This window comes from Pseudophaeobacter sp. C1-32P7, from assembly GCF_041008775.1.
Classification (GTDB): Bacteria; Pseudomonadota; Alphaproteobacteria; order Rhodobacterales; family Rhodobacteraceae; genus Phycobacter; species Phycobacter gallaeciensis_A.
Window position 1 is genome coordinate 57,672 of record NZ_JAXGFR010000006.1, and the last position, 112,501, is coordinate 170,172.

A 112,501-nucleotide genomic window follows, 5' to 3' on the forward strand; every position below is an offset into this window, starting at 1 on the left:
AGTCACTGTGCGGGTCGCGCCTTGGAAGGTCACTGCAACCGAGGTGCCTGCCTCGGCGGTGCCGGTCAGGGTGACACCGGCTGCTGCTTCGGGTGCGTTGATGACGTCATCACCACCGACCTGATTTGAATCGATGGTCACAGAGGTGGCGGTGTCAACGCGCAGACTGCCGGTTGTCGTGGTGCTGTTTCCAGCTGTATCTGTCGCCGTCACGGAAATCGCAGCGTCGTATTCACCGGTCGACAGCTCATTGCCCGCGAAATCCGCCTGCCAGTTGCCGTTTGCATCGGCAGTAACCGTGCGGGTCACGCCTTCTAGCGTTACTTCGATAGTGGCGTCGGCATCGGCAGTACCTGTGAGGGCAAAGCCATTGGCGACTTCTGCCGCGCTCAGCACGTTGTCGCCGGTTTGCTGTGCATCTAGCGTGGCGGATATTTCTGTATCGACGCCGATGGTTTCGGTAACCGTCGAGACGTTGCCCGTGGTGTCCGTTGCAACGGCCGAGACGGTAGCATCATAGGTGCCGGTTCCGATCTCTGCGGTGGAGAAAGCCGATGACCAACTGCCGTCAGCACCGGCAGTGACTGTGTGGCTGATACCTTCGAAGGTAACAACAACGGTGGCGCCCGGATCGGCCATGCCGGTCAGAGTTACGCCTGCGGCTTGTTCGGCAGCGTTGATGGTGTGATCATCACCCACCTGAGTGTTGATTGTGACGCGGTTTTCCGTATCGATATGCACCGTGTGGGTTTCGGTGGCGCTGTTGCCTGCGGCATCACTCGATGTCACCGAGATGGTGCTGTCATAGATGCCGTCAGCGATTTGCCCTGACCCGTATTGTACCGACCAGGTGCCGTTGTTCGAAACCGTTGTGGTCCGCGTAACGCCCTGGAACTCAACCGAAATCGAGGCGCCAGCCTCTCCCGTTCCAGTTAGGCGCACGCCGTCGGAGGCTTCGATAAAGTTGATGTTGTCGTCGCCTTCGACGGTGTCGATGCCGATGGGCGGCGCAATGGTGTCGACCACCAGCACATCGTGATAGGTATTGCGGTTGCCGAACTCATCCGTGGTTCGGATCCGCACGGCGGTCTCGTATTCGCCAGTGGGAATATCGGCAGGATCAAAGGTGACAGACCAGGTGCCATCTTCGTTGACCGTGGTGCGTTGGGTGACGTTGTTGATCCGCACGTTCAGACGGGCGCCGGGCTCGCCGTTGCCGGTGATGACCGGGCCATCGGCTTGCTCGATCGCATTGACGATATCACCGGTGGACTGGGTGCCGCTGGTGACCTCGGCCTCGGGCGGGGTGGTGTCGATGATCACCGTCGGCCCGTCTAGGTTGAAATCATTCCCGTCCGGGTCGGTGACCTCGACCGTGGTATCATAATTGCCATCCGGCGGCAGTTCGTTGATCGCGATTGTCGCCGTCCAGGTGCCGTCATCGCGGATGGTCACTGTTTCCGTATGGCCGCCGATCAGAACCCGCACCTCAGAGCCTGGGGTGCCGGTGCCGGTGATCACGACCGGATCGTTGGTCGAGCCGGCGATAGGGTAGACCGCATCGGGGTCGTCCACCGTGGGCACCCGGCCGCGGCCCGGAGGCGTTCCAGTCTCGCTGTCGTCTGTGACCAGTACGGCGGTGCCGACTACCCCAGCCGCTGCGACACCGGCGGCGCCAAAACCACCCAGCAGTGGCGCTGCCAGCGGGGCGATCACCGGTTCGATGCGGTCGACATCCAGGAACACCAGCTCGTCATAGGCGCTCCATTTCCCGGAGAGGTCCAGTGTTTCGTAGCTGGCAAACAGCATGCCATCGGCCTTGTCCTCCAGCACAACCTCGATGAACTGGCCATCGGCGCTGAGGAACAGGTTCTTGCCACCGGTCGCGCCGTAACTGAAGAAGTTGTCCAGCACGAGGGTCTGGCCATCGGCCAGCACGATATGCAGATCGGCGCCATGCCGTGCGTAACTTTCGACCGCGGATCGGCCAAGGTTCAGGGAAATGTCTTTTGTTTGAGAGACGTTCAGGTGGGCCGGCGTACCTTCAGCAAACACACCCTGTACGGTCGTTCCCGTCATATCGCGGGAAATATATCCAACACTACTCATTTTTTTTGCTCGCTTATAGACCGGACAACGCCGCCAAAGCGGGTCACCTGGTTCATTGCCTGTATCGTCTTGCCCAACGGCCGTCTTTGCGGCCTTATTGTGGGCATAATGCGTCAATTTTGGGTCTTATGTCTACATTTTAAGTAACATGAAACTCTTTCAAGCGGTGGGATTAGTGGCTTTGCCGCCGCATTTGGCTCAATTCTATTAAACTTTGTAGCGTTTTTGCGCCAGTTCTTACCAAATGGTTAACGGCTTTGTGAGGCGTTTGCAGGATGTTGGCAGTCCCAAGGCGGTCTCATGTCTCTGGGCGCGAGGATGCAGGGGCGGGGACGGGGGCGCAGTTTGATCCCGAAAACGGGCGCGCGGGGAACGCCCTGTTTCCAATGTCAAATTTTCGATGTTATCACGGAGGCATTGCTGCAACGATCAGACCCCACTGGTCTGACATCATCAACGCGCGAGGTCCGAAATCGATGACGCAACTCTTGGCTGACTACCGTCAACTTGCCGCTGCCTTAAAGGTGGAGGTCATCGCACTGGTGCCCGGGCCGAATTTTACGCGGGCTCTCGGTCACAGTTTCATGAGCCATGAACGACCTTTCGTTCTGGTGATACCCGCCGAAGGCAAACCGACCGCGATCGTTCCTAACCTTGAACTTGGCTCCTGGGAGCAGGTCGGCTTTGATGGGGCGGTTTTTGATTGGCGCGATCAGGATGGCTATGCCGGGGCCTTTGCGGCGCTGGCGGCGCATCTACCGATGACCCAGCTGGCCGTCGAAGGACAGGTGATGCGGGTCTTTGTGCATCACGCGTTGAAACAGGCGATGCCCGATGTCGAAATCATCGATGCCGAACGTCAGATCTCGGGACTACGGATGATCAAGACGGCGGCTGATATCGCTGCGCTTGAGGCGGCTATCAGCCTGTCAGAGCGTGCGCTGCATCGGGTTCTCGAAGGCGTGCGTGTCGGCCAGACCGAGAAAGAGATCGAAAGTGCGCTGATCCAGGCTCTGTTTGCCGAAGGCGCCGACGACCTGGCCTTTACCCCTATCGTTGCGGCCGGGGACAATTCCGCGCGCCCCCACGCGCACGCGCGCGCCGATTACAAGGTACAGTCCGGTGATGCACTGCTGTTCGATTTCGGCGGCCGCAAGGACGGCTTCTGCGCCGATATTACCCGCACCGTTTTTGTTGGCGAGGTCAGTGACGAAGGTCGCGCGGTGTATGACACGGTGCTGCGCGCCAATCTGGCTGGGCTGGAGGTGACGCGGGCCGGGGTCACGGCGCATGAGATTGATGATGTGGTGACCGGCGTTCTGGAAGCCTCGCCCTATGCCGACCGGATCCGCACCAAGACCGGGCATGGGCTTGGCCGCGATGTCCACGAAGCACCCTATATCATGCGTGGCAATCATCAGGAGCTGCCCGCAGGCACGGTCTACACCAATGAGCCGGGTCTTTACGGGCCGGGCCTGTTTGGCGTGCGGATCGAGGATGACGTGCTGATAACCGAGGACGGCTGCCGTACGCTGACCACGTTCCCGAAGGAGCTGATGATCGTCGGCTGATCTGACGCCACGCGGAAATGGGGGGCGAACCCGTGCTTCAGCTGGCGGATTGCAACTGCGCCTGAAGCGAGGCCTTGGCATCCTGAATATGAGCAAAAGTTAGCCGCGCGGCGGTCTCCGCCTCTCCTGTCGCGCAGGCCTGCAGGATGGCCCGGTGTTCTTCGGTACTGCGGTCGACGCCGCCGCTCATCACCAGTTGCGCGCGCAGGTAGCGGTCCACCCGGTCCATGGCGTTTTCGATGACCTGAACATGGTAGGGCATGCCGCTGACGCTATAAAGCGCGCCGTGGAATTTGCGGTTCAGTTGCCCCCAGATCATAGGATCGTCCGAGGCGGCAAATTTCTCCAGACAGGCCTCGGCGTTATTCAGGGTCACCGGTGTCATGTTTGGAACCGCCTGACGGATCACATCGGCTTCCAACTTGGCTCGCAGATCGAAAACCTCGCCTGCCTCCTGCATCGACAGGGTCGCGACCACCGCGCCCTTGTAGCGTTGGGTTTTGACCAGCCCCTGCTGTTCCAGCCGGGTCAGGGCTTCGCGCACCGGAAAGCGGGAGGTGTGGAACGCCTTGGCGATCTCTTCCTGGCGTAGCGGTTCACCATCACTGAGGTCGCCTTCGATGATGGCTTTGCGCAGCGCATCAAAGATGACCGTCGCGGCGCTGGCTGTCTGTGAAATATCCGTGGCCTGAAACTTCACGCCTCTGCCTCATCTGTCTTGCGGTGAACTGGCCCCTCTATACAGGGCTTCTGCTCAGCTGTGAAAGCCGCAAAGCAAACGCCGCGAGCCCAAGGGACCCGCGGCGCTGATTGGTAACCGGGTTGGGCTGGCCCGTCTCAGAATTCCACGACAGCGCGGATGGATTTGCCTTCGTGCATCAGGTCGAAGCCGTGGTTGATTTCGTCCAGCGACAGCTTGTGGGTGATCATCGGGTCGATCTCGATCTTGCCGTCCATATACCAGTCGACGATTTTCGGCACATCGGTACGGCCCGAGGCGCCACCGAATGCGGTACCGCGCCAGCTGCGGCCGGTGACCAGCTGGAAGGGACGGGTGGAAATCTCGGCCCCTGCGGGTGCCACGCCGATGATGATGCTTTCGCCCCAGCCCTTGTGCGCGGCTTCCAGCGCGGTGCGCATGACCTGCACGTTGCCGGTGGCGTCAAAGGTGTAATCGGCGCCGCCACCGGTCAGTTCAACCAGATGCGCCACCAGATCGCCCTCAACTTCGGCGGGGTTGACGAAATCGGTCATGCCGAAATGCGTGGCCATCTCCACCTTGCCGGGGTTCAGGTCCACGCCGACAATCTGGTCGGCGCCCGCGAGCCGCAGGCCCTGGATCACGTTGAGACCGATGCCGCCCAGACCGAACACGATGGCGGTGGAGCCGATTTCGACCTTGGCGGTGTTGATCACCGCGCCGATGCCGGTAGTGACGCCGCAGCCGATGTAGCAAATCTTGTCAAAGGGCGCGTCCTTGCGCACCTTGGCCAGCGCGATTTCGGGAACAACGGTGTGGTTGGCGAAGGTCGAACAGCCCATGTAGTGATGGATCGGGGTGCCATCCAGCATCGAGAAGCGGGTGGTGCCATCGGGCAGCAGGCCGGCGCCCTGGGTCGTGCGGATCGACTGGCAGAGGTTGGTTTTCGGGTTGAGGCAGTATTCGCACTCGCGGCACTCAGGTGTGTAAAGCGGGATCACGTGATCGCCCACTTCCAGGCTGGTGACGCCTTCGCCGACTTCGATCACCACGCCTGCGCCTTCGTGGCCCAGGATGGCGGGGAAGATGCCTTCGGGGTCATCGCCCGAGCGGGTGAATTCGTCGGTGTGGCACAGACCGGTGGCCTTGATCTCTACCAGAACCTCACCCGCTTTGGGGCCTTCGAGGTTCACGTCCATGATTTCAAGCGGTTTGCCGGGAGCAACGGCAACGGCGGCACGGGTGCGGATCATGTTTGGGTTCCTTCGCTTCTGTCTGGCGGCCGACGGGCCGGATGTTCTGTGGCATGAGGCATCATGCGCTGGCGGACCTTTTGGCCCTGCTTTTGCCAGCGTTACATTCGCCACCCTATGGGCGCAAGCACCCCTGTTGCACGGATTTTCACCTGCAAGAGGGCGTATTGTAGAAAACCGGCGCTTGCGTGCAGCTCTGCGTCATCCGGGCTTGTGCGGCCGTTTCGGAGGGGAAGATCTGCAATGCCTTTTACGCCTGCCTGTCTGGTGGTGCTTGTACGGGCGATGACCGACTATAGATGAAAGGGGTGACTGCGATAGCGCCCTATGCGACACCGGGATGAAGGAGGCACCAGCATGAATATCGGAGATGTTGCAGCCCGCTCAGGGCTGCCTGCCAAAACCATTCGGTATTACGAGGATATCGGCCTCATCAAACCCATGCGCAGCGCCAACGGCTATCGCAGTTTTGCCGAAACCGACCTGCATAAGCTGGCCTTTCTGGGGCGGGCGCGGGCTCTGGGCTTTACCATCGAAGACTGCCGAATGCTGATGGCGCTCTATGAGGATGAAAGCCGCGCCAGCGCCGATGTGAAACATCTGGCGCAGGAGCATCTCGGCAAGATCGAAGCCAAGATCGCCGATTTGCAGGCGATGCGCGATACACTGACTGAACTGGTGCATTGCTGCGCCGGGGACAACCGGCCAGATTGTCCAATTCTGAAAGATCTGTCCGGCGAATTCTGTGCAAAGGAAACCGGCGCGGAGTAGCGCCGGTTCCTGTGGGTTGTCGGTGCGATCCGCGTCAGCGCCAGATCGGATTGGACCAGGCCCGGTTGCCAGCGCGGTCAATCACGGTAACCCGTAGCCAAGGGCTGTCTTTCAGACGGTCGAGCGGAATACGCGCCTGTGTCAGCGCGGTGCCATGCTGCAGAGTTGCGGCAGAGCCATGCCCCTGCACGATGACCGAAGAGACCGGGCTGCAGGCCACATCGATATGCCCGCCGTTCAGCGCCACAGCCTTCAGCTCGGGCCCTTGTGAAGAATAGAAATTTCCGTCCTTCAGGGCCTCCAGCAGCAAATCAGGCTCGTTGGCTTCTGCCTTGACCATGACCCAGCCGCCGAAATGATCGGGGCCAGCGAAATGGGCGTCATCGGTGGCGATGAGGTTCAGGTCGCGCCAATCAGAGAGCAGAAGGTCGGCGACATGGCTGCCTTCGCCGCGATCAGTGCCGACGGCACAGGTATGATTGTAAATTTCCACCGCATGGGCCGCTTCGATGCTGCGCGCATCTGTCAATGTCATGCCCGACCAATGGGGATGGGCAATGGTCACGAAAGCCCCGGCCTCACGCGCACGCCGGGCGATCTGCGGCCCGGTTTCCTGGCCTTCGACGGGGTGAAAGTCAGGCGAGTGGGACGGCGCAAAATCCGCAGGCAGGCCGACGGCGAGAATGTGCCACAGCTCACCGTTTTCCATGGCGCCGGAATGCAGTTCGGCGCCGGGCAGGGTGGTGAAGACCTCGTCCCTGAAGTCGCGCGTGTCGGTGATCGGATAGTCAAACCGCCCGACGAAATGATCGGTCAGCGCAATGAAATCATAGCCTTCCGCCTTGTAGCGGCGGCAGACCTCCGCCGGGTCAAGAACCCCGTCCGACCTGTTGGAATGGCAATGCAGGTTGCCGCGGAAAAACTCTCCGGGGGCGGCAAAAGCGGGGTGCAGCATGGGGTGTCTCCTGTCCGTGTTCCCCGGCTGGTAGCGGCCTTTGGCAATGGTTTTGTGACACGAGAAGGAGAAGGAACGCGCGCGGCAACCCCCTGCCTAAGAAAAGGCTGCGCCGAGGGAGGAGCGGCTCGAGAGAAACGGGGTGCCGCGCGCAGGGGGGGATGTAGGCCGAGGACGCCGGGCCCGCAAGGGGGGCGGCAGAGGTGACGCAACGGTCCGGCCTGATCAGACCGGACCGTTGCCTATTGTATATGCGGTATGAAGCGGGCCTGCGAGAAACAGACCTCAAGAACAACTCCGCGTGAACAGGCTGCGCTAGGCTCAGGCCGGGCGGAGTTCCAGAATTTCCCGCGCCTGCTGCCAGGTGGCAACGGGGCGTTCGTATTTCTCACACAGGTCAGCCGCGCGTTTGACCAGGGCCGCGTTCGACGGCGCCATGGTGTTGCGATCAATGCGTAGGTTGTCTTCGAGACCCGTGCGGGTGTGACCGCCTGCGGCGATGGCCCATTCGTTCAGCATGATCTGACCCGGACCAATGCCCGCACCGCACCATTCGGCATCGGGGGCAAGGCGCTTTACCGTCTGGACGTAGAAATCAAAGGTTTCCTTGTCCACCGGCATCGCGTTCTTCACGCCCATGACGAATTGCACATAGAGCTTGCCCGGAATGGCGCCTTCACGGCTCATCTTCACCGCCTGATGGATATGGCTGAGGTCGAAGGCTTCGATCTCGGGCTTTACCTCATAGGTGCGCATTTCGGAGGCCAGCCAGTCGACCAGATCCGGCGGGTTCTCGTAGACGCGGGTGGGGAAGTTGTTGGACCCCACCGACAGCGACGCCATGTCGGGGCGCAGCGACAGCATGCCGCCGCGCTCCTTGCCTGCGCCGGAGCGGCCACCAGTGGACAGCTGCACGATCATGCCGGGGCAGTGTTTGTTCAGCCCTTCCAGCAGACGGCCGAATTTTTCTGGGTCCGAGGTCGGCGTCTGATCGTCGTTGCGCACGTGGCAATGGGCGATCGAGGCGCCTGCCTCAAAAGCTTCCTGAGTGCTTTCGATCTGCTCGGCGATGGTAATCGGCACCGCCGGGTTATGTTCCTTGCGCGGCACCGAGCCGGTGATGGCCACGCAGATAATGCAGGGTTTGCTCAACTCTGTCCCTCCTCAGATGTCGAAGAATACGGTTTCATCGTCACCTTGCAGGCAAATGTCAAAACGATAAACCGTTTGCCCATCACGTTCGCTGCGCTTGGCGATCAAGGTTTCGCGACGTTTCTCCCACTCGATCAGGTTGATCACCGGGTCCGTCGCGTTGGCTGCGGCCTCGTCGTCAAAGTAAAGGCGAGTGTTGAGGCCGATATTGATGCCGCGCGCCACGATCCAGAGGTTGATATGCGGCGCCATCATCTGACCGTTGCGGCCCATAACCGGGCCGGGCTTGACGGTCTCAAACGCCCATTCCCCGGTTTCAAAGTTGGTGATCACGCGGCCCCAGCCGCGAAAACCCTCTTCGACTTCGCCGGGATGTTCTGGATGGGCATAGACACCGGCGGCATTGGCCTGCCAAGCCTCCAGCAGCACGTCCTTCACCGGCGATCCGATGCCGTCGATGACAAGACCTTCGATCCGGATCCGCTCGCCTGCGGCATTGGGGCCTGCGATGTCCTGACCCAGTTCCTGTTCGTAGATCTGGAAACCGGCAGCGCCCGGCGCAAGGCCGATATGGACGTAGGGGCCTGCGGTTTGCGACGGGGTTTCTTTCAGATAATCAAGCTTCTGTTGCATCAGTTCCCCTCCAGACGGTTTTCGAACAGGGTCGAACGACGACCGCGCAGCACGATGTCGAATTTGTATGCGATGGTGTCGAGCGGAATGGTCGCGTTGCGGTCCAGTCGCGCGATCAGCTGGTCGATGGCGTCCGGATCCGGGATCGTCGCCACGATGGGACAGGTTTTGATCAGTGGATCACCCTCGAAATAGAGCTGGGTGATCAGGCGCTGGGCAAAACCGCTGCCAAAGACCGAAACGTGAATATGCGCCGGGCGCCAGTCGTTGACCCAGTTGCGCCACGGGTAGGCACCGGGCTTCACGGTGCGGAAATAGTAATAGCCATCCTCATCCGTCATGGTGCGCCCGCAGCCGCCAAAGTTGGGATCAATCGGCGCCAGGTAGGTGTCTTTCTTGTGACGATAACGTCCACCGGCATTGGCCTGCCAGATTTCCACCAGAGTATTCGGAACCGGTCGGGCGTTTTCATCCAGTACCCGGCCATGCACGATGATCCGTTCGCCAATGGGGCTTTCGCCGGGCTTGGCGTAGTTCGAGATCAGATCGTTGTCGGTGGCGGCGAGATCGCTATGACCAAAGCGCGGACCGGTGATTTCGCTCGGCGTGTTTTCAAGGCTGATCAGCGAAAATTTGGGCGAGCGCGCCACCGAGGTTTTGTAGTCCTTGTCATAGGCTGGCGGGTGCCAGCGGCGGTCGCGCTGGTAGAATTCAGCCATGTTCTGTGTCGGTTTCGTCATTGTCCTATCCTCCTCAGGTCTTGGATGCCGGGGACGCGGCGGCTTCGGCATCCATTTCCGCATAGGTTTGTTTGGCCAGTTTCAGCGCATGGTTGGCGCGCGGCACCCCGGCGTAGATCGCCACGTGCTGAAACGTTTCGATCACATCGGTGCGGCTGGCGCCCGTGCGCGCGGTGGCGCGGATATGCATCGGGATTTCCTCGAAATTTCCCATCGCCGCCAGCAGAGCTAGGGTCAGCATCGACCGTTCGCGCTGGCCGATCCCGTCCGAGGCCCAGACGGTGCCCCAGGCGCCTTCGGTGATCAGCGTCTGAAAGGCCACGTCCATATCGGTCTTGGCAGCTTCGGCGCGATCCACATGCGCATCTCCCAGCACGCTGCGGCGCACGGTCATGCCCTGATCGTAACGGCTGTCGGTCATCCGGTCCTCCCTCTTTCATATGGTGTGTACTATCGCATATCTAAATTGGACTGTATAATGCTGTGAATTGCATGATTTCATATTGGAAATGGTATGCGTCTGTCTGCACAGCTGAAGTTGCGCCATCTTGAGGTCTTCGTCGAGGTCGCCCGGCAGGACAGCGTCACCCAGGCGGCCGAGGCATTGGGCATGACCCAGCCTGCAGTGACACGCACACTGCGGGAGCTAGAGGCTGTTGTCGGCAAGCCCTTGGTCGAGCGGCACGGGCGCGGTATCCGCCTGTCCGCCTATGGTGAGATGTTCCGCGACCACGCCGGGCGCAGTCTGGCGCTGGCACGGGACGGGGTGGCAATGCTGCAGGGGCTGGACGAGGCAGAAGGGCCACGGGTGGCTATTGGCGCTTTGCCGACAGTGTCGGCGACAGTGGTGCCGGATGCCCTGGCGGCGCTGCGTACCGAGGGTAGCCACAGCCGGTTTTCGGTCCGCACCGGGGACAATCAATACCTGCTGGACCAACTGCGGCGGGGCAATCTGGATGTGGTGGTGGGACGTCTGCCCGCGCCCGATCACATGGTGGGGCTGGATTTTGATCCGCTGTTCCACGAACGGGTGGTCGCGGTCGTCGCCCATGATCATCCGCTGGCGGCGTTGCCGCATGTCCCGGCTGATGCCTTTGAGGGGGTCCCGGTACTGATGCCCTCGGAAGGGTCGATCATCCGGCCGCTGGTGGACCGCATGTTTCTGGAGCAGGGGATGACGGTGCCCCGTTTCCCGATCGAAACCGTCTCTGCCACGTTTGGGCGCCGGTTCACGCTGAAGCATCGGGCGATCTGGATCATCAGCCATGGTGTGGTGCGGGCCGACCTGGAGGAGGGCGTTCTGGCATTGCTGCCACTGAACACGGACAGCACGCTGGGTCCGGTGGGTCTGTGTATCCGCAGTGAACACCAGCTCTCTGCCGCCGCGGCGCGGTTCTGCGCAGCCCTGCGGGAGATTTGCGAGGCTTAGGCGCGCAGGCTGGCCAGCGCCATTTCTGCCAGATCGTCTGCGATGGTGTTGCGGAACTCCTGCCCGGCGCCGCGATCCGGCTGATACCAGAAGACCGGGGAATTGAGCATCAGCATCAGCCCGGCAACCGTGACCGTCAGGTTGCGCTCGGGGAATATATCTGCCTCGATACCCCGGGCGATCTGGTCGCGGAAGAGTTCGGCATACTGCCGGTGCTCTGCTCGCACCTGCGCCTGCATGCCCAGCTCAAACGCGTTGGAGGTTTTGGCGCGCGCGCCGGTATAGGTTTGGAGAATCACCTTGTGGTAGGGCAGGGAGCGCAGCACCTCCATCACATGGGCGCGGGCCATCCGTTCCAGACAAAGCTGCGGAGGCAGGGCATCATCGGCCACTGCGCTGACCGCCTGATAGGTGAACCGCGCGGCGCGCAGTTGTACCGCAGCCAGAAGCGCACCTTTGGAGGGAAAGTGATGATAAATCCGTCCCTTGGTCGATCCAAGGCTGGCCGCGATATCGTCGATGGATGCGGAATCGGCGCCCATCGTCATGAAACAATGGGCCGCTGCATCAAGAATTTCGCTTTTGGATGCGCTGATCTGTTCTAACATGATGCATCGCCTGACGTCGTCTGCTTGCGGGGCGGCGCGGCTGGAGGGGCCATTTTGCCATCCTTGATCGCTGCCGCACACCATCGGGCGCGGAGCGAACAATAGGGGGGCATATGCTCAAAATATAGCCGCATTTTGCCATTTTGACGCTGGGTCTTAGCAATTGACAGGGGAAAAACATACTCAGTAGTCTGTTTTTAGACGCCAAGGGTTTCCGCCGCTTGAGGAGGCGCAGCGAAAACCCAGTAAAATAAGGCGCATATGCCCGGCAATGACCGGGTCAGGAACCGCTCATGACGGGCGGGGGGAGGAAAATTTGGAAGTATTGCAGCTCCTGGTCAGCGGGCTCGCGAATGGCTGTGTCTACGGCCTGATCGCGCTCGGATTTGTGCTGATCTACAAAGCGACTGAAGCGGTCAATTTCGCTCAGGGCGATTTCATGATGCTGGGGGCATTTGTGACCCTTGGCCTTACCAACGCAGAATATATGGACCTGCCATTCTGGGTCGCAGCACCGCTGGCGATTTCGATCATGGCGGTTCTTGGCTATCTGCTCGACTTTTTCATTCTGCGGCACCTGTTCGGGCAGAGCCAGACTGCGGTTGTCATCCTGACCATCGCGCTGGGCTTTGTGCTGCGCTTCGTGGCTGGTTTGATCTGGGGGCACGAGCCGCAGACATTGGAAAGCCCGCTCGCGCTGGGCGATCTACAACTGGGCGGCGTCGTGCTGGGCATGGCGGATGTCGCGGTGATCGTGGTGACCTTCCTGCTCACATGGTCGCTTTACCAGTTCTTCCAGCGCACCAAGCTGGGGCTTGCCATGCAGGCGGCCAGTCAAAACCAGATGGCGGCCTATTTCATGGGCATTCCGGTGCGCCGGGTGCAGGGGCTGATCTGGGGTCTGGCGGGTGCAACCGCTGCCGTGGCCGGGATCCTTTTTGCCTCAAAGGGCGCCATTGATCCCAACGCCGGCCTCTTGGGCATCAAGGCCTTTGCGGCGGCTGTCATCGGCGGCTTCGGCTCGCTCCCCGGTGCACTGGCTGGTGGTCTGATCGTGGGTGTGATCGAGCCCTTCGCGGCACGGTATCTTGCGGCGGGCTATTCGCAGATCGCGCCTTATGCGCTGCTTCTGGCGGTGCTGGTGTTCCGTCCGCACGGCCTGTTCAGCCAGGTCCGAGTGAAGAAGGTCTGATCCCATGCGCATTCATTTCAAAACCACCTATGAGCAGGATATCCGCCTGTTCCCCGACATGTGGACGGCCTGCGTTTATGGCCTTCTGATCCTGATTGCCTTTGGCCTGCCGTTCCTGATCAACGAGTTCTATATTGGCGAAGTCACCAACGTGCTGATCTGGGCGATTGCCGGTCTGGGTCTGATGCTGCTGACCGGTCAGACCGGTCAGGCCAGCCTTGGCCATGCGGCGTTTCTGGCCATCGGCTGCTACACCAACACGATCCTGATCGAACAGGGGCTGCCGTTCATTCTGGCTTTCCCGCTGGCCGGGGTCATCACCGGGATCGTCGGCGCCGTGATCGCCATTCCGGCCCTGCGGCTGCACGGGATCTATCTGGCGATTGCTACCATTGCCCTGTCGATCCTTGCCGATGACATTATCGTCCTTCTGGAGCCCTGGACTGGCGGCGTGTCGGGCAAGTTCCCGGATATGATCACCATTTTCGGGTTCGAGATTGAACGCTGGTCGATGCCGACCCGGTTCTACTATCTGGTGCTTGTCGTCACCATCATCTGCACACTGTTCTACCGCAACCTGCTGCGCTCGCCTTTGGGCCGTGCCTTTGCTGCGGTGCGTGACAGTGAGGTCTCGGCGACTGCTATGGGCGTTCACATTGCACGCACCAAGGCGACCGCCTTTGGCCTGTCGTGCATGATCACCGGCTGGGCTGGTGCGCTGATGGGATACTATGCGGGCACATTCAACAACGAGACCTTTTCGATCGTGATTTCGATCACCCTGCTGATGATGATCGTGATTGGCGGCCTCGGCTCCATTCACGGGGCCTTCTTCGGCGCAGTTGTGGTGGCCTTCCTGCCCCAGGGTCTGTCGATCCTCAAAGACAGCGTGATCGGTGGCGGCGTCGCCATCCCGGGGCTGGAAACCGGCGTCTTCGGCATGATCCTGATCCTGTTCATCCTGTTCGAACCCATGGGCATCTACGGTCGCTGGCTGAAGATACGGACCTGGTTCGAATTGTTCCCCTTTGCGCGCAAGGACATGTTCCGTCGCCAGAAAACCTACCTGAAGACGGAGCGTTTGAGATGAGCCTTTTGGAGATCAAGAATGCAACGCTGAAATTCGGTGGCGTTGTGGCTGTGAACGATCTTTCCTTTTCGGTCGAGGAAGGCGAAGTCTACGCCATCGTCGGCCCGAACGGGGCAGGGAAGTCGACCGTGTTCAACCTGATTTCGCGGTTCTACGAACCTTATGCGGGCTCTTTCACCTTCGACGGGCAGAACCTGCTGGATCGCAAACCGGACGAGGTGGCGGATCTTGGCATTGCGCGGACCTTTCAGAACATTGAACTCTTTGATCACGCGACGGTATTGCAGAACCTTCTTGTGGGGCGGCACCGCCACCGTAAGTCCACGCTGATCGAAGAGCTGTTCTTTGCCCCGCGTGTGCGCCGCGAAGAGCACCGCCACCGCGAGGCCGTGGAGGAGGTGATCGATTTCCTCGACCTGCAGCCCTACCGGAACAAGATGATCGCTGGCCTGCCATATGGCGTGCGCAAGGTGGTCGAACTGGGCCGGGCGCTGGCCTCGGGGCCGCGGCTCTTGTTGCTGGATGAACCTGCCTCGGGACTTTCGGTTGAGGAAACGCAGGACATGCGTTGGTGGATTGATGATATCCGCAAACAGATGGGGATCACCGTATTGATGGTGGAACATGACATGGGGCTGGTCTCTGGCGTGTCCGACCGCGTTCTGGCGCTGGCGGATGGGGCCAAGCTGGCCGAAGGCACCCCGGCTGAGGTGCAGTCAAACCCGGCCGTGATCGAGGCCTATCTTGGCGCGGGGGCTGTCTGATGGGAGAGCCTTTGCTGGAAATCAAGAACCTCGAGAGCTTTTATGGGCCAATCATGGCGATCCGGGGCGTGTCGCTGAAGGTGGACAAGGGGCAGATCGTCACCGTTCTGGGCGCCAATGGCGCCGGGAAATCCACCCTTCTGAAAACGATCTCGGGCATCATGGATCCTGAAAAGGGCGAAGTGCTGTTCGATGGCAAGCCGATTCAGGGGCAGGAGCCGCACAAGATCGTCAGCCAGGGCATCGTACACGTGCCGGAAGGCCGCGAGGTCTTCCCGCTGCTGACGGTGAATGAAAATCTGAGCCTTGGCGCTTACACCCGTTCGGACAGGGCCGAGATCGAAAAGGACCGGGAGATGGTGTTCGACTATTTCCCGATCCTCGCCGAACGGCGCGACCAGGAGGCCGGGACGCTGTCCGGCGGCCAGCAGCAGATGCTGGCGATCGGGCGTGGGCTGATGCTGCGGCCCAAGATCATGCTGCTGGATGAACCCAGCCTCGGCCTGTCGCCGCTTCTGGTGCAGGAGATATTTGCCATTCTGCGGCGGCTCAACGCCGAGGAACACGTGACCATGATGCTGGTGGAACAGAACGCCCGCATCGCGCTGGAACTGGCGGACGTGGGCTATGTGATGGAGATCGGCCGCATTGTGATGGACGGCACCGCCGACCGCCTGATGCAGTCCGAGGACATCCAGGCCTTTTATTTGGGCCACCAGGAAGAAGGCCAGCGCGGAGAGAAACGCTGGAAACGCAAGAAGACGTGGCGATGAGGGGGGAAGGGATGAACATGCAAAACCTTGGACAGACCGCACACCCGCAGGTGGTTCTCAACGGCGTTTCGTTCAACGCAGAGCCGGGCCAGCGCCCGGTGTTGGTGGACGGCTGTGACACCATCGTGAAACTGTTTCAGCTGCGTTGTCAGGCACTGGGCGACCGAACTGCTCACCGCGAAAAGGATATGGGCATCTGGAAAGCCTATTCCTGGAACGATTACTGGGATCACGCGAAATGGATTGGCCTTGGCCTGATGTCGCTGGGTCTGAAACGCGGCGAGGTGGTGTCGATCCTAAGTGAGGACCGGCGCGAGTGGCTTTACTCCGATCTGGGTATTCAGGGTGTCGGCGGGATTGCCTCTGGCGTCTACACCACGGACTCCGCCTCGCAGCTGGCCTATCTGGTCAATGACAGCGACAGCCGGTTCCTGTTTGTCGAAAACGACGAACAGCTCGACAAATACCTTGAGATCGCCGATCAGGTTCCGGGGCTGGCCAAGGTCATCATCTATGAACGCGAAGGGCTGCATGATCTGGATCATGAAAAATGCCTTTTCATCGAGGATCTGTACGAGCTGGGTAAAGCCTATGAAGCGCGCCATCCCGGCACCTTCGAGGCTGAAATTTCCAAATCCCAGCCCGAGGACACGGCGCTTCTGATCTATACATCGGGCACCACGGGCATGCCCAAAGGCGCTATGCTCAGCAATGAGAATATCCTTGCCTCGACCGAGGCAGGGGCGCGGGCGTTGGAAGTCTACAAGACGGATGATCAACTGTGTTTTCTGCCGCTGTGCCACATCCTTGAACGCAACGTGTCGGTCTATTTCCCGCTCGCGGCTTCCAGCACGGTGAACTTCGCCGAAAGCCCGGAAACCGTGTTCGACAATATGCAGGAGGTCTCTCCGGCGACCTTTTTCGCGGTGCCGCGGGTCTGGGAAAAGATCTACTCCCGGGTCCTGGTTCTGGCGCAGGAAGCTACGCCGATTGGCCGTATGGCCTTCCATCAGGCGGTCAAGGCCGGGCGCAAGAGGGCGCAATACGTGATGTACGGAAAACCCGTCCCTTCGGGCGTGGCGGCGTCTTATGCCTTCTGGGATTTTGCGGTTCTGCGCAATCTGCGCCGGATGCTGGGCATGGACAAGATGCGCCGGGGCGGAACCGGCGCCGCGCCGATCTCACCCGAGCTATTGGAATGGTACTGGTCCATCGGTGTGCCGCTGATCGAAGGCTACGGCATGACCGAGAACGCCGGCCTGTCCACCATCAACACTTTCGACACCAACGCGCCGGGAACGGTGGGGCATGCGGTGCCGGGGGTCGAGGTGCGTATCGCGGAAGACGGGGAGATCCAGACCAAGGGGCTCAACAACTTCCAGGGTTACTGGCGCAACAATGAAAAGACCGCCGAGACCTTTACCACCGATGGCTGGCTGCGCACGGGTGATGTCGGCAGGCTGGATGACAAGGGCAATCTGACGATCACCGGCCGGATCAAGGACATCATCATCACCGCAGGCGGCAAGAACATCACCCCGGCCGAAATCGAAAGCCGGTTGAAGTTCAGCCACTATATCTCGGATGCGGTGGTGATCGGGGACGGGCGCAAATATCTCACCTGTCTGATCATGATCGATCAGGAAAATGTTGAGAAATTCGCGCAGGACCGCAAGATACCCTTTAGCGACTTTGCATCGCTCTGTGCCGCGGAGGAGGTGGTACAGCTGATCGGAGCAGAGGTCGAAGCTGTGAACCGGGACTTTGCACGGGTCGAACAGATCAAGGATTTCCGCCTGATCAACGTTCTTCTGACGGCCGAGGACGACGAGTTGACCGCAACGATGAAACTGAAACGCAGTTTTGTGGAGAAGAAGCACAAGGCACTAATCGACGATATGTACTAGCGGCGGCGACAAGGAACGCCGGACAGTTATTTAGGGAGGAAGCGAAAATGAAAAAACTGACATCTGCGCTGACGATGGCGGCTGTAGCCCTTGCCGGGGCCACGGCTGTTCAGGCCGACACTCAGGGGGTTACGGACAGCGAAGTCGTAATCGGCTCGGTGAATGACCTCAGCGGTATCTTTGCTGCGGTGGGCGTGCCGGCGGTCAATGGCGCCAACCTGCGCTTTGATGAAATTAACGCCGCAGGCGGTGTGCATGGTCGCCAGATCAAGTTCGTCGTCGAGGACAACGGCTATCAGATCCCGCGCGCGATGCAGGGCTACAACAAGCTGCTGAACCGCGACAAGGCTTTTGCCATGCTTCTGTCGCTGGGCACACCGATGAACGTGGCTGGCTTCAAGCTGCTGGACCCCAAGGGCATTCCGAACATCAGCCCGCTGTCCGCCGCGCGTCAGATGCTTCAGGAACCGATGCACAACAAATTTATCGGCTTTTCCAGCTACTACGATCAGGTGCAGGTCGGCGTGAAATATCTGGCCGGTGAATTCGATGCCAAGGAAGTCTGCTCGATGTATATCCCGTCGGATTTCGGCAAGGAAATTCAGGAAAGCACCGAGGATGTAAGCAAAGAGCGGGGCCTGACCTATGCGGCGGAAACCTCGCACAAGCCGGATGAGCTGGATTTTGTCGGCTCGCTCACAAAGCTGAAGTCCGCTGGCTGTGACGTGGTTACACTGGCGCTGGGCGTGCGGCAGGGCATCACCGTTGTCGGCACCGCCAAGAAACTGGGCTGGACCGATGTGAAATTCCTCAACACGTCGGCCGGGTTCCTTGATGTGGTTGCTGCCGTTCCTGGTGGTGTGACCGATGGTCTTTACGCGGCGGCTGGCTGGGTCAGCCTGATCGCACGCGCCGAAGATCCGGTGCCGGCCGAATTCATGAAGGCCTATGAGGAAAAGTTCGGTCAGCCGGCCGGTGGCTTTGCCATGCTGGGTTATTCCGCAGCGGATACGGTCATTCGCGCGCTTGAGGCCGCGGGTCAGGATCTGACGCAGGAAAGCTTTATCAAGGGGATGGAGAGCCTCAATTTCTATGATAAGCTGACCGACAGCAAGATCACCTATGCGGCTGATGATCACCGTGGTGCGGACGATATCGTGATCTCGGTTGTCGAAGATGGCAAATGGAAAGAACTGAGCCGCCAGTAACGCGCGCTCTTTAGTTATTCTGATATGAACCGGTGCGGGGTGACCCGCGCCGGTTTTCTGTTTGTCAGCCGCGTCTGTTTTTGCCCGGTGTTCTGCGCCCGGCTTTACATTGCCAAACCCCAAATTATATAAATTCGCGTACGTGAATATAACTGCGCCATGGCGGCCGGATATTTGCGCAGATGCATTATTGGGAGGCAGGTGCAATGGGTGTGAACAGAAGAGAATTTCTGCAAGGGGCAGGGGCCAGTATGGCGTTGGCAGGATCTGCTGCTGGTATGGCATCGGCGGCTGCAGCCTCGGGCGGCGATCAGCTGATGATTGGCGATATGTCCCTTCAGACCCTGTCTGATGGCAATCTGGTACTGCCTCAGGGGTTCCTGTTCCCCGAGCAGTCGCCAGAGCAGCTGATGCCGATCCTGACGCGGCACGGCGTTGCCCAGGATCCGATGGAGCCTCCGCTGAATGTCACGCTGATGCGTCAGGGCGACCGTGTCGTGCTGTTCGATGCCGGTTCCGGCCCGGCCTTCCAGGCCAGCGCGGGGCAACTGCCCGCCGCGCTGGAGGCGGCGGGCGTATCCCCCGAGGACGTCACCCATGTGGTGTTCACCCATTGCCACCCGGATCACCTGTGGGGCGTTCTGGACGATTTCGATGATCCTCTGTTTGCCAATGCCGAACATTTCATCGGACAGCAGGAATGGGATTTCTGGTTCGACCCCAGCACCATTGACACGATCGGCGAGGCCCGCGCTACCATGGCCGCCGGGGCGCTTCGGCGGATGGAGATCCTGGAGGACCAGATCACCCGGTTCCGCGATGGCGAAGAAATCCTGCCCGGTGTCGCGGCGCGGGCGACCTATGGTCATACGCCGGGCCATATGTCCTTTGAACTCAGGTCCGGCAGCGAGAGCGTGATGGTGCTTGGCGATGCCATCGGCAATTCCCACGTGAGCTTTGAAAGGCCCGATTGGCACGTGGGATCCGACCAGGATGCAGCCATGGCCGCTGTCGCCCGCATGAGCTTGCTGGATCAACTGGCTCACGAGCAGACGCGGGTGATTGGCTACCATCTACCAGAGCGTGGTTTGGGTCAGGTCGCGCGCAAGGGGGGCGGTTACCGGTTTATCCCGTTGTAACTTGCCTCCTTGTAAATTTGGCCTAAGTTAAACTATGTTTTTAAGAGAAGCCGCGCCCCGCGTCGTCTGGGGCGCGGTTAAAGGCGGAAAATCCGAATTTTTTCGGAAAATCCAGCTTATTGGCTTGGCGGCAATTCATCCCGTTACTATTCCTATGCGTGTTTAAAGAAACTTGATACATGTAAATTTCAATTCAATTATCTTTATTTATTTGAAAAGGTGATTTTTCACTACATCTTTGCGTCGCATTGTTGTAATTTGATCCTGCGATCACGGTCGATTAGGTGGATTAATGTGTAATTTGATCAAGCTGAATCAGTTCGGCGCGTTCGGTGTATTTCTGTCGGATGGCAGCAGCGTACCCCTAGGGGCCAAGCATCAGGCCTTGATGGCCCTTTTGGCGACCTCAGCATCGGGTATCCGAACAAGAGCATTTTTAGAACACACTTTGTGGAGCCTTGCTCAACCTGAACAAGCAAAGGCCAGCCTGAGGACGGCATTATCGACGTTAAAACGCCATCTGGGACCGGAAGCGGCCCAGGCGATCACTGCTAATCGGGAACGCGTTACTCTGGACCTGTCACGGGTGGAGTTCATTGAGCCCGAGGATCAGGCCGAGTTCATGGAGGGTTTCGAACTGCCGCATGAGACCCGGTTCGAAAGCTGGCTGGCCCAGATGCGCGCGGACTTCGAGGCAAAGCAGACAGGGCAGCCCACCGGCGGCGCTGGGCAAATCGGGCAAACCGGTCGGGTGCAGTATAATGATCTTCTGCCTCCGATCGCGGTCTTGCCCTTCGTGCAACACACCCCGGGCGAGGACACCTCGCCTCTGGGCTCATTGCTGTCCGAAGAACTGTCTCGCTGCCTTGCACGCAGTCAGGCTTTCACCGTGACATCTTATCTGGCCTCGCGGCAATTCGACCCGAACCGTATCCGCCCGATCGAGGTCTCGCAGGTGGCAGGGGTGAACTATTTGGTGTCTGGTGTGGTGCATGTGCGCGGGCAGGTGATGAATGCGGATATCGAGTTGCACGATGCGGTGCGCGAAAAGGTGATCTGGTCGCGCAGCTTCCAGGGACCGTTGTCGGACCTGATGGAGGGACAAAGCGCGGCCCTGAGAGATGCCACGCGCCAAATCGGTCAAACGGTTGTGGGCGAATCGATCCGCCTTATCGGCTTCAAGCCGCTGGCAGGGCTGGAGGGGCACACGCTGTTAATGGGCGCGATTTCCCTGATGCAGGACATGAACCCCGCTTCCTTTGAAAAGGCACGTGAAATTTTGAACGTGCTGCTGAGCCGGGCCCCGCAGCATCCGCTTGCTCTGACATGGATGGGGTTCTGGCACGTACTGCGGATCCAGAAGGGTTTTTCCAACGATCGACAGCTTGATATCCATCTTGCAGAACAGCTTGCGACCTCGGCGCTCAGCGCGGATCCGTCTTTCTCGTTGGCGCATACGCTGAAGGGCGTGATTTCCAGCCATCTGCTGTTCCATTTCGATCTGGCGCAGACTTCCTATGATCTGGCTTTGAAGGACAATCCAAACGAAGCCTTGGCCCTGTTGCTCAAAGGTACCACCCGGGCCTATCAGGACCGCCCGGACGAGGCGGTACAACTGACAGATGCTGCGCGGCGGCTGTCCCCACTGGGGCCGCAACGCTATTATTTCGACGCGGAATCCGCAGTCGCGAACCTGACCGCGCGAAATTATGGGCGGGCGATCGAGCTTGCGGACCGGTCGCTTGAGGCAAATGCCTCCTATCCGACCAGTCTGGGGACCAAGGCCATTGCTTTGCAGATGTCGGGGCGCACCTCTGAAGCCCGCGATACGGTTCAGGATCTTCTGAAGGCCGCGCCAATGTTCAATATGAGCCGGTACCACAACTACACGCCGCTTGCGGCAGGGCCTGCCGGAGAGGAATGGGGGCATGCGCTAAAAATGGCGGGTGTCCCGGACTGATACCTCTCTGATCCAGAGCACCACGCTGAAGCGAGGGGAGGCGCTTGCTGCCTGACACCCGGCAAATCTGTGGGTCTCTGTTCATCGGGGCGGCGCTTTTGTGGGAACCGCCTTGTGTCTGTGGCCGTCTTGAGGCTCCTTGTCTGTCAAAGGTCCGGGCCGACGTCGTTCCGGGCTGACACAGAAAATGGAGCCCCATCATGAAAGCCGTCGTTTACCGCGCCTTCGGACCTGCCCAAAAGGTCCTGTCCCTTGAAACCCTGCCAGCACCCGAACTTGCCTCTGGCGAGGTACGCGTCGCGCTGGCCTATTCCGGCGTCAATCCTTCCGATGTCAAAGCGCGGGCCGGAGCACGGGCGGGTGTCACCGAACTGCCCTTTCCCGCAATCATTCCTCATAGCGATGGCGCGGGCGTCATCACCGAAGTCGGCGAAGGCGTGGAACCGGCGCGAGTCGGGCAGCGAGTCTGGATCTGGAACGGTCAGTGGCAGCGCGCCTATGGCACCGCCGCAAGCGAGATCTGCCTGCCGCAGGAGCAGGCGGTACCCATGTCTGACACGGTCGATTTTGAAACCGGTGCCGCGCTTGGCATTCCGGGGCTGACCGCCTGTCATACTGTGTTCTCCGGTGGCGAGGTTTCCGGCAAAACCGTTCTGGTGCAGGGCGGGGCAGGGACCGTAGGTCTTTTGGCTGTACAATTGGCCAAATGGGGCGGTGCGCGGGTGATCGCGACCTGTTCCGCAGCTGCGCGAGACCGTGTTCTGGCGGCCGGGGCCGACGCGGTGCTGGATTACAGCGCTACGGACCTCAGCGACCAGATCATCGCTGCAAATCACGGCCAGCTCGTCAATCTGATCGTCGAGGTGGAGTTTGGCGCCAACGCCGAGGTGGACGCGGCAGTGATCGCCCCGAACGGCCGGATCACGGCCTATGGCTCGGCAAAGGCGATGCAACCCGTCTTGCCCTTCTATCCGCTGATGTTCAAGGCGGTCACGTTGGAGATGGCTCTGGTCTACCTGCTGACGCCGACCCAACGCGAGGCGGCGATCGCCCGTTTGAATCGCGCCCTGGAGGCTGAGGCCCTGTCGGTTCCCGTGGCGAAAATCTTTCCTCTGGCCGAGGCCGCCACAGCGCATGAAGCCGTTGAGGGTGGTGATCGCAAAGGCGTGATTTTGCTGCAAACTTCTGAAAATCCAATGAAATAAGGGGCGGGAAGGGGGGGCGCCTGTGGTGTTGGAAAAAGGATGTCAGATTTTTTCAAAAACCCTCTTGCACCCCCCCGCAACTAACTTTAGACAGCGCCTCATCGATGGGGTGTAGCCAAGTGGTAAGGCAGCGGTTTTTGGTACCGTGTATCGTAGGTTCGAATCCTACCACCCCAGCCATCGGCCTTCTCCTTAAGAAATAAAGCGTCCGGCGGGCCTCATAGGCCCCAGATCGCCCCAGTTACCGCCCCAGTTGGTTTGCACGTTGGCTGGTCGCTGACGAGGGCGCGGCTACCATGGTCTGAGTGGGGCTAACCTTTCCTCTTCCCTTAGGCTGGGGTAAGGGGAGGGAATAGGTATAAGTAATGAATAGAAAGCGGAGGAGGAGACCCCAGGTTCTTCCTTCCTTACCTGAAGAAAGGGAGACCTATGGGAGACATAGAGAACCCCTGGCACTCCCGCCCGATCGACGTCCACCGCTGGTCAGACCATCCCGAGGTTGCGGGGCTCTGTGACCGGATCTGGGACGAGTACCTGCCGAGCGACCAGACGTCGGGGCCGAAGCCTAAGACTGCCTTCACTGTCGCACTTGGTTGATGTCGAACGGTTCAACGGGCCGACCCGTCCGCTGTTCATGCTCAGCCATCCGTTGAAGATAGCCCTCTGACCGGGGAGTTTGCCGCCAGATCACGTAGTCTCGGACATGCTCAGCCGTCGGGTCCTGCTCATCCAGACCAAAGAACTGGTTCGCTGTGGGCAGGGCCGCTCCCGCAACCGCCTCGGAGGCCTCCGCCATCACCCGCTTCAGCTCCCCGACACGGGTGAAGTCGATCAGATAGCTGTCATGCACCGATAGGACCGGGACGCCCTGATCGCAGAAGTGCCGATGAACCCACTCAGTGATCTGACCGTCCAGATTCATCAGTCTGATCCCGTGGTCCTTGAACAGCAGCTCCGTCAGATGCGGGGACTTCTCAAGGAAAGCCGCGAGAAGAACCTCAAGCTGATCATTGGTCAGCGTCTTGCCAACATGCCCGGTGGGAAAGCCGTCCCTCACCCCTCTGAAGGCAGCGTCCTTGGCCCCTGCATTGATAGCCGTCAGAACCAGTCGCTTGATCAGTTTGCGCTGAAGCACTGCGGGAACACCGGGGAGGAGACCCTCGGGAATATCATAAGGATCGTAGGTCAGCTCAACACCGGCCTCCAGGCTCAGCAAGGAGACATGCAGACTGCGAAAGTCCACCTCGACCACCGGCGTGTCGTTGATGAAGATCCGGGAACGCCAGTCGCTGTTGATCTGCTGCCACCAGCCCCCATGAAAGCGCCCGTTCAGGTTCCAGTCTGATCTGCTGAAGATCCGTCGGGTTCGCTTGTGATGATGATCGGTGGCAACGTCATCAACCTGGGGCTCATCAAGAACAGGAATGTCAATGAAAGCGTCCCCGATGACCTCATTATAGCGGCGCACCTCCTCCCGCATCCTGATCGTTTCGTCAGTGTCCTCGTATTCGACCAACCCATCATCTTCGCCCCGAAGAATGATCAGTTCCTCGCCAGCGACCCGGACGACGTCGTCTCTCTGGAAGGCCGCCTCAGCAAACCATCCCTGCAAGACCTCAGAGGCCCGGATCCTCGTTGTTCTGTTTCCCCGAGCATAAGGACCTGAGTAGCTACCCTTTGCCAGGTCGATCAGGCCAGCTTCAGCTAGAGCATTGATGATCGGGATGATCTTCTTCGAGATATGTATAGCGTTGTAGCGGGAGCTCGTGTCCCAGTAGTTCGAGGACATCGACACGCCGATGCAAAGCTCCGGGTCTTCCAGCCAAGCCACATAGAGGTCGAGGATCAGAACCCGCAGCTGATGGCGGAAGGCAGTCTTAGGCTTCGGCCCCGACGTCTGATCACTCGGCAGGTACTCGTCCCAGATCCGGTCACAGAGCCCCGCAACCTCGGGATGGTCTGACCAGCGGTGGACGTCGATCGGGCGGGAGTGCCAGGGGTTCTCTATGTCTCCCATAGGTCTCCCTTTCTTCAGGTAGGGAAGGAAGAACCTGGGGTCTCCTCCTCCGCTTTCTATTCATTACTTATACCTATTCCCTCCCCTTACCCCAGCCTAAGGGAAGAGGAAAGGTTAGCCCCACTCAGACCATGGTAGCCGCGCCCTCGTCAGCGACCAGCCAACGTGCAAACCAACTGGGGCGGTAACTGGGGCGATCTGGGGCCTATGAGGCCCGCCGGACGCTTTATTTCTTAAGGAGAAGGCCGATGGCTGGGGTGGTAGGAAGCCTAGCCTTCCGAGTCTCTTCATGGACTTAGCCGACCCGTCGACAAACCTGGGGCGGTTGCTGGGGCGGTGGTTCATCATTCCGGCACCTGATCCGTGGTGGCTACTCGTCTGGTGAGATATGGTGAAGCTCAAGGGGTCGCCTACTTAGTCGCTAGTGAGCCACGATAGGGCCGCTGGGAAGCTGGAAGTGGTTGCCAGCAAACTATTTCTTGGAGGAACCTAGACGTCTAAGGAAAACGCCAATTATATGGAGCTCTACTTTGAAACATTTCGCAGGACAGTGGCTCGGAGATTTTACAGGTGCCTCGAGCGGAATGGCGCTGCTGGACCTGGATCAAGGCGAGCAATGGCTAGAGGGTAGCGTCTACGCCTTCAGCAACGACAGAGAGCAAGCGAGCTACTTTGCGCCGGTCACAATCATCCCGCAGCAAGACACAATCAGGTTTGCCGCTTCGGCTCTGGCCATTCACCCGCTCTATCCACGCTTCCTCCAAGACGGAGAGTTTCCCGAGGCAGAACAAAATATTGAGATTGAGGTCAAAGCTTCACTGGACAGCACGTTCCTTAAAGGGACCTGGGCAAGTAGTAACGGTGCTTCTGGTGAAGTCACGCTGTACCCCAGTCAGGCGGCCAGTCCCTCAGAGTACAAACCACAGGGCGAAGCAACTAGCTGGGAGTCGTTCCAAGCCAAAGTGGCAGAGTTATGTACGCAACCCTACCGATACATTTTTCGAGGCCAAGCGGAGCCGTGGAGGTTGCGGACCTCTTTTCATCGAACACACCGGAAAGATCTTTGGCGCTATTGGGAGAAAGACATTAAGAGAATACGCCATGCAAGCGTTGGTGTTACCTCTCATATTTTCGACTCGGCAAACCCTGATCAGAATGGTGCCTTCCTGCATTTACTCCAGCACCATGGTTATCCAACGCCCTTATTGGACTGGACCTACTCTCCGTATATCGCTGCATACTTCGCCTTCGCTTCTGCGCCGGTGGATCGAGACTACGACGCCCCAGTACGTATCTTCATGTTTGATGCAGAAAAATGGCAGGACGACTGGCCGCCGGTACTGAACATGACGCTGTGTCAGCCGCACTTTTCTCTACTGGAGCCACTGGCGATCGACAACGATAGGGCTCTCCCACAGCAGTCTATGGCAGCAGTTACGAACATAGACGACATCGAAGCCTACATCAGGTTTAGGGAAAGGCAAAAAGGAACCACGTACCTGCGAGTCTTCGATTTGCCCCATAGCTTACGAACTGACGTGCTGAGACAGCTAGGTCTTATGGGGATCTCTCCTGGGTCATTGTTTCCCGGTGTCGAAGGGCTTTGCCGCGAATACCGCGACCGGCACTTCGGTTACCTTCTGTAACTCTGCCCACGAAACCTGACTTCAAGATCAAAGCTCAAAACCGAGCCCTTTGATGCATCTAAAATAGAAGCAATCACAGGAGCTTGACCAATGAAACACCTTCGCACCCTCGGCACAGCTGCCGGGGGTTTTCTGATGAACCCGCCCCCTAAGGCTGTCCTGACCACGGTCTTCTGGATCGCCTCCCGCTCTCACCCTGCTGTCGCCGCGCTGACCCTGATCGTGGTCGTCTATGTCTGGAGCCGTAGCGATGACTGAGCTGCAGCCCGACGACATCGTGGTCATCCGCGCAGACGAGGACTGGCCCGAGCATCTGTTCCGGGTCGACTATGTCTTCGACGACTGCGTGGGCGGTTACAGCCTGACGGGACCGCTGGCCGGTGAGTACGGCGAACCCGAGTTTGACCTGATCCTTCGGGTCCACACCCAATCAAACTAGAGGAGGAGACACATGTCTGCTCAGATACGTTACGCGTACCTGAAGGGCCATACTTGGCTGTTCAGACGCCACTACCCCAAGGACGTTGCGCTGGTTCTCGGTCAGCCCGTCCTGAAACAGTCGCTGAAGACCCGTGACACTTCCGTAGCCCGCGTCCGGGCCGCTGAGTTGAACGCCCGCTTTGAGACCCAGGTTTCAGAGGTTCGCTCAGGGGCAGAAACAGCCCTCTCAGGCAACCTGAGGCGTCCTGGATGGGCCGAGGATCCGACAACCGCTCTTGATCACCTGCGGGCCACTCTGGAGCACTCAGGAGTCACCGAAGCGCCGGAGTTCCACCGTGTCTTAACCCCGACCAAGGTTTCAGTCGATGACCAGAGCAGAGCCTACCTTCACGCCCGCAGCAAGGAGCTTCGGCCCGGTGGGTTCAAGTCGGTGCGCTACTCGGTCGAACTGTTCGCTAGCCGATACGGCGAACGGTCGGTCTGTAGCCTGACACGCGATGACGGGCGGGAGTTCCTCGGAGGTATCTCCAAGCTGTCCCCGCTGATTGGGCGATCGGAGAAGACACAGGGGTTGAGCCTCGACCGGGCGATCGCGTTCTCTCAGAGCGGGACGGTCAAGATCACCGTGCGGACCCAGAAGCGGATCTGGTCACAGGTGAACCACTGGCTCGACTGGTGCGTCTACGAGGGGCACCTGGAGACCAACCCCTTCAGATCCGTCAGGTTCGATCGGAAGGTGCGTCCTCGCCCCTACGCCGTCCCGACCGATGAGGAAGTTTCTCAGCTGTTGGCGGCGCGGGACCCGTTAAACCCGGTGCTGTTGACTTGCCTGCTCTCAGGGATGCGGGCCGGGGAAGCGGTCGGGCTGCTGCGGGAAGATCTAGTCGCCAAGGGAAACCTCGGGTGCTTCGTCCATGTTCGCCCTAATGAACTGCGACTGTTGAAGACCGATGCGGCGGAGCGGCTGGTTCCTGTTCACCCTGTCCTTGACGAGGTGTTTCGAGAGTTACCGTCAGCGGGGCCACTGTTCCCTGATCTGACGGTTGCCCATGTCACCAAGGGTTTTGCGGCCCTTCGACGGCGGTTGAACCTTGAGCGTCCCGGACTGGTGTTCCACTCCACCCGCAAGTGGTTCGTGACCCAGTGTGAGCGCACCGGTGTTCCTGAGCACTGGACGGCTAGCCTTGTAGGTCATCAGTCGGCTCGGTCTGAGAACGGGCTGACCTATGGAATCTATTCCGCTGGCATAAGTGACGAGCAGAAACGGTCCATCGTTGACCAGATCAGGCTGCCGGGATGATAATACCTGACATTGACGACTTCGAGGAGAGGGCCGCTATCGCTGAATACGATGGCGGCCTTTCTCGTAGGGCGGCTGAGGACGTCGCGGCCCGGTCTCAAGGCTTCGCCGACGCTGCGGCTTACTGGGCTTGGCTGGCGGAGTACGTGCTGACCCGCAAAATACCTTGAACCTAACCCCCGGCTGGCTTCGTGCTGGCCGGGGATCCACTTTGCTTTTTTCTTCAGAGCCGAAGATTAACCATAAACCTCTTGCAAACAGATAGCGCTAACATTAAGTAAGCCTCCCTCCCCACCAGGAGGACCAACGATAACAATAACAAGGAGCCCGTACCGATCCGTCTGTTTTCGCTACGGGAACCAAAGAGAGGAAATTTCATGACCACTCAACTTGATGCCGCATTCGAAATCATCGCCGTCGACGGTAGCCAGGCCTACTTTCTGGACAATACCGACGATGGAGGTGATCCGTTCGAGAACTTCGAGACCCACTCAGGCCTGAGCCTGGATGACCTCGACCATGCCGATCGAACCGAGACCACGGTGTTCATCCCCGCCGATGGTCGCCACTACACCGTCGGTCGAATGCCAACTGTGACTGCGCTGATAGCTGAAGGGAAACTGAAGCCCTTTGCTTGCTAACTAAACCTTGGCTCACCTCTGTCCTCAGGATGGCGGTGGGCCTTTCTCGTCTGGGGCTTGGGCCTACACTTTGCCGTGCCTGCCGGACCGGTCAGTCAGACCGCAGGAGCTGCCAGCTTTCCACGCCAAGACCCTCAGCCACGCGGTATAGGTTATCAATTGAGATGTTTTGCTCTGATCGTTCGACTGCATTGAGGTCGGTTCCGTCAATAGGCTCGGCTGGCGGAATACGTGTTGACCCAGAAGATACCATGCCTCTAACCTCGGCGGGCCTTAGCAGGTTAGCCGGGGTACTCAGTTTTTTTTAATATCAGAGGATTTACTTAGTTTGGCCGATCATCGGGGGGGGGGCACCAACAGCCTCCATGCCGGAATGCCAAGCGGTTCAGCTAGCTTCTCCAGCACTTCAACAGTCGGGTTCCTTACGCCGCGCTCAACTCCGCTAACGTATGTACGGTGCAGGCCGCACTCAAAAGCCAGAGCCTCCTGCGAGAGCCCCGCTGCTTCCCTGAAACGCTTCAGGTTTCGACCTACTAGCTTGCGTATTGCCATGGCCGGAGAGAGCAGTCTTGTAGACTTATAATCTACAGACTATGAGTCTCATTTGCTGGGCGCTTCAAAACTACGCGGCGCTAAAGGGAGGCAAACTGGGTACGATCAAGAAACTGACTTGAACAACGGAATGACTGGATTATGGATCGTTTTCTTTTACTACTTTTGCTGCTCGCTGCTGCCGCCGCCGGTGTAACTATTTGGTACGTTGCCAACCCGCCGTATCCTATTTGGCTGGCTGTCGTCTCCTTCGCCATCGGTGGGCTGTTTTTGATCCGCTTGACTGAGTTGGGTTTGAAAAGGGCTCACAAGGCAATCACGGACCCAGCCTTAAATGCGAAAGTCAGGAAGGCCGCTGAGCAGGCCGCGACGCAAGCCTCGGAAGCGTCTGAAGAACTTTTACGGACCGGCAAACACTCCGCTACTGAACTGAATATCGCTGCAGCACCATTACTAGCCTACCTGTTCGGCTTTTCGGGTCGGGTATCTCGCCTAGAATACCTGATCGTGCAAGTGGTGACTGGGCTGCTAACGCTGGTATTTTTCGCACTGTTTCTGGTGGAGCCTGATAGCTGGCTGGGCATTCTGTCGCTTCTGGCCATTGGCGCGATCACAGCAATCCTTCTCGCCTTCGGCGTTCGCCGCACCCGAGACATTGGAGTAAATCAGTGGTGGTTCCTGCTGGTTCTCGTCCCACCAGCCAACCTCGCAATGTTCGTGGCGCTGCTCCTCGTTCCGACTGACGAGTTCAAGGGCAAAGGTCTCTAACCCCCGCCACCACCGGGCAGGGGAACTCTGAGGGTTCGAAACTGCCAGCTCCGCCCCAGACTTCACTCCGCCAGTGCTGCGTTCCGCCCCAGCAACCGCCCCAGGTTCGGCGACGGGTCGGCTAAGTCCATGAAAAGACTCGGCCGACTAGGTTTCCTACCACCCCAGCCATCGGCCCTTTCCCGACAGATTGAGTACTCGGATCACCCGTTAAGCCCCAGATCGCCACGGTTACGGTCCCGGTTTTTTGGGGAGTGTCGAGCAGGGGCGCGCTGTTGCAACGGTTTGGCGCGCTGCGAACCGACCCTGGCCCTGTCATGGGCTAGCACTCTTGCCCGTTGATCCGACCGCATCGCGTTTAAGCTGATCTCGCTCCCGTAATGCGTTCGTAAAATAATAGAAAATTGCATATTTTTAATGGATTTCATTTAGTGAGAGATTGGTGGCCTCGCTTGGGGCCGAATCTTTTAATGTTTTCAGTGGTTGCGAGGCTGTTATGATAAAGGAGCACGAAGAGGCGCTGTCGAAGTTTGGCTTTGATGAAGTCGTGAAAAAATATCTGATTGAGGGCGGAGAATTGGTTGTTCCGCTGTTGCCTCAGGTTTTGGATCGTTTTTATGGTGTCGTAATGGATGATCCTGAAATGGCTCGTTTTTTTCCAAATCAGGAATTGATGGATCAGGCGAAGCTTGGGCAGCAAAAACACTGGGAGATGTTGTTGTCGGGTGCGTTTAGCGAAGAGTATTTTGCAAGTGCCTATCGGATCGGCCGAATCCACCCCCGCATCGGCTTGCCATTTTTGTTCTATCTTTCCGGCTATGCGCAGGCGGTTTCGCACATTCAGGAGCTTCTTCTGGAGCGGAACCAGGGTATTTTAGGTCTGTTTAGAAGGCACAATGTTCCAAAGATCATAAGCGCCCTGACTCGTGCCTTTTCGCTGGACACCCATCTGGTTCTGGATGCGCATTTTTCTGCCGAAAAGGAAGAGCAGGAAACGGCTTTTGCGCATCTGACGGCGGGTATCGACCGGATGGCGGCGCGGGATCTGACACAGCTTATCCCCGGGCCGGAGACAAGCGACTACCCTGAGCGCTACGATCCGGTGCGCAAGGCCTTCAATGGGTTGATCTGTACTCAGCGTGATGTGCTGCATACCATCCAGGATGCGGCCTCCCGGTTGAACATTCGCGCCAGTGAGGTGGTCCAGTCGGCAGAGGATCTGTCACAGCGTACGGAAGCCCAGGCAGCGACCTTGGAAGAAACAGCGGCTGCGGTCGAGCAGATTACCGTGAGCATGCATGCGTCGGCCGATGCGACATCGGAAACCACCAAGATCGTCCATAGCACCAGAGACGGGGCCGCGCGCGGGGGCGAGGTGGTTCAGAGCGCCATTCAAAAGATGCAGGATATCGAGGATTCATCGCATCAGATCTCTCAGATCATCAATGTGATCGATGATATCGCCTTTCAGACCAACCTGCTGGCACTGAATGCCGGGGTGGAGGCCGCAAGGGCGGGGGAAACCGGCAAAGGCTTTGCCGTGGTTGCCTCTGAAGTGCGAGCGCTGGCGCAAAGGTCAGCGGATTCTGCAAATGAAATCAAATCACTGATCAATGTCAGTGCGGGCCACGTGGAGGGGGGAGTGACGCTGGTTAATGATACCGGCGAGGCTTTGACCATGATCCGCGGTGATATTGGCCGGACGGTCGAGTTGACGTCGGAAGTCGCCAACTCAGCGCAGCAGCAATCCACTGGTCTTGGTGAAATCAACGTCGGTGTGTCGCAACTGGATCAGGTGACGCAGCAGAATGCGGCGATGGCGGAACAGGTGACGGCGGCGGCGCTCTCCATGACCGAGGACGTCGGCAGGCTGAACACGCTGATTGGATCCTTTGATATCGGAAGGCCGACAATCGGTTGCGCTGAGGCAGAAGCCATGCCAGAGAGCACCTCTGCTGCCAATTTGCGGGCTGGTTGAAGTTTGCTCTGAGCTGCGAACCGGTAACGACAGCCTGAACGGTGGGGCGGGACAGACCCGCCCGCGAACCCTGCTGAGCCTCCCGCTATAGGGCGACGTTCCTAGTTGTCTTCTTCCTCGGGGCGCTGTTTGATTGTGAAATGTATCGTGGTGCCGACGTCGGTATCGGCGGCGCACCAGATTTCCCCATCATGGCGTTCGGCGATCTTGCGACAGGTGGCAAGGCCAAGCCCGGTGCCAGGCAATTCTTCGGTTTGCTGCAGACGGCGGAAGGGTTCGAAGATTTTGTCGCGGAAATCTTCAGGCACCCCGACGCCATTGTCCGCTACCGTGAACTGGATCCCGTTTGGAATTTCGGCGGCAGAGACTGAAATGACCGGGCTGGAAGGGCCAGCGTATTTGATCGAGTTCCCGATCAGGTTCTGCAGCAGCTGCGCGACCTGCGGCGCGATGCAGTCCACCGACAGCCCGTTGGACTTCCAACGCACCTCGGCACCGCTTTCGGAAATATCCTTGGCCAGAGCCATCTGGGCGCGTTCAAAAAGGTTTTCCACGGACACCTTCTCCTGGTTGGAGGGGCCATTCAGGTTGATGTGGCTGGCAAGACTTTCGATCAGCTCGGACATGCGCCTCACCGAAAGTTTCATCATTTCGAATTCCCGGGCAACCTCATCCATATTGCCGCTCTCGAAATCCTCGATGATCTGTTCGCTCAGAAACTCGATGGCGCGGACGGGAGCCCGCAGGTCATGCACCAGAACATCCGAAAACAGGCTCAGCTCCTGCCGGTGTTCTTCCAGTTTCCAGCGCATCTTGGAGAGCTTTATGCCGTTTTCGATCATCCGGTTCAGCGCCGTTTCGGTCATGATCGATTTTGGAATGTAATCCGAGGCGCCTTGCAGAATGGCGCTCTTGGCGATTTCCTCGTCTCCTTGGCCGGTCATCAGGAAAATCGTCGCCTTTGGCCATGTCTTTGAAAAATGTTCCAGAAGCTCCAGGCCGGACATGCCGGGCAGCAGGTAGTCCAGGAAAATGACATCGATGTTGTCATCCGTGTAATCCAGCGCCGCCTGTCCGTTGCTTGCTTCCCGGAATGACCGCTTTCCCGCCGGAGCCCGCAGCAGCCTTCGGACCAGCTTGCGATCACCTTCATCATCGTCCACGATCATAATGTCGAGCATTTGAAAATTTTCCTTTTGTGCCTGCTCTAAATTTCCGGAATTTCTACGACGCGCCAATAGTTGTCCAAGGTTGTCATCAGATCCAAGAACATATGTCCGGCGCGGGCTTTGACAATATAACCTGCAACATTGTTCAGATAGGCCATTTCAATATCACGTTCATCATCCGATGTGGTCAACATAAAAATAAGCGTTTTACGAAGCTGAGGGTCCTCTCTAATTTTGCCCAGTAATTCTAAACCATTCATGCGCGGCATATTAATGTCGCATAAAACGACAAAGGTTTTGGGGGGGGTGGTTTCCAGATTTCCACGCAAAAACGCCAGCGCCTCTACCCCATCTTTGAAACGGGTAATCGGATTTGCAATCTTCGCTTTCTTAAAGGCGCGTCGCAAGGCTTTGGCGTCGCCATCATCGTCTTCGACTAGCACGATATTAAGCGCTTTTTCGGATTGGAGGGCGACGGTGTTCATATCAATTCTCCAACGATGTGCTGTCCGGCCCGGTGGGCCAGTGCAGGATAAAGGTTGTGCCGGATTTGCCGTCCGAGTCGATCTTGATCGTGGCGCCGACCAGCCCGGCATGTTTCTTGACGAAGGCGAGCCCCATGCCGCTGGTTTCGACCTCGTCACGGGGTTTCAGGGTCTGGAATATTTCGAATACCTTCTCCTGGTATTCCTGCGGAATGCCGGGGCCATCGTCGGCGACCCGGAACTCAATCTCTTCGGGGCGGTGCGTTAGGTCTATCCAGACGTGCCCATCGGATTTGTCATGATGCCGTATGGCATTGCTGATCAGGTTGAGGAGAACAATCTGCAAGGGAAGGCGCTGAACCTTGATCTGGTCGAACGCGTCGCAGAACTGCACTGTGAGGCCCTCGGGTATGTCCAGAAGGTCGGTCAGCTCCTCGCGCAACTCGGCTCCGGTCACGGAGGTGCTGCTCGCCTTTTCCCGGCCAATCCTGGAATGTTGCAACAGATCGTCCAGCAACCGCTCCATTCTGGTGGCGCGGTTTTGCAGCAGGTCCAGGCTTTCCTGGGTGTCTTCGGTCAGATGCGGGGCAAGATCTTCGGCCAGCCAGGAAGCGGCATTGTTGATCACCCGCAGTGGCGCCTTGAGATCGTGCGACGCGACGTAGGCGAATTGGTCCAGTTCCGCATTGGAACGTTTCAGGGCGCTGATCAGGCTGTTCACCTTTTCATCGGCGGCCTTTTGCGGGGAGATGTCGCGGATCATCCCGATGTATCTTGATCCGCCGGAATAGACTGCGTGGCTGACCGCAATGCCAAGCGGGATCTGGCTGCCATCTTTGCGGACGCCGAAGATTTCGCGGTTCTTGGCCATCTGTTTAGGGTGCCCGGTGAGCAGGGAGCGCGCCACGTGAAGATGGTGTATGTTCGCGTCTGCTGTGGGCATCAGCATGGTCACGTTCTGGCCCACGACCTCTTGCGCGGTATAGCCGAACAACTCTTCCGCAGCAGGGTTCATATCCTCGACTGTGCCATCGGCATCGATGGTGATGATCCCGTCCGCCGCGCCGTTGAGGATGGCATCCAGGCGGTTTGCCTCCTCAATTCTGGTATTGATCATTTCCGAAAAGCTGAGCGCGAGATCGGAAACCTCATCATTGCGGCTGGTTTCGAAATCCACCGGTTCCGCGCTTTGAATCTTGCTGCGGATTTCGTGGTTGAGCCGGGTCAGGGGGGAGAGCAGGCGCGATGCGGGAAAGGAGGCCGCTAGCGCTGCCATCGCGGCCAGTAGCATCGACAGGCCGGCGGTCGTGCGCAGCTCCTGAAATGCGGGAGCAATCAGGATCTCATGCGGGGCGATGGTCAGAATGTTCAGCCGGAACGGCGTCGCGTTCTGTTGGCCCAGCACGGCCGAGAGATATCCCATGTCATTTGAGCCGGTTTCAAAAAACGCTCCTTCATCGTTGGACGTAAGCCGGTCGGAATAGGGCGGTGGCTGCCAGTCCGGATCCTGATGAAAGGCGAGTGGAGAGCTTTGGGCCTCGCCGTGATAGGAGATGTAATCGAAGTTGTTGCTGACCGCGTAGACCTGAAACCCGGGGGCAACAGAGAGTTCGGCGCTCTGCAGCAGGGGTTCAGCGTCGGCGTTGATGACGATCGCACCAAAGATGTCCCCGTCGCTGTCCTGCAGCGGTCGAACCACCCGGATGGTGGGAGGCCCAACGACGCGGCCGTTTTCCCGGTTATAGGTTACTTCTGAAAAATACACCTCGCTGACGCCACGCTCTTTGATGGGCTGCAGATAGAGCTCATTTCCCTTGATCTGGAGTTCGCCAGCGGGGACGACGATCAGCTCCTCGTCAATGCGGTTGACCCGCACCAGTTCCTTCCAGTTGCCTTCTTTCACCAAGAGCCGGACTTGCGAATATTTCGGCCTTGTCCCGAGGAATTTCAGGAAAATGTCCGATACGCTCTCGGTCCAACCCTCGGTGGATCGGGCAGCGCTGGCCCCCGGAACGTTTGGCTGTTCGTCGCTGAACCGCACCGCGCTGGGTTGTGTGGCCGTGGGTGGTGTCACTGTGGTCTCGGTCTGGTCGGGCGCAGGGGCAGTGGCTGTCCGCGTCAGCCCTGCGAGGCCGACCGCCTGCGGGACAGAGGCGAGAATTCCGGTATCCAGCTCCATCATGTAGAGCACGCTGTCGATCCGCTGTGCGTAGATGTCGCCGGCCCGCTTCATGCGTTCGCGGGTGGCTGATTTTACCGTTTCCAAGGAGTGGAAATAGCCATAGGCGGAAAAGATCGTCAGTGCCAGCCCAGTGGACAACAGGACAACCAGGGCTATCCGCGTTCGCAGTGTGACGCGCCTACGGTGTGGCATCAGGGCTCTCGTTCGTTAGCTTATGTCTCGCGTTGGTCGCTCCGGGAATTGTATCCGGGCCAACGGGTGTTTATCGGCCAGGTACCGCCTTGGCACTGCACTGCGGGCGCGCAAGAATCCAAATTAGCGGAACAGGGCTTGATGCATATTATTTGCTGATCAAGGGCCGCTTGCGCACGGGTACGCCGCGGGCTGCAGCCACCACGCTCACCAGATCATCGACGAGTACCGTCAGATCCTTGCAGCCACGTTCCAGCAGCGTGAAATTCGACAGGATGACCGGATCCAGGGTCTGGTCTGCTTTCTCGATCGCCTTCAGGCCGCGCAGGGTGGCCAGGGTCTTGCTCAGGATCTCACGCATTTCCGGGCCGCAGGTCAGCATGAACCGCTCGATCACTTCACCAACCGAGCGCTGGAAGGCCTGTGCTCCTGACAGGGCGGAAAACAAAATGCGCCGCTCGATTGCGGATGTCACTGATTTGATCAGCGCTGACACTGTCAGCTCTTCCTTGACGATGTAATCCGCGCAGCCGTTTCGCATCGCCTCGACCGCGGTATGGTGGGAGGTGACGCTGGTCAGCATGATTGGGATTGCGTCGGCCTGGTCTTCATGGGCAATCAGCGCTTTCAGCGCATCCAGCCCGGTTTCCATGCCCAGATTATGATCAAGGAACACAATATCGAACGTGTTCTGGTCCAGTTCCCGGCGCATGTCGGCGACGGTGGCGACCTCTGTGAACTCGATCTGCAGTCCTGCCTTCTTGCAGGTTTTGATCAAGCGCAATCGGTCGATCGGATCGTCATCCAAAGTCAGCGCAGTCAAAGGTTGCTGTGCTTCCTGAGGGACTTCCTCAGGAACTGTGGAACTGATGGTTTCTTCGTCAATGTCATTCGTCATACCGGATCACCTTCTAACTAACATCGGGGATCTATGGCACTTCAGATCGCCCGGGAGTGGGCTTGGCCGACGTTCAACCCCTGACACACATTGGGGTACCCTGTCACTATTCGCCACAGTGGCTAACAATCTGTAAAACGCGCTGCGGCGGCGGATGGCCGTAAGCAGGGTATTCTGGAGGGGTTTTCGCTGCAGGGCAGTAGATTTTCCTATCCATTTTTTTGACAATTGGCAGGGCATTGAAATCGCTCAAATTATTCACGTTAAAGGGGAGGGCGCGGGCTTTGTGTCGCGTCCGAAGCCGCGCATCCCGAAGGTTCTAGGCGCCATCTGATGATAGAGCATCAGCAAAGTTTAGGTGGCGCAAAAACTGCAATAAAAATGGTAGTTTGCGGGGGTTTTATCTTGGATCGGCGAAGGAAAATCAGACAGGAGTTTTGACCTTTTGGTATCTCTTACTGGGTTGGCGCATGGCACGCCGCCCCGGCCAGGATATCTAGCCGGGCAGGGGGAGAGAATGACCGGTGTGAACCGGCGGCTTCTGCGGTAGGTTGTGCGTTGCCATCGTGGCACTCACGATGAATTTGTGGCTTTGCTGCCGCTGTGTAGGCAAGGATAGTCGGCGGCCGGACTTTGACCTTTCACTGGACAACGGCCATTGGTACGTTCTGCACAATAACAAAAACCGAGGCAGGCAAGAGCAATGAAAACGGGCTTTACTGGCACGTTTGTCATTTCTTGGTCGCAAACAGAATTGGACGGTCTGGCGTCCGCGCCGACCGATGCCCTGAGGATCGGGGCGGCCTGGTCGTGGCATGGGGACAGCCTGCGCCTGGACGGGCCGACAGAACTGTTGCGTCTGGAAGTGGCAGAGGGTGAGGCGGATATGCGACGCCGGGCGGCGCGGTCAGTGCGCAGGCTGGTGGGCGCTGCCCTGGACACCGGCGCAGTCCCCGAAGCAGAGGATCAGGCGGATGCGGTTCCGGACAGGGGCTTTGTCGTCACCGATGGGATCCGTCAATACACCGCGACGCTGATCGATGTCGGGGCTAGCAGGCTGCCGCTGCTGATGTTTGTGGATGAGCTGCCGCCGCGGGATGCGGAGCTGTGGGTTGTGCACCTTTCACTGAATGTGGGGCAGAGGGCGCAGCCACAGAATGGCGCCGACACAGGACTGATCTGTTTTACACCCGGGACCCTGATCGACACGCCGGGCGGGACATGTCCGGTTGAACGGCTTAGCCCGGGTGATCTGGTACAGACCCGTGACAACGGTCCCCAGGCAATCCGCTGGATCGGTGCACGCCGGATGAGCGGTGCCCGCCTGTTCGTCTACCCCGCGCTGCGTCCGGTGCGTGTGCGCGCCGGGGCGCTGGCGTTGGACCGCCCCGAAGAAGACCTTCTGGTCTCCCCGGAACACCGCCTGTTGCTGCGGGGCGCGCGCGTGCAGGCGCTGTTCAACACGCCCGAAGTGCTGGTAGCGGCGCGGGACCTGATCAACGGGACCAGCGTTGCCCCGGATACCCAGTTGCGCGAAGTGACCTATATTCACCTGTTGTTCGAAGAGCATCAGGTGCTCTGGGCAAATGGCGTGGAAAGCGAAAGCTTTCATCCGGCCAATGCCTCTCTTAGTGCCTTGTCGGAAGGGGATCGGCAGCGGCTGCTGAACCTGTTGCCGGGGATTGATGAAAATCCGCTCGACTATGGCGCCTTTGCCCGCCGCAACCTGACCGCATCTGAGGCCGCAATCCTGCGGCACGAGGCGGCCTAGGCCGTTTCGCTCCTTGAATGGCAGATACCGTTGTTCGCAGGTGTTGACACGGGCGGGGCTGCCTGTATAAGCGCGGCTTCATTGGTGTTGGTGGCCCCCGCAAGGGGATCCCTGTCATGCCGCAAGGCAAGAGGACAACGCCCTTTATAGCCGCCGTTTGCCCGGCTGCGTTCTGGCTGATCTGGTTTGCTGTCCCTGCGTCCGCAATCCGAAAAGTGGGAACCGGTTTTAGGATCAAATTGCGGAGCCATAAATAAAGGAGATCAGCCGTGACCAAACGCACGTCTGCCAAGTACAAAATCGACCGCCGCATGGGCGAAAACATCTGGGGCCGTCCGAAGTCCCCGGTCAACCGTCGTGAATATGGCCCCGGCCAGCACGGTCAGCGCCGCAAGGGCAAGCTGTCCGATTTCGGCATCCAGCTGCGCGCCAAGCAGAAGCTGAAAGGCTACTACGGCGACCTGACCGAAAAGCAATTCCGCCGCATCTACGGTGAAGCCGAGCGTGTCAAAGGCGACACCGGTGAAAACCTGATCGGTCTGCTGGAGCGCCGCCTGGACGCCGTCGTATACCGCGCCAAGTTCGTGCCGACCGTCTTTGCTGCCCGTCAGTTCGTCAACCACGGCCACGTTCTGGTCAACGGCCAGCGCGTCAACATCCCCTCCTACCGTGTGAAAGAGGGTGATGTGATCGAGGTCCGCGACAAGTCCAAGCAACTGGCTGTCCTGCTGGAAGCCACTCAGCTGGCCGAGCGCGACGTTCCGGATTACATCGAAGCCGACCACTCCAAAATGAAAGCCACCTTCGTGCGCACCCCCTCCTTGGGTGATGTGCCTTACCCGGTGATGATGGAGCCGAACCTGGTCGTCGAATTCTACGCCAAAAACTAAGTCGGATCCCTTTCGGGATTTGCGCAGGGGCTGCCTTCGGGCAGCCCCTTTTCCATTTTGGCAGTCGTTACGACCCGCCGCTACCAACTTCACGCGGCGAAATGGTGCTGAGCGGCCGATTCTCATTTGTCTATTTGGCGTATCCAGTTGTAGGCTTGGGGCCGAGCATTGGGAATGCGCAGCCCATCAGACTGAGGTGACCAAGATGAGAACAGTATTCGGCACGTTTCTGGCCGCAGCTTCAATGACACTGGCAACGGCCTTGGCAGCTGCGCCTGTCAAGCTGCAACCAGCAGATCCGCAGCCGGGTAGCGTCCGCTCCGGTCTTGCTGTGCGTTATGCCTATCCGCAGGACGTACGCACCCTGTCCGAGGCTTCGGCGGCGTTGAAACAGGGATCCGAAGCCGGGCGCCCGCTGAAAGGCCTTGATCATCGGGATACTAACGAAGGCGACATCACCCTAACGTCGAAACAGGCCCAGCACGTGGTAGCCCGGATCACCGGCTATGTCCGCTTTGACAAACCCGGCGTCTACAATATCGATTTCCTGACCAATGACGGGCTGCGGGCGAAAATCGGCGGGCAGATCGTTGGTCAGTTCGATGGGCGGCAGACCTGTGACAGCACCGTCATGACCGAAGTCGAAGTGCCGGTAGCCGGATGGTATCCGCTGGATGCCTTGTATTTTCAGCGCCTTGGCACGGCTTGCCTTCACATGCGCATGGGCGCGGAAGGCGCACGGATGAAGTGGATGCCTGACGCCGCCTTCGGCCACTGATCACACCGGGCCCTTCCTGCCTTCCTGCGCCCTGATCGATCACCCGGTGAGTCACAGGGGCAGGGGGCGTCCTTCGGCGATGGCTTCCATCGCGAAGTAGGAGGTGACGCTGTCCAGCTCTACCCCCGCGATCAGGCGCTGGTAGACCTTGTCGTAGCTGGTCATGTCTTCGGTGACCACTTTCAGTTGATAGTCGTAATCACCGCCGATGCGATGAAAATCCACCACTTCGGGGATGGTCAGAACGTGCCTGCGGAAGGTTTCCAGCCAGTCCGCAGAATGGTGGCGGGTGCGCAGCATGACAAAGACCACCAGATCCAGTCCCAGTTTCGCGCGGTCAATCCGCGCGGTTGCCCCCTGTAGCACGCCGTTGTCATTCAGCGCTTTCAGCCGCCGCCAGCAGGCATTCTGCGATAGGCCAACCTTTTCGGCGAGTTCCCGTTGTGACAGGCTGGCATTCCCCTGAAGGCAGCGCAGGATGACGCGATCAATATGATCTAGATTGTTAGTCATTTAGCGATCATATGACACAAATTTGTGTGCCATCAACCAAAATTAGGAGGAGTATTTCCAGTTCCAGAGGGTCAAGTTTCTGTGGTGAAGAGCGGAGAAACAGATGATCCTTGCCACCATAAAACAAACCCTGAAGGATGCGGCCCGCGAAGGGCGTCTGGCAGATGAGCTGATCGGTGAGGGCGTGCAGATCCCTGGCGCCGATGGAGTGGTGCCGCTGGTCTACGCCGATTATGTCGCCTCTGGCCGGGCGTTGCGGTCGGTCGAGGATTTCATCGTCTCCGACGTTCTGCCCTTTTACGCCAATTCCCATACCGAGGCCTCTTATTGCGGTGCCCATATGACCCGCCTGCGCAGGGCGGCGCGCGCGGAAATCGCGCGGATCACCGGGGCAAAACAGGAGGACGCGGTGATCTTTGCCGGGTCAGGGGCCACTGCCGGTCTCAACCGGCTGGTCAGCCTGCTGGGCGTGAATGAGGCTCGCGCGCCAGTGGTCTTTATCGGCCCTTATGAACACCACTCCAATATTCTGCCCTGGCGGGAGAGTCGCGCAACAGTCGTGGAGATCCCCGAAGCGGCGGAGGGCGGGCCTGATCTGGAGGTTCTCCAGGTGGCGTTGAGCGAATATGCCGCCTGCGATCTGAAAATCGGCAGTTTTTCGGCGGCCTCGAATGTGACCGGCATCCTGACCGATGCGGATGCGGTCAGTGATCTGCTGCATGCCCATGGCGCGCTTGCGGTTTGGGACTACGCCGGGGGCGGGCCCTATCTGCCGATCGACATGGGCGGCAAGGGGGGCGCGCGCAAGGATGCCGTGGTCGTCTCGCCGCACAAGTTTCCCGGTGGGCCCGGTGCATCGGGCGTGCTGATCGTGAATGGCAATGCGGTGCGCCGCAAATGCCCTTCTTGGCCCGGGGGCGGCACGGTCAGCTTTGTCTCGCCTTGGGATCATGCCTACAGCGCGGATCTGGCTGCGCGTGAAGAGGCGGGAACACCGAACGTGATCGGTGATATTCGCGCCGCGCTGGCGTTTCTGGTCAAGGAAGCCGTGGGTGAAGCTGAAATCGCCCGCCGGGAGGCCCGCTTCGGCGCCATGGCGCGGGAGGACTGGCAGGGCAATCCGCAGTTGACCCTTTTGGGCCACCCGACTGCGCCGCGCCTGCCGGTGTTTTCCTTCACCGTTCGAGGGGCTTCGGGGCGACCCGTGCATCAGCAGCTGTTCACCCGGATGCTGAGCGACTTTTATGGCATTCAAGCGCGGGGCGGCTGCGCCTGCGCAGGTCCCTATGCGCATCGGCTTCTGGATATCGATGCGCAGGATTCAAATGCGCTGTTCGCGGATCTTCAGGCCGGAAAGGAGCTGCGCAAACCCGGCTGGGTGCGGCTGAATTTTTCCTACCTGATGCGGGATAAAACCGCGCGATATATCATCGACAGCGTCAATGATCTGGCTCTTCGGGCCGAGGATCTGGCTGCGCGATACGAGGCGGACCCGGCGACCGCGCGGTTCCAGCCAAGGGCAGCCTGATCAGGCCAGGGTCGGCGACCACAGGACGACAGGCGGCGCAAAAAGCGCACTGCGTCTGTTGAGGGCATCTTGCGGCTTTTCGATTGCGTTGTGCGCGGGTATGAACGGGGCGGAACCAAGGAGTCCCTCTTATGACCCAGATCACACCGCAGCCCGGAATTATGGACATCGCCCTTTATCAGGGTGGGGCTGCCCATGTGGATGGGGTGAGCAACACGGTAAAGCTCTCCTCGAATGAGAACCCTCTCGGCCCCAGCCCGCGCGCCATCGAAGCGATGCGCGAGGCTGCGGCGACGATGCATCGCTATCCGAGCTCGGATCATGCTGAGCTGCGCGCCGCCATTGGTGAGGTGCATGGGCTGGACCCGGCGCAGATCATCTGCGGTGCTGGCAGCGACGAGATCATCGCCTTTCTGTGTCAGGCCTATGTGGGGCCGGGGGATGAGGTGCTTTATACCGAGCACGGTTTTGCCATGTATCGCATCAGCGCGCAGGCGGCAGGGGCGACCCCGGTCGAGGTGCGTGAGAATGAGCGGGTGACCGATGTGGACGCGCTGCTTGCAGGCTGCACCGAGCGGACCAAGTTGGTGTTTATCGCCAACCCAAATAACCCCACCGGCACCATGATCGGCGCCGCCGATGTGGCGCGTCTGGCCGATGGCTTGCCCAAGGGGGCGCTGCTGGTGCTGGATGGCGCCTATGCCGAATATGTCGAGGGCTTCGATGCAGGCGCTTCGCTGGTGGCCGAGCGTGACAATGTCTTCATGACCCGCACCTTTTCCAAGATCTACGGGTTGGGTGGTGCGCGCATCGGCTGGGGCTATGGCCCGAAGGAGATCATCGACGTTCTGAACCGCCTGCGTGGACCGTTCAATGTCTCGACCACCGCGCTGGCTGCGGCCGAGGCTTCGGTGCGGGATACCGATTATGTCGACCGCTGCCGCGCGGAAAACGCCAAATGGCGCGGTTGGCTGGCCGAGGCACTGGCTGAACTCGGGGTGCCCTCGGATACCTCCTGCACAAATTTTATCCTCGCGCGCTTTGCCAGCCAGGCCGAGGCTGAGGCCTGTGATGACTACCTCAAGGGGCAGGGGCTGATCGTGCGGCGGGTGGCGGGCTACAACCTACCCAATGCGCTGCGCATCACCATCGGCGACGAAGCCGCTTGCCGCGCCGTTGCTGCTGCCGTCAAGGCCTTCAAGGCCGGGCAGGGCGCAGCATGAGCGCGCCAGTCTACAACCGTGTCGCGTTGATCGGGCTGGGGCTGATCGCCTCCTCGATGTTCTGGGCGATGAAGCGGGCCGGGCTGGCGGGTGAGGTCACTGGCTATGCCCGCAGCGCCGAAACCCGGGACACCGCCCGGCGCATCGGGCTGTGTGATCGCGTCTGCGACAGCGCCGCCGAGGCTGCGGAGGGCGCCGATCTGGTGGTGCTTTGTGTGCCGGTCGGCGCCATGGGCGCGGTGATGCAGGATATCGCGAGCGTGCTGAAACCTGGCGCCACGGTGTCTGATGTCGGATCCGTGAAGGCCCATGTGATCGAGGCCGTCGCGCCGCATATTCCCGAAGGTGTGCATTTCGTCCCGGCGCACCCTTTGGCAGGCACCGAGCATTCCGGGCCCGAGGCGGGATTTGCCGAACTGTTCGACAATCGCTGGAGCCTTCTGGTGCCGGTGGAAGGCACTGACCCCGATGCCGTGCAGCGTCTGCGCGAGCTGTGGGAGGGGATGGGCGCCAATGTCGATGAAATGGATGCCGATCACCACGATCTGGTGCTGGCTGTCACCAGCCACGCGCCGCACCTTATTGCCTATACCATGGTGGGGGTTGCCGACGATCTGCGCCGGGTGACCGATAGTGAGGTGATCAAATACTCGGCTGCTGGTTTCCGGGACTTTACCCGGATTGCGGCTTCGGACCCGACCATGTGGCGCGACGTGTTCCTGACCAACAAGGACGCAACGCTGGAAATCCTAGGCCGCTTCACCGAAGAGCTTTTTGCCCTGCAGCGGGCGATCCGCACCGGCGACGGGGAGCATCTGCACCAGTATTTCACCCGCACCCGTGCCATCCGCCGCGGGATCATCGAGGCCGGGCAGGATACGGATGCACCGGATTTCGGACGGGCAAAGAAGACATGATCGCCCGGGCTGCTTTTGCGCTGGGCCTTTTGTTGGCCGATGCCGCCGCTGCAACGGCGCTAGAGGACTCCTTGCGCTCGGCCGGGCGCCCGGCAGGCATTGCAGCCGCACCGGGCCCCGAACTTGAGGTCTCTACCTTGGCGGGGCCCGAGCTGATGCGACCACAAGGGCGGCCGATGTCAGAACAAACCTTAGCCGTGGCGGCGCTGGGTGCGGTCACGTTGCCCGATGTCGGGCCGGGCAGTTCGTTGCGCCCCAGCTTGCGCCCCGATGCCATTGTTCAGCAGGTGCTGTTCAAGCGGCGCAAGCTGCGTAAAACCTCGGTCTGCGGCGATATTGATATTCAGGGAGAGCCGGTTGGCTCTGTCGTCGGCTCTCTGCCGGGCTGCGGTGCGAAATCGGCGGTGCGGGTGTCCTCGGTCGCAGGTGTGCGGCTCAGCAAGAAATCGGTGATGACCTGCGATATGGCGAAATCGCTGAACCGCTGGGTCGAACGGGACGTGGAAAAGGCATTTGGCCGCCGCAATCGCGTAGTGTCGCTGCGGGTCGCTGCGCATTATTCTTGCCGCACCCGCAACAACCGCCCAGGCGCGCGTATTTCCGAACATGGCAAGGGCAAGGCGATCGATATTTCCGGCTTTACCCTGGAGGACGGTGAGACGATCACCGTTCTGGAAGGCTGGCAGAAGCGCCGTACCCGGAGGAAACTGCGCAAGATCTGGAAGGCGGCTTGTGGGCCCTTTGGCACGGTACTAGGGCCTGACGCGGATCGTTATCACAAGGATCACTTCCATCTGGATGTGGCGCGCCACCGGGGTGGATCCTACTGCCGCTGACCAGGTCAGACCCGTGAGGGATGCCGACAGGCTCCTTCAGTAGAGCGTGATACGCGGAGCGGCGCCCAGTGGCAGAGGGCCAAGGTACATCTGCCCGTCGGTGATCGACAGCGCAATGTCGAGATCCTGTTCGCGGCCATGCATCTGAGCCAGCAGCCCCAGGATCCGTTCGGTGCCACTTCGCAGGCGGGCGGGGAGCAGGCCGGAGCGTTCTGCAAGCCGTAGCAGGCCACGCCAATTCTCTGCCCTGATATCCACCTTTCCGCTCATCCGGCCAGCCTCGTCCACATCCACGCTGCCATTGGCCCGCAGTGCAAGGGCGCCCCAATGCGCCTCTGCCTGCGTCAGGGTGATCCTGCGCGGTTGTGGGCGGCGCAGTTCCAGCACGCGTCGGTCCCATGCGGTGTCAAAAAGGACATCCGCCGCGAGTGTGACATCGGTCAGGCTGGGTGGCAGCTCTTCGGCTGAGATCAGCATCCGTTGCAATCTGCCGCGGGGGGGCAGCGTCTCTGCCCGGGCCGAAATGCGATAGCTCTCCGTGTCCCCCGTTCGGGTCATGTCCAGGGCAAAGGCAGGGGCGGATAGCAGGACCTTACCCGCCCGCGATATCTTCCACTCTGCCGCCTGCAGTGCCATCCGTTCCAGTGACATGGCTGATCCGGGCGCGAGCTGCAGGTCCGCCTGCATGTCCGCAGCCTGCAGGACTGCTGTCTTATCATAGTGTGACAGGCGCTGCGGGGCGGGGGGAAACTGCAGCGTCACCTCCTGCGGCTTCAGGGGCAGGCTGTAGAGGCTGATCCAATCCGCGCTCCAGGCGGCGCCAGTGCCGGGGTCGGCTAGTGTTGGATGCAGGATGCGCGTCCGGTGGGCTGTCGGGAAACCGGAACTTTCCAGCGCAGCGTATTCCGCCAGCCAACCCTGCCGCTCCTGCTCATCGAACCATTGGGCAATACCGCTGCGCAGGCCCCAGGCGCTGGCGGCCCAATACAGGCTCCATACCAGCCCGGCAGCCACCAGAAGTTTCACAACGCGCATGCCAAAGACCCTCTTTTGCCCGGAGCAGATTTGCTGTTTACAGACAGGGATCAGAAAGGACCAGTTGTCATGACCATGTGGGTGTTCGGATACGGATCACTATTGTGGAACCCGGGATTTCCCGTCGCGCGCCGCGAGATCGCGACGCTGCAGGGCTATGCGCGCTCCTTCTGCATGAGTTCGGTTCACCATCGCGGCACTGAAGAGAAACCGGGTCTGGTTCTGGCACTGGATGAGGTCGCCGGGGCTCATTGCACGGGCCTTGCTCTGGCGGTGGAAAACGGCGCTGAAACCGAGACGCTGGTTTATCTGCGCGAGCGTGAGCTGATCTCCTCGGCCTATGTAGAGCGGGATCTGGAGGTGGAGCTGCACACCGGGGATCTCGTCACTGCGGTGACCTATGTGATCGACCCCCATCATGTGCAGTATTGCGGCGGGATGAGCCTCGAGGAACAAGCCCGGATCATTGCCCATGCGGTGGGCGGACGGGGGCCCAACACCGAATACCTCTATAATACCGCAAGCCATCTGGCAGAGATCGGGCTGAATGATGAAGATCTGGACTGGCTGGCGGGGCGCGTCCGGCAGATCACAGCATAAAGCCTTGGCCTTGCACTCTCTTTCCCTGTAGGCTTCAGGCGCGACACGAGCACTGAAAGAGGCAGGAGCCCCTTAATATGGCGCAGCCAGACGGTAAGATCAGGCCCCAGTTTTCCCAACCGGTCCGACAGGTCATTCTGATGCTGATTGCATTGGGGCTTGCCGGGTTTGGCGCCTTCGTTGCGTTGCCACGTGTACTGCCGGTGTTTCAGGCCAACCCCTGGCTCAACGGGTTTATCCTTTTCGTCTTCGTGATCGGGGTGCTGGCCTGTTTCTGGCAGGTCGTGCAGCTGATTGGCTCGGTGCGCTGGATCGAAAGCTTTGCCGGCGGCGGCAGCCGCGGCGAAGACCGGCCACCGTCGATGCTGGCGCCGCTGGCCTCGCTCCTGCGGTCGCGGGGTGCGCGGATGCAGCTTGGCTCTTCCTCGACCCGCTCGATCCTGGATTCCGTGGCAACGCGGATCGATGAAGACCGGGAAATCACCCGTTATATCGTCAACCTTCTGATTTTCCTGGGCCTTTTGGGCACGTTCTATGGTCTGGCGACCACGGTTCCGGCGGTTGTAGATACCATTCGCAGCCTTGCCCCGCAGGAGGGCGAAGAAAGCCTGACCATCTTTAACCGCCTGATGACCGGGCTTGAGGCGCAGCTGGGCGGCATGGGTGTTGCTTTTGCCTCTTCCCTTCTGGGGCTTGCCGGGTCGCTCATCGTCGGCCTTTTGGAGCTTTTTGCCGGGCACGGCCAGAACCGGTTCTATCGCGAGCTGGAAGAGTGGCTGTCCTCCTTTACCCGAGTCAGCTTTTCTTCGGGCGAGGATGGGGCCGGGGACAGCGGGATCGTCTCCGAGGTGCTGGATACAATGGCCGAGCAGATGGATGCCCTGCAGGGCATGTTCGCCGAAACCGCACAGGGCCGCGTCGCGGTCGAGGAAAAACTCTCGCAGCTGGTCGATAGTATCAACGACATGAACCAGCGTCAGGAACAGAATGAAACGCTGAGCGCGGCCTTGGAGCGGGTGGCTGTCGGGCAGGAAACCCTGACCGAGATCATGCGCGCCCATGGCGATGTGGGCCTTGATGCCGAAAGCCGCATGCGGCTGCGCTCGATCGACGTGCAGATGCTGCGCATCCTTGAGGAAATTTCGGCCGGTCGACAGGAAAGCCTGGCCGAATTGCGCAAGGATATCGACCTGATGGTCAAGGCCTTTGCACCGCCACGGGGCGGCCAGCGCGCAGCCAAGGCCGCCTCCCAGGACGAGGGTTGACCCATGGCCCTGTCCCGGCGCACTGGGCAACGGTTCCAGGCCTCGATCTGGCCGGGCTTCGTCGACGCGATGACCGGGCTTTTGCTGGTGCTGATGTTCGTGCTGACCATTTTCATGGTGGTGCAATCGGTTCTGCGTGAAACCATCACCGGACAGGAAAGCGAGCTGGACGAACTCTCGTCCGAGGTACAGGCGCTGGCCAATGCGCTGGGGCTTGAGGAACGTTCGAACAACCTTCTGACCGCCCGGCTTGGCGCGCTCACCGCAACGCTGAGCACGACGCAGGACGAACTTCAGCAGGCCGAGGGACAGATTGCCGAGCAGAAATCGCTGATTGCGTCGCTCACCTCTGAGCGGGACGCGAGGGTTGCCGATCTGGAGGCCGCGCGTAGCCGCATCACTGCCTTTGAGGCGCAGGTAGCTGCCCTGATCGCCGATCAGGAGGCCGCAACGGCGGAAATCGCGGATCTGAGCGCGGAGCGGGAACAGCTGGAGGCGGACAGGGCTGAGCTGTTGAGCGAACAGGAAGCCTTGAACCTGGCGCTGGCGCAGGCTCGTGATGAAATCGATGCCGGTGTCGAAGCGGCGAGGCTGGCTGCGGCCCGGCGCGAGGCGCTGGAGGCGATGATCGCTGATTTGCAGGCGGAAGGCACGGCGCAAGAGGCTCAGCTGGCCGATCTGAAAGACCAGCTGAGCGAAGAAGAAACTGCCCGTCTGGCCGAAGCTGCGGCGGCTGAGGCCCTGCGCAAGAAACTGGAAGACGCTGACGCCGAACTGACCGCCATGACCCTGTCGCTGGAGGCGCAACGCCAGCGGGCCGAGGATACGCTAACCCTTCTGGCCGCCGCCGAGGCTGCCAAGGCGCAGCTGGACAGCCAGCTGGAAGAGGCGCTTGCCACGCTGGAAGCCGCCCGCGCGCAATCGCGGGAACGGGACGAATTGGCCGAGCGGCTGACCCGGGTTCTGGCGCAGATGGAGGTTAGCCAGTCCGAGGCCGAGGCGCGGGTCAGTGCTCTCGAGGCGGAACTCGACCGGGTGCGGACCGATGCAGACGCAACCCGCGCCAGTCTGACTGCAGATCTGCAGGCCGCCCGGCAAGAGGCCGCCCGCACCCGTGACGAGTTGGAAGCGGAACTGGCGCGGCAGCAGGCGGCCTCGGTCGAAACGCAATCCCAGTATGAAGACCAGCTTGCCCAGCTTCAGGCAAACCACGCCAAGGCCCGGGCGGATCTGGAAGCGGCGCTGAGCGCGGTCGAAGACAAGGCCGACGCAGAGCGGCGTGCCTTGGAACAACAGCTGGCCGAGGTCCGGGCGGATGCTGCCAGACTGCAGGCCGGGCTTGAGGCGCAACTGCAGCAGGCCCGCGCTGATCTTGCCGCTGCCCGCAGCGCTGCCAGTTCCACTGCAGAGGACCGGGCTGCGGTGGAGCAACGTCTGCTGACTGCGCTGGAAGCACTGGAAAACGCCCGCGCGGCGGCCAGCGATACGGATGTGCTGCAACAGCGCTTGCTTGCTGCGCTCAATGCCCAGAAGGAGGCAGAGACCAGCGCCGAGGGGCAGCGCAACCTTGCAGAGGAACGCGCCGCGCTGCTGGCGCAGGCCCGCGCAGCACTTGCCGATCAGAAACAGCTATCGACCAAGGCGCAGCGCGAGGCGGCACTGCTGAACCAGCAAATCGCGGCCCTGCGTGAACAGCTGGGTAGCCTGCAGGCCATTCTGGACGATTATCAGGCGCGCGATGCAGCGCAGCAGGTGCAATTACAGAACCTTGGTCAGGATCTGAACGCCGCGCTGGCCCGCGCCGCCTCGGAAGAGCGCAAGCGCCGGATTCTGGAAGAACAGGAGCGCAAGCGGCTGGAGGCTGAGGCGGCAGCTCTGGCCGACAAGGCGCAGGATCTGGAGCGCTACCGGTCGGAGTTCTTCGGGCGCCTGCGGGATGTTCTGGGCAGCCAGGATGGCGTGCGGATTGAAGGTGACCGGTTCGTCTTTGCCTCCGAAGTGCTGTTTGCCCCTGCAAGCGCCGAGCTGTCGGAGGCGGGTAAGGCGGAGATCGCCAAGGTCGCCCGCATCCTGCAAAGCGTGGCCGCTGCGATCCCGCCTGAGATCAACTGGATCATCCGGGTCGATGGCCATACCGACAACACGACCCTTCTGGGGCATCCGAAGTTCAAGGATAACTGGGAGCTTAGCCAGGGGCGGGCGCTGTCGGTGGTGCGCTACATGATTGATGCGCTTGGCATTCCGCCGGGGCGGCTGGCGGCGAATGGGTTTGGCGAATATCAGCCCGTCAACACTGCCGACACGCCAGAGGCCCGCGCCCAGAACCGGCGGATCGAGTTGAAATTCACCGAACGCTAGGGCGGGGCGAAAGGACGTGGATCAGTCGATCCGGATTGGCTGGATGATCCGGTCCACTTCTGCCCCGTCGCGCATCAACCGGGCAATCCCGGTATAAAGCCCGGCAGGCCAGGCTGCCCGGCGCAGACGTTTGCCCGCAGCGCGGAAGAATTGCGCCTGATCCTTTTTCAGAGTGGCCTTCTGATCGATCATTTTGCCGCCCGGCCCGTCAATGGTGAGGGTAAGGGTGTCGCCCTCCCGTCCACCAAAGGCATAGGCCCAGAACACCATCGCAGGCGCATCATTTGCCAGCATCTCTCCCTTCGCCGCAGTGGTACCGGATTTGATCGCGTCATAGGCTGGAACACCGGTGCTGAACCCGGCACCGAGGAAGCCACCAGCCTCATAAGCAACCGGCTGTGCCCACAGGGAGGCCCCGGATGCGGTGCCGCAGGCGGCGCTGCTATCTGGCTGGAAGGGGTCGACAACGGCGCCATCCTTGCGCAGCGACAGATGCAGGTGCGGGAATTGCGTCTTGCCGGAGAGGCCAACCTCGCCCAGGGCCGTTCCGGCGGACACCCGGTCGCCCTTGGCAACGCGGAGCGAGCCACTCTTCATGTGGCAGTACTGGGTTTCCCAGCCGCCCGCGTGGCGCAGCACCAGACCATTGCCGCATTCCCGGCCTTTGATCTCGGCGGCGTTTTCCTTGGTGGCGTATTGATCCGGCATGCCATTGCGTAGCCCCGCAACGATCCCGTCTGCGGCCGCGCGCACGGTGACGCCGGTCTGCATGTCCGAAAGGTAGGGCAGGGCGATATCCGTGCCCTTGTGCCCGTCATAAGTCAGGCCGTTGCAGGTGAAATCCTGCGCCCCGGGGCCGGGATCCCGGTCGACGTATTGCTGAATGTGGCAGCTGTCGCCCAGCACGCAGTCGATGGGCCAGTCCAATGCGAAATCGCCCGCCGCAACGGGTGCGGCGAGCGATGAAAACAGCGCGAAAAGCGTGCGATACATTATTCTGCGGTCAGTAGCGGCGGCTTGTTACCTGAAATCCGGGGCTTGCCGGGGCCTTCAAGGCGCAGGTCGATCTTGCCGTCCTTGATGCCAACCTTGACGAGACCGCCCTTGGTCAGCTTGCCGAACAGCAGTTCCTCGGCCAGCGGTTTCTTGATGTACTCCTGAATGACCCGGCCCAGAGGACGCGCACCCATCTTGTCGTCATAGCCCTTCTCGGCCAGCCATTCGGCAGCCTTGCGGGTCAGTTCGATCGACACGTTGCGGTCCATCAGCTGCGCCTCAAGCTGCAGTACGAATTTCTCGACAACCTGCAGAATGACCTCTTTGGGCAGCGGCGCGAAGGAGATCACCGCATCCAGCCGGTTGCGGAACTCCGGGGTGAAGGTCCGCTCGATGGCGGCGGTGTCTTCGCCCTCGCGGCGGTCACGACCAAAGCCGATGGCGGCCTTCGCCATATCCGAGGCACCGGCGTTGGAGGTCATGATCAGAACCACGTTGCGGAAGTTCACGGTGCGGCCGTTGTGATCGGTGAGCTGCCCGTTATCCATCACCTGCAACAGGATGTTGAAGACATCGGGGTGCGCCTTTTCGATCTCGTCCAGCAGTAGCACGCAATGCGGATGCTGATCGACGCCATCGGTCAGAAGACCGCCCTGATCAAAGCCGACATAGCCCGGAGGCGCGCCGATCAGGCGGGAGACCGCGTGTTTCTCCATGTATTCCGACATGTCGAACCGCAGCAGCTCGACACCCAGCGTATCGGCCAACTGTTTGGCGACCTCGGTCTTGCCGACACCGGTGGGGCCCGCAAAGAGGTAGTTGCCGATGGGCTTTTCCGGCTCCCGCAGGCCTGCGCGCGCCAGTTTGATGGCGCTGGACAGCGCGTCGATGGCATCGTCCTGACCGAAAACAACGCGTTTGAGCGATTTCTCCAGATCCTTGAGCACCTCTGCATCGTCCTTGGACACGCTCTTGGGCGGAATGCGGGCGATCTTGGCAACGACGGCTTCAACCTCTTTGACGCCGATGGTCTTGCGACGCTTGTCTTCGGGCACCAGATGCTGCGCGGCGCCGGCCTCATCGATCACGTCGATGGCCTTGTCCGGCAGTTTGCGGTCGTTGATGTAACGCGCCGACAGCTCCACCGCCGATTTGATCGCATCGGTGGTGAATTTGACGCTGTGGTGTTCCTCGAAATAGGGTTTCAGGCCCTTCAGGATTTCGATGGCGTCTTCGACCGTGGGTTCGTTCACGTCGATCTTCTGGAACCGGCGCGACAGGGCGCGGTCTTTTTCAAAGTGCTGACGGAACTCCTTGTAGGTGGTGGAGCCCATGGTGCGCAGCTTGCCGCCCTGAAGCGCGGGCTTCAGCAGGTTCGACGCATCCATTGCGCCACCGGATGTGGCACCGGCGCCGATCACCGTGTGGATCTCGTCGATGAAGAGAACAGCGTCGGGGTGCGCTTCGAGTTCTGTCACAACCGCTTTCAGGCGTTCCTCGAAATCACCGCGATAACGGGTGCCGGCCAGCAGGGCACCCATGTCGAGCGAATAGATGGTGGTCTCGGAGAGAACCTCCGGCACCTCACCCTGCACGATCTTGCGCGCCAGACCTTCGGCGATGGCGGTCTTGCCAACGCCGGGATCACCAACCAGCAGCGGGTTGTTCTTTCGGCGGCGGCACAGAACCTGAATGCAGCGCTCCACTTCGTGGCTGCGGCCGATCAGCGGATCGATGTCGCCTTCGCGAGATTTCGCGTTGAGATCGACGCAATACTTGGCCAGCGCACTTTCCTTATTTTCGCCCTCGGCGGCCTGCGGCTGTGGTTCTTCTTCAGCCTCGTGAGCGCCGGAAACCGGGCGCGGTTCGCCAAATGCGGGATCCTTGGCAACACCATGGGCGATGAAGTTCACCGCGTCATAGCGGGTCATGTCCTGATCCTGAAGGAAATAGGCCGCGTCGCTTTCGCGCTCGGCAAAGATCGCAACCAGCACATTGGCGCCGGTGACTTCGGTGCGGCCCGAGCTTTGGACATGGATCGCAGCTCGCTGGATCACCCGCTGGAATGCCGCGGTGGGCACCGCTTCGGAGCCGTCAATATCGGTAACCAGGTTCGACAGATCCTCATCCACGAATTCCACCAGGGCCGTTCGCAATTCGCCGAGATCGACGCTGCAGGCGCGCATTACGCGGGCTGCGTCGGGTTCGTCCAGCAGCGCCAGCAGCAGGTGCTCCAGCGTTGCGAATTCGTGTCGCCGCTCATTCGCCAGCGCCAGCGCTGCGTGAATGGCTTGTTCCAATGTGCTCGAGAATGAAGGCACGGGCGTGCTCCTCTGTCTTGGGTTGAGGGGGGGCGGGGCGGCGTATTTACCATCCTTCCCCACTCTCAACCATGGCCTCATAGTATTAGAGTTTGGTTGATAGACCGCCGGCTTCAAGCGCTTTCTTTTATTTTTCGGTCACATTTCTTGTTGCTAAGCCGGAAATGATACACGCCAGAGGTCAGAAATTGTCCTTTCTGCGCCGGATTTCTGTAAAGACATCAACGTCTTCAGCGTTCTGCATGGCCATCGATTCCTTAACGCTGGAAAGATGGGCACGCAGGAAGGGATTTGTGTCCAATTCCAGTTGCAGCGTGGAGGGCACGGTTGGCTCGCCCGCCGCGCGGGCGGTGTCGATCTGCGCGATGCGGGTCTTGAGGGCGTCGTTGTCCGGGTCGATCGTAATGGCAAAGGCGGCATTGGCCTGAGTGTATTCATGGCCGGAATAAACCACGGTTTCGGGAGGCAGGGCGGCAAGGCGCGACAGGCTGTTCCACATCTGCTCGGGCGTGCCTTCGAAGAGGCGGCCACAGCCAAGCGCCATCAGGCTGTCAGCGGTAAAGACGGCGTTGCTGCCGGGAATGTAAAACGCGATGTGGCCAACGGTGTGACCGGAAACATCCAGCACCTGAACCTCGTGACCGAACAAATCGAAGCTTTCACCATCCTGTACAGCGCGATCCAGATCTGGCAGCCGGTGCGCATCTGCGGCCGCGCCAGTCACCGAGGCGCCATAGGTGCTGCACAGATCCTTGGTGCCGTCGATATGGTCCCAGTGGTGATGGGTCAGCAGGATCTCGTCCAGCCCCCATCCGCGCTTTTTAAGAGCCGCGGTGATGGCGGCAGGATCCGGAGCGTCAACCAGCGCGGTGCGCCCCGATGCGGCGTCATGCAGCAGGAAGGCGTAGTTGTCAGAGAGGCAGGGAACGGTGACGATCTCAAGGGGCATGGTCATTCGCTTTTTCATTGTTAGACTGCCCTCAGAGTGACCCAAGCAGCAGGCGCCCGCAATGCATCTTGATGTTCAGGATCTGAGGAACTTCTACTACCGCAGTACCCTTGGCCGGGCCGCGCAGGCGGCAATCCGGGCGCGCCTGTTGCAGATGTGGCCCGATGCGACGGGGCAGACTGTTGTGGGCTTTGGCTTTGCCGCGCCGCTGCTGCGTCCCTATCTGGCGGATGCGCGGCGGGTGATGGCGATGATGCCGGGGCCGCAGGGGGTGATGCAATGGCCGGCGGGCATGCCGAATGTGTCGGTCCTGTGCGAAGAGGTCAGCTGGCCTATCGAAACCGGGCGCGTCGACCGGTTGGTTATGCTGCACGGGCTGGAGACCTCGGAGCGGCCGTCCGATCTGCTGGAGGAAGCCTGGCGCGCGCTTGGCCCCGGCGGGCGGGCGATTTTCATCGTCCCGAACAGGGCCGGGTTCTGGGCGCGGTCGGATAAAACGCCCTTTGGCTATGGCCGCCCCTACACGCTGACCCAGCTCGAAAACCAGCTGCGGCTGCATCAGTTCACCATCGAGCAGCATACCGCGGCCCTCTACCGGCTGCCGAGTTCCCGGCGGTTTTGGCTGAAATCCGGCGCGCTGCTGGAGAAAATGGGGCGGCGCCTGCCTGCGGTGCTGGCCGGGGGCGTCATCCTGGTCGAGGTCAGCAAGCAGACCCATCAGCAAAAGGGGCTGATGACCCGCGTCAAACGCAGCAACCCGATCCGGGTGCTTGAGGGGCTGTCGAACCCTGTGGCAGAACCTGCCTGACCCGCGCCATGTCCCCGTGCCGATGGCCGCAGCCATGCACAGGGCGCAATGCTAACGGTGATTCCCGCAGGTGCCCTGCCGGGCGCGTGGCTTGCTCATTCTGCGGCAAGACTGCACGAAGGGGGAACAAATGCCGTTTTTTGACCCTCAGGAATCGCAATTCGATGAAGAACTTGTTCATTTTTTGTAGCCTGTTGCGGGGGCAAAGGGCCGCAGTTCCGCTAAGGCATTGAAAACACTTAACTCGGTCATTTTGCCGTTACCGTTATAGGCAGTTGATAGGTTGGGAACGCTCTGCTACATCCACGCTGATTTCGATGGCCTGCCACGCTGGTGGGCTGACTCACACCCCCGGGTGCTGCCTGACGCAGGTATGCAGACCGGGGCCAAAATAATATCGGAAGGGTGGACGTGTCCGAACCAGCTTCGATTTCTGCAGGCATCGCCGCGCGCTATGCCACAGCGGTCTTTGAGATCGCTGACGAGAACAAGGCGCTCGACAGCCTTGAGACCAGCATCAATGACCTGGCAGCTGCCCTGGCTGACAGCGAAGACCTTCAAAACCTGATCAGCTCGCCTCTGGTGACGCGCGAAGAGCAGGCCGCCGCAATCGATGCGGTCAGCACCAAGATGGGGCTGGACCCCACCTTGCGCAACACCCTGTCGCTGATGGCTGCGAAACGCCGCCTGTTCGTGGTGCCGGCTCTGATCGACTCCCTGCGCGCCAGCCTGGCTGAAGCACGTGGCGAAGTGACCGCAGAGGTCACCTCGGCCAAGGCGCTGACCAAGACCCAAAGCGAAAAGCTGGCCAAGACGCTGGCCGAGCGCGTGGGCAAGAAGGTTACCATCAATGCAACCGTCGATGAGAGCATCATTGGCGGTCTTGTCGTTAAAGTGGGTTCGAAGATGATCGATAGCTCGATCCGCTCCAAGCTCAACTCCCTACAGAATGCAATGAAAGAGGTCGGATAAATGGGTATCCAAGCAGCAGAGATTTCTGCGATCCTGAAAGACCAAATCAAGAATTTTGGTCAAGAAGCAGAGGTGGCCGAAATCGGCCGCGTGCTGAGCGTCGGTGACGGTATCGCCCGTGTGTACGGCCTCGACAATGTCCAGGCCGGCGAAATGGTCGAGTTCCCGGGCGGCATCATGGGCATGGCGCTGAACCTCGAAGCCGACAACGTCGGTATCGTGATCTTCGGTTCGGACCGCGACATTAAAGAAGGTGACACCGTCAAGCGCACCAACTCGATCGTGGACGTTCCCGTTGGTCCCGAACTGCTGGGCCGTGTTGTTGATGGTCTGGGCAACCCGCTGGACGGCAAGGGCCCCATCAACGCCAAAGAGCGGGGCATTGCCGACTCCAAGGCACCGGGCATCATCCCGCGTAAATCGGTTCACGAGCCGATGGCAACCGGCCTGAAATCGGTTGACGCGATGATCCCGATCGGCCGTGGCCAGCGTGAGCTGATCATTGGTGACCGTCAGACAGGCAAGACCGCCGTTGCTCTCGACGCGGTTCTGAACCAGAAAGTCTACAACGACGCCGCAGGCGACGACGAGTCCAAGAAACTGTACTGCGTCTACGTTGCTGTTGGTCAGAAGCGTTCCACCGTTGCCCAGCTGGTGAAGAAGCTGGAAGAAAGCGGCGCGATGGAATACTCGATCGTGGTTGCCGCAACCGCATCCGACCCGGCGCCGCTGCAGTTCCTGGCACCCTATGCCGCAACCGCGATGGCAGAATACTTCCGCGACAACGGCAAGCACGGCCTGATCATCTATGATGACCTGTCCAAGCAAGCGGTTGCTTATCGTCAGATGTCCCTGCTGCTGCGTCGTCCGCCGGGACGTGAAGCTTACCCGGGTGACGTTTTCTACCTGCACTCCCGTCTGCTGGAACGTTCCGCGAAGCTGAACGAAGACTTCGGCTCCGGTTCGCTGACCGCTCTGCCCGTCATCGAAACCCAGGGCGGCGACGTGTCCGCGTTTATTCCGACCAACGTGATCTCGATCACCGACGGTCAGATCTTCCTGGAAACCGAACTGTTCTACCAGGGCATCCGTCCTGCTGTGAACACCGGTCTGTCGGTTTCGCGTGTGGGCTCCTCGGCTCAGACCGACGCGATGTCCTCGGTTGCCGGTCCGGTTAAACTGTCGCTGGCTCAGTACCGCGAAATGGCGGCCTTTGCGCAGTTCGGTTCCGACCTCGACGCTGCAACCCAGCAGCTGCTGGCCCGTGGTGCGCGCCTGACCGAGCTGATGAAGCAGCCGCAGTACTCGCCGCTGACCAACTCGGAAATCGTCTGCATCATCTTTGCTGGCACCAACGGTTACCTCGACAACGTCGACGTCAAGGACGTTGGCCGGTACGAAGCCGAACTGCTGAGCTTCCTGCGCGGCAAGAAGGCTGACTTCCTGCAGTGGATCACCGACGAAGACCCCAAATTCAAAAAGGGTGAGCCGGTCGAAAAAATGAAGGCGGTACTCGACGAATTCGCTGCCGACTTCGCGTAAGGAGATAAGGCAGTGCCAAATCTCAAGGACCTGAAAAACAGGATCGCGAGTGTCAAAAGCACTCGTAAGATCACAAAAGCCATGCAAATGGTGGCCGCGGCGAAACTTCGCCGCGCCCAGGAAGCTGCCGAAGACAGCCGTCCCTATGCCAAGCGGTTCAACGCCGTTATGGCATCTCTGGCAGCCTCGGTCGGCGACAGCGAAGCAGCGCCCAAGCTGCTTCGTGGCACCGGAAGCGATCAGGTGCAGCTGCTTGTCGTGTTGACAGCCGAGCGTGGTCTGTGTGGTGGCTTTAACGCCAACATCGCCAAGCTGGCCCGTCAGAAGGCAGCTGAGCTGAAAGCGGCAGGCAAGACGGTCAAGATCCTGACCGTTGGCAAAAAAGGCCGCGACGCGCTGCGTCGTGATTTTGAAGCCGATTTTGTCGGTCACGTTGACCTGAGCGAAGTCAAGCGTCTTGGCTATGCCGATGCGCAGGGCATCGCAAAGGACATCCTGACCCGCTTTGACGCTGGTGAGTTCGACGTCGCGACGATCTTCTACTCGGAGTTCGTCAACGTCGTGACACAGGTGCCGACGGCACAGCAGATCATTCCGGCCTCTTACGAGGGCGGCGAAGCCGAAGAAGCCTCGGCGGTATATGACTACGAACCCAGCGAAGAGGCGATTCTCGCCGACTTGCTGCCCCGTGGCGTATCCACCCAGATCTTTTCGGCGCTGCTGGAAAATGGCGCATCCGAACAGGGTGCCCGGATGAGCGCGATGGACAATGCGACACGCAACGCGGGCGATATGATCGACCAGCTGACCATCGAGTTTAACCGTTCCCGCCAGGCCGTGATCACCAACGAGCTGATTGAAATTATTTCGGGCGCCGAGGCGCTCTAAGAGACAACCGGAGACCAACAAATGGCAAATGCAAAAGGCAAGGTGGTTCAGATCATCGGCGCCGTTGTCGACGTCCAGTTCGACGATGACCTGCCCGCGATCCTGAACGCCCTCAACACCGACAACAACGGTAAGAATCTGGTTCTGGAAGTTGCGCAGCACCTGGGCGAAAACACCGTCCGTACCATCGCAATGGACGCAACCGAAGGTCTGGTTCGCGGTCAGGAAGTCACCGACACCGGCGCGCCGATCTCGATCCCCGTTGGTAACGCGACCCTGGGCCGTATTCTGAACGTCGTCGGCGAGCCCGTTGACGAAAAGGGCCCGGTGAAAGCCGAAGAAACCCGTCCGATCCACGCGGCGGCGCCTGAGTTCAACGAACAGTCGACCGAGTCGGAAATCCTGGTGACAGGCATCAAGGTCATCGACCTTCTGGCGCCTTACTCCAAGGGTGGTAAGATCGGCCTCTTCGGCGGTGCCGGCGTGGGCAAGACCGTTCTCATCATGGAACTGATCAACAACATCGCAAAAGTGCACTCGGGCTTCTCCGTGTTCGCCGGTGTTGGTGAGCGGACCCGTGAAGGTAACGACCTTTACCACGAGATGATCGAATCCAACGTGATTAAGCCCGACAACCTGTCGGAATCGCAGGTTGCGCTGGTTTACGGTCAGATGAACGAACCTCCGGGAGCCCGTGCGCGTGTTGCGCTGACCGGTCTGACCCTGGCGGAACAGTTCCGTGACCAGTCCGGTACCGACGTTCTGTTCTTCGTGGACAACATCTTCCGCTTTACCCAAGCCGGTTCCGAGGTTTCGGCTCTGCTTGGCCGTATCCCCTCCGCTGTGGGCTACCAGCCGACGCTGGCGACCGACATGGGTGCGATGCAGGAGCGTATTACCTCCACCAAGAACGGCTCGATCACCTCGATCCAGGCTGTTTACGTTCCCGCGGATGACCTTACCGACCCCGCACCGGCAACCACCTTTGCTCACCTCGATGCGACCACGGTTCTTAACCGTGCCATCTCTGAGCTGGGCATCTACCCGGCTGTGGACCCGCTCGACTCCTCGTCGCGCCTGATGGACCCGCAGATCGTTGGCGAAGAGCACTACGCAGTGGCTTCCGACGTTCAGCAGATCCTCCAGCGCTACAAGTCGCTGCAGGACATCATCGCGATCCTTGGTATGGACGAACTGTCCGAGGAAGACAAGCTGACCGTGGCCCGTGCCCGTAAGATCCAGCGCTTCCTGTCCCAGCCGTTCGACGTTGCGAAAGTGTTCACCGGTTCTGATGGTGTGCAGGTTCCGCTGGAAGACACCATTGCCTCGTTCAAGGCAGTTGTGGCCGGCGAATACGACCACCTGCCCGAAGGCGCCTTCTACATGGTTGGCGGCATCGAAGAGGTGAAGGCAAAAGCCGAGAAAATGGCTGCTGAGGCGGCCTAAGGAGGGCCCTGATGGCTGATACCATGCAATTCGACCTCGTGAGCCCGGAGCGGAGCCTTGCTTCGCTTCAGGTGAGCGCGGTTCAGATCCCCGGCGCGGAAGGCGACATGACGGCTATGCCGATGCATGCGCCGACCATCACCACGCTGCGCCCGGGTGTCCTGCGGGTCGAAAGCCCCCAAGGCACTTCGGAGTATGTGGTCACCGGTGGGTTTGCCGAAATCGGTTCCGAGGCGCTCTCGGTTCTGGCCGAAAAGGCAATCCCGATGGATGAAATGACCCGTGCGCACCTGGATGAGCTGATCGAGGACGCACGTGAGACCTACAAGACCGCTAAGGAAGAAGAGCAGCCCCACGACATCGTCGAGGAAGCCGCGAAACTTCTGGCGGACATGGAGGCCCTTGGCACTCACATGAGCCTCTAAGGTTCCGCGCCAAGCGAGAAAGACTTTGTAAACCGGCCCTTATGGGGCCGGTTTTCTTTTGTGTGCTCAGATGGTTTTATGACGCTTCAGGGTTGTGGGTGCGTCAGGCTGCCCGCGAGCGGAGGATTGGAAATTCATGAAAAGACTGCGAAACCCGCGCACCGGGATTGATCAGGGCGATCTTGTGGTGTTTTCCGAGTTCGACAGCGGCGGCAGCATGTGGACAGGGGAGGGCGCCCGGGAGCGGCGCAAGACCGTACGGTTTTCCGAAGCCTTTGCCCGCCCGCCCGCGGTGCAGGTGTCGATGTCGATGTGGGACATGGATACCTCGGCTGCTGTGCGGGCCGAACTGGTTGCCGAGAACATAACCGCCGCCGGGTTTGATGTGGTGTTTCGTACCTGGGCCGACAGCCGCGTGGCGCGGGTACGGGCAGCTTGGATGGCCATTGGCGATATGCCGTTCGAGGATGACTGGGTGGTGGACTGACCGGCCTCTGAGCGCAGCTCTGCTGAGCACATCCCGGTAATCAAACGGCCCCGGCGAAGATCTCGCGCGGGGCCGGTGTTATTTCGGACTTCCGGTCGCTGCACCCAGCGGGGCGCGCAGGCCGTCAGACGTGGCTGTAAAGCGACTCGTAGATCGGGATCAGGGTCTTGTCCTCGAACAGGGAGGAGACCGAGGTGCCGTGCCAGATGTTGAGGATCGCCTGCGTGAACAGGGGCGCGGTCGGCAGGGTACGGATGTTCGGCGCGGCCGAAACCGCTTCGGTCGGCTGGATGGTGTCTGTCAGAACCAGCGATTTCATTACCGAGTTGGTGACGCGTTCCACTGCCGGGCCGCTCATGACGCCGTGGGTGATATAGGCGTGTACCTCCCGTGCACCGTTGTCGAGCAGCACCTGCGCCGCCTTGCAGAGCGTGCCGGCGGTGTCGCACATGTCGTCGACGATCAGGCAGATCTTGTCTGTCACATCCCCGATCACGGTCATCTCGGCCACTTCACCGGGCTTTTCACGGCGTTTGTCGACGATCGACAGGGGGGCGTTGATGCGTTTCGCCAGCTCGCGGGCGCGGGCCACACCGCCTACGTCGGGCGAAACGACCATCAGATCGGCCATGTTGTCCTTGAACTGGTGCTTCACATCCAGCGCAAAGATGGGCGAGGCGTAAAGGTTGTCGACTGGAATGTCGAAGAAGCCCTGAATCTGGGCCGCGTGCAGGTCCATGGTCAGGATCCGCTCGATCCCGGCGCCGGTCAGCATATTGGCCACCAGTTTGGCCGAGATCGGCGTGCGGGCCTTGGTGCGGCGGTCCTGTCGGGCATAGCCGAAGTAGGGGATCACAGCGGTGGTGCGGCGGGCCGAAGAACGGCGCAGCGCATCCGAGATGATCAGCAGCTCCATCAGGTTGTCATTGGCCGGGTTCGAGGTCGGCTGAATGATGAACATATCCTCGCCACGGACGTTCTCGTAGACTTCTACGAAGATCTCTCCGTCGTTGAACCGCTCGACACGGGCATCCACCAGTCCCTGATCGACGCCACGGTGCATGCTCATGCGGCGGGCAATGGAATTGGCGAGCGGGAGGTTGGCGTTCCCAGCGATAAGCTTGGGTTCGTTCATGGTCGGCATTGGCTGATATCCCCGGGCAGCAACGGCAATGTGTCAGATTCGTGATATTGAACCCCGCTTAGCATGCGCCTAGGTTCCAGCCTAGTTCAAAGCCGGAGAAAAGCGACATGGCAACAATTGATTTCTATTTCTCGAACCTGTCCCCTTACACATATCTTGCGGGAAACAGGCTCGAGCAGCTTGCCGCCACGCATGATGCACAAATTACGTACAAACCGTTCGATATTCAGGCGCTTTTCACGCGCACCGGCGGCACCGCTCCGAAGGACCGTCATCCGGCCCGCCAGGAATACCGCCTGATCGAGATGGAGCGTCAGGCCAAGAAGCTGGACCTGCCGATCAACCTGAAGCCCGCGCATTGGCCTACCAACGCAGCGCCGTCCTCCTATGCGATCATCGCAGCGCAGAACGCAGGTGGCGGCGATCTGGGCGCCCTGGTGCAGAGCATTCTGCGCGCCTGCTGGGCCGAGGAAAAGGACATCGCCGAGGATGCCGTGATCCGCGAGTGCCTGACGGCGGCGGGGTTTGATGCCTCTTTGGCAGACAGTGGCCTTCTGGCGGGCGCTGAGACGTACGGTCAGAACCTTGAAGACGCGGTTTCCGCTGGTGTTTTTGGCGCACCCTTCTATGTCACCGGTGATGGCGCCAAGTTCTGGGGCCAGGACCGGCTGGATGATCTGGACCGGCACCTGTCGGAGTAAGCCCTGGATGAAAGATCTGCCGCACGACCTGCCACAACCGGTATTCTCCCGCAGTTTCGGGGAGGGGGCCCGCCAGATGCTGGCGGTGCACTGCTCGCTGGCGCATTCCGGGACCTGGCGGGGGCTGTGCGAGGCAATGGAAGGGGCCGTGACCATCACGGCCTTTGACATGCTGTCCCATGGTCGCAGTCCGGACTGGGACCGGCAGGGCGATTATCAGGACCGCAACACGGCGGCAGGCTTGTCGTTAATGCCGATGGATGAGCCGATCGATCTGATCGGCCATTCCTTTGGCGCCACAGTGGCGCTGCGCATGGCCATGGCCCGCCCGGATCAGGTGCGCAGCCTGACCCTGATTGAACCGGTTCTGTTCCGGGTCGCGCTGGAGGATGATCCGGAGATGAGCGCGCGGGTTCAGGCAGAAAACAGGCCCTTCCTTGAAGCCTACGAGGCCGGGGACGAGGCGCTGGCGGCACGGCTGTTCAACCGCAGCTGGAGCTCTGGCGCGCCGCGCTGGCCGGATCTGCCCGAGACCACCCGCGCAGCGATGACGCGGGCCATCCATATCGTTCCGGCCTGTGACGCGGCGGTCTATCAGGACCGGCCGGGGGTTCTGGCGCCGGGCGTTCTTGAGGCGCTCGATCTGCCGATCCTGCTGCTGCGCGGCAGTGAAACCAACCCTATCATCGGCGTGGTCAACGACGGTCTGCTGCGCCGTCTGCCCAACGCCCGATCTGGGGTGATCGCGGACGCCGGGCATATGGTGTCGATCACCCATCCTGCCGAAACCGCAGCCGCGATTCGTGCCTTTTGGAGCGATGCAGACCGCGAAACGGCGCCGGAAGGCCGTTAGGACCTCCCGGTTTCTATCACAATGTGGTGATTGTGGTGACGGTCTCTCTGAAGAAATCGAGCTTCCCGGCCTCCTCGTGAGAGGTGATATAGGTGAGGCTGCGCACCATACCGTCCCGCACGCCGTAGAAGAACTCCTGCTCAAAACGCGTCATCGCCCAGCCATTGCCGAGCTGCGTGGTGGAGAGGTCAAGAATGCGCGTGCCCTTGGGGAAGACCTCGGTCCCGAGCCGGGCCAGCAGGCCGCCAAGCTCACTCACGCCATTTGCCTGCTGCCAACTGGTGTCGGCCTCATCCTTGTAGTGATCGATACGGAAATCAATGTCCTCGGCCAGAAGTCCGAGGATTGCAGGATCTGCAGCCTCGAACAGGCGCAGGACCTGATCAATCACAGGGCCCTGAGATTGATCATTTGATGTAGGGGTGCCCGTCTGGATGTTCATGGTAAGCTCCACTTTCTTGCTGATGAAAAGAGTGGGGTCTTTCTGGCAGACCGTAGGCCTATAGGTAATTGCTGGATCGACTATCCATGGTATAGCTGGTGCCTATGAATGATCTTGCGCCACTCAGGTATTTTCGCTCCGCTTATGAAACCGGAACCTTCAGCGCGGCGGCGCGGCTGAACGAGGTGCGCCAGCCGTCGGTCTCTGCCGCCATTGCCCGGCTGGAGGCGCATTACGGGGGGCCGTTGTTTCACAGGGGTGCTGCGGGGCTGGTGCCGACGGATCTGGGGCGTGAGCTATACCAGATGGCGGGGGTGGTGCTGAACAGCCTCAACCAGATGGAGGATCGGCTGGCCCGACGGGTGCGGCCCGTGCTGCGTCTCTATTGCTTTGCGGATGTGCTGACTTCGCCCTTTGAACAGGGGCTACGGGCAATCACCCGGGATGCGGAGGGCGCGGTGCTGCAGTTCACTGACGATGCGGCACTTGCCGATGTGGTGCTTTGCGCCGAAGACTGCGCGCCGCAGGGCATGCCGTTCCGATCTTTGTGGGAAGAAGGCTATGGCGTAGCCCTGCCTGTCGGGCACGCGCTGAGCCGGGAGGCCGAACTGAGCCTCGCGGATCTGGCTGAGGTGTCCATGATTGCGCGTCCCTATTGCCCCTCGGCAGATCTGTTCGGCGGGGTTCTGCAGGATCCTGGCCCGGAAAAGGCTCTGCCTGTTGCGGCCAAGGCCATGCACGATGCCCAACTGCTGGATCTGGTCGCTGCCGGGCTGGGTGTGGCGCTGGTGCCGATGTCCCATGGCCGTGCTTCGCAGCGGATCGTGGTGCGCCCGCTGCGCGACGCCAAGGATGTGCGCCGCCGGATGGGGATTGCTCATAGACGGACCAGCTTTGCCGCTGGAGCGGCAGATCGGCTGGCCTCGGCGCTGACAGGGCAGGGCGCCTGAGGCGCAGGTCAGATTACAGAAGGTTTAGAAAGGCGGTAATCTCGTCCCGACTGATCGACCAGTCGCAGACGAAGCGTGCGGTTACCATTTCATCCCCGGGACCATCCAGCGGGCCATCCCACAGGTGATAGACCGCGCCTGCATCCAGCAACCGCTGGTGAGTGGCGCGGGGCAGGGCGGCAAAGACCATATTGGCCTGCGGCATCTCCAGCGTGGCACCTGCGGCCTGCAACCCGTCGGCCAGGAAGGCGCAGGAATCATTGGCAGCCTGCGCGCTGGACAGCCAGAGATCATCGCGCAGATAAGCCAGCATCTGCGCCGACAGATAGCGGTGTTTGGAGAACAGATGCGCTCCGCGTTTGCGGCGCAATTCGAATTCCCAGGCGTGTTTGGGATTAAAGAAAATCACCGCTTCGACGCCCATCAGCCCGTTCTTGGTACCGCCAAAGGACACCACATCGATCCCCGCTTTCCAGGTCATGTCCGCAGGCGAGCATTTCAGCGACACCAGCGCGTTGGTGAAACGCGCGCCATCCAGATGCACCGGCAGGTCATAGTCCTTGGCCACGGCGCTGAGGGCGGAGAGTTCATCGGTGGTATAGACAGATCCGCGTTCGGTGACTTGGGTGATGGAGACCGGGCCGCGTTGCGGTCCGTGCACGCCCCGCACTTCCTCACCCGCGATGCTCTGGCGCAGGGCCTCGGCACTCATCTTGTCGCCGCCCGGCACCAGCGTCAGCTTGGCGCCACCGGTATAGAATTCCGGGGCGTTGCATTCATCTTCGTGGATATGGGCCACGGGGCTGCAAAAGATCGTCTGAAAGGGCTGCGACAGCGTTGCCAGTGCAAGGGAGTTGGCAGCGGTGCCGGTGGCGACAAGATAGATCGCTGCCTCGGGAGCTTCGAAGATATCGCGCAGGCGGTGGCGCACCGCCTCCATCTGAGCATCGGCGCCATAGCCCATGGCATAGCCCATGTTTGCCTCTGTCAACGCCTCCAGAACCTCGGGGTGCACAGGGCCGGAATTGTCAGAGGCGAAAAACATCAGATGGGCTCCTCGATGATATGGTCTTCCCAGTCTTCTTCGGGGGTGTCGAATTCGGAAACGGTCATGCCCTGTACGGATACGCCTGCCTCATGCACGCTGTGCGGGCTGCCGGTTTCCAGCGGGTGCCATGCGGGCAGCGGTTTGCCCTCCCACAACAGGCGATAGGCGCAGGTCTGCGGCATCCAATAGGCGTGGGTGTCCAGATTGTCCGGCTTCAGCACGATACATTCGGGAATGAACTGGTGGCGGTTCTCGTAATGGGCGCAGCGGCAGGTCTGATCGTCCAGCAGGCGGCAGGCCACGCGGGTGAGGGCGACTTCACCGGTGTCCTCGTCTTCCAGCTTGTTGAGACAGCATTTGCCGCAACCATCGCAGAGCGCCTCCCACTCCTTCTGAGACAGCTTGTCGAGCGGCTTTTTCTCCCAAAAGCGCGGGGTCAGGCCGGAGCGTTCAATACCAGATCGTTTCATGCGTTTGCCAGTATGTCGCGGGCCTTGGCGCAATCGGCGTCCATCTGCGCGATCAGCCCCTCCAGCCCGTCAAAGGTCATTTCGGGGCGCAGGTACTCCACCAGACCGACCGACAAGGTCGCTCCATAAAGATCACCGGTGAAGTCGAACAGGAAGGTTTCGATATTGGGATGATCGCCATCGAACATCGGGCGCACCCCGACCGAAGCGGCGCCGTGGTAGCTGCCCTTGTGCGGGCCATCCAGCACATCGACCAGCACCGCATAGACGCCGAATGCGGGCGGGTGCAGCCCATCGATGGACATGTTTGCAGTGGGGAATCCCAGGTCACGGCCGCGTTGTTCGCCGCCGATTACGGTGCCTTCGATGCGGTGCCAGTGCCCCAGCATCGCCGCGGCGTCGCGAGGGCGGCCATCGCTCAGCGCCTGGCGGATCGCGGTCGAGGAGACGGTATGTTCGGAGTACTCCATCAGCGGCGCGATGGTGACGCCAAAGCCCAGATCCTGCCCAAAGCGGATCAGATCCTCGGCGGTGCCGGCGCGCCCCTTGCCGAAACAGAAATCGGCGCCCACCACCACGTGTTTCAGACCCAGACCTTCGGCCAGTACCTTGCTGGCAAAATCTTCCGGGGTCAGCCCGGACAGGGCGGCGTTGAAATTCAGCTGATAGAGCTTGTCCACGCCGAGTTTTTCCAGCCGCGATGCGCGCGCGGCGGCGGACATCAGGCGAAAGGGCGGCGCGGCGGGGGCAAAGAATTCGCGCGGATGCGGTTCAAATGTGACCACGCCCAGAGGGGCCTCCGGCGCCGCCTTGCGGGCCAGATCGATGACCGAGCGGTGACCGCGGTGAACGCCGTCGAAATTCCCGATCGCGGCAGAGGCGCCGCGATCCCGCTCTTCTACAAACTGATAGTCACGGATGATGCGCATGGCGCCTGCCTAGCGCCCTGTGGCGGGGCTTGCAAGCGCGCGATGTGCTGCCGTTACGGACAGGGCCGCGCCTGGTCAGTCGAACTTGCGCGAGGGCGCCATCACCATGGCTTCGCCGACCAGAACCTTCTTGCCATCGACCATGCAGCGGCAATCGAGTTTGACCCGGCGTTTGTCGATCTGGATGTCGGTCACTTCGACCTCGGCCAGCACCATGTCGCCGGGGCGCACAGGTGCGAGGAATTTGAGTGATTGGCTCATGTAGATGGTGCCATGGCCGGGCAGCTGCTCCCCGATGACGGCGGAAATCAGACCGGCGGTCAGCATCCCATGGGCAATACGGCCTTCAAAGATGGTGTCTCGGGCATAATCGTCATCCATATGGACCGGGTTATGGTCGGTCGAGACATCGGCGAATTTCTGGATGTCCTCATCCGTCACCACCTTCCGCAGGTAGCGGACCATGCCCATTTCAATGTCTTCGATGCAGATGGTTCCGCGTGGCAGGTTATCCAACATGCGCCCCTCCGGGTTGACTGGCTCGGGTAGATGCCTTTGAAATTTTTGGACGCATGGGGCGCCCTGTTCTGCAACTTTATTACTTTGCAGTTGCAGAAAATCAAGGCTTTTCTGGTCTACCGCAGGCGGCCGATGGTAAAGGTCGGTGCGCTGTTTTCCTTTGTCAGGTATGCGGTTAGTGCCTCTGGTTCCGGTTGGTGCGACGTTTTGGTTTCCGATGCCGCAAGCCCGCCCGAGATGAAGAGGGAATCAATTCCTTCCCCCATGGCACCCGAAACATCGGTGTGTGGGCCGTCGCCGATAGCCAGAATATCGCCATCGGCAATGTCCTGTCCCAGCTCTGCCAGGCGGCGGCGGGCCAGGTCATAGATCGGCGGATGCGGTTTGCCGAAGTACAGGCTTTCCCCGCCCATTTCCGTGTAAAGCCGCGCCAGCGCCCCGGCGCACCATTCACGGGTCTCTCCCCGGTCCACCACGATATCCGGGTTGGCGCAGAGGAGTTTCATGCCCTTCTGCTTGGCATAGAGAAAATCAGCCCGGTTCACGTCGGGATCTGCCATCGGATCAAAGGGGCCACAGCAGACGATGCCGGTTGCCTCTTGCAGCGGGACGCGCGTGATTTCGACAGGTGCGTCGATCACATGAAGAGGTTCAAAGAACCCCGCATCACGCTGCCATTCCCCCATGAAATAGACCTTCTCTCCCACGGCCCCGGTGAACATCGCGGCCCGCGCGGAGTCGCCGGAGGTCGCGATGGTGTCATAGGCGTCCTGTGGCACGCCGAATTGCGCCAGCTGCTCAGCCACACCGGCCCGCGGTTTCGGAGAGTTGGTGAGCAGTACCACGATGCCGCCACGCTGGCGGTAGGCCTGAAGGGCGGAAACCGCCTCGGGGTAGGCGGTGATGCCGTTGTGCACACAGCCCCAAAGGTCCACGAACAGCGCCCGGTAGGGATCGGAAACCTCGGCAAGCGTTTCGATGATGCGGGTCATGATCGGGTCCTTTCCTCTGTGAACCTGCGGGCGCGGCAATACGGCGCCAGATATGCCCGAGTTCCCATCCCCGCGCCAGCTTGAATTCCCCGTGCCCGGTGCGGCGTGTTTCGGCGCAAGACAGGACCTGGTGGCGAGTCTTCGCCTAGGCGGAGCAAGATGTGGGTGGGTAGGGGTTTATTAAACATTCTAAAAACACAATGTGTGTGCGTGCGAACACGACAAGTGATCTAAAAAGGCATAGCAATGACATACAAAACCTTCACTCAACGACTTGCACCGGCAATGGCCGTGGCCGTCCTTGTGGCATCGGCCCATCCGGTGCTCGCATCGCATGCAAACCCTTGGGCGGAAGAGGATGACGAGGTCCTGTCCCAGTATCACGATGAAAATCAGGCGGTTTCCGAAGACACCCCGGGCGAGGATGAGATGAACGGCGTCATGACCCGGAGCGCGCATGGCAAGCTGGGCACCGCGGGCAGTGACACTGGCCAGGGTAGCGGTGGCGGTCAAAGCGCCGATGCGGGCGGTGCCGGAAATGGCGGCGGTGGCCATGGCGGCGGCAACGGCGGTGGTGGTCAAGGTGGCGCCGGAAATGGCGGCGGGGGAGCCGGAAATGGTGGCGGAGGAAATGGCGGTGGCGCTGGCAATGGTGGCGGACACGGTGGTGGTCATGGCGGTGGTCGCGGCTGAATCTATTGGACCAGTGGCGCCGGGCGCCGCTGGTCAATCTACCGCGCCGTGGTTACGGGTATTGTTCCTCCCGAAAACTGTCGAGGGTCCGACCGGTTCTTTTCCGCATTGCGCGGCGTAGCGCGGTTGCATCAGCATAACCCACACGAGCTGCGATCTCATCGGCGGTCAGGCCCCGGGTTCGGAGCAAACGGATTGCTTCCGTGACCCTTAGGGTCTGAACAAAAGCCGTCGGGGTCATCGCGGTAACGCGTTGCAGGTGCCGGGAAAAGGTGCGCGGAGACATGCCGCAGGCCGCCGCCAGTTCGGCAATGCTCACCTGTCGCCTGATGTTGCGACGTAAGAAGAGTTCGGCCTGCTGCAGATCGGGAGCTGCGGACAGCAAAGTGGCAACCGAAAGATAAGGCAACTGGCTGGGGCGGCTATCAGCCATCATGAAACGACGACAGTCTTCGGCAACGGCGAAACCGGCAAAGCGTTCGATCAGGTGCAACAACAGGTCGATGTGTGAGAATGCAGCCCCGGCGGTGACCAGTGGGCCATCCTCCACTACAATGTCACGGCTGTTCAATCGGACCCTTGGGTACATGGTCTTCAGCAAAGGGGCCAGCCACCATGTTGTCGTGGCCACCCGACCGTCCAGCAACCCTGCCTGCCCCAAAGCAAAACAGCCCGAACAGGACCCGGCGATGATCGTTCCGGGCGCGGCCAGTTTGACCAGAGCGTCAGTTAGCGTGGCGAACTGGACGGTTTGTGTCGTCTCACGCACCTCGCGTTCGGTCGCAAGACCCATCCCTGGCAGAATCACAAGCTGCGCCGAAGCATCCGGTGCAAGTGCCTGACTCGGAGTGAGTTGCCTGACCGTGAAATAGGGGGGCTTTCCGTTCATATGGGCAACCCGGTTGGCCGCCTCCAGCATGTCGCCCGAGATCGCGAGACTGGAGCGCTGGCAGGGTTCGGGGCAAAGGATGATGGTGTCGATAGTGGGCATTTGTCCATTTTGGCCTGAAAGATGTCAAATGCGACACTATGATGCCGACGTGCCCCTGTCCATCTTGTGGCAAAGCCAGAAGGAGAGACGTGATGAAAATGGAAGGTGGGTGTTTCTGCGGTGCGCTACGCTACCAGGTAGAAGGCAGGCCGTTGATGAAGGGGCAATGTCACTGCCGGTCTTGTCAGCACCATTCGGGCGGCGCGCCGAATTTGTTCATGGTGATGCCGAAACAGGGGTTCAGTTACATCCAAGGGACCCCGAGACAGTTCCGGCGTGATGCAGCCGATGCGATGGTGACGCGCGATTTCTGCGAAAGCTGCGGCACGCATGTGGCCAACCACCGCGACGGTCTGGAGGCGGTGATTGTGAAAATCGGAACGCTTGACGATCCGGCCCGGTTCGGCGGCCCGAAAGTAGCGCTGTACCTGGCCGAAAAACAGGCATTCCACCACGTTCCCGACGGTGTGCATTGTTTCGATGGATTGCCGAGTTAAGAAAAAAGGCGCCCCAAGGGGCGCCTTTTCATAAGAAAATGTGCTCGAACTCAGACCTTGAGGTTCGGGATGATCTGCTTCTTGCGGCTCATCACGCCGGGCAGAACGACGGTGTCGCCTGTCGCATCGGCGTCAAAGCTTTTCTTGGCGACGGTTTTGACCAGATCGTTCGGCACCAGCAGGGTGGCTTCTTCGTTCAGGATGTCGACAACGAACAGCAGCACCTGATCCACGGCGTCTTCGCTGGCGACGGTGGTCATGCTGTCCATCAGGCTGGCCTTGCGGTCCAGAACGACGCCCGGCGCGGTGGTTTCCAGAACCGAGACGCGGAACTTGGTGCCGTCGACTTCGTATTCCTTGGAGTCCATGCGGATCAGCTCAGCATCGGAGAAGGAGGACACATCGGATTTCGCGGCGAACATCTCGGCTGCGTAGTCGGCGATGTTGATGCCCAGATCAGCGGCCAGTTTGTCGGCGACGGCGCGGTCGTGATCGGTGGTGGTGGGCGAGCGGAACTCCAGCGTGTCGGACAGGATGCAGGTCAGCGCGGCGCCTTTGATGGCGTCGGGCATCTTCGCCATGTCATCGCCGATCAGGTCGTGCATGATTGTTGCGGTGCAGGCCAGCGGACGGATGGTGATGTCGATCGGGCCTTTGGTTTCCAGACCGCCAACCAGTTTGTGGTGATCGATGATGGCCTGAACGTCGGCGCCGTTGATGTTGGCGGGCAGTTCGGCCGGGTTGTTGGTGTCCACGATGACAACGGCCTGATCGTCGGCCACGTCCGCGATGATCTCGGGCTTCTCGAGGCCCCAGCGCTGCAGCATGAAGGCGGCTTCGGTGTTGGGTTCACCCAGCAGTTTGGGCGCGGCGTCGATGCCTTTGATCTCGTTCAGGTACCAGGCCCAGACGATGGGGGAGCCGGTGGAATCGGTGTCGGGAGACTTGTGGCCGAAAACAAGCGTGGTCATGATGCAGTCCTATACATAGCGGGCGATTTTGCGCGCCTTATAACAGGGCAGGGAGGTTTGTCACCCCGCCAGCGTTGCAGCTGTTGCGGGGCGGCCATGCAGGAGGCGCCGGGGACACGGTTTTGGGCGAAAGGTCGCACAGGAACCCGTATCACCTGAATGCACGGTACGACAGTCAGGTGTCAGAATGCGGCGCGTTGCAGATGATACCCCTGTTTGGCCAGCAGTTTCAGCACGCCATCCGGTCCCGGAAGATGCAGCGCCCCGACGGCAACGACGATGCGGTCGCCATCGGCAGCCTCGATCACCGGGATCCAGTTGTGGTTGCGCTCGCGGATCAGGAGATGCATCGCCTCGGCCCAGAGAGCCTCGGCCTCAGCGGCGGGCAGGTTGGTGTCGGCTTTAAAACGCTGCTTGGCCATAGCAAGGTAATAGCGTACCTCTTCGCGAAAATAACTTTCGACCATGGTGTGAAATTCATCCGCGTCGCCATCGCCTGTCATCGACAGGGTGGCATGCATCTGCCGGACCTGTTCGTCCAGCGGCGCTGCATTCAGGCTTTCGATCACTGTCAGGGGATCCTCCAGGGACATCGTTGTTACCCCGCTCTCTTGCGCCAAAGCCTCAAGCCGCCGGTCCATACCGTTTTTGGCCTGCTCCGCCTGCTTGAGGCAGGGCGGCAGTGACAGGGAGACGGACAGAAACCAGGGGCGCATCTTGGCGGCCATCCAGGCCGGGATGCCGCGCGCTGCACTGCGCTCGGCCACGCGCGCCCAGTCCTCCTCTCCCATCCGGTCGATCAGGGACGGACCTTCGGTGATCAGGTAAAGCGATGGTGTCTTCCCCATCTGTCTTTGCATGGCGGCCTGATCGGCCTCGGTTGCTTCGATCAGCAGCGCATCGGCTCCGGTGATCAGCGAAGCAAGGCCTTCGGTGATTTTCTCCATGCGGGGATCATTGGTGTGCAGCGTGCCGAGCACATGCACCCGGCGCGTGCCCTTGGTGGCGATCCAGTGATTGCCTTCCTTGAACGGGATATCAGCGATGCTGGCTGTGATGCGTGCGCGGTCTTCCGGGCTGAGCGTCTGGCGCAGGTCGCTGCCACCGCAGGCCGCAAGTACCCCGCTGGGCAGAAGGCAGAGGAATAGGAGGAGGAAGGCGCGCATGGTATGTCCTTTTGTCTATGGAGGTCATGCTATGGGCGCGGTTTGACAGAGACAAGCGGATCACGGTCCGTCATAGGCCGCCATAGGCGGTTTTTCTTGCCGTCAGGGCTGGTTATGCTGGCGCCATGGAGCGAGAAGAACAGCTATATCCCCCCATCAAGGCGCTGCTGGAACGGCAGGGTTATGAAGTGAAGGGAGAGGTCGGTGCCGCCGATGTGGTGGCGCGGCGTGGGGATGAGGAACCGGTGATCGTCGAGCTGAAGCTGCGGTTTTCCCTGTCGCTGTTCCATCAGGCCGTGTCCCGGCAGGCCGTGACAGATCTGGTCTATATCGCGGTGCCAAAACCAAAGGGTAAACAGGCGCGGCGGACGCTGAAGGACAACCTGTCCTTATGTCGGCGTCTTGGCCTTGGGTTGATCACGGTGCTGGCCGATGGCCGCGCCGAGGTGCAATGCGATCCCGCTCCCTATGCGCCGCGCAAATCCAAGGTCCGCAAACAGCGCCTGCTGCGGGAGTTCGATCGGCTGCGCGGGGATCCGAACGCAGGCGGCGCCACCCGCCATGGAATCGTCACGGCCTATCGTCAGGATGCCCTGATCTGTGCCGCGCATCTGGCTGAGAATGGTGCCTGCAAGGGCGCCGAGGTGGCGCGGGCAACCGGCATCGGACGCGCCACGACGCTGATGCGGGACAATCATTATGGCTGGTTCACCAAGGTCGAGAAGGGCATCTACGAGCTTAGCGAACAGGGGCGCAGCGGGTTAGCGGACTGGGATCACAGCCTTTCTTGAACAGGTCCGCAGAACTGCTTCAGATTGCTGCGTTGCGGCAGTATGATTTTCCGTGCGGGATGGGTCAATTTTCTTGCATCAAACCTGTTGACTCGGCGCAGGCCGCTGCCTAGCTATTGCTCCGTTAGCACTCACCCGGTGTGAGTGATAACGCCTCTGCGGGGAGCAGGGGCAGACCAGATACAACAACCTTTGAGCCTATTAAGGAGCTGCAAAGATGGCATTGAAACCGCTTCATGACCGTGTGCTGGTGCGCCGCACCGAAAGCGAAGAGAAAACCGCTGGCGGGCTGATCATCCCCGATAGCGCCAAGGAAAAGCCCTCCGAAGGCGTTGTTGTCGCCACCGGCGAAGGCGCCCGCAAAGACAGCGGTGAGCTGATCGCAATGGCCGTCAAAGCCGGCGACAACATCCTGTTCGGCAAGTGGTCCGGCACAGAAGTTACCGTCGACGGCGAAGAGCTGCTGATGATGAAAGAAAGCGACATCATGGGCATCATCGAGTAAGCCCACCGGCTTCTCTGATCCCCCTTTATCGCTGACAACTACAGATTTTCTCGAGGAGAAACAGATATGGCTGCTAAGGACGTCAAATTCGACACCGATGCCCGCAACAAGATGCTGAACGGCGTGAACGTTCTCGCTGATGCTGTCAAAGTGACCCTGGGCCCCAAAGGCCGCAACGTGGTTCTGGACAAATCCTTTGGCGCACCGCGCATCACCAAAGACGGTGTTTCGGTTGCCAAGGAAATCGAACTGGAAGACAAGTTCGAAAACATGGGCGCCCAGATGGTGAAGGAAGTTGCTTCCCGCACCAACGACGAAGCCGGTGACGGCACCACCACCGCAACCGTCCTGGCCCAGGCGATCGTGCGCGAAGGCCTGAAGCAGGTTGCTGCTGGTCTGAACCCGATGGACCTGAAGCGCGGCATCGACATGGCAACCGCCAAAGTCGTTGAAGGCATCAAAGAAATGGCTCGCCCGGTGAACGACTCCGCTGAAGTCGCTCAGGTTGGCACCATCTCCGCGAACGGCGAAGCCGAAATCGGCCAGCAGATCGCAGACGCGATGCAGAAAGTCGGCAACGAAGGCGTCATCACCGTCGAAGAAAACAAAGGCATGGAAACCGAGACCGACGTGGTCGAAGGCATGCAGTTCGACCGTGGCTACCTGTCGCCCTACTTTGTCACCAACCCGGACAAGATGATCGCAGATCTCGACGACTGCATGATCCTGCTGCACGAGAAGAAACTCTCCTCCCTGCAGCCGATGGTTCCGCTGCTGGAGCAGGTCATCCAATCGCAGAAACCGCTGCTGATCATCGCGGAAGACGTCGAAGGCGAAGCGCTGGCAACTCTGGTTGTCAACAAACTGCGCGGCGGCCTGAAAATCGCAGCCGTCAAGGCACCGGGCTTCGGTGATCGCCGCAAGGCCATGCTGCAGGACATCGCGATCCTGACCGGTGGTCAGGTCATCTCCGAAGATCTGGGCATGAAGCTTGAGTCCGTAACCATGGACATGCTGGGCACCGCCAAGAAAGTCGAGATCACCAAAGACGAGACCACCATCGTTGACGGTGCAGGCGAGAAGGCCGAGATCGAAGCACGCGTTGCTCAGATCCGCACCCAAATCGAAGAAACCACCTCGGACTATGACCGTGAGAAGCTGCAAGAGCGCGTTGCCAAACTGGCAGGCGGTGTTGCTGTGATCCGCGTCGGCGGCATGACCGAAGTCGAAGTGAAAGAGCGCAAAGACCGTGTGGATGATGCTCTGAACGCGACCCGCGCAGCCGTGCAGGAAGGCGTGATCGTCGGTGGCGGTGTTGCTCTGGTTCAGGCCGGCAAGGCGCTGGAAGGTCTGGAAGGTGCAAACTCCGACCAGAACGCCGGTATCGTCATCGTGCGCAAGGCTATCGAAGCGCCGCTGCGCCAGATCGCCGAGAACGCAGGTGTCGACGGTGCGGTTGTGGCCGGTAAGGTCCGCGAAAGCTCCGACAAGAACTTCGGCTTCAACGCTCAGACCGAAGAATATGGCGACATGTTCTCCTTCGGCGTGATCGACCCGGCCAAAGTGACCCGTACCGCGCTGGAAGACGCAGCCTCGATCGCAGGCCTGCTGATCACCACCGAAGCCATGGTTGCTGACAAGCCGTCGAAAGATGGCGCAGCTGGTGGCGGCATGCCCGACATGGGCGGCATGGGCGGCATGGGCGGCATGATGTAAGTCACGCCATCCAACCGGATGATTTGGGGGTCGCCTTCGGGCGGCCCCTTTTTCTTATTTTGGGAGAGCGCGTGCCTCCTTGCCTGTTTTTCGCTCCAGACCTGCGCCAATACCGAAATATTTTGATTTTCTTCGAAGTTGTCCCGTACGCTGAACCCGTTCAAAAAATTGTGCACTGGGGGACGTGATGAAGGGATTGGCACTGCTGGCGGTTGTTGCTGTCACTTTTGGAGCTGTCGAGGCAGCAAAGGCGGACAGTCTGAAATGGACGATACGCAGCGATTATCCGCATATCGTAAGTCTGGAATTCTACAGTCAGGACTATCGCCGTGCCTGGCCCGGAGACGGTCAGGTCTACATCGTCGACGACTACGATGTGCGCGAATATAGCCTCAGCTGTGAGACCGGCGAGACGATCTGCTATGGCGCCTGGGTGCGGGGTGACAGCAACAAGTATTGGGGCGTTGGTCTCAACAATTCACAAAGATGCAATGACTGTTGCTACACCTGCGGATACGGTGATACCGACCTGCGTATTCTGAACTGATAGGCGGGTCATTCCGGCCTGAAACGGAGGCCGGTGATGAAACTCGTTGTTCTGGTTCTGCTCGTTCTGATTGCCTTTGCGGCGAATTCGGTTCTGGGCCGCATGGCCATCGGCTGGGGCTATATGGATGCGATGGGCTTTGGCCTGCTGCGCCTAGCTTCTGGCGCCGTTGCCCTGGTGCTTCTAGTCGCGCTGCAAGCGGCCCGGTCACGAAGCAAGGGGGCGGGGGAGACGCCGGTCGCAGCATGGAAAGACGCCCTGCTGGGCGGGGCGGCTCTGACCCTCTATATGATTGGATTTTGTCTCGCTTATCAGGGGCTTGATGCTGGTCTTGGCGCGCTGGTTCTGTTTGGCGTGGTGCAGATTTCCATGTTCGGCTGGGGCGCGCTGCGTGGCAGTCGGACAACGGCTGGTCAGGTATTGGGGGCCTTGGTGGCGTTTGCGGGTCTCGCCTATGTGGTCTGGCCCAGCGGCCCGGTGCAGGTGCCGCCGGGGGCTGCTGCGCTGATGACGCTCAGCGGTCTGGGCTGGGCGGCCTATACCCTGCTTGGGCGTGGCGCGGGCGATCCTTTGCGGGCCAGCGCGATGAATTTTGTGGTCGCAACCCTGATGATGCTGCCTTTCATGCTGTTTGCGGCGGCATCGCTTCATGCCTCGCCCGAAGGTATCCTGCTGGCGGTGATATCCGGGGCTGTCACCTCGGGGATGGGCTATGCGCTTTGGTACCGCGTCTTGCCCGAATTGCAGCCTGCGGTCGCGGCAACCATCCAGCTGAGCGTGCCAATCATTGCCATTCTGGGGGGCTTTGTGTTTCTGGCCGAACCGGTGGGGCTGCGGCTGGCGCTGGGAACCTGTGCTGTCCTTGGCGGGATCGCCCTGGTGATCTGGAGCGCACCGCGCGCGCGATAGGGGCTTTTCGCTGGCGCGGTGCATGTCTATCTGATCTGCATGAAACGTCTTCTGTCCCCTGTTCTTGCAGCGCTGTCCCTGTTGCTGCCTCTGCCCGCTCTGGCGGATTGCGCCATCCTGCTGCACGGGCTGGCTCGCACGGAATCGTCCTTCTCGGTGATGGAACAGGTTCTGGAGGGGCGCGGCATCACCGTGCAGAGCCCGGGCTATCCTTCGACCGAGGAACCTGTGGCCGTGCTGGCCGAACAGACGCTGCCTGATGCCTTTGCGGCCTGCGGCGATCAGCCGGTGCATCTGATTACCCATTCGATGGGCGGCATTCTGGTGCGGCAATGGCTGCAGGACAACCGACCGGAAAATCTGGGCCGCGTTGTCATGCTAGCGCCTCCGAACCATGGTAGCGAACTGGTGGACGAACTGGGCGACTGGGAGGTGTTTGGCCTGCTGCACGGACCGGCGGGTTTGCAACTGGGCACCGGGCCGGAGAGCCTGCCCAACCGGCTGCCGCCTGCGGATTTCCCCTTGGGGATTATAGCGGGGAACCGTTCGCTCAACCCGGTGTGGTCCAGTCTCATTCCCGGTCAGGACGATGGCAAGGTTTCGGTTCAAAGCACCCGGCTCGAAGGGATGGCCGATCACATCGTACTGCCGGTCACCCATACATTCATGATGAACAATCCGCTGGTCATCGCCCAGGCGCTACATTTTCTAGAGCATGGCCGGTTCGATCCCAAGATCACCTGGCTTGATGCGGTGCTTGGCCTGCCCGACGGCCTGTGCGATGAGGGCGCTTGTACCGACAAGGCGGCAAAGGAGCCGGGAGCTGATGACACTTGAACTGACGCTGCAGGGCGCCGATGTGCTGCTGCCTGAGGGGCTGGTTCCGGGCGCGGAACTCTCACTCGCGGAGGGGGCAATTGTCGCGGATCGCGCCGGTCGCGCGGTGGATCTGTCTGGCTATCTGGTACTGCCGGGCATCATCGACCTGCACGGCGACGGGTTCGAACGCCATCTTGCCCCCCGACGCGGCGCGATGAAGCAGATGGACGAGGGCGTCATCGCTGCCGAGGCAGAATTGGCAGCCAACGGTATCACCACGGCGGTTCTGGCGCAGTTCCACAGCTGGGAAGGCGGGCTGCGCGCGCCGGACTATGCCGACCAGGTCTTTGCTGCGATCACTGCTGTGCGGAACCGGGTAGTGACGGATATCCTACCACAGCTGCGGTTCGAGACTCATATGCTGGATGACTACGCGGGCCTGCCTCAGCGTATTGCGGCGGCCGGAGTGGGCTATGTCGTTTTCAACGATCATCTACCACACGATCGGCTGGCGGCGGGAAAGAAACCGCCCCGGCTTGTGGGGCAGGCGCTGAAGGCGGGGCGCAACCCGGAGGTCCACTGGCAGATGCTGCAGGATATGCACGCCAGATCGGATGAGGTGCCTGCTGCCCTGGATGCAATCTGCGCCGAACTTGGCACTATGGGCGTGCGTCTTGGAAGCCATGATGACCAAAACGCGGCCATGCGTGCCGAATGGCGGGGTCGCGGTGTGCGGATCAGCGAATTTCCGGAAACATTGGAAGCGGCAGAGGCGGCACGGGCCGGGGGCGATCATATCATTCTGGGCTCCCCAAACGTGGTGCGGGGCGGCTCTCATAAAGGCAATGTGTCTGCGGTCGAGTTGATCGCCATGGGGCTCTGTGATGCGATCGCCTCGGACTATCATTATCCGAGCCCGCGCCGCGCTGCGCTGATGCTGGCCCGCAGTGGGCTGCTGGATCTGGTAGGGGCTTGGGATCTGGTGTCAAAGGGCCCTGCCGAAGTTCTGGGGCTGGAGGATCGCGGAGAGTTGGCGCCAGGCAAACGCGCCGATGTGGTGATCCTTGAGAAAGACAGCCAGCGGGTTGCGGCAACCCTGTCGGGTGGGCGCGTCAGCTATATGAGCGGCGAGATCGCAGCGCGTTTTCTAGGCTAACCCTCAATCGGGCAGGCAGGGCGCAGCCTCTCACGCCCGGCTGGCGGGCCCTCGATGCTGCGCCCGAAACCCGCCATTGGCGAATTTCGGATGCGTGCGGCTGGCGAAGTGTTATTTCTGCGCGCGTATGACCCGGTTGATATGGCCCATCTTGCGCCCGGGTTTGGCGTCGGCCTTGCCATAGAGATGCAGGGCGCAATCGGGTTCCCGCGCCAGATCGGGGATACGGTTAACGTCATCGCCAATCAGGTTCTCCATCACCACATCGCTGTGCCGCTGACCGTCGCCCAGCGGCCAGCCGACCACTGCACGGATGTGCTGTTCGAACTGATCCACCGCGCAGCCGTTCTGGGTCCAGTGACCGGAGTTGTGGACGCGCGGCGCGATCTCGTTGACGACCAGCCCTTTGGGGGGGACGAAGAGCTCGACCCCCATCACGCCGACATAATCGAGCGCGTTCAGGATCTTCGCCGCCATCAGCACCGCATCCATGCGCTGGCTCTGGCTAAGGCGGGCAGGCACGGTAGTGGTGTGCAGGATGCCGTCGCGGTGCACGTTCTCGCCGGGATCGAAACAGGCGACCTCGCCGCTAGGGCTGCGCGCGGCAATCACCGAGGCTTCATGGCTGAAATTGACAAACCCTTCGAGAATGGCAGGCGCCCCGGCGAGCGAAGCCAGCGCGGGGGCTGCGTCCTCGGCGGTCATGATCCGCGCCTGCCCCTTGCCATCATAACCAAAGCGTCGCGTCTTCAGGATCGCGGGCGCGCCGATCTCTGCCAGCGCCGCATCCAGTGCGGCCTGATCTGGGATGTCGGCAAAGGGGGCGGTTTGCAGGCCTAGATCCTGCAGGAAGGCCTTTTCCGTCAGCCGATCCTGCGACACGCGCAGGGCTTCGCGCCCCGGGCGGATCGGGCGGTGCTGCTCCAGCACATCCAGCGCCGCAGTGGGGATGTTTTCGAACTCATAAGTGATCACATCCACCGAGGCGGCAAAGGCGGCCAGCGCGGCCTCATCCTCATAAGGTGCGGTTGTGACCATGTGAGCGACATCGCCTGCGGGCGGGTTGGCACCGGGTTCAAAAATATGAGTCTTGAAGCCAAGACGGGAGGCCGCAACCGACAGCATCCGGCCAAGCTGACCCCCGCCGAGAATTCCGATTGTTGCGCCGGGCTGCAAAGGATCAGTCATCGACGGGTTCCTCCGGGATCGAGGCAGAAAGGGCTGCGCGCCAGTCGTCCAGACGGGTGGCAAGCGCGGGATCCTGCAGGGCGAGGATGCCAGCGGCCATCAACCCGGCATTGGCAGCACCGGCGGCGCCAATGGCCATGGTGGCAACCGGAAAGCCCTTGGGCATCTGCACGATGGAATAAAGCGAATCCACGCCCGACAGCGCCCGCGTCTGCACTGGGACGCCTACCACCGGAACGCGGGTTTTCGAGGCAACCATGCCGGGAAGATGCGCCGCGCCACCAGCGCCGGCGATGATGACCTGCAAACCGCGTTCTGCCGCGCTCTTGCCATAGGTCCACAGCCGGTCAGGGGTGCGGTGCGCCGACACGATTTTTGCCTCGTAGGGCACGCCCAGTTCATCCAGAATCGTGGCGGCCTCTTTCAGGGTGGGCCAGTCTGACTGGCTGCCCATGATGATGCCCACTTTGATGTCAGCGGTGGTTTCAGGCATGTGATCCGGTCCTGTCATGCCGCAGGTCTGCATGGGACCTGCTGGGGTGGAAGGAGCGCGCACTATAGTCGAAGACGCGCATGGTGCAATGCGGCAATGCGGGCAAAATAAGGCTGTGTCGGCGCGGAAACGCCCGGGGGCCCAGGATACCGATTTGCGTGACCGCAGCGCGCCCATGCGCGCTGCTGGGCCCAAGGAGTTTGCCTGCGGCAGCATCGCTGCCGACCTGCAAAAAGCGCGGGAGTGATTGTTCGGTTGACCAGCTATTGCTTGGGCGCAGCTCCGTGGCGTCAGGAGGGAGGAATTCACCGGACGGCGGGGCCGTTACCAAGTGTCAGGCAGCCCGCAGCGGGGTCAGGCGATGATATCCGGTGTCAGCCGATCTTCGATCAGGGCGATCTTGTCTTTCAGGCCCAGTTTCTGCTTTTTCAGCCGCCGGATGGTCAGCTGATCTGCGGTGCCGCGTTCCTGCAGGGCGGTGATCGCCTCATCCAGATCCCGGTGCTGCCTGCGGAACACCTCAAGCTCAACCTTGAGGACTTCGTCGGTCTTCATCGAGATATCGGTAGGGGCGTTCATTGGCGACTCGGAGGCTGGTGAAAGATGCGGGGTTCAAGATACTTCGTTAACGGCTTTTCGGCTAGGCCTATGCGTCCACGCTCTTGAGTAATCAAAAGAACTTACCATATTCTGTAAGAGCGGTCGCCTGTTGGGGCCGCAAGACTATCCGTCGCTTTCGAACAAAGGACGTAACACGTGTCGAAACTTACCTTGGGCTCTTACCCGCATATGCTGGGGTTTGAGCAGCTTGAACGCCTTCTGGAACGCTCGGCCAAATCCGGCAACGAGGGGTATCCCCCTTATAATATCGAGCAGACCTCGGATCATTCCTACCGCATTACCCTGGCCGTGGCCGGGTTTGCCGAAGAGGATCTTTCCATCACCGTCGAGGACCGCCAGTTGGTCATCCGTGGCCGTCAGCGCGACGACAGCGATGGCCGCGTCTTCCTGCACCGGGGCATCGCCGCGCGTCAGTTCCAGCGCATGTTCGTGCTGGCCGACGGGGTCGAAGTGGGCGAGGCGCTGATGGAGAATGGTCTGCTGCACGTGGACCTAACCCGTGCCCGCCCGGAAACCGTGGTTCAGACCATCAATATTCGAAAGGGGTAAGAGACATGCATACACCATTTGATTTCAACGAAACCGGCAAGCGGATCGTCTACGTCAAGGCGGTTGATGTTGCGGACCTGCCCGAGGATGTGCAGGCCGGTGCCAAGGGTCACAAGCAGCTTTACGCGGTGCACGACGCCGAAGGCGAACAGCTGGCGCTGGTGGCAGACCGCCGCATGGCCTTTGTTCTGGCCCGCCAGAATGACCTGTCGCCAGTGACGGTGCACTGAACAACTCCTTCAGGGGCGCGAATGCGCCCCCCGGATTGCCCCGCTGGGGCGGGGCAGTCATGCATTTGGATAGCTTCCAGAAACCTCCCGCGCGAGAACGGGAGAATAATCGTCCAAAACGGCTGTTGAGGCGCAAGTCGTGTCCCCGACGGGCTTTCGCGGCTGGATCATTGCGCTCTGCGCCGGTAACGTCCCGATAAAACAGCGGTTTGGGGCGTTTGATATCATGACATCGTTTTCTTTTGACTGGGTGGATGCGTTTTCGGATCGCCCCTTTGGCGGCAATGGCTGCGCGGTCGTGCATGAGGGGGCCAGCCTGCCGGTGGAGGTCTGCACCGCCTTCGTGCGGGAGACTTCTCTGGTCGAATGCACCTTTACCGGGCCGTCGCAGGTGGCGGATTTCAAAGTGCGCTATTTCCTGGCCAGCCGCGAAATCCCTTTTGCCGGCCATCCTACCATCGCCACCGTTGCCGCGCTCAAGGATCGCGGGCTGATCAACGGCACCTCGGTGACGCTGGAAACCGGCGCGGGAATTGTTCCGGTGCAGATCGAGGGCGACCTGATCGAGATGACGCAGGTGGCGCCAGAGTTCGGCCCGCAGCCGGATCCGGCCCTGGTTGCGGCAGCAGTGTCCCTGCCGCCAGAAGCCATTATCGGTGAGCCGCAGAAAGTGTCGACCGGCTTGCCCTTTTGCGTCACTGTGCTGAAGGACCGCGCCGCGCTAGAGGCAGCAAGGCTGGATCTTGATGCCCTTGCCCGGCTGACGGCACAGCTCGGCGCTGATGGGATCGACATGATGGAGCCTTTTCTGGTGACGCTGGATGGCGCCACAGAGGCAGGGGATACCTTTTCCCGCCTGCTGATGGCGCCGCCGAGCCCACCGGAGGATCCCTTTACTGGCTCAGCAACCGGCGCGATGGCGGCCTATCTGTGGAAGCACGGGCTGATGCCTAAGGACAGCTTCGTAGCTGAACAGGGGCACGGGCTGGGGCGGCCTGGGCAGGCGCGTGTGACCCGCGTGGGACCGGCAGAGGCGCTGACGGGGGTAAAAGTTGCCGGAGAGGGATTTGTTCTGATGCGGGGAGAGGTCGATCTTCCGCTGCATTTGTAAATGGGAGCATGTGATTGAGTTCTGAGTTCTCTTGCCTCCCATGCTGGAGCGGTTGCCATGACTGAGCCTGCGATTACTATCCTACCTTACGGCCAGAAACTTGATCGGGGGCTGCCGCAGATGCCGCTGGCGCAGTTGCACTGGCCACTGGGCTGCCCCGACCGGCTGCAGGGCGGCAGCGTTGGCGATCTGACCGCGGCGGATCATTTGATCGTCTTTGCCAAGACGGCGATGCATTTTCAGCTAAACTGGTATTGCCGCGCGCAGCTGTCGCTGATGGTGATGGAGCCGAAGATCATGTCGGCGTCCCACCACCGTCTGCTGCGGCTCAGCCATCGGCGGTTCTTCCGCGTTTTTACCTATGATCCGGATCTTCTCGCGCGATTGCCCAACGGGCTGTTCCTGCCCTTTGGAACCACCTGGGTGCCGGAATGGCAGGATCTGGATCTTGAAAAGACCTTAGATCTGTCGTTGATCGCCTCGGCCAAACGCGACCATCCGGGGCACAAGCTGCGGCATCAGCTGGTTGAATACCTGCAGAAAAACGTGCCCGATGCGCGCATTTTGGGCCGTGGTTACGCGCCTTTCGAGCATAAATCAGAGGGTCTTGCCCCCTTCCGCTATTCGGTGGTTATCGAAAATGTGCAGGAGCCGAATTGCTTCACCGAGAAATTGATCGATGCGATCCTCTGCGAGACTGTGCCGATTTACTGGGGCTGTCCGAATATCGGGGATTTCTTCGACACTGAGGGCATGATCCTCTGCAATGATCTGGCGGATATGGAGCGGGCGGTCCGCAGTATCAGTGCAGAGGATTACGCCCAGCGTCTGCCCGCCCTACGCGCCGCCAAACCTGCGGCGGCGCATTATGGCGATCTGTTCCTCCGCGCGGCCGAGGCATTGCGCGACAGCCTCTAAGGCGGCAATGCTCCTTAGCGCGCGTTGGCGGCTCTGGCTTCCTTGCGGGCCCTTCGGGTGGATTTTTTCTTTTCGTACCAGTGGCGCAGCCCCTTGCTCTTCAACTCGGCTTGCGGTTCGAACAGCAGGATCGCGTTGCGCAGGGTCCAGTCCGTCAGACTGCCCCGGCAGCCTTTCTCTGGCCAGAGGGAACGTTCGGACCAGATATAGCGGGGGCGGTTGGGCTGTACGCTAACTGGACGGGCCGCAGCCTCGGTTGCGAGATTGGCCATTAGCACCATGATGTTTTCCTGCTCCAGCACCTTTTCACGCGCCGCGGCGATGGCGTCCTGTGCGGCTTCCCAGCAGCCGTTCTGGATTTCCTGGACCATGCGCCGGGCCTCGGCCACCGGATCGTCCAGATTCAGAGTCTCATAACTGTCCACCGGGAAATAATCGTCCACGTTGGAACAGCCTGCGTAGAAGGGGAAGGACCAGCACAGCCAGGGGTCGGTCAGTTTCTCGGTCCAGACATGCGGCCCTTCGCCATTCTCGATGGCGAGGTTGTACTTGTTGGGCAGCAGGGCGTCTGCCTTGTCGCCAATGGGTTTGAAACCGCGCCCGAAGAGTTCGATGTGCTCGGGAATCTCGTCGATCAGGGTTTCCACAAACCGCATCCGTTTGCGGTGATATTCGGTGTGCACCTTGGTTGAGGTGACGATGGCAATCTTGTCCTGTTTCTGCGGCGGGGTCAGCGTCTTGAACCAGTCATAGCCACGATGATTGCCGTTGTCCGAGAAATCAAAGCCTGCCCACCAGTACCAGCAGACCGCCCGGTTGCGTTTTTCCGTATCCAGCGGTTTTTGCGTCGTCGTCAGAACCAATCCGAACTGGTTTAGGAACCGGCAGCTATAGGGGTGGATGACATCTGGTTCGGCAGCGATGAAAACCGTCCGCTCTTTCGGAACCTGCGTCTTGATGGTGTAGGAAGACCGGTTGAAAGCGATGAGCACATCGGTGTCGTCCGGAACTTCGGTGCCAAAGGTAAAGGCCACCGAACCAATGCAGGGCTGCTGTCCCGGCGCCTGCTTCAGAAAAGACTGCGCTGTGGTGTCGGTAAACACATGTGCCTTAACGGGCGTAACCATACTTGGGCTCCAGAACACGAAATCTTGAACCTGTGTAGGGATAAATTTACTTGCAAAAAAGATCCATTTTGGTCGCGGCGTTCAGGCAAAACAAAACGGCCCGCCAAAGGGCGGGCCGTTTCAACAGAAATCAGAGTGGGGTCAGTCAGGGATCAACCGGTGATCAGCCCCATGCTTTCCAGCTTCAGCAGAACCTGGTGGGCACAGTTGTCGACATCGACGTTTTCCGTCTCGACGCTCAGCTCGGGGTTCGCGGGCACGTCATAAGGATCTGAAATGCCGGTGAATTCCTTGATCTTGCCTTCGCGCGCCAGCTTGTAGAGACCCTTGCGGTCGCGGCGTTCGCATTCCTCGATCGAGGTCGCGACGTGCACCTCGATGAAGGCGCCGAACTGCTCGATGTCCTCGCGCACGGCACGGCGAGTGGCCGCATAAGGCGCGATCGGCGCACAGATGGCGATGCCGCCGTTTTTGGTGATCTCGGAGGCAACATAGCCGATGCGGCGGATGTTGAGGTCGCGGTGCTCTTTCGAGAAACCCAGCTCGGAGCTGAGGTTTTTACGCACGATATCGCCATCCAGCAGCGTTACCGGACGGCCACCCATCTCCATCAGCTTGACCATCAGCGCGTTTGCGATGGTGGATTTGCCGGAGCCGGAGAAACCGGTGAAGAATACGGTAAAGCCCTGCTGGCTACGCGGCGGCTTGGTGCGGCGCAGTTCTTTCACCACCTCGGGGAAGGAGAACCATTCCGGGATTTCCAGACCTTCGGCCAGACGGCGACGCAGTTCGGTGCCCGAGATGTTCAGGATGGTGACGTCATCCTTGTCGGCGATCTCGTCATTGGGTTCGTACTGGGCACGCTCCTGCACATAGACCATGTGCTTGAAGTCGACCATTTCACAGCCGATTTCCGACTGATGCGCACGGTAGAGTTCCTGCGCGTCATAGGGGCCGTAGAAATCTTCACCGGCAGAGTTTTTGCCCGGGCCGGCGTGGTCGCGGCCAACGATGAAGTGGGTGCAGCCGTGGTTGGCGCGAATCAGACCGTGCCAGACGGCTTCACGCGGACCTGCCATGCGCATGGCCAGGTTCAAGAGCGACATGGTTGTGGTCGAGGCCGGATATTTGTCCAGCACCGCCTCGTAGCAGCGCACACGGGTGAAGTGGTCGACATCGCCCGGTTTGGTCAGGCCGACAACCGGGTGGATCAGCAGGTTGGCCTGCGCTTCCTTGGCAGCGCGGAAGGTCAGTTCCTGGTGTGCACGGTGCAGCGGGTTGCGGGTCTGGAAGGCCACGACCTTGCGCCAGCCCAGCTTGCGGAAATAGGCGCGCAGCTCGTTCGGGGTGTCGCGGCGACCGCGGAAATCATAGTGCACGGGCTGCTGGATGCCGGTGACCGGGCCACCGAGGTAGATCTTGCCTGCGTGGTTGTGCAGGTAGTTCACTGCCGGGTGTGCTTCGTCGTCGGCGCCAAAGACCTTTTCGGCCTCGCGGGATTTGTTGGGCTCCCAGCGGTCGGTGACCGTCATGGTGGCCAGAATGACGCCTTCCTGATCGCGCAGAGCGATGTCTTCGCCCACTTCGAGCGAGCTTGCGAAATCTTCGCTCACATCGAGGGTGATCGGCATCGGCCAGAGCGTGCCGTCCGCCAGGCGCATATTTTCGACAACGCCGTCATAGTCTTCCTCGGTCAGGAAGCCTTTCAGCGGGTTGAAACCGCCGTTCATCAGCAGCTCCAGGTCACAGATCTGGCGCGGGCTCAGATCGTGGCTTTTCAGCTCACCGGCCTCGACCTTCAGCTTCTGGGCGGAGTCGTAAGATACATAGAGCTCGGGGATCGGAGCCAAATTACTCAACATAGTCATGTGAATTCTCTCTTCACTTGCGCGGGAGGGGGCGCCCGTGTCGCGGACGGCTTAAGGCCGCGCAATAGCGCAAAGCTTTCTTGAATGTCTAGCGAACTGGGGAAAAAAGGACGATGTGTGCCCATTGCTTCACAAACAGATGCTGTTTCGCCCCGCGCGGGCAAACGTGGAATATCGTTCCGGTGTCTGAAGCTCCGGATTGGACTCACTTCGTTGGTGTGTCGAGGAGTGTGAACAGATCCTCCGCGCGCAGGGCCGCAAGAGCCGCGACTGGCTCTGCGACGCCGCGCAGCTGGAAGGATTGCAGGCTGTCTTCGGGGGCGGAAAACCCGGCAGCCTCCACAACGGCGGCAGAGACCAGCAATTCGACGCCAAGGGCCTTGGTTTCAGCCTCAAGCCGACTTGCCGCATTGACGCTGTCGCCGATGATGGTGCGCGGAGCGTGATCCGCAGAGCCGATTTCACCCTGAACCAGATCGCCAAGGTGCAGGCCGATACCGATCCGGACCGGCGGGCTGTCTTCTTCCTCCAGGCGCGCGTTGAATGTGCGCAGCGCCGTGCCGATGGCGGCTGCAGCGTTCAGCGCCGCGCGGGCGGAATGAGCCGGGTAGGGCGCATCGAAGACTGCCAGCAGCCCATCGCCGAGGTATTTGTCCACATGCCCACCGGCGCCGGTGATCGCGGGGACGATGGCATCGAAGAACCGGTTCAGCAGGAACACTACATCATAAGGTAACTGACCTTCGGTACGGCTGGTGAAGCCGCGGATGTCGAGAAACAGGATGGCGAGCCTGCGTTCTTGCCCCTGGCTGGCGTGGGCCCGTGTGGTCCGCCCGTCGGGCCGGAACATGCGGCAGACGGTCAGCGGTGCGGTAGGCCGTATCTGGCAGGCCAGCCGCATGGTGCTGCTGGCCCGCACGGCGGCAAGGCTGCGCGCCTCAGCATCAGAAGGGGGATGAAGCGCATCCAATCCGTCTTCGACAACCACCCGGCAGGTGGTGCAGCGCCCTTTGCCGCCGCAGAGAGAGGTATGAGGTACGCCGCTGGCGCGGGACATTTCCAAGAGGGTCAGCCCCTTTTCGGCGCTCACCACAGGACCGTTCACATAGGTGATCCGCACCGCCCGGCGTTTGCGCAATGCCTTTTGCAGCAGCACGGCGGTTCCGGTCAGCACAAGAAGCGCCAGAAACAGGCCGATCCAGAGGTTTTCATTCTCTCGGAGGCTTAAGAATGTCGGCTGGTCGGGCCAGTTGTAACCTGCCATCAGCGCCGCCCGCTGACTGCCCTCGACAAACAGATCGTAGATCCGGCGTCCCTCGCTCAACGCGCCGGCCAGGGCAAAGGTGGGGATGAATACCGCGAGCCCGATCATATAAGTCTGTGTTCGGCGCCACCAGCGCGTCAGCCGCAGCCAGTAGTGCAGCCCCATGCAGCCATGGATCCAGACGGCCAGCAACAGCAGTGCCTGCCACCAGATCGATGGCGAGTTCCACATCAGGACAAGGATGAAGCCCATCTCATCGTTGACGTTGTGAAGCTCATGCGCGTAGCGGGTGTAGGTAATGTGCCGCAACAGCTGCAATGGGATTAGAAGGCCAAGCCCCAGCTGCACCGCCTCGTTCCAGGTCATCCGCCAGCTGCGTCGCCGGGTCAGTTGCCACAGGGCTAGCCCGGCATGCAGGATCAGCGCGCTATAGAGAATGACACCGCCCAGCACACTGCGGGTGATGATCTGGCGGGCGCTCTGCATGGCCTCCACCGCCGCAGGAGAGAACAGCGCCAGGCCCAGGTTGATGAAATGGAAGAACACATAGGTGAACAGGATCAGCCCGGTCACCATCCGGGTGCGGATAATCCAGTTGCCCTGCCACAGCGCGTGCGTCACCGGCTGCTCTCCCCCGTGTAGCCTGCGGTGACTGTGACGGGATGCCGCGATGCGGCTCAAGGCTCTGCAATAGGAAAGCCGCGCGCCCTGTGGGGGCGTGCGGCTGTTTTCGGCATCGGCTCCGGCCTGCGGCAGTATGGGCCGCCGGATGCCGGGATTGGCTTATTCCTGTTCGGCCAGGAACCGTTCGGCATCAAGGGCCGCCATGCAGCCCATCCCGGCCGAGGTCACGGCCTGACGGTATTTATGGTCGGTCAGATCGCCGGCTGCGAAAACACCGGGGACCGAGGTTTCGGTGGAGCCGGGCTTGACCTTCACATAGCCGCCATTGTGCAGTTCCAGCACATCCTTGACCAGTTCGGTTGCCGGGGCGTGGCCGATGGCGACAAAGACGCCCTTACAGGGGATTTCCGAGATTTCACCGGTCTGCACGTTCTTGACCTTGACGCCTTCAACGCCGAGCGGCGCATCGGTGCCGACGACCTCTTCCAGCTGATGAAACCACAGCGGTTCGATCTTGGGGTTCTTCAAGAGCCGGTCCTGCAGGATCTTTTCGGCGCGCAGCTCATCACGGCGGTGGATCAGTGTGACCTTGGAGGCAAAGTTGGTCAGGAACAGCGCCTCTTCAACGGCGGTGTTGCCGCCGCCGATCACCACGATTTCCTGACCGCGGTAGAAGAAGCCGTCGCAGGTGGCGCAGGCGGAGACGCCAAAGCCCTTGAATTTGTCCTCGGTCGGCAGGCCCAGCCATTTCGCGCGGGCGCCGGTTGCCAGGATCACCGCATCCGCCGTGTAGGTGGTGCCGCTATCGCCCTTGGCGGTAAAGGGGCGCTGGCTGAGATCCAGATCGGTGATGATGTCGCCGATGATCTCGCAGCCCATCGCCTTGGCGTGGTCCTGCATGCGCACCATCAGATCAGGGCCCTGAACCTCTGTGTCGCCGGGCCAGTTTTCCACTTCGGTGGTGGTGGTCAGCTGGCCGCCCGGTTCGATGCCCTGTACCAGAATAGGTTCCAGCATGGCGCGGGAGGCATAGACCCCCGCAGTATATCCGGCCGGACCCGACCCGATGATCAGTACCTTGGTGTGACGCGTATCGCTCATCTCATATCCCCAAATCCGCAGGTTGGCGGGCAATCCGCCGTCAGCCACAGGATATAGCGACAGACCAGAGGCGCTTAAACCCCCGGCATCACCTTCGTGACGCAGCTGTTATCCGAGGCAGCTTGATCTTGCGGAGGGCAAAGATTATTGCGGCGCAGTGAAATAATATTGCGCGCTTTCGCGGCGCTGATATAAGAAACGCAAACTGACGGGAGCTTCCACAATGGTCACTACACGCCTTGATCCGATCGATCGCAAGATTTTGTCGGAACTGCAGGCCGATGGGCGCATGACCAACGTAGAACTGGCCAAACGCGTCGGAATTTCCGCGCCGCCCTGCCTGCGCCGAGTGCGTGCATTGGAGGAAGCAGGCCTGATCCGGGGCTATCATGCCGAGGTCAACAGCCGGGAGCTTGGCTTTGAGGTTCAGGTCTTTGCCATGGTGGGGCTGGAAAGCCAGGCCGAGGCAGAGCTGAGCGCATTCGAGGAAAAATGCCGCGGCTGGCCGCTGGTGCGCGAGTGTCACATGCTGAATGGCGAGGTGGATTTCATCCTCAAATGCGTCTCACCCGATCTCAGCACCTTTCAGAGTTTCCTGACCGGAGAGTTGCTGACCACGCCGAACGTGGCAAGCGTCAAGACATCGTTGGTGATACGAGGTGCCAAGGACGAGCCGGGCGTGCCGTTCGACGTTCTCGAAGACCGTCTGGCGCTGGAACCCTGACCGGACCTGTGCCAGGTCGCCGACAGGGGATGCTGACAGGTTGTTCAGATAGCGGCGTCCGCGCGCTCAAAGGCCAGCGGGCCGAAATCCGCAATCGCATCTGCGTGGCTGAAGAGATTTAGGAACAGCGTCTTGATCGGATAGCTGACCAGTTTCAACGCATTCGGCCCGGGATGATAGGTTTCAAATTCCAGCCCCCCCACCTGAATGACCGCGTGCTGCGGCAGGCAGAGATGGAACATATCAACCACGGTAGGCGGTGAGGTTTCAAAGATATTCATGCCGTCCTGGAAATCCTGAACCGGCGTCAGCAACTTCTTGTCACTTGCATCCCGGCGCATATGCGGCGGCGTGCACAGCAGCCGCGCGGCGGGACCGGCCACGACGCAGGACATGGGTTTTTGCATTCCAAAACTGTCAGCCATGAAGCTGGTGAGCGGATGGGTCTGTCCCTTGGAATCGGCGCGCGCTGGAACCAGGCTGGTGGAACCTTTCCAGATCAACGGCTGATATTCCCCGGTTTGCGTTGCGATCATGTCACCGGGCCAGAGGTCCTCAATGGCGACGGGGCCCATATCGGTCTGCACCAGCGTTCCGCGGGTAAAGGCACAAAAGGCGTTTTCGAACAGTGGCAGGGCCGGCGCGATGTGACGGGTTTCCGCGACGGTTCCGTTGGACAAAAGGGCGCTGACCTCGAACCGGCGCAACTGCGGTTTGGTGACCATGCGCAGCGCGGCGGGATCCTGAAGCAGGGCAGTGGCTTCGGCTGCCGATGCAGCGGCCTGGTGCAGCGAGTGAGGCGTGTTCATAGCGTCAGGGCCTTTCTCAATTCGACTTCGGAACCACAGCCCCGCGGCTGCGGGGCATTCGGACTGTTTGATCAGGCACCGTCGCTTTTTGCACCTGCGCCGGACCGGAGTGCCGGACTGGGCGGGAAGGTGACCGCAAGAGTTTAAGCAAACCTCTACACGGAAGAACCCCGCTCCGCGCATCCTGCCCAGGCCGGTCTTTCTTTGCATTTTCTGAACAAAGTGAAGACGTCCAGAGGCTGCAATCTGCCGGGAAGTAAAGGCAAGTTTTCCGCCGTAACTCAGGCGCTTTTCAGCGCCTTCGGGTCACTGCTGATGCTGCGGCGGCGCTCTATTGACGCACGTCGCGCCACGCCGCGGTGCCAGGGCAATTTGCTTTTCTCGCTTTTGGCAGTTGCAACAATGGAAGCGATAAAACGGGTTCGTGCTGTCATTATTGCTCCTGCAGGGTCCATTCTGAACGATGTCTGTCTGAGCGCAGGTATCGGTAATCAATGCGACGTTATTGTGGCGCGGGCATGGAAAAGCCCCGGCAAAGCGGGGCCGGGGCGGTCACAATCGGGCTGCGGGGGATCTCCAGGAATTTTCAAAAGGGATCGGGGGCGCGTGTGTTTTCTTTTTCCTACAGGCGGATACAGGCAATCAGCCTGCCATAATCAGCCTGTTTTTCGTGGGTGGCACGCCGATAGGAATAAAATCGCTTTGGATCGCCATAGGTGCAGTGGCCGGTCCATTCCGCCTCCGCAACTCCGGCGCTGCGCAGTTTCTGCAGGCCAAGACCGGGCAGGTCGAACAGCAAGCGGTCGCCTTCGCCATTGGCAAAGAAGCGCGCGTTCTCCGGGTCCTCGGCCATAAAGTCGTCGAAGAACTCGGGGCCAACCTCATAGGCGCGCTGCGAAATGGTCGGGCCGATGACGGCAAGGATATTGCTGCGGGTTGCGCCCAGATCCACCATCGCCTCCACCGTCGCAGAGAGCACCCCGTCCAGCGCCCCGCGCCAGCCGGCATGGGCGGCGCCGATCACTCCGGCCTCGGGGTCAGCAAACAACACCGGCTGGCAGTCTGCCGTCAGGATCGACAGGGCGACACCCGGTGTGCGGGTGACCATGGCATCGGCTCTGTCCGGGCTGTTGCCAACCTCTTCGATCACCGCGACGTCGGGGGAATGCACCTGATTGACCCGGGCCAGCTTCTCCGGGGCGACCTCCATTGCGGCGGCGACGCGGGCGCGGTTCAGTTCGACCGCTTCACGCTGGTCCGAGGATCCAAGCCCGCAGTTCAGTCCCTCGAAAATGCCGGAGGACGCACCGCCCCGGCGCGTGAAAAACCCGTGCCGCACGGGGCCAAGAAGATCCGATGTCAGTATTTCCAGCGTCATGACTGAAGCCCCGGTGGTGGTGTCGCGTTGCCGGGGTAGAGACCCAGCACCTTGAACAGGTTTCCCATTTCCTCGGGGTGCGTCAACCGCCGATGTGCGGCGATCAAATTGTCGAGTGCATCGCCCTCTAGCGGTGCGGCAAGGGCGCGGGCGCGGTCGGTGATGCCCAGCCGCTCCAGAAACACGCCCTGCAGGGTCAGCCGCGTGGCCGCGCAGCCGTGCGCCTGTGCCGCCTGTGTCAGAACCTCAAAATCCACATGGGTGGTCAGGTCTGCGCAGCCGGGTGCCTCCAGCGGATCACAGGGCGCATGATCGCGCAGCGCTTGCAGCGTGTCGCCAAGCGAGCGCCAGTCGCCATAGTCCACGATCAGCGCCGCGCCACCATGCGCTGCGATACGTGTAGCAATTGCAGCGGTGATAGGGGCCGCGCCTTCGCAGAGTTCGACAAGGTCGCCCTCGCGGGTGTCCGCAAGCCGGTGGCTGAGCGCGGGCTGTTCGGTCACCGGGCCAAGGCCAAAGGTCAGCGTGCCGTTCTGCATGCCGATGCGTTTTTCGCGCCAGCCGGTACCATCGCGCAGGAACTGGCGCACGGGCAAGGCGTCAAAGAACTCATTGGCCACCAGAAATAGCGGCTGCTGTGGCAGGCTGTCGATGGTGTCGTGCCAGATCGGTTCAAACCCTGTTAGCGACTTGGCCTGCGCCTCGCGCAGGGTGGGGGAGGCCTCCACCAGATGCAGCTCCAGCGCGGCGTGGAAACCGGGCACCGCGCGAGTGGCGCGCAACAGATCCGCCATCAGGGTGCCACGGCCAGGGCCAAGCTCGGCCAGGGTGAACGGCGCAGGCGCGCCCTGATCCAGCCAGCTTTGCGCCAGACACAGGCCCAGCAACTCACCGAACATCTGGCTGATTTCCGGCGCCGTGGTGAAATCCCCGGCCGCGCCCAGCGGATCACGGGTGGTATAATAGCCAAAACGGGGATTCAGCAGGCATTCGGCCATGTAATCGGCCAGGCTCATCGGCCCGTCGACATCGATGCGGGCAATCAGGTGATCCAGCAGGCTCATGCCGTGATCCTCTGGCGGCGCAGGGCGGCGATGGCAAAGACCAGCCCCAGCGCGATCATCGGCAACGACAGAAGCTGCCCCATGGTCAGCCCGTAGCCGCCGACATGCCAGGCAAGGCCGAGCGGATTGCCGGGGGTCACGAACTGCACGTCGGGCTGACGGGCGAATTCCACTAGGAACCGCGCCATGCCATAGCCCGCCAGAAACAGCCCCAGCACCAATCCGGGCCGGTGAAAGGCCCTGCGCCGCCAGACCATCCAGAGCAGCAATGTCGCCAGCAGCGCGCCTTCCAGTAGCGCCTCATAAAGCTGCGATGGGTGCCGCGCGCAAATCTCGCCCAGGGCCTGCCCACAGTCCTGCGCGGCCTGTCCCGGAAAGGCGACGCCCCAGGGCAGATCCGTTGGCCGCCCCCAGAGTTCCGCATTGATGAAATTGGCCAGCCGTCCCAGCATCAGCCCGGGCGGCACGCTGACGGCCACCAGATCGGCCATCTGCAGCCGGGGTACACCGTGGCGCAGCGCAAAGATCCAGGCCGCCAGCACCACGCCGATCAGCCCGCCGTGAAAGGCCATGCCGCCTTCCCAGATCCGCAGGATCGCGGCCGGGTTGGAGAGGTAGTATCCCGGCTGGTAGAACAAAACGAACCCCAGCCGCCCGCCAAGGATCACGCCAATGATGATCCAAGTCAGCAGATCCTCGACCTGCTGCGGACGCATCGGTGGCTGGCTCGCGGGCCAGAGTGCGGGCTGTCGCAGAGCCGTCACTGCCAACCGCCAGGCGATCAGGATCCCGACGATATAGGCCAGCGCGTACCAGCGCAGCGCGAACTCAAAAGATCCGATGGTGATCGAGAAGATTTCGGGCGACAGGTCGGGGAATTGGATCATTGCGTGCATGTGCGACTGAATGCCTTTGCTCTGGAAGGGAAGTCAACGGCTTGCCCGCGGCCCTTTGGTTGCCCATATAGGGCATAAGCCTGATACGGAGAAGACGATGCAGAGCCGCAACAAGATCCTCGACGATATTTCCCAGCTGATGACCAATGCCATGGGTGTGGCCCACGGCGCCCGCGAAGAAGCTGAAACCGCGATGAAGAGCATGATCGACCGCTGGCTGGCCGACCGTGATTTCGTGACACGCGAAGAATTTGACGCGGTGCGCGCCATGGCGCAGAAGGCCCGCGAAGAAAACGAAGCGCTGAAAGCCCGCCTTGATGCGCTTGAGGCCTCTGCCAAAAACTGAAGACTGAAGATTAAAGACCGGACCCATCCAGAATACGCATGTGCCTGCGCGGGCGAAAAGCCCGCTTGGGTCCGGTGCAGGCGGCACGTCCCGGCAGTGACGGCCAAATAACGCGGCGCCTTGATTGGGCCGCCTGATTTGCGCCCGGGACCTTATCCACAGCTTTGCCGATATTTTGGGTGGCTTTCCGCTTCATCCACAACTTATTGCAGATATCCCCAAATAAAGGGTTGCCAGCGCCTATCCGGGTGTCCACCATATCTAGTATGGGAGCGGGGATGCCTCCCCGGTCCTTTGAGCGCAAAGCTAGCTCTAGCGGACCCGAAGAGGTGCGTATGCTAGATACCAGAGAGGTGGCATCATGGCCCTATCCGAGCATCATCTGGAAGACGACATCCACCCCATAGACATCGTTGAGAACGTTGCCTCCCATCATGACTGGGACTTTGACCGGATCGGCGATGATCAGATCGCCATGGCCGTCGAGGGGCAATGGCGCACCTATTCGGTAACCCTGGCCTGGTCGGGATACGAGGAAACCCTGCGGCTGGTGTGTAGTTTCGAAATGGATCCGCCTGAGGACAAGCTGCCGCTGCTCTACGACCTTCTCAACCGGATGAACGATCAGTGCTGGGCAGGGGCCTTTACCTATTGGGCCGAGCACAAGCTGATGCTTTATCGTTATGGCCTGATCCTGTCGGGCGGCCAATCGGCCAGCGCCGAGCAGATCGATGCGATGATCCAGGCGGCTGTGTCGAATTGCGAGCGTTACTACCCGGCCATTCAGCTGACCACCTGGGCCGGGCGCACGCCTCAGGAATCTCTTCAGGTCGCCATTGCAGAGGCTTATGGCCGCGCGTAAACCTGTGCCCTGAAACTGATGTAACAGCACAGGGGCAGGGATAATGGACATGACGGATATCGCGGATCGCGGGCTGGTCCTTTTGGGATGCGGCAAGATGGGCTCGGCGATGTTGGCTGGATGGTTGGACGGCGGATTGCCCGCAACCTCGGTCTGGGTTCTGGACCCCTATCCTTCGGACTGGCTGAAACAGACCGGCGTGACCATCAACGGCGGCCTGCCAGAGAACCCGGCCATCGTATTGATCGCGGTAAAGCCACAGATGATGGGCGATGCACTGCCGGGGCTTCAGGCGCTGGGCAATGGCGATACCCTGTTCATCTCGGTTGCCGCTGGAATCTCATGTGCCAGCTACGAGGCGATGCTGGGGGAGAAAACCCCCATCGTGCGCGCCATGCCCAACACACCCGCCGCCATCGGGCGCGGCATCACTGCCCTGATCGGCAACGGGCGCAGCAGCGGCGCCGATATGGATCTGGCCGAAACCCTCTTGTCCGCGATCGGCCAGACGGTGCGGCTGCAGTCCGAGGATCAGATGGATGCGGTCACCGGCGTCAGCGGCTCCGGGCCTGCCTATGTGTTCCACCTGATCGAAACACTGGCCGCCGCAGGTGAGGCGCAGGGGCTGCCCGCCGATCTGGCGATGAAATTGGCCAAGGCCACCGTGGCGGGCGCAGGGGCGCTGGCCGAGGCGGCCGCGGAAGATCCCGCCCAGTTGCGGGTGAACGTGACCAGCCCCAATGGCACCACCCAGGCGGCGCTTGAGGTGCTGATGGACAAGGACAGCGGTTTCCCGCCCCTGCTGAACCAGGCTGTTGCGGCTGCTGCAAACCGATCCAAGGAGCTGTCCGGTGGCTGAGATTTCCTTTGATGATTTCCTGAAGGTCGATATCCGCGTCGGCACCGTGGTGCGGGCCGAACCCTATCCCGAAGCCCGCAAACCGGCGATCAAGATGTGGATCGATTTCGGCGATGAGATCGGTGAGAAGAAAACCTCGGCCCAGGTGACCGCGCATTACACGCCGGAAATGCTTGTGGGAAAACAGGTTGTGGCGGTGGTCAATTTCCCGCCGCGCCAGATCGGCAAGTTCATGTCCGAGGTTCTGGTGCTTGGCCTGCCGGATGAGGCCGGGGAGATCCGGCTGATCGGGCCGGATGGTCCGGTGCCGCTGGGCGGAAGGATGCACTGAGCGATGAAACTTTGGATTACCCGGCCGATGACAGCGGCTGTCGAGGCCCGCGCGCGGGAAGAGTTCGATGTGGATATCCGCCCCGATACGGGCGTGCTGAGCCGCGCGGAAATGCAGCGTGCCTTGCGGGATTATGACGTGGTCATGCCGACGCTGGGCGACCGGTTCGATGCCGAGATCTTTGCCGCGGTGCCTGCGCCGCGGTGTCGGCTGCTGGCGAATTTCGGCGTTGGCTACAACCATATTGACGTAGAGGCCGCCCGGGCCGCCGGTGTTGCTGTGACAAACACGCCGGGCGCGGTCACCGATGCGACTGCCGATATCGCGATGACCTTGCTGCTGATGTCGGCCCGCCGCGCAGGCGAGGGGGAGCGGCTCGTGCGCGATGGCAGCTGGGAAGGCTGGCATCCGACCCAGATGCTGGGTCAGCATGTTACGGGCAAAACCGTCGGCATCGTCGGCCTTGGCCGGATCGGGGCCGCCATCGGGCAGCGCTGCCATTTCGGATTTGGCATGAATGTCCTCTACACCGCCCGCAGCGACAAGGATCCGGGTTTCCCCGTCACCCGCTGCGCCAACCTGTCAGAGATGGCCGCGCAGGTCGATTTCCTGGTGGTTGCCGTGCCCGGTGGCGCCGACACCCGGCATATGGTGGATGAAGCGGTGCTTGCGGCGATGCAACCCCATGCGCATCTGATCAATATCGCCCGCGGCGAGATCGTGAAGGAAGCGGCCTTGATCGCTGCCCTGCGCGAAAAACGCATCGCCGGGGCTGGCCTTGATGTCTATGAATTCGAGCCGGAGGTGCCCGAGGCGCTGCGGGCGCTTGATACCGTGACCCTGCTGCCACATCTGGGCACGGCCACCGAAGAGGTGCGCAGCAACATGGGGCATATGGTTCTGGACAATGTCGCGGCCTTCATCGCCGGGCGGGAACTGCCCAACCCGGTTTGAACCAATCGGGGGCGGTCAGGTTTTGGAACCGTCCCCGACCGCTTCGCGCCAGTGACGGCGGCAGAGCGAGACATAAGTTTCATTGCCGCCGATCTGCACCTGATCACCCGTGGTGATCGCACGGCCCTGATCGTCCTGTCGGATCACCATGGTGGCCTTCTTGCCGCAATGGCAGATGGTTCGCACCTCGCGCATTTCATCGGCTAGCGCCAAGAGGGTGGCGGATCCGGGAAACAGGTTGCCCTGAAAATCTACCCGCAGCCCGTAGCACAGAACCGGCACCCCCAGATCATCGACCACACGAGCCAGTTGCCAGACCTGATCTGGCGACAGGAATTGTGCTTCGTCCACAAAAATACTGGCAACGCTGCCTCGTGACAGGCGTAATTTGATTTTTGCGAACAGGTCCTCGCCCGCACTGAACACATCGGCCTCGGCGCTGATGCCAATCCGCGAAGCAATCCGGCCCTTGCCTGCCCGATCATCGACACGTGCGGTCAGAAGGTAGGTGTCCATGTTGTTTTCGCGGTAGTTGTGCGAGGCCTGAAGCAGCACGGCGGATTTACCGGCGTTCATGGTGGAGTAGTTGAAATAGAGCTTTGCCATGCGTGCGGTTTACCCTTTGGCAATGGCTGAGTGAACCGCAAAATAATCCCGGATCGTGGGGATGCATAGGGCAGTGCGGATCACAGGATTCGAACCCTGATGTCCAAAATACGCCCCCCCACAGCAGCCCGTCCAGTCCGGGTCGAAATAGACCCTAGGGATGGATACAGGCACGCGCCACTGGGGAGGACGCCTAAAGAAGGATATGTCGTACATCCGAAACGGATGCTTGACCTCTCCCACTCATATTGAAGCGCAACCTCACTCACAAAGTTTGCTTCAACCCCAAACAAAGATGCACAATAGCATCTGGGCCACTCGTTAAATCCCTGAAAACCCAAGGGATGGCGCTAGTATTGCAATTCGTTTAAAAGGACTTCATGGGAAATTAACAAGTTCATTCCCCGCCCCGGGGCGGCTTATGAGGCAAGATTTACATGGCAGAGATCGGCAGGTACCTGAAAAAGCATACCGAAGCGCTGGTTAAGGACGTTGGCATAGAGGCCGCCTGTCAGATTACAGGCAAGTCCAAGGCGACATTGGGTCGTTACTATTCAGACAATGCCGAACATACGGAACGGTTCATGCCGGTAGATTCCGTGGCCAAGCTGGAGGGGGCTGCTTCTTTTCCGCATGTGACCTCGGCGCTCGCGGATCTGAAGAATATCACGCTGTCCTATAATCACTCCGACGATTCGGGCGTGGAAAGTGTCGGGCGCACAGGCGGGGTGAATGCCGACGTGATCGCGCTGAGCCAGCGGTTTGCAACCCTGATGAGCGAATATCAGGAAGCCATCGCTGATGGCATCATCACCGTCAATGAGGCCAAGCGCTTGCTGCGGGAAACGGTCCTTTTGCAGCAGGTCCTGCTGGATATGAAATTGCATCTCGAAGAAGAGAGCAACTGACGCTCTCGGACGTTTCATTGCGGGGCAGTAGTCCCGCTGGTAGGCCCCGACGGACTGCGGGGCCTTTTCCGTTTTCAGCCCATATGGCGGCGCAGGATCGCCGAGCCGACCGAATAGCCGGCGCCGAAGGAACAGATCAGGCCAATTTCCTGGTCGGCCATGTCATCGGAATTCTGCGCAAAGGCGATGATCGAGCCTGCCGATGATGTATTGGCATAGTCTTGCAGGATATTGGGCTGTTCGCCGGGCTCGGGGGTGCGGCCCAGAACCTTTTTGCCGATGAAATCATTCATCGCCTTGTTCGCCTGATGCAGCCACAGGCGCTTCAGGTCATCATTGGCGATGCCACTGTCAGCCAGATGGGTGCTGATGTGCTCGCTGACCATGGGCAGCACTTCCTTGAACACCTTGCGGCCATTCTGCATGAACTGCATGTCGCGGCGGTCCGCGACCCCGTCGGGGCGCGAGCGGCGCAAGAAGCCGTTGTTGTTTCGGATATTGTTGGAAAATTCGGTGGCACAGCGGGTCGACAGGATTTCGAAATGCGGTCCCTTGGCGTCTTCGATCCGTTCGACGAGCGTCGCCGTTGCCACGTCGCCGAAGATGAAGTGGCAGTCGCGATCGCGCCACTCCAGATGGCCCGAGCAGATTTCGGGGTTGACCACCAGCGCTGAGCGGATGCTGCCCGAGCGGATCATATCCGCGGCCACCTGCAGGCCAAACGTGGCCGAGGAACAGGCGACGTTCATGTCGAAGGCAAATCCGTCGATGCCGAGAAGTTTCTGGATCTCGATTGCCACCGCGGGGTAGGGGCGTTCCATATTGGAGGCCGCACAGATCACGGCGTCTACGTCGCCCGCGGTCTTGCCAGCCTGTGCCAGAGCCTTGGTCGCCGCATCGACGGCCATTTCCGCCATAATGCCCGGTTCGTCATCGCTGCGCTGGCGCAGCAGCGGGTGCATGACCTCGGGGTCGAGAATTCCCGTCTTGTCCATCACATAGCGCTGCTCGATGCCAGAGGCCTTGACGATGAACTCTTCCGAGGAGTGCTGCATCGGGGCCATTTCGCCCGCTGCGATGGCCTCGGCGTTCTTTTCGTTCATGCGGTCGGCGTAGGCGTTGAACGCCACGACCAGCTCGGCATTGGTGATGATCTGAGACGGGGTGAAGACCCCGGTGCCGGTTATGGCGGCTGTGTGCATGGTAACGGATCCCGAGTTCGCAAAGTGCCGTATATCTGGGCATTTTGCGTGCGGAAGGTCAAGGTCAGCCGCAAGCTGCCGCAGGGGCAAGCAGGAACAGTGGGGCAGTGTTCGGGGAATGTGAACTTCTTCACATGAAAAGTTCATTGACTGAAGTAATCTGCTGCGAATCCCGCACCACGGCGATCCGCTGGTGCACACCCTCTTTGCAACCGGGCCTGGCCTCATGACCGATGACACCTTGCAGCTATCGCCGGAAATCCGGTCTCTGATGGGCGTTTACGCGCTCTACTGGATGCTGGACGATGCGGTTGAGCGTATGGATCAGGCGCCGCGGATCGGGCGGTTGGAAAGCCGGATCCTGATCCGGCTGGACCGGCCCCGGCGCATGGGGGCGCTGGCACAACTGTTGCTGACCGGCCCCCCGTCCGTCACCGCGGCAGCGGATCGGCTTGAGGAGATGGGTCTTGTGCAGCGGCTGCCCGATCCGGACGACCGGCGGGCGCTATTGCTGCATCTGACCGACCAGGGCCGCGCCGTGCGGAGCCAGCTGGACGAGGAGGCCCGCCGACTGTTCCGCCAGGTCTCTGGCCTTTCAACGGACGAGATCGCGCAGTTCGCGGCGCTATGTGAAAAAATACATGATACGAGTACAGGAAACGGCGCCCCGCTGGGATGCCCGGATCCGAAAGGAGACAGAGAATGAAAATCTTCCACCGAGTGTCACGGCTGATCCTGCCCGCGCTCGCCCTCTCGGCCCTGGTGCAGGTAGGGCCGCTGGCGGCGCAAGAGACGGCCAAACCGGTCAAGCTGCTGAAAACGCAGGCGGGCAGCGTGTTGGTTGAGCGCCAGTTCTTTGGTCAGGTGGCGGCGAAACAATCCGTCGACCTTGCCTTTCAGGTGGGCGGTCAGGTGCTGGAGTTTCCGGTGGCGCAGGGCACCGTGGTGCCCGAAGGGCAGCTTGTTGCGCAACTGGATCTGGAACCTTTTGAGCTGAAACTGGAACAGGCCCGGCTGCAAAAGGCGCAGGCGGACCGCACGGTGGCACGGATGGAGAAACTGACCGGGACGGTCAGCCAGGTGTCCATCGATGATGCGGAAACCCAGGCTGGTCTGGCCGGGGTCGCCCTGCGGGATGCGGAATACGCCTTGCAGCATGCGACGCTGACGGCGCCCTTCGATGCGCTGGTCTCCAGCCGCGAGGTCGAGAAATTCACCACGGTCAGCGCCGGGACGCCCATCGTCCGGCTGCACGATATGTCTGAACTGCACATCAAGGTGGATGTGCCTGAAATCTTGTTTCAGCAGGCAAATGCAGATGAAAAGGTCGATATCACGGCCTCCTTCCCGGGCTGGGACGCCACCTATCCGGTTGAAATCCTTGAATTTGATGCCGAGGCCAGCAGCGTTGGGCAGACTTACCGGGTGACCTTCCGTCTGGCGCCTCCTAAGGATCGGCAGATCCTGCCCGGGGCCTCGGTTTCGGTGCGGGTGCTGGTCAATACTGGTGCTGCGGCGATCCGCCTGCCGGCAACGGCCATCGTGGTGTCCCCGGAAGGGCAGACTGGTGTGATGGTCTTTAGCCCCACCGGGGCCGACAATGGCACGGTCGCCTGGCGGCCTGTCACTGTGACGCCGACGCAGGATGGCGATTTCACCGTCACCGAAGGTCTGACTGGCGGTGAAGAGGTGGTTCTGGCGGGCGGCACCGCCCTGTCGGACGGGCAGGCGGTACGCCGCTTTGCCGGTTTCGCGAACTGAGGGCGGGCAGATGGATATTGCACGCGGCTCAATCGAAAAACCGCTTTATACATGGCTGATCATGTTGATTGCCCTGTTCGGGGGCATCTGGGGTTTCCTGTCGCTGGGACGGCTTGAGGATCCGGCCTTTACCATCAAACAGGCTGTCATCGTGACCCAGTATCAGGGCGCCACGGCAGAGCAGGTGGCGCTGGAGGTCTCTGAACCGCTGGAGTCTGCGATCCAGAAAATGGCCGAGGTCGATATCATCACCTCGATCAACCAGCCGGGCCAATCCCTGATCGAAGTTGAAATCAAATCGACCTATGACGGCAGCGAGCTTCCCGCCGTCTGGACCAAACTGCGCGCGAAGATCCGCGATGCGGCCCTGTCCCTGCCCGAAGGCACAAGTCAGCCCTTCGTGAACGATGCCTTCGGGGATGTGTTCGGCCTGTTCTATGCCGTCACCGCAGACGGATTCAGCGATGCGGAAAAGCATGAACTGGCAACTTTCCTGCGGCGGGAGCTGCTGACGGTTGATGGGGTTGCCGATGTAGATGTCTCCGGCCTGCCGGACGAAGCGATCTATGTCGAACCCGACCTGCCGATTTCGGTCAACTTGAATGTACCACTGACGGCGATTGCCAATGCCATCGCCACCTCCAACTCGGTTCGCCCGGCGGGCAAACTGGATGCGGGCGATGCCGACACCCGGCTTTTGGCGCCGCAAGGATCGGACAGTGTTTCGGAAATCGCCGGTCTTTCTGTTGGGGTACAGGGCGAGGTGATCAACGTGATCGACATGGCCAAGGTCCACCGCGGCCGGGTTGCTGATCCCGATCTGATCGTGCGCTACAACGGGGCCGAGGCCTTTACTCTTGGGGTGGCCGGTATCGCGTCGGAAAACATCGTGGATGTGGGCAAGAACGTCGATGCCAAGCTGGCGCAGCTGGACAGTGACATCCCCTACGGCGTGTCGCTGCAGCCGATCTATCAGCAGCACGTGGTGGTCGAGCAAGCCTCGAATGACTTCCTGGTGAACCTGGCGATGTCCGTCGCCATCGTGGTTGTGGTTCTGGCGCTGTTCATGGGCATGCGCGCGGCCATTGTCGTTGGCGTGACCTTGCTGCTGACCGTGGTCGGGACGCTCTTGTTCATGAACCTTTTCAGCATCGAGATGGAACGGATTTCCCTGGGCGCGCTGATCATTGCCATGGGGATGCTGGTGGACAATGCCATCGTGGTTGCCGAGGGCATGCAGATCTCGATGCTGCGGGGCAAGAACTCTCGCGATGCCGCGCATGAGGCCGCCAGCAAGACGCAGATCCCGCTTCTGGGCGCGACTGTCATCGGGATCATGGCCTTTGCCGGTATCGGCCTCAGCCCGGATTCCACCGGTGAATTCCTCTTCTCGCTGTTTGCCGTGATCGGCATTTCGCTGCTGCTGAGCTGGCTTCTGGCGCTGACGGTGACGCCGTTGCTGGGGCATTATTTCTTCAAACGCGGCACTGGTGGCGGTGGCGACGAATACGGCGGGCTGATTTTCCGCGCCTATGGCGCCAGCCTGCGCCTGGCGCTCAAACTGCGCTGGCTGGTGGTGGTAGGGCTGATTGCCCTGACGACCGTGTGCTACATAGGCTTTGGACAGGTCAAACAGGCGTTTTTTCCCGACTCCAACACGCCTCTGTTCTTCGTACATCTGAAACTGCCGCAGGGCACCTCGATTCACACCACTTCGGCGCAGCTGCAACGGGTCGAAGACTGGTTGGCCGAGCGTCCCGATGTGGAATCAACCGCGGCCTTTGTGGGGCAGGGGGCGACCCGTTTCATGCTGACCTATTCGGCGGAAAAGGCGAACCCCAGCTATGGCCACCTGATCATCCGCGCGAGCAGCCTGCAGGAAATCCCGGCGCTTCAGGCCGATCTTGAGGCCTTTGGGCGCAGCAATTTCCCCGAGGCGGAATTCCGCACCAAACGTCTGGTCTTTGGCCCAGGCGGCGGTGATCCCGTTCAGGTTCGTTTCTCGGGTCCCGATCCGGCGGTTCTGCGCCAGCTGGGGGAGGAAGCCATGGTGCGGCTGAAAGACGGCTCTGACAGTATCCTGAGCGTGCGGCACAATTGGCGCGAACAGGAACTGGTGCTGGAACCGATCTATGCCACAGACCGGGCACAGACGGCGGGGATCACCCGCGAGGATATCGCGGGCACCTTGCAGTTCTCCACCGACGGGGTGACGGCGGGCATGTTCCGTGAACGCGACCGGCAGATCCCGATCATCCTGCGCAGATCGCCGGAGGATCAGTTCAACATCATGGATCAGCTGGTCTTCTCCACCTCGTCGAACCGTTTCATGCCTCTGGAACAGATGATCGACGGGGTCGAGATCAAGGTGCAGAATACCCTGATGCATCGCCGCGACCGGGTTTTTACCCTGACCGTGGGGGCGGATATCGCGCCGGATGTCACTGCTGCGACAGTGTTCAAGGAGGTGCAGAACAGCATCGAGGAGATCGCCCTGCCGCCGGGCTACCGGATGGAATGGGGCGGGGAGCACGAGAGCTCGGCCGACGCCAACAAAAGCCTTGGCGCGCAGCTTCCGGTGTCCCTGCTGATCATGGTGCTGATTTCGGTCCTGCTGTTCAACGCGATCCGTCAGCCGGTGATCATCTGGTTGCTGGTGCCGATGTCGGTCAACGGCGTGGTCATCGGGCTTCTGGGCACCGGTCTGCCCTTTACCTTTACCGCGCTTCTTGGGCTCCTCAGCCTGTCGGGCATGCTGATCAAGAACGGCATCGTCCTGGTCGAGGAAATCGATCTGGTGCGCGCCGAAGGGCGGCCACTGCGCGAGGCGATTGTCGAAGCGTCGGTGTCGCGTTTGCGTCCAGTGATGCTGGCCGCGATCACCACGATCCTTGGCATGGCGCCCCTGCTGAGCGATGCTTTCTTCGTGTCGATGGCGATCACGATCATGGGCGGTCTGGCCTTTGCCACCGTGTTGACGCTGGTGGCGGCGCCGGTGTTCTACCTGATCTTCTTTGCACGCGATGAAAAACGGGAAACCTCTGCAGCCTGACCTGACGGTCTGGTACCAAACTCAAAAGGCCCCGGAAATATCCGGGGCCTTTTTGCATCTGCGCGGATCGCACCGGTTGCGCAGCGTCAGATCAGCGGCACGAAGGGCACATCGCAGGCACTGAGTGTCATCAGGGTCAGAAGAGTGATCATCATGCGCATTTTAGCGCTCCTTTGGTTTTGCTGCTCGATCACGGCAGCTGACCCCAAAGCGCCGCACAGGTCAAACCTTTCTCCGTGCCGCAGAGAGCCGACGGTGCTGCGGCATGATGTCTTTAAAATGCTCCGCTAACCCGTTGTTCAATACTTTTGTTAAGAATGATATTCTGAACAGAAGCGTGCGAAGGTCCAGCAATCGGCGAGGGAGTTCTTCATGACACGAGCATATTTGCGTGCGGTTACCGTTTCATCCTTTTTCCTGTGGGCAGGCGGCGTTCATGCAACCTCGACCGGGCACGGTGAAGAGATGCACGTGGTCCCCGATGCGGTGATCGCAGAGCAACGTCAGGCCCTGTCGGAAAACACGCTGTTTGCCGGGTTCGGGCCGCAGGCGCCGCGCGATATCGACAGCATGGGCGGCAGCAACAAGGTCAGTTTCGAAGCCGCACCACCCTATAACGAAATGAACCTCTGCAACATCCATTTCCACGAAAGCGCCGAACACCGGGGCGGGGAATTCACCACCTATGCTGGCAACGGCGATGGTCACGGCTATGGCAGCGGCTACAAATATTCCGGTGAGCTGAGCGTGACGGAACTTGCGCCGTACCATGAAGAGGTCGGAGCCACCGAACACGGCAGTCTGGTGCCCGGCGACACGATTGAGGTGCATTTCGTGCACACCACCGCGCGGGTCGATCCCGGCCCGACGCTTGGCTCCTGCCTCAGCGAGGCCATCAAGAACCCGCAGCTGCGGGTGGAGGCGCAGGTCTTTGTGCTGGTCAATGACGAGGCCGCGCTCGATTTCACCAAAGTCACGCGCTTACAAAAGAAAAACGGCCTGACCCAGGCGGTAAACATGCCAACCGATACCGGGCGGCCGGTCGTCTATGCGGGTTCAACCACCGGGCCTGGCTATAACGAGAAGGGATCGCCCTTTCAGGTCACCTGGGCGGTGCGCCCCAAGGTGGCCAAGGTCAGCATCCAGTCGGTCGCCAGATGGCTGGACTACAACACCTTTGACGAAGACCACGCCCATGGCGTGCGCAATCTGGTGATCAATCCCGACCTCCTGTCGGTGATCGGACGCTGACACGCGCTGCCCCGCTACTGGGGCGCAAGGTTTAGGAGCAGGGGGGCCGGGCAGACGCCCTCCGGTTCAGACGCTGGTTCCCAGTGCCCGGCGAAATGCCATCAGGCTGCCGGACAGGAACACCGCGCCCAGGCAAGCCATCGTCAGCAGTTCGGGCCAGACAATCGACAGATCCGCCCCGCGGAACACCACGGCCTCAGCAAAGGCCATGTAGTGGCGCGAGGGCAGCAGCCAGGTAAAGGGCTGCACGATATCAGGCTGGCTTTCGATCGGGGTCATGCCGCCGGACAGCATCATCATCGGCATGATCGTCATCATGATCAGCAGGGCGAATTGCGCCATGGTCCGGGCGATGGTGCCAAGGAAAATTCCGATGGCCGCCGCTGCAAACAGGTAAACCGCTGTGCCCGCAAAAAGCAGTGCGTGCGTGCCGACCATTGGCACCTGCAGCAGACCCTCGAACACCACCAGCATCGATAGGGCAAAGACGCTGATGATGATCAGCCCATTGGCCCAGATCTTGGCCAGGGCGATCTGAAAAGCGGTGAGGGGCATCACCAGAAGATGTTCGATGGTACCATGCTCGCGCTCGCGGATCAGGGCGGCGCCGGTCAGCATGATCGCGACCATGGTCAGGTAGTTCAGGATGCCATTCAAGGCGTTGAACCAGACCTGGCTGCCATTGGGGTTATAGGCCCGCCGCAGCACCAGATCGACCGGCGCACCGGCGGACGGATCGCGGCCCGCCAGATAGCGGCTGACCTCGGTCTGGATGATCGCCTGAATGTATCCATCGCCCAGCCCAGCCTGCATGACAGCAGTGGCATCGATATGCAGCTGGATCTCGGGCTGGCTGCCTTTGCGCAGCTGTGCCTCGAAGTCGGGGGGGATGACCAGCGCGAACAGGAACCGCGCCTGATCCAGTCCGGGACCGATCTCATCCGCATCTATGGGGATCGGGGTTTGGAAATAGGGCGGGTAAAAGGCGTTGGCGATCTGGCGCGACAGCTGCGAATTGTCCTCGTCCGCAATGGCGATAGAGGCGTTATTGACGTTCTCCGGTAGGCTGGTGGCATCCATATAGACCATTAAGGTGAACACGAAGAGGATCAGCCCCGCCATCACCGGATCCATCAGCACCGTGCGTAACTCCTTGGTGCCTAGCCAGAAGATATGGTGAAGCGCCTTCATGTTATTTCTCCTGCTTGCGCAGCAACAGCACTGCAATGGCCAGGAAGACCGGAAAAAACAGGCTCAGTTTCACAATGTCATGGCTCAGCGCCGCCCAGCCCAGCCCCTTTGTATAGGCGCCGACACTCAGATGCATGAAATAGGAGGCAGGCCAGGCCGAGCCGATCATCTGCGCCTCGGGCGACAGGGTCGAAATCGGCTGGATCATGCCGGAATACTGCATGGTCGGCATCAGCGAGAGCAGCGCCGCCGCAAAAACCGCGGCGACCTGCGTTTTGACCAGCGAGGACACGACAAGGCCATAGGCGGTGACCGCAAAGCCATAGCACAAGGCCCCGAGCGTCATCGCGGACAAGGAGCCTTTCAGCGGCACATCCATTACAAAGATGACCATCAGCGTCAGCACCAGGTAGTTGCACATGGCAATAGCGACATAGGGCAATTGCTTGCCCACCAGGAATTCGATGCGATTGGTGGGGGTGACATAGAAATTGGTGATGGTTCCGATTTCCTTTTCCCGCGCCACGCTGACGGCCATCAGGATGACAGGAAACAGCATCAGCAGCATGGCCGGTATCGACGGCCCCATCGACCGGATGCTGGCAAAGGTCGGATTGTAGCGGTAGCGGTTTTCGATGGTGAAACTGGACTGTTCCTGCGGATCGGCACCGGCCTCCAGCATCAGATCGCGCAGATAAATGGCGTGCCCACCGGTGATATAGCCCTCGACGGTTCCGGCCCGCATCGTATTGGCCCCATCCAGCCAGGCCGAAACTTCGGGCGTGTTGCCTCGTGCCAGATCACGGCCGAAATTCGGTGGGATCTCGACGGCGACGCTGACCTCGCCTGCCGCCATCTGGTGGATCAGATCCTCTCGGTTCAACAGATCCGGTTGTTCCAGAAAATACCGTGACCCGGTGAAACTGCTTAAGTAGCTACGGCTGGCCGGAGACTGGTCTTGATCCAGCGCGGCAAAGGTCAGATCCTCCACATCCATCGAGACACCGTAGGACAGCACCACCAAAAGGATCACCGATCCGAGAAAGGCAAAGGCCAGCCTGATCGGATCGCGGATCACCTCGACCGTTTCGCGCAGGCTGTAGGCCAGCAATCTGGACAGGCTGAACCGGCCAAGCCTGGCCGGGGGGTCATGGGCGTCTGGCACGGCTCCGTCCTGCAGGGCCACGCTGTCGGCGCTCTCGCCTTCGCCGGTTGCGTCTTCGATATAGGCCACAAAGGCGTCCTCAAGCGAGGTTGCGCCCTTGGCCTCAACCAGATTGTCCGGCGTGTCATGGACCAGCACTTCGCCCGCATGCATGAGCGAGATGCGATCACAGCGCAGCGCCTCATTCATGAAATGGGTCGAGATGAAGATCGTCACCTTGTCGCGGCGGGACAACTCGATGAGGAACTCCCAGAACCTGTCCCGCGCCTCGGGATCGACGCCCGATGTCGGTTCGTCCAGGATCAGGATTTCCGGCTCGTGCAGCACCGCCACCGCCAGCGACAGACGTTGCCGGATACCAAGCGGCAGCCCGCCAGAGCGTGTATCCATCACATGCGATAGCTCGAACCGGTCGGCCAGCGCCGCGATGCGCGCCGTGGCCTGCTGGCTGGGGATCTGGAACAGCCGCGCGTGCAGGGCGAGGTTCTGCGCCACCGTAAGTTCGCCATAGAGCGAGAAAGCCTGGCTCATGAAACCGACGCGTTTACGGGTCGCAAGATCCTTGGCGTTCACCGGCTTACCAAAAAGATAGGCCTCACCTTCGGACATCGGCAACAGGCCGGTTAGCATCTTCATGGTGGTGGTCTTGCCGCAGCCGTTGGAGCCGAGGAAGCCGAAGATTTCGCCAGGGCGGATTTCGAAACTTACGTTGCTCACGGCGGTGAAATCGCCGAACCTCCGGGTCAGGCCGCGGGCCACGATGGCGGGGCGCTCGCCATCGGTTTGCAGCGGCGGAATGACCAGCTCCGGCAACTCGCGGCCCTCCCCGCCGGGCCGCAGGCGCACAAAGGCGGCCTCAAGACTGTCGGTGCCGGTTCTGGCGCGCAGTTCTTCTGCCGTGCCGGTGGCCAGAACCTGGCCTGCATCCATCGCCACCAGCCAGTCGAACCCTTCGGCCTCCTCCATATAGGCGGTCGAAACCAGAAGGCTCATGCCGGGATGTTCCTGCCGGATCTTGGCAATCAGGTCCCAGAACTGGCGCCGCGACAGGGGGTCGACCCCGGTGGTGGGCTCATCCAGGATCAGCAGGTCTGGATCATGCAGCAGCGCACAACACAGGCCCAGTTTCTGTTTCATCCCCCCCGAGAGTTTTCCGGCGGGGCGATCCAGAAAGGGAAAAAGCCCGGTTGCCCGGGTCAGCCGCGCGATCCGGCGGTTGCGTTCAGCGCGGCTTTGTCCAAACAGCTTGCCAAAGAAATCGAG

The 112,501-nt window shown here is 60.6% G+C and carries 110 protein-coding genes and 1 tRNA gene (2 of these 111 only partly in view); 65 read left to right on the forward strand and 46 right to left on the reverse strand.

The genetic code is table 11. From position 1 onward, the window contains the following. On the reverse strand, positions 1-2,109 hold the 5' portion of the coding sequence (locus SM763_RS10225) for an Ig-like domain-containing protein (RefSeq protein ID WP_368998451.1). It extends 1,872 nt beyond the left edge of the window; only the first 2,109 of its 3,981 coding nucleotides appear in the window; its start codon is at positions 2,107-2,109; its stop codon lies off the left edge, out of view. Between the two features lie 476 nt (positions 2,110-2,585). Between SM763_RS10225 and SM763_RS10230 the strand changes: the two genes are divergently transcribed. Next, entirely contained in the window at positions 2,586-3,680 is a 1,095-nt protein-coding gene (locus SM763_RS10230; RefSeq protein ID WP_368998453.1) for a M24 family metallopeptidase, read from the forward strand. 37 nt (positions 3,681-3,717) lie between these two features. Here SM763_RS10230 and SM763_RS10235 read toward each other — a convergent pair whose 3' ends face one another. Beyond that, a complete protein-coding gene (locus SM763_RS10235; protein ID WP_368998454.1) occupies positions 3,718-4,380 on the reverse strand; it encodes a GntR family transcriptional regulator in 663 nt (220 codons plus the stop codon). Between the two features lie 137 nt (positions 4,381-4,517). Then, on the reverse strand, positions 4,518-5,633 hold the full coding sequence (locus SM763_RS10240; RefSeq protein WP_065272835.1) for an S-(hydroxymethyl)glutathione dehydrogenase/class III alcohol dehydrogenase: 1,116 nt from the start codon (positions 5,631-5,633) through the stop codon (positions 4,518-4,520). Positions 5,634-5,990: 357 nt separating this feature from the next. On the opposite strand from SM763_RS10240, the gene cueR reads away from it, so the two are divergent. Further along, a complete protein-coding gene (gene cueR / locus SM763_RS10245; RefSeq protein WP_274830189.1) occupies positions 5,991-6,404 on the forward strand; it encodes a Cu(I)-responsive transcriptional regulator in 414 nt (137 codons plus the stop codon). Positions 6,405-6,438: 34 nt separating this feature from the next. Here the strand turns inward: cueR and SM763_RS10250 are convergent, their stop codons facing one another. From SM763_RS10250 to pcaC, 5 genes are all read right to left on the reverse strand, one after another. After that, complete coding sequence (locus tag SM763_RS10250; RefSeq protein ID WP_274830188.1) at positions 6,439-7,359, reverse strand: PHP domain-containing protein; 921 nt, start codon at positions 7,357-7,359, stop codon at positions 6,439-6,441. A gap of 321 nt (positions 7,360-7,680) precedes the next feature. Further along, positions 7,681-8,511: a 3-oxoadipate:acetyl-CoA acetyltransferase gene (locus SM763_RS10255; protein ID WP_274868894.1), complete on the reverse strand. Its 831-nt coding sequence runs from the start codon at positions 8,509-8,511 to the stop codon at positions 7,681-7,683. Positions 8,512-8,523: 12 nt separating this feature from the next. Further along, positions 8,524-9,144, reverse strand: a complete 621-nt coding sequence (gene pcaG, locus SM763_RS10260; protein ID WP_347510597.1) for a protocatechuate 3,4-dioxygenase subunit alpha — start codon at positions 9,142-9,144, stop codon at positions 8,524-8,526. Then, complete coding sequence (gene pcaH, locus SM763_RS10265; RefSeq protein WP_274835099.1) at positions 9,144-9,884, reverse strand: protocatechuate 3,4-dioxygenase subunit beta; 741 nt, start codon at positions 9,882-9,884, stop codon at positions 9,144-9,146. Before pcaH ends, pcaG begins: the two co-directional genes overlap by 1 nt. A gap of 13 nt (positions 9,885-9,897) precedes the next feature. Continuing rightward, positions 9,898-10,305 (reverse strand): 4-carboxymuconolactone decarboxylase, encoded by a 408-nt coding sequence (gene pcaC / locus SM763_RS10270; RefSeq protein WP_274835098.1) that lies wholly within the window; start codon positions 10,303-10,305, stop codon positions 9,898-9,900. Positions 10,306-10,398: 93 nt separating this feature from the next. On the opposite strand from pcaC, the gene pcaQ reads away from it, so the two are divergent. Next, complete coding sequence (gene pcaQ / locus SM763_RS10275) at positions 10,399-11,313, forward strand: pca operon transcription factor PcaQ (protein ID WP_368998455.1); 915 nt, start codon at positions 10,399-10,401, stop codon at positions 11,311-11,313. On the opposite strand, the gene SM763_RS10280 is transcribed toward pcaQ, so the two are convergent. Beyond that, positions 11,310-11,921, reverse strand: a complete 612-nt coding sequence (locus SM763_RS10280) for a TetR/AcrR family transcriptional regulator (protein ID WP_065272842.1) — start codon at positions 11,919-11,921, stop codon at positions 11,310-11,312. The genes pcaQ and SM763_RS10280 overlap by 4 nt on opposite strands. Before the next feature lie 316 nt (positions 11,922-12,237). Between SM763_RS10280 and SM763_RS10285 the strand changes: the two genes are divergently transcribed. From SM763_RS10285 to SM763_RS10335, 11 genes are all read left to right on the forward strand, one after another. Then, a complete protein-coding gene (locus tag SM763_RS10285) occupies positions 12,238-13,113 on the forward strand; it encodes a branched-chain amino acid ABC transporter permease (protein ID WP_065273757.1) in 876 nt (291 codons plus the stop codon). A 4-nt stretch (positions 13,114-13,117) separates the two neighbouring features. Further along, entirely contained in the window at positions 13,118-14,203 is a 1,086-nt protein-coding gene (locus SM763_RS10290; RefSeq protein ID WP_065272843.1) for a branched-chain amino acid ABC transporter permease, read from the forward strand. Continuing rightward, positions 14,200-14,967: an ABC transporter ATP-binding protein gene (locus SM763_RS10295; protein WP_065272844.1), complete on the forward strand. Its 768-nt coding sequence runs from the start codon at positions 14,200-14,202 to the stop codon at positions 14,965-14,967. Before SM763_RS10290 ends, SM763_RS10295 begins: the two co-directional genes overlap by 4 nt. Further along, the gene (locus SM763_RS10300) at positions 14,967-15,740 is read left to right on the forward strand and encodes an ABC transporter ATP-binding protein (protein ID WP_065272845.1); all 774 of its coding nucleotides are present in this window, start codon (positions 14,967-14,969) and stop codon (positions 15,738-15,740) included. The genes SM763_RS10295 and SM763_RS10300 overlap by 1 nt, the downstream gene beginning before the upstream one ends. Before the next feature lie 11 nt (positions 15,741-15,751). Beyond that, positions 15,752-17,647, forward strand: a complete 1,896-nt coding sequence (locus tag SM763_RS10305; protein WP_274830183.1) for an AMP-dependent synthetase/ligase — start codon at positions 15,752-15,754, stop codon at positions 17,645-17,647. Between the two features lie 47 nt (positions 17,648-17,694). After that, entirely contained in the window at positions 17,695-18,855 is a 1,161-nt protein-coding gene (locus SM763_RS10310; RefSeq protein ID WP_368998456.1) for an ABC transporter substrate-binding protein, read from the forward strand. A gap of 251 nt (positions 18,856-19,106) precedes the next feature. Next, positions 19,107-19,994: an MBL fold metallo-hydrolase gene (locus tag SM763_RS10315; RefSeq protein WP_368998458.1), complete on the forward strand. Its 888-nt coding sequence runs from the start codon at positions 19,107-19,109 to the stop codon at positions 19,992-19,994. A 292-nt stretch (positions 19,995-20,286) separates the two neighbouring features. Then, positions 20,287-21,954 (forward strand): transcriptional regulator, encoded by a 1,668-nt coding sequence (locus tag SM763_RS10320; protein WP_368998459.1) that lies wholly within the window; start codon positions 20,287-20,289, stop codon positions 21,952-21,954. Between the two features lie 200 nt (positions 21,955-22,154). Continuing rightward, entirely contained in the window at positions 22,155-23,159 is a 1,005-nt protein-coding gene (locus SM763_RS10325) for an NADPH:quinone reductase (protein ID WP_368998460.1), read from the forward strand. A gap of 105 nt (positions 23,160-23,264) precedes the next feature. Then, positions 23,265-23,339: transfer RNA gene (locus SM763_RS10330), tRNA-Gln, on the forward strand. A gap of 249 nt (positions 23,340-23,588) precedes the next feature. Further along, positions 23,589-23,756 carry a hypothetical protein gene (locus SM763_RS10335; protein WP_347510873.1) on the forward strand — a complete coding sequence of 56 codons (168 nt, stop codon included), beginning with the start codon at positions 23,589-23,591 and terminating at the stop codon, positions 23,754-23,756. Here SM763_RS10335 and SM763_RS10340 read toward each other — a convergent pair. Continuing rightward, positions 23,737-25,176 carry a hypothetical protein gene (locus tag SM763_RS10340; protein WP_368998462.1) on the reverse strand — a complete coding sequence of 480 codons (1,440 nt, stop codon included), beginning with the start codon at positions 25,174-25,176 and terminating at the stop codon, positions 23,737-23,739. The genes SM763_RS10335 and SM763_RS10340 overlap by 20 nt on opposite strands. Before the next feature lie 530 nt (positions 25,177-25,706). Between SM763_RS10340 and SM763_RS10345 the strand changes: the two genes are divergently transcribed. From SM763_RS10345 to SM763_RS10365, 5 genes are all read left to right on the forward strand, one after another. Further along, positions 25,707-26,822 carry an FRG domain-containing protein gene (locus SM763_RS10345; protein ID WP_368998463.1) on the forward strand — a complete coding sequence of 372 codons (1,116 nt, stop codon included), beginning with the start codon at positions 25,707-25,709 and terminating at the stop codon, positions 26,820-26,822. 90 nt (positions 26,823-26,912) lie between these two features. Then, positions 26,913-27,080: a hypothetical protein gene (locus tag SM763_RS10350; protein ID WP_368998465.1), complete on the forward strand. Its 168-nt coding sequence runs from the start codon at positions 26,913-26,915 to the stop codon at positions 27,078-27,080. Continuing rightward, entirely contained in the window at positions 27,073-27,261 is a 189-nt protein-coding gene (locus SM763_RS10355) for a hypothetical protein (RefSeq protein ID WP_368998467.1), read from the forward strand. Before SM763_RS10350 ends, SM763_RS10355 begins: the two co-directional genes overlap by 8 nt. 12 nt (positions 27,262-27,273) lie before the next feature. Then, complete coding sequence (locus tag SM763_RS10360; RefSeq protein WP_368998468.1) at positions 27,274-28,563, forward strand: DUF6538 domain-containing protein; 1,290 nt, start codon at positions 27,274-27,276, stop codon at positions 28,561-28,563. Positions 28,564-28,940: 377 nt separating this feature from the next. Beyond that, on the forward strand, positions 28,941-29,204 hold the full coding sequence (locus tag SM763_RS10365; RefSeq protein WP_368998470.1) for a hypothetical protein: 264 nt from the start codon (positions 28,941-28,943) through the stop codon (positions 29,202-29,204). Positions 29,205-29,540: 336 nt separating this feature from the next. On the opposite strand, the gene SM763_RS10370 is transcribed toward SM763_RS10365, so the two are convergent. Next, positions 29,541-29,756, reverse strand: coding sequence for a helix-turn-helix domain-containing protein (locus SM763_RS10370; protein ID WP_368998471.1), 216 nt, complete (start codon positions 29,754-29,756; stop codon positions 29,541-29,543). Positions 29,757-29,897: 141 nt separating this feature from the next. Here SM763_RS10370 and SM763_RS10375 point away from each other — a divergent pair, with 141 nt between their 5' ends. Beyond that, a complete protein-coding gene (locus tag SM763_RS10375) occupies positions 29,898-30,524 on the forward strand; it encodes a DUF805 domain-containing protein (protein ID WP_368998473.1) in 627 nt (208 codons plus the stop codon). Positions 30,525-31,020: 496 nt separating this feature from the next. Next, positions 31,021-32,502 (forward strand): methyl-accepting chemotaxis protein, encoded by a 1,482-nt coding sequence (locus SM763_RS10380; protein WP_368998474.1) that lies wholly within the window; start codon positions 31,021-31,023, stop codon positions 32,500-32,502. Between the two features lie 101 nt (positions 32,503-32,603). Here the strand turns inward: SM763_RS10380 and SM763_RS10385 are convergent, their stop codons facing one another. The 4 genes from SM763_RS10385 to SM763_RS10400 all read right to left on the reverse strand — a co-directional run bounded on the left by SM763_RS10385 (position 32,604) and on the right by SM763_RS10400 (position 37,428). Beyond that, positions 32,604-33,683 carry a sensor histidine kinase gene (locus tag SM763_RS10385; protein WP_368998475.1) on the reverse strand — a complete coding sequence of 360 codons (1,080 nt, stop codon included), beginning with the start codon at positions 33,681-33,683 and terminating at the stop codon, positions 32,604-32,606. 26 nt (positions 33,684-33,709) lie between these two features. After that, positions 33,710-34,156 (reverse strand): response regulator, encoded by a 447-nt coding sequence (locus SM763_RS10390; RefSeq protein ID WP_065272853.1) that lies wholly within the window; start codon positions 34,154-34,156, stop codon positions 33,710-33,712. A gap of 1 nt (position 34,157) precedes the next feature. After that, entirely contained in the window at positions 34,158-36,530 is a 2,373-nt protein-coding gene (locus SM763_RS10395) for a sensor histidine kinase (RefSeq protein WP_368998477.1), read from the reverse strand. 148 nt (positions 36,531-36,678) lie between these two features. Beyond that, positions 36,679-37,428, reverse strand: a complete 750-nt coding sequence (locus SM763_RS10400; protein ID WP_274830175.1) for a response regulator — start codon at positions 37,426-37,428, stop codon at positions 36,679-36,681. 703 nt (positions 37,429-38,131) lie between these two features. On the opposite strand from SM763_RS10400, the gene SM763_RS10405 reads away from it, so the two are divergent. From SM763_RS10405 to SM763_RS10415, 3 genes are all read left to right on the forward strand, one after another. Beyond that, positions 38,132-39,199 carry a Hint domain-containing protein gene (locus SM763_RS10405; RefSeq protein ID WP_368998478.1) on the forward strand — a complete coding sequence of 356 codons (1,068 nt, stop codon included), beginning with the start codon at positions 38,132-38,134 and terminating at the stop codon, positions 39,197-39,199. 269 nt (positions 39,200-39,468) lie between these two features. Further along, on the forward strand, positions 39,469-40,089 hold the full coding sequence (rpsD, locus tag SM763_RS10410) for a 30S ribosomal protein S4 (protein ID WP_065272856.1): 621 nt from the start codon (positions 39,469-39,471) through the stop codon (positions 40,087-40,089). A gap of 205 nt (positions 40,090-40,294) precedes the next feature. Next, positions 40,295-40,867 (forward strand): PA14 domain-containing protein, encoded by a 573-nt coding sequence (locus SM763_RS10415; RefSeq protein ID WP_065272857.1) that lies wholly within the window; start codon positions 40,295-40,297, stop codon positions 40,865-40,867. Positions 40,868-40,918: 51 nt separating this feature from the next. Here SM763_RS10415 and SM763_RS10420 read toward each other — a convergent pair whose 3' ends face one another. Next, a complete protein-coding gene (locus SM763_RS10420) occupies positions 40,919-41,380 on the reverse strand; it encodes an Lrp/AsnC family transcriptional regulator (protein ID WP_368998479.1) in 462 nt (153 codons plus the stop codon). 103 nt (positions 41,381-41,483) lie between these two features. On the opposite strand from SM763_RS10420, the gene SM763_RS10425 reads away from it, so the two are divergent. The 4 genes from SM763_RS10425 (at position 41,484) to SM763_RS10440 (ending at position 45,884) form a co-directional block, all read left to right on the forward strand. Further along, positions 41,484-42,908, forward strand: coding sequence for an aminotransferase class V-fold PLP-dependent enzyme (locus tag SM763_RS10425; RefSeq protein WP_368998480.1), 1,425 nt, complete (start codon positions 41,484-41,486; stop codon positions 42,906-42,908). Between the two features lie 131 nt (positions 42,909-43,039). Beyond that, on the forward strand, positions 43,040-44,131 hold the full coding sequence (hisC, locus tag SM763_RS10430; RefSeq protein ID WP_368998481.1) for a histidinol-phosphate transaminase: 1,092 nt from the start codon (positions 43,040-43,042) through the stop codon (positions 44,129-44,131). Further along, positions 44,128-45,048, forward strand: coding sequence for a prephenate/arogenate dehydrogenase family protein (locus tag SM763_RS10435; protein WP_368998482.1), 921 nt, complete (start codon positions 44,128-44,130; stop codon positions 45,046-45,048). Before hisC ends, SM763_RS10435 begins: the two co-directional genes overlap by 4 nt. Then, the gene (locus tag SM763_RS10440; RefSeq protein ID WP_368998483.1) at positions 45,045-45,884 is read left to right on the forward strand and encodes an extensin-like domain-containing protein; all 840 of its coding nucleotides are present in this window, start codon (positions 45,045-45,047) and stop codon (positions 45,882-45,884) included. Before SM763_RS10435 ends, SM763_RS10440 begins: the two co-directional genes overlap by 4 nt. Before the next feature lie 36 nt (positions 45,885-45,920). Here the strand turns inward: SM763_RS10440 and SM763_RS10445 are convergent, their stop codons facing one another. After that, the gene (locus SM763_RS10445) at positions 45,921-46,919 is read right to left on the reverse strand and encodes a DUF2125 domain-containing protein (protein ID WP_368998484.1); all 999 of its coding nucleotides are present in this window, start codon (positions 46,917-46,919) and stop codon (positions 45,921-45,923) included. A 69-nt stretch (positions 46,920-46,988) separates the two neighbouring features. Between SM763_RS10445 and SM763_RS10450 the strand changes: the two genes are divergently transcribed. From SM763_RS10450 to SM763_RS10460, 3 genes are all read left to right on the forward strand, one after another. Next, complete coding sequence (locus SM763_RS10450; protein ID WP_274830167.1) at positions 46,989-47,519, forward strand: gamma-glutamylcyclotransferase; 531 nt, start codon at positions 46,989-46,991, stop codon at positions 47,517-47,519. 77 nt (positions 47,520-47,596) lie between these two features. Beyond that, entirely contained in the window at positions 47,597-48,784 is a 1,188-nt protein-coding gene (locus SM763_RS10455; RefSeq protein WP_065272865.1) for a biopolymer transporter ExbB, read from the forward strand. A gap of 3 nt (positions 48,785-48,787) precedes the next feature. After that, positions 48,788-51,142 (forward strand): peptidoglycan -binding protein, encoded by a 2,355-nt coding sequence (locus SM763_RS10460; RefSeq protein WP_368998485.1) that lies wholly within the window; start codon positions 48,788-48,790, stop codon positions 51,140-51,142. Positions 51,143-51,163: 21 nt separating this feature from the next. Here SM763_RS10460 and SM763_RS10465 read toward each other — a convergent pair whose 3' ends face one another. From SM763_RS10465 to gloB, 3 genes are all read right to left on the reverse strand, one after another. Continuing rightward, positions 51,164-52,135 carry a M23 family metallopeptidase gene (locus SM763_RS10465; protein WP_368998486.1) on the reverse strand — a complete coding sequence of 324 codons (972 nt, stop codon included), beginning with the start codon at positions 52,133-52,135 and terminating at the stop codon, positions 51,164-51,166. Further along, a complete protein-coding gene (clpA, locus tag SM763_RS10470; RefSeq protein WP_368998487.1) occupies positions 52,135-54,459 on the reverse strand; it encodes an ATP-dependent Clp protease ATP-binding subunit ClpA in 2,325 nt (774 codons plus the stop codon). The genes SM763_RS10465 and clpA overlap by 1 nt, the downstream gene beginning before the upstream one ends. Before the next feature lie 181 nt (positions 54,460-54,640). Beyond that, positions 54,641-55,414, reverse strand: coding sequence for a hydroxyacylglutathione hydrolase (gene gloB, locus SM763_RS10475; protein WP_274868577.1), 774 nt, complete (start codon positions 55,412-55,414; stop codon positions 54,641-54,643). 55 nt (positions 55,415-55,469) lie between these two features. Between gloB and SM763_RS10480 the strand changes: the two genes are divergently transcribed. The 7 genes from SM763_RS10480 (at position 55,470) to SM763_RS10510 (ending at position 61,976) form a co-directional block, all read left to right on the forward strand. After that, positions 55,470-56,216 carry a methyltransferase domain-containing protein gene (locus SM763_RS10480; protein ID WP_065272870.1) on the forward strand — a complete coding sequence of 249 codons (747 nt, stop codon included), beginning with the start codon at positions 55,470-55,472 and terminating at the stop codon, positions 56,214-56,216. Between the two features lie 411 nt (positions 56,217-56,627). Further along, entirely contained in the window at positions 56,628-57,188 is a 561-nt protein-coding gene (locus SM763_RS10485) for a F0F1 ATP synthase subunit delta (protein WP_065273759.1), read from the forward strand. Next, positions 57,189-58,730 (forward strand): F0F1 ATP synthase subunit alpha, encoded by a 1,542-nt coding sequence (gene atpA / locus SM763_RS10490; RefSeq protein ID WP_065272871.1) that lies wholly within the window; start codon positions 57,189-57,191, stop codon positions 58,728-58,730. 12 nt (positions 58,731-58,742) lie between these two features. Next, entirely contained in the window at positions 58,743-59,618 is an 876-nt protein-coding gene (locus SM763_RS10495; RefSeq protein WP_065272872.1) for a F0F1 ATP synthase subunit gamma, read from the forward strand. A 21-nt stretch (positions 59,619-59,639) separates the two neighbouring features. After that, positions 59,640-61,064, forward strand: coding sequence for a F0F1 ATP synthase subunit beta (gene atpD, locus SM763_RS10500; RefSeq protein ID WP_274830162.1), 1,425 nt, complete (start codon positions 59,640-59,642; stop codon positions 61,062-61,064). An 11-nt stretch (positions 61,065-61,075) separates the two neighbouring features. After that, positions 61,076-61,489, forward strand: coding sequence for a F0F1 ATP synthase subunit epsilon (locus tag SM763_RS10505; protein WP_065272874.1), 414 nt, complete (start codon positions 61,076-61,078; stop codon positions 61,487-61,489). A gap of 136 nt (positions 61,490-61,625) precedes the next feature. Continuing rightward, a complete protein-coding gene (locus SM763_RS10510; RefSeq protein ID WP_368998488.1) occupies positions 61,626-61,976 on the forward strand; it encodes an H-type lectin domain-containing protein in 351 nt (116 codons plus the stop codon). A gap of 124 nt (positions 61,977-62,100) precedes the next feature. On the opposite strand, the gene SM763_RS10515 is transcribed toward SM763_RS10510, so the two are convergent. Continuing rightward, positions 62,101-63,120, reverse strand: coding sequence for a ribose-phosphate pyrophosphokinase (locus SM763_RS10515; RefSeq protein WP_368998489.1), 1,020 nt, complete (start codon positions 63,118-63,120; stop codon positions 62,101-62,103). A 107-nt stretch (positions 63,121-63,227) separates the two neighbouring features. Here SM763_RS10515 and SM763_RS10520 point away from each other — a divergent pair, with 107 nt between their 5' ends. Next, positions 63,228-63,821 carry a 2-hydroxychromene-2-carboxylate isomerase gene (locus SM763_RS10520; protein WP_368998490.1) on the forward strand — a complete coding sequence of 198 codons (594 nt, stop codon included), beginning with the start codon at positions 63,228-63,230 and terminating at the stop codon, positions 63,819-63,821. A gap of 7 nt (positions 63,822-63,828) precedes the next feature. After that, positions 63,829-64,674 (forward strand): alpha/beta fold hydrolase, encoded by an 846-nt coding sequence (locus SM763_RS10525; protein ID WP_368998491.1) that lies wholly within the window; start codon positions 63,829-63,831, stop codon positions 64,672-64,674. Positions 64,675-64,690: 16 nt separating this feature from the next. Here SM763_RS10525 and SM763_RS10530 read toward each other — a convergent pair whose 3' ends face one another. Beyond that, positions 64,691-65,116, reverse strand: coding sequence for a hypothetical protein (locus tag SM763_RS10530; RefSeq protein ID WP_368998492.1), 426 nt, complete (start codon positions 65,114-65,116; stop codon positions 64,691-64,693). A 104-nt stretch (positions 65,117-65,220) separates the two neighbouring features. Between SM763_RS10530 and SM763_RS10535 the strand changes: the two genes are divergently transcribed. Continuing rightward, positions 65,221-66,066, forward strand: a complete 846-nt coding sequence (locus SM763_RS10535) for a LysR family transcriptional regulator (RefSeq protein WP_274844677.1) — start codon at positions 65,221-65,223, stop codon at positions 66,064-66,066. Positions 66,067-66,079: 13 nt separating this feature from the next. Here the strand turns inward: SM763_RS10535 and SM763_RS10540 are convergent, their stop codons facing one another. The 5 genes from SM763_RS10540 to SM763_RS10560 form a co-directional block, all read right to left on the reverse strand. Continuing rightward, entirely contained in the window at positions 66,080-67,111 is a 1,032-nt protein-coding gene (locus SM763_RS10540) for a threonine aldolase family protein (protein WP_368998493.1), read from the reverse strand. After that, positions 67,111-67,584, reverse strand: coding sequence for a YcgN family cysteine cluster protein (locus SM763_RS10545; RefSeq protein WP_274830156.1), 474 nt, complete (start codon positions 67,582-67,584; stop codon positions 67,111-67,113). Before SM763_RS10545 ends, SM763_RS10540 begins: the two co-directional genes overlap by 1 nt. Then, the gene (locus SM763_RS10550; protein ID WP_347509782.1) at positions 67,581-68,513 is read right to left on the reverse strand and encodes a bifunctional riboflavin kinase/FAD synthetase; all 933 of its coding nucleotides are present in this window, start codon (positions 68,511-68,513) and stop codon (positions 67,581-67,583) included. The genes SM763_RS10545 and SM763_RS10550 overlap by 4 nt, the downstream gene beginning before the upstream one ends. A 75-nt stretch (positions 68,514-68,588) precedes the next feature. Continuing rightward, positions 68,589-69,032 carry a MaoC family dehydratase gene (locus tag SM763_RS10555; protein ID WP_065272884.1) on the reverse strand — a complete coding sequence of 148 codons (444 nt, stop codon included), beginning with the start codon at positions 69,030-69,032 and terminating at the stop codon, positions 68,589-68,591. Positions 69,033-69,148: 116 nt separating this feature from the next. Continuing rightward, entirely contained in the window at positions 69,149-70,024 is an 876-nt protein-coding gene (locus SM763_RS10560; protein WP_274830153.1) for a TIGR01459 family HAD-type hydrolase, read from the reverse strand. 246 nt (positions 70,025-70,270) lie between these two features. On the opposite strand from SM763_RS10560, the gene SM763_RS10565 reads away from it, so the two are divergent. Then, a complete protein-coding gene (locus SM763_RS10565; RefSeq protein WP_274830152.1) occupies positions 70,271-70,717 on the forward strand; it encodes a hypothetical protein in 447 nt (148 codons plus the stop codon). Positions 70,718-70,769: 52 nt separating this feature from the next. On the opposite strand, the gene SM763_RS10570 is transcribed toward SM763_RS10565, so the two are convergent. Then, entirely contained in the window at positions 70,770-71,708 is a 939-nt protein-coding gene (locus SM763_RS10570) for a GlxA family transcriptional regulator (protein WP_368998494.1), read from the reverse strand. A 92-nt stretch (positions 71,709-71,800) separates the two neighbouring features. Between SM763_RS10570 and SM763_RS10575 the strand changes: the two genes are divergently transcribed. Next, positions 71,801-72,205, forward strand: coding sequence for a GFA family protein (locus SM763_RS10575; protein WP_368998495.1), 405 nt, complete (start codon positions 71,801-71,803; stop codon positions 72,203-72,205). Between the two features lie 50 nt (positions 72,206-72,255). On the opposite strand, the gene SM763_RS10580 is transcribed toward SM763_RS10575, so the two are convergent. After that, complete coding sequence (locus tag SM763_RS10580; RefSeq protein ID WP_368998496.1) at positions 72,256-73,176, reverse strand: manganese-dependent inorganic pyrophosphatase; 921 nt, start codon at positions 73,174-73,176, stop codon at positions 72,256-72,258. A 182-nt stretch (positions 73,177-73,358) separates the two neighbouring features. Beyond that, positions 73,359-74,342 carry a TraB/GumN family protein gene (locus SM763_RS10585; protein WP_368998497.1) on the reverse strand — a complete coding sequence of 328 codons (984 nt, stop codon included), beginning with the start codon at positions 74,340-74,342 and terminating at the stop codon, positions 73,359-73,361. A 125-nt stretch (positions 74,343-74,467) separates the two neighbouring features. Between SM763_RS10585 and SM763_RS10590 the strand changes: the two genes are divergently transcribed. From SM763_RS10590 to SM763_RS10620, 7 genes are all read left to right on the forward strand, one after another. Beyond that, positions 74,468-75,133 (forward strand): DUF2161 domain-containing phosphodiesterase, encoded by a 666-nt coding sequence (locus tag SM763_RS10590; RefSeq protein ID WP_368998498.1) that lies wholly within the window; start codon positions 74,468-74,470, stop codon positions 75,131-75,133. Between the two features lie 217 nt (positions 75,134-75,350). Beyond that, the gene (locus tag SM763_RS10595; protein ID WP_065272891.1) at positions 75,351-75,638 is read left to right on the forward strand and encodes a co-chaperone GroES; all 288 of its coding nucleotides are present in this window, start codon (positions 75,351-75,353) and stop codon (positions 75,636-75,638) included. A 66-nt stretch (positions 75,639-75,704) separates the two neighbouring features. After that, the gene (gene groL, locus SM763_RS10600) at positions 75,705-77,354 is read left to right on the forward strand and encodes a chaperonin GroEL (protein WP_065272892.1); all 1,650 of its coding nucleotides are present in this window, start codon (positions 75,705-75,707) and stop codon (positions 77,352-77,354) included. 187 nt (positions 77,355-77,541) lie between these two features. After that, positions 77,542-77,901, forward strand: a complete 360-nt coding sequence (locus SM763_RS10605) for a hypothetical protein (protein ID WP_368998499.1) — start codon at positions 77,542-77,544, stop codon at positions 77,899-77,901. A gap of 36 nt (positions 77,902-77,937) precedes the next feature. After that, the gene (locus tag SM763_RS10610) at positions 77,938-78,810 is read left to right on the forward strand and encodes a DMT family transporter (protein ID WP_368998500.1); all 873 of its coding nucleotides are present in this window, start codon (positions 77,938-77,940) and stop codon (positions 78,808-78,810) included. Positions 78,811-78,849: 39 nt separating this feature from the next. Then, positions 78,850-79,647: an alpha/beta fold hydrolase gene (locus SM763_RS10615; protein WP_065273761.1), complete on the forward strand. Its 798-nt coding sequence runs from the start codon at positions 78,850-78,852 to the stop codon at positions 79,645-79,647. Then, complete coding sequence (locus SM763_RS10620; protein ID WP_368998613.1) at positions 79,634-80,785, forward strand: alpha-D-ribose 1-methylphosphonate 5-triphosphate diphosphatase; 1,152 nt, start codon at positions 79,634-79,636, stop codon at positions 80,783-80,785. Before SM763_RS10615 ends, SM763_RS10620 begins: the two co-directional genes overlap by 14 nt. Before the next feature lie 111 nt (positions 80,786-80,896). Here the strand turns inward: SM763_RS10620 and SM763_RS10625 are convergent, their stop codons facing one another. The 3 genes from SM763_RS10625 to SM763_RS10635 all read right to left on the reverse strand — a co-directional run bounded on the left by SM763_RS10625 (position 80,897) and on the right by SM763_RS10635 (position 83,045). Beyond that, positions 80,897-81,973, reverse strand: a complete 1,077-nt coding sequence (locus SM763_RS10625; RefSeq protein ID WP_368998502.1) for a 5-(carboxyamino)imidazole ribonucleotide synthase — start codon at positions 81,971-81,973, stop codon at positions 80,897-80,899. Then, positions 81,966-82,466: a 5-(carboxyamino)imidazole ribonucleotide mutase gene (purE, locus tag SM763_RS10630; protein WP_065273762.1), complete on the reverse strand. Its 501-nt coding sequence runs from the start codon at positions 82,464-82,466 to the stop codon at positions 81,966-81,968. Before purE ends, SM763_RS10625 begins: the two co-directional genes overlap by 8 nt. A 354-nt stretch (positions 82,467-82,820) precedes the next feature. Next, entirely contained in the window at positions 82,821-83,045 is a 225-nt protein-coding gene (locus tag SM763_RS10635) for a YdcH family protein (RefSeq protein ID WP_347509793.1), read from the reverse strand. Positions 83,046-83,222: 177 nt separating this feature from the next. Here SM763_RS10635 and SM763_RS10640 point away from each other — a divergent pair, with 177 nt between their 5' ends. The 4 genes from SM763_RS10640 to SM763_RS10655 all read left to right on the forward strand — a co-directional run bounded on the left by SM763_RS10640 (position 83,223) and on the right by SM763_RS10655 (position 85,895). After that, entirely contained in the window at positions 83,223-83,636 is a 414-nt protein-coding gene (locus SM763_RS10640) for an Hsp20 family protein (protein WP_197492324.1), read from the forward strand. A 5-nt stretch (positions 83,637-83,641) separates the two neighbouring features. Next, positions 83,642-83,866, forward strand: a complete 225-nt coding sequence (locus tag SM763_RS10645) for a DUF1150 family protein (RefSeq protein WP_274830142.1) — start codon at positions 83,642-83,644, stop codon at positions 83,864-83,866. Positions 83,867-84,092: 226 nt separating this feature from the next. Further along, entirely contained in the window at positions 84,093-84,977 is an 885-nt protein-coding gene (locus SM763_RS10650; protein ID WP_274830141.1) for a PhzF family phenazine biosynthesis protein, read from the forward strand. Between the two features lie 57 nt (positions 84,978-85,034). After that, positions 85,035-85,895, forward strand: coding sequence for a hypothetical protein (locus SM763_RS10655; RefSeq protein WP_368998503.1), 861 nt, complete (start codon positions 85,035-85,037; stop codon positions 85,893-85,895). A 14-nt stretch (positions 85,896-85,909) separates the two neighbouring features. Here SM763_RS10655 and SM763_RS10660 read toward each other — a convergent pair whose 3' ends face one another. The 4 genes from SM763_RS10660 to trxB form a co-directional block, all read right to left on the reverse strand. Then, positions 85,910-87,022, reverse strand: coding sequence for a hypothetical protein (locus SM763_RS10660; RefSeq protein ID WP_368998505.1), 1,113 nt, complete (start codon positions 87,020-87,022; stop codon positions 85,910-85,912). A gap of 152 nt (positions 87,023-87,174) precedes the next feature. Continuing rightward, the gene (locus tag SM763_RS10665) at positions 87,175-88,890 is read right to left on the reverse strand and encodes a bifunctional sulfate adenylyltransferase/adenylylsulfate kinase (protein WP_368998507.1); all 1,716 of its coding nucleotides are present in this window, start codon (positions 88,888-88,890) and stop codon (positions 87,175-87,177) included. A gap of 205 nt (positions 88,891-89,095) precedes the next feature. After that, positions 89,096-90,775, reverse strand: coding sequence for an adenylate/guanylate cyclase domain-containing protein (locus SM763_RS10670; protein ID WP_368998509.1), 1,680 nt, complete (start codon positions 90,773-90,775; stop codon positions 89,096-89,098). A 162-nt stretch (positions 90,776-90,937) separates the two neighbouring features. Further along, positions 90,938-91,879 (reverse strand): thioredoxin-disulfide reductase, encoded by a 942-nt coding sequence (gene trxB / locus SM763_RS10675; protein WP_065272904.1) that lies wholly within the window; start codon positions 91,877-91,879, stop codon positions 90,938-90,940. A gap of 223 nt (positions 91,880-92,102) precedes the next feature. Between trxB and SM763_RS10680 the strand changes: the two genes are divergently transcribed. Then, entirely contained in the window at positions 92,103-92,603 is a 501-nt protein-coding gene (locus SM763_RS10680; RefSeq protein ID WP_065272905.1) for an Lrp/AsnC family transcriptional regulator, read from the forward strand. Between the two features lie 44 nt (positions 92,604-92,647). Here the strand turns inward: SM763_RS10680 and SM763_RS10685 are convergent, their stop codons facing one another. The 5 genes from SM763_RS10685 to lgt form a co-directional block, all read right to left on the reverse strand. Then, positions 92,648-93,412, reverse strand: coding sequence for a Hint domain-containing protein (locus SM763_RS10685; RefSeq protein ID WP_065272906.1), 765 nt, complete (start codon positions 93,410-93,412; stop codon positions 92,648-92,650). Between the two features lie 281 nt (positions 93,413-93,693). Then, positions 93,694-93,846: a hypothetical protein gene (locus SM763_RS10690; RefSeq protein WP_368998511.1), complete on the reverse strand. Its 153-nt coding sequence runs from the start codon at positions 93,844-93,846 to the stop codon at positions 93,694-93,696. Positions 93,847-94,034: 188 nt separating this feature from the next. Continuing rightward, positions 94,035-94,790, reverse strand: coding sequence for a peptidoglycan editing factor PgeF (pgeF, locus tag SM763_RS10695; protein ID WP_368998513.1), 756 nt, complete (start codon positions 94,788-94,790; stop codon positions 94,035-94,037). Beyond that, a complete protein-coding gene (locus tag SM763_RS10700) occupies positions 94,787-95,854 on the reverse strand; it encodes a class I SAM-dependent methyltransferase (protein ID WP_368998514.1) in 1,068 nt (355 codons plus the stop codon). The genes pgeF and SM763_RS10700 overlap by 4 nt, the downstream gene beginning before the upstream one ends. Continuing rightward, positions 95,851-96,750, reverse strand: a complete 900-nt coding sequence (gene lgt / locus SM763_RS10705; protein ID WP_368998516.1) for a prolipoprotein diacylglyceryl transferase — start codon at positions 96,748-96,750, stop codon at positions 95,851-95,853. Before lgt ends, SM763_RS10700 begins: the two co-directional genes overlap by 4 nt. A gap of 97 nt (positions 96,751-96,847) precedes the next feature. Between lgt and SM763_RS10710 the strand changes: the two genes are divergently transcribed. From SM763_RS10710 to SM763_RS10730, 5 genes are all read left to right on the forward strand, one after another. Beyond that, entirely contained in the window at positions 96,848-97,096 is a 249-nt protein-coding gene (locus SM763_RS10710) for an accessory factor UbiK family protein (RefSeq protein ID WP_065272910.1), read from the forward strand. 361 nt (positions 97,097-97,457) lie between these two features. Beyond that, positions 97,458-97,958 (forward strand): type III secretion system chaperone family protein, encoded by a 501-nt coding sequence (locus tag SM763_RS10715; protein ID WP_065272911.1) that lies wholly within the window; start codon positions 97,458-97,460, stop codon positions 97,956-97,958. A 43-nt stretch (positions 97,959-98,001) separates the two neighbouring features. After that, positions 98,002-98,817, forward strand: a complete 816-nt coding sequence (proC, locus tag SM763_RS10720) for a pyrroline-5-carboxylate reductase (protein ID WP_368998518.1) — start codon at positions 98,002-98,004, stop codon at positions 98,815-98,817. Continuing rightward, positions 98,810-99,148, forward strand: a complete 339-nt coding sequence (locus tag SM763_RS10725) for a tRNA-binding protein (protein ID WP_274832917.1) — start codon at positions 98,810-98,812, stop codon at positions 99,146-99,148. The genes proC and SM763_RS10725 overlap by 8 nt, the downstream gene beginning before the upstream one ends. Before the next feature lie 3 nt (positions 99,149-99,151). Then, positions 99,152-100,102: a 2-hydroxyacid dehydrogenase gene (locus tag SM763_RS10730; RefSeq protein WP_368998519.1), complete on the forward strand. Its 951-nt coding sequence runs from the start codon at positions 99,152-99,154 to the stop codon at positions 100,100-100,102. A gap of 15 nt (positions 100,103-100,117) precedes the next feature. Here SM763_RS10730 and SM763_RS10735 read toward each other — a convergent pair whose 3' ends face one another. Then, positions 100,118-100,708 carry a thymidine kinase gene (locus SM763_RS10735; RefSeq protein WP_274868612.1) on the reverse strand — a complete coding sequence of 197 codons (591 nt, stop codon included), beginning with the start codon at positions 100,706-100,708 and terminating at the stop codon, positions 100,118-100,120. 437 nt (positions 100,709-101,145) lie between these two features. On the opposite strand from SM763_RS10735, the gene SM763_RS10740 reads away from it, so the two are divergent. Further along, positions 101,146-101,616 carry a hypothetical protein gene (locus SM763_RS10740; RefSeq protein WP_065272916.1) on the forward strand — a complete coding sequence of 157 codons (471 nt, stop codon included), beginning with the start codon at positions 101,146-101,148 and terminating at the stop codon, positions 101,614-101,616. Between the two features lie 74 nt (positions 101,617-101,690). Here the strand turns inward: SM763_RS10740 and SM763_RS10745 are convergent, their stop codons facing one another. Next, positions 101,691-102,818, reverse strand: coding sequence for a beta-ketoacyl-ACP synthase III (locus SM763_RS10745; protein WP_065272917.1), 1,128 nt, complete (start codon positions 102,816-102,818; stop codon positions 101,691-101,693). A gap of 226 nt (positions 102,819-103,044) precedes the next feature. On the opposite strand from SM763_RS10745, the gene SM763_RS10750 reads away from it, so the two are divergent. From SM763_RS10750 to SM763_RS10765, 4 genes are all read left to right on the forward strand, one after another. Next, positions 103,045-103,524, forward strand: a complete 480-nt coding sequence (locus tag SM763_RS10750) for a MarR family winged helix-turn-helix transcriptional regulator (RefSeq protein ID WP_368948225.1) — start codon at positions 103,045-103,047, stop codon at positions 103,522-103,524. Then, positions 103,521-104,579: an efflux RND transporter periplasmic adaptor subunit gene (locus SM763_RS10755; protein WP_274868615.1), complete on the forward strand. Its 1,059-nt coding sequence runs from the start codon at positions 103,521-103,523 to the stop codon at positions 104,577-104,579. Before SM763_RS10750 ends, SM763_RS10755 begins: the two co-directional genes overlap by 4 nt. 10 nt (positions 104,580-104,589) lie before the next feature. Then, positions 104,590-107,631, forward strand: coding sequence for an efflux RND transporter permease subunit (locus SM763_RS10760; protein ID WP_368998521.1), 3,042 nt, complete (start codon positions 104,590-104,592; stop codon positions 107,629-107,631). Positions 107,632-108,003: 372 nt separating this feature from the next. Beyond that, positions 108,004-108,882, forward strand: a complete 879-nt coding sequence (locus SM763_RS10765; protein ID WP_368998522.1) for a delta-class carbonic anhydrase — start codon at positions 108,004-108,006, stop codon at positions 108,880-108,882. 66 nt (positions 108,883-108,948) lie between these two features. On the opposite strand, the gene SM763_RS10770 is transcribed toward SM763_RS10765, so the two are convergent. Beyond that, on the reverse strand, positions 108,949-110,073 hold the full coding sequence (locus SM763_RS10770; RefSeq protein ID WP_368998524.1) for an ABC transporter permease: 1,125 nt from the start codon (positions 110,071-110,073) through the stop codon (positions 108,949-108,951). A 1-nt stretch (position 110,074) separates the two neighbouring features. Further along, positions 110,075-112,501, reverse strand: partial view of a ribosome-associated ATPase/putative transporter RbbA gene (rbbA, locus tag SM763_RS10775; protein ID WP_368998526.1) — the 3' portion only. Its footprint extends 315 nt past the window's final position; the window shows 2,427 of its 2,742 coding nt (coding positions 316-2,742); its start codon lies beyond the right edge, outside the window; the stop codon is at positions 110,075-110,077.

Bases quoted from the DNA above. Each gene is read 5' to 3' on its own strand.
- SM763_RS10230 (WP_368998453.1), top strand. From the start codon at position 2,586: ATGACGCAACTCTTGGCTGACTACCGTCAACTTGCCGCTGCCTTAAAG.
- SM763_RS10240 (WP_065272835.1), bottom strand. From the start codon at position 5,633: ATGATCCGCACCCGTGCCGCCGTTGCCGTTGCTCCCGGCAAACCGCTT.
- cueR (WP_274830189.1), top strand. From the start codon at position 5,991: ATGAATATCGGAGATGTTGCAGCCCGCTCAGGGCTGCCTGCCAAAACC.
- SM763_RS10250 (WP_274830188.1), bottom strand. From the start codon at position 7,359: ATGCTGCACCCCGCTTTTGCCGCCCCCGGAGAGTTTTTCCGCGGCAAC.
- pcaG (WP_347510597.1), bottom strand. From the start codon at position 9,144: ATGCAACAGAAGCTTGATTATCTGAAAGAAACCCCGTCGCAAACCGCA.
- pcaH (WP_274835099.1), bottom strand. From the start codon at position 9,884: ATGACGAAACCGACACAGAACATGGCTGAATTCTACCAGCGCGACCGC.
- pcaC (WP_274835098.1), bottom strand. From the start codon at position 10,305: ATGACCGACAGCCGTTACGATCAGGGCATGACCGTGCGCCGCAGCGTG.
- pcaQ (WP_368998455.1), top strand. From the start codon at position 10,399: ATGCGTCTGTCTGCACAGCTGAAGTTGCGCCATCTTGAGGTCTTCGTC.
- SM763_RS10280 (WP_065272842.1), bottom strand. From the start codon at position 11,921: ATGTTAGAACAGATCAGCGCATCCAAAAGCGAAATTCTTGATGCAGCG.
- SM763_RS10290 (WP_065272843.1), top strand. From the start codon at position 13,118: ATGCGCATTCATTTCAAAACCACCTATGAGCAGGATATCCGCCTGTTC.
- SM763_RS10295 (WP_065272844.1), top strand. From the start codon at position 14,200: ATGAGCCTTTTGGAGATCAAGAATGCAACGCTGAAATTCGGTGGCGTT.
- SM763_RS10300 (WP_065272845.1), top strand. From the start codon at position 14,967: ATGGGAGAGCCTTTGCTGGAAATCAAGAACCTCGAGAGCTTTTATGGG.
- SM763_RS10305 (WP_274830183.1), top strand. From the start codon at position 15,752: ATGAACATGCAAAACCTTGGACAGACCGCACACCCGCAGGTGGTTCTC.
- SM763_RS10310 (WP_368998456.1), top strand. From the start codon at position 17,695: ATGAAAAAACTGACATCTGCGCTGACGATGGCGGCTGTAGCCCTTGCC.
- SM763_RS10315 (WP_368998458.1), top strand. From the start codon at position 19,107: ATGGCGTTGGCAGGATCTGCTGCTGGTATGGCATCGGCGGCTGCAGCC.
- SM763_RS10320 (WP_368998459.1), top strand. From the start codon at position 20,287: ATGTGTAATTTGATCAAGCTGAATCAGTTCGGCGCGTTCGGTGTATTT.
- SM763_RS10325 (WP_368998460.1), top strand. From the start codon at position 22,155: ATGAAAGCCGTCGTTTACCGCGCCTTCGGACCTGCCCAAAAGGTCCTG.
- SM763_RS10335 (WP_347510873.1), top strand. From the start codon at position 23,589: ATGGGAGACATAGAGAACCCCTGGCACTCCCGCCCGATCGACGTCCAC.
- SM763_RS10340 (WP_368998462.1), bottom strand. From the start codon at position 25,176: ATGGGAGACATAGAGAACCCCTGGCACTCCCGCCCGATCGACGTCCAC.
- SM763_RS10350 (WP_368998465.1), top strand. From the start codon at position 26,913: ATGAAACACCTTCGCACCCTCGGCACAGCTGCCGGGGGTTTTCTGATG.
- SM763_RS10355 (WP_368998467.1), top strand. From the start codon at position 27,073: ATGACTGAGCTGCAGCCCGACGACATCGTGGTCATCCGCGCAGACGAG.
- SM763_RS10360 (WP_368998468.1), top strand. From the start codon at position 27,274: ATGTCTGCTCAGATACGTTACGCGTACCTGAAGGGCCATACTTGGCTG.
- SM763_RS10365 (WP_368998470.1), top strand. From the start codon at position 28,941: ATGACCACTCAACTTGATGCCGCATTCGAAATCATCGCCGTCGACGGT.
- SM763_RS10370 (WP_368998471.1), bottom strand. From the start codon at position 29,756: ATGGCAATACGCAAGCTAGTAGGTCGAAACCTGAAGCGTTTCAGGGAA.
- SM763_RS10375 (WP_368998473.1), top strand. From the start codon at position 29,898: ATGGATCGTTTTCTTTTACTACTTTTGCTGCTCGCTGCTGCCGCCGCC.
- SM763_RS10380 (WP_368998474.1), top strand. From the start codon at position 31,021: ATGATAAAGGAGCACGAAGAGGCGCTGTCGAAGTTTGGCTTTGATGAA.
- SM763_RS10385 (WP_368998475.1), bottom strand. From the start codon at position 33,683: ATGCTCGACATTATGATCGTGGACGATGATGAAGGTGATCGCAAGCTG.
- SM763_RS10390 (WP_065272853.1), bottom strand. From the start codon at position 34,156: ATGAACACCGTCGCCCTCCAATCCGAAAAAGCGCTTAATATCGTGCTA.
- SM763_RS10395 (WP_368998477.1), bottom strand. From the start codon at position 36,530: ATGCCACACCGTAGGCGCGTCACACTGCGAACGCGGATAGCCCTGGTT.
- SM763_RS10400 (WP_274830175.1), bottom strand. From the start codon at position 37,428: ATGACGAATGACATTGACGAAGAAACCATCAGTTCCACAGTTCCTGAG.
- SM763_RS10405 (WP_368998478.1), top strand. From the start codon at position 38,132: ATGAAAACGGGCTTTACTGGCACGTTTGTCATTTCTTGGTCGCAAACA.
- SM763_RS10415 (WP_065272857.1), top strand. From the start codon at position 40,295: ATGAGAACAGTATTCGGCACGTTTCTGGCCGCAGCTTCAATGACACTG.
- SM763_RS10420 (WP_368998479.1), bottom strand. From the start codon at position 41,380: ATGACTAACAATCTAGATCATATTGATCGCGTCATCCTGCGCTGCCTT.
- SM763_RS10425 (WP_368998480.1), top strand. From the start codon at position 41,484: ATGATCCTTGCCACCATAAAACAAACCCTGAAGGATGCGGCCCGCGAA.
- hisC (WP_368998481.1), top strand. From the start codon at position 43,040: ATGACCCAGATCACACCGCAGCCCGGAATTATGGACATCGCCCTTTAT.
- SM763_RS10435 (WP_368998482.1), top strand. From the start codon at position 44,128: ATGAGCGCGCCAGTCTACAACCGTGTCGCGTTGATCGGGCTGGGGCTG.
- SM763_RS10440 (WP_368998483.1), top strand. From the start codon at position 45,045: ATGATCGCCCGGGCTGCTTTTGCGCTGGGCCTTTTGTTGGCCGATGCC.
- SM763_RS10445 (WP_368998484.1), bottom strand. From the start codon at position 46,919: ATGCGCGTTGTGAAACTTCTGGTGGCTGCCGGGCTGGTATGGAGCCTG.
- SM763_RS10450 (WP_274830167.1), top strand. From the start codon at position 46,989: ATGACCATGTGGGTGTTCGGATACGGATCACTATTGTGGAACCCGGGA.
- SM763_RS10455 (WP_065272865.1), top strand. From the start codon at position 47,597: ATGGCGCAGCCAGACGGTAAGATCAGGCCCCAGTTTTCCCAACCGGTC.
- SM763_RS10460 (WP_368998485.1), top strand. From the start codon at position 48,788: ATGGCCCTGTCCCGGCGCACTGGGCAACGGTTCCAGGCCTCGATCTGG.
- SM763_RS10465 (WP_368998486.1), bottom strand. From the start codon at position 52,135: ATGTATCGCACGCTTTTCGCGCTGTTTTCATCGCTCGCCGCACCCGTT.
- gloB (WP_274868577.1), bottom strand. From the start codon at position 55,414: ATGACCATGCCCCTTGAGATCGTCACCGTTCCCTGCCTCTCTGACAAC.
- SM763_RS10480 (WP_065272870.1), top strand. From the start codon at position 55,470: ATGCATCTTGATGTTCAGGATCTGAGGAACTTCTACTACCGCAGTACC.
- atpA (WP_065272871.1), top strand. From the start codon at position 57,189: ATGGGTATCCAAGCAGCAGAGATTTCTGCGATCCTGAAAGACCAAATC.
- atpD (WP_274830162.1), top strand. From the start codon at position 59,640: ATGGCAAATGCAAAAGGCAAGGTGGTTCAGATCATCGGCGCCGTTGTC.
- SM763_RS10505 (WP_065272874.1), top strand. From the start codon at position 61,076: ATGGCTGATACCATGCAATTCGACCTCGTGAGCCCGGAGCGGAGCCTT.
- SM763_RS10510 (WP_368998488.1), top strand. From the start codon at position 61,626: ATGAAAAGACTGCGAAACCCGCGCACCGGGATTGATCAGGGCGATCTT.
- SM763_RS10515 (WP_368998489.1), bottom strand. From the start codon at position 63,120: ATGCCGACCATGAACGAACCCAAGCTTATCGCTGGGAACGCCAACCTC.
- SM763_RS10520 (WP_368998490.1), top strand. From the start codon at position 63,228: ATGGCAACAATTGATTTCTATTTCTCGAACCTGTCCCCTTACACATAT.
- SM763_RS10525 (WP_368998491.1), top strand. From the start codon at position 63,829: ATGAAAGATCTGCCGCACGACCTGCCACAACCGGTATTCTCCCGCAGT.
- SM763_RS10530 (WP_368998492.1), bottom strand. From the start codon at position 65,116: ATGAACATCCAGACGGGCACCCCTACATCAAATGATCAATCTCAGGGC.
- SM763_RS10535 (WP_274844677.1), top strand. From the start codon at position 65,221: ATGAATGATCTTGCGCCACTCAGGTATTTTCGCTCCGCTTATGAAACC.
- SM763_RS10540 (WP_368998493.1), bottom strand. From the start codon at position 67,111: ATGTTTTTCGCCTCTGACAATTCCGGCCCTGTGCACCCCGAGGTTCTG.
- SM763_RS10545 (WP_274830156.1), bottom strand. From the start codon at position 67,584: ATGAAACGATCTGGTATTGAACGCTCCGGCCTGACCCCGCGCTTTTGG.
- SM763_RS10550 (WP_347509782.1), bottom strand. From the start codon at position 68,513: ATGCGCATCATCCGTGACTATCAGTTTGTAGAAGAGCGGGATCGCGGC.
- SM763_RS10555 (WP_065272884.1), bottom strand. From the start codon at position 69,032: ATGTTGGATAACCTGCCACGCGGAACCATCTGCATCGAAGACATTGAA.
- SM763_RS10560 (WP_274830153.1), bottom strand. From the start codon at position 70,024: ATGACCCGCATCATCGAAACGCTTGCCGAGGTTTCCGATCCCTACCGG.
- SM763_RS10565 (WP_274830152.1), top strand. From the start codon at position 70,271: ATGACATACAAAACCTTCACTCAACGACTTGCACCGGCAATGGCCGTG.
- SM763_RS10570 (WP_368998494.1), bottom strand. From the start codon at position 71,708: ATGCCCACTATCGACACCATCATCCTTTGCCCCGAACCCTGCCAGCGC.
- SM763_RS10575 (WP_368998495.1), top strand. From the start codon at position 71,801: ATGAAAATGGAAGGTGGGTGTTTCTGCGGTGCGCTACGCTACCAGGTA.
- SM763_RS10580 (WP_368998496.1), bottom strand. From the start codon at position 73,176: ATGACCACGCTTGTTTTCGGCCACAAGTCTCCCGACACCGATTCCACC.
- SM763_RS10585 (WP_368998497.1), bottom strand. From the start codon at position 74,342: ATGCGCGCCTTCCTCCTCCTATTCCTCTGCCTTCTGCCCAGCGGGGTA.
- SM763_RS10590 (WP_368998498.1), top strand. From the start codon at position 74,468: ATGGAGCGAGAAGAACAGCTATATCCCCCCATCAAGGCGCTGCTGGAA.
- SM763_RS10595 (WP_065272891.1), top strand. From the start codon at position 75,351: ATGGCATTGAAACCGCTTCATGACCGTGTGCTGGTGCGCCGCACCGAA.
- groL (WP_065272892.1), top strand. From the start codon at position 75,705: ATGGCTGCTAAGGACGTCAAATTCGACACCGATGCCCGCAACAAGATG.
- SM763_RS10605 (WP_368998499.1), top strand. From the start codon at position 77,542: ATGAAGGGATTGGCACTGCTGGCGGTTGTTGCTGTCACTTTTGGAGCT.
- SM763_RS10610 (WP_368998500.1), top strand. From the start codon at position 77,938: ATGAAACTCGTTGTTCTGGTTCTGCTCGTTCTGATTGCCTTTGCGGCG.
- SM763_RS10615 (WP_065273761.1), top strand. From the start codon at position 78,850: ATGAAACGTCTTCTGTCCCCTGTTCTTGCAGCGCTGTCCCTGTTGCTG.
- SM763_RS10625 (WP_368998502.1), bottom strand. From the start codon at position 81,973: ATGACTGATCCTTTGCAGCCCGGCGCAACAATCGGAATTCTCGGCGGG.
- purE (WP_065273762.1), bottom strand. From the start codon at position 82,466: ATGCCTGAAACCACCGCTGACATCAAAGTGGGCATCATCATGGGCAGC.
- SM763_RS10635 (WP_347509793.1), bottom strand. From the start codon at position 83,045: ATGAACGCCCCTACCGATATCTCGATGAAGACCGACGAAGTCCTCAAG.
- SM763_RS10645 (WP_274830142.1), top strand. From the start codon at position 83,642: ATGCATACACCATTTGATTTCAACGAAACCGGCAAGCGGATCGTCTAC.
- SM763_RS10650 (WP_274830141.1), top strand. From the start codon at position 84,093: ATGACATCGTTTTCTTTTGACTGGGTGGATGCGTTTTCGGATCGCCCC.
- SM763_RS10655 (WP_368998503.1), top strand. From the start codon at position 85,035: ATGACTGAGCCTGCGATTACTATCCTACCTTACGGCCAGAAACTTGAT.
- SM763_RS10660 (WP_368998505.1), bottom strand. From the start codon at position 87,022: ATGGTTACGCCCGTTAAGGCACATGTGTTTACCGACACCACAGCGCAG.
- SM763_RS10665 (WP_368998507.1), bottom strand. From the start codon at position 88,890: ATGACTATGTTGAGTAATTTGGCTCCGATCCCCGAGCTCTATGTATCT.
- trxB (WP_065272904.1), bottom strand. From the start codon at position 91,879: ATGAGCGATACGCGTCACACCAAGGTACTGATCATCGGGTCGGGTCCG.
- SM763_RS10680 (WP_065272905.1), top strand. From the start codon at position 92,103: ATGGTCACTACACGCCTTGATCCGATCGATCGCAAGATTTTGTCGGAA.
- SM763_RS10685 (WP_065272906.1), bottom strand. From the start codon at position 93,412: ATGAACACGCCTCACTCGCTGCACCAGGCCGCTGCATCGGCAGCCGAA.
- SM763_RS10690 (WP_368998511.1), bottom strand. From the start codon at position 93,846: ATGACAGCACGAACCCGTTTTATCGCTTCCATTGTTGCAACTGCCAAA.
- pgeF (WP_368998513.1), bottom strand. From the start codon at position 94,790: ATGACGCTGGAAATACTGACATCGGATCTTCTTGGCCCCGTGCGGCAC.
- SM763_RS10700 (WP_368998514.1), bottom strand. From the start codon at position 95,854: ATGAGCCTGCTGGATCACCTGATTGCCCGCATCGATGTCGACGGGCCG.
- lgt (WP_368998516.1), bottom strand. From the start codon at position 96,750: ATGCACGCAATGATCCAATTCCCCGACCTGTCGCCCGAAATCTTCTCG.
- SM763_RS10710 (WP_065272910.1), top strand. From the start codon at position 96,848: ATGCAGAGCCGCAACAAGATCCTCGACGATATTTCCCAGCTGATGACC.
- SM763_RS10715 (WP_065272911.1), top strand. From the start codon at position 97,458: ATGGCCCTATCCGAGCATCATCTGGAAGACGACATCCACCCCATAGAC.
- proC (WP_368998518.1), top strand. From the start codon at position 98,002: ATGGACATGACGGATATCGCGGATCGCGGGCTGGTCCTTTTGGGATGC.
- SM763_RS10730 (WP_368998519.1), top strand. From the start codon at position 99,152: ATGAAACTTTGGATTACCCGGCCGATGACAGCGGCTGTCGAGGCCCGC.
- SM763_RS10735 (WP_274868612.1), bottom strand. From the start codon at position 100,708: ATGGCAAAGCTCTATTTCAACTACTCCACCATGAACGCCGGTAAATCC.
- SM763_RS10740 (WP_065272916.1), top strand. From the start codon at position 101,146: ATGGCAGAGATCGGCAGGTACCTGAAAAAGCATACCGAAGCGCTGGTT.
- SM763_RS10745 (WP_065272917.1), bottom strand. From the start codon at position 102,818: ATGCACACAGCCGCCATAACCGGCACCGGGGTCTTCACCCCGTCTCAG.
- SM763_RS10750 (WP_368948225.1), top strand. From the start codon at position 103,045: ATGACCGATGACACCTTGCAGCTATCGCCGGAAATCCGGTCTCTGATG.
- SM763_RS10755 (WP_274868615.1), top strand. From the start codon at position 103,521: ATGAAAATCTTCCACCGAGTGTCACGGCTGATCCTGCCCGCGCTCGCC.
- SM763_RS10760 (WP_368998521.1), top strand. From the start codon at position 104,590: ATGGATATTGCACGCGGCTCAATCGAAAAACCGCTTTATACATGGCTG.
- SM763_RS10765 (WP_368998522.1), top strand. From the start codon at position 108,004: ATGACACGAGCATATTTGCGTGCGGTTACCGTTTCATCCTTTTTCCTG.
- SM763_RS10770 (WP_368998524.1), bottom strand. From the start codon at position 110,073: ATGAAGGCGCTTCACCATATCTTCTGGCTAGGCACCAAGGAGTTACGC.